Source organism: Pseudomonas sp. MDV22-iso1 (assembly GCF_058145095.1).
In genome coordinates this window covers 56,040-171,382 of record NZ_JBYVMF010000013.1, presented here as the reverse complement: position 1 = coordinate 171,382, position 115,343 = coordinate 56,040, and the positions used below count along the sequence as shown (strand labels likewise).

Below are 115,343 nucleotides of genomic sequence, written 5' to 3'. Positions count from 1 at the left end.
AGACGCCCGGCGTTTGGGGGAGACCGATCGCCGGCTGTATTCAGTCGTGGTCTGGCGCGACAGCGGTTTCTTCAATCCCCGCGAGCGCGCCGCACTGGCCTGGACCGAAGCGGTGACCTTACTCTCGCAAAGCCACGTGCCGGACGATGTCTACGCTCAGGCCCGTGAGCAGTTCAATGAAAGTGAAATGGTCGACCTGACCGTTGCCGTCACCGCGATCAACAGCTGGAATCGCCTGGCCGTGAGCTTCAGACAAACCCCCAGCGCCTGATGCGTTGATGCCCCCACCTGTCACAGTGAATTCATCAATAGTGCGCAAGATGAAGCTTTCACCGACAGATCGACAGGGAGTCAGCGATGCCAACGATCGAAACCACCCGCACCCGCTACATTGATCCCGTGCTGGCGCGGTCTTTCCGGGTCAGCGCCCGTTGTGGCTGCTTCACACAAGCGGCTCGCAGCCTGAACATCAAGGCGACCCAATTGCGCAAGCAACTGGCGCAGCTGGAAACGCAGCTGCAGTGTTCGCTGTTCAATCCCTCGGACAATGGCGTGTCGTTGAGTCGCGATGGTTTGGAGTTTCAGGCGCACTTGATCGCCTTGGCCCATGAGCGCGACTTACCGGTGATCGAGCAGCCCCTGATACGTCTGGCCGTGGCCGAACCGATCCTGCATGACATCCTCGGCCGTGACCTGATCTCGCTGGTAAGACGTAACGCCAGCGTTCGACTGGATATCGTCACTCTGGATAGCGAGCTGTCACTGCAAGCGATCAGTGCCGATGTGGTGGTGTGGCTGGCGGGCACCGACTCGCCGCTACCCGGGCCCAGTTTTAACGTCGGTGAGCCGCAGCGTCTGGCGCGGCTGGGCTACGTGCCGCACATCTCCAAGCGCTATTCGCGGGTTGCGGCGAGGCCGGAAAGTCATGATGACCTGGCCGATTTTTTATTGGTGCAATGGCAGCATGACCGCCAGCTCGATGCGTTCAATCCCTGGAACAGCCTGGTGGATCAACGCCTGGCTGCAGTGGTGCGCGTGCACGCCTACGAGCTGATGCTGGAGATGATCCGCTCCAGCGCCTGCATCGGGCTTGTGCCGCACTACATGAGTCAGCTTGACCGAGGGCTGGTCGCATTGCCCGGGTTGTTCGAACAACCGATGGAGCGCCAGGTGTGGATGGCGGTCAATACCGAGTCGCAAGGACAGCCTGATGTGCAGATGCTCGTCGAGCTGATCGAGAACACCTTCAACGAACGACGTGAATGGTTCCAAGCCTGAACACAACACCCCTGTGGGAGCTCGCCTGCTAGCGATTACGGTCTGCCAGTCGATATCCATGTTGCCTGCACACCGCTAATCGCCAGCAGGCTAGCTCCTACATTGGATCTCGCCACAGTCGACGATGGCGTTATAGAGTAAGCAGCCATGTCTGCATCAAGGATGAATCACCCATGTCGCTTTCCGACTCCGTCATCACCCTCGAACGCTTTAACGAAACGCACCTCGACGGCATTACCGCCCTCTACAACGACCCGGTGGTCACGCGCCAGGTGCTGCAGATGCCGTTTCAGACCGTCGACGTCTGGCGCAAGCGCCTGGCGTCGGACAATGAGCGCGTGGTGCAGCTGGTTGCGCTGCATCAGGGCACGGTCATCGGCAATCTCGGCCTTGAACAGTACTCGCGGATTCGGCGCAGCCATGCGGGCAGCCTCGGCATGGGTGTCGCGTCGGCGTGGCAAGGCAAAGGCATCGGCACAAAACTGCTGACTGCCGCGCTGGATATCGCCGACAACTGGATGAACCTGCGACGAGTCGAGCTTTCGGTCTACAGCGATAACGAAGCGGCCATCGGCTTGTATCGCAAGTTCGGCTTCGAGACCGAAGGCTTGTTGCGCGACTACGCCGTGCGTGACGGCGTCTATGTGGATGCCTTGAGCATGGCGCGCCTGCGTCACATGCCTGGCACCCGTTGATTCAGTCGCCCAATGCAAACGCCACCGCCGCCTGTGCATGCAGTTCGGTGGTGTCGAGCAAGGGCAGGGTGCTGTGTTCGGGTTTGATCAGCAGGCCGATTTCGGTGCAGCCAAGGATGATGGCCTGCGCCCCACGTCGGGTGAGGGATTCAATGACTTGTTGATAGACCTTGCGTGAGGCCTCGCTGATCACGCCGACGCACAACTCGTCATAGATGATCCGGTGCACGGCCTGGCGCTCACCCGTCTCGGGCACCAGCACACTCAGCCCTTGAGCGATCAGGCGATCCTTGAGGAAGTCCTGTTCCATGGTGAACGCCGTGCCCAGCAAACCAACCTTCAGTGCGCCCATGTTGACGGCAGCCTGGCCAACCGGGTCGGCAATGTGCAGGAACGGAATACGGATAGCGTCCTGAATCTGCCCTGCGACTTTGTGCATGGTGTTGGTACACAGCACCACGCACTCAGCGCCACCCGCTTGCAGCCGTTGCGCCGCGTCCACCAGAATCGCCGCCGCATCGTCCCAGCGCCCCGCATGCTGGGCCTGCTCGACCGGGCCGAAATCGACGCTGTGCATGAGCAGTTTTGCCGAACGCAACGGCCCCAGCCGGTCGCGAACCTCTTGGTTGATCAGACGGTAATACTCGGCGCTGGATTCCCAGCTCATGCCGCCGATAAGGCCGATTGTGTGCATGGTGTATTCCTGTGGGTTTGAAGAAAACCAGAGTGCCGTGGATCGGCATTCAGATCCACCGCAAAATGCCGTTCAGGCTTTTAGTCAAACATCGCTAGCGCGCATCTGCCATGCTCAAAGTCCGCAGCACTGCTTCAACCAAAGGAACACCGCAATGGACGACGTAAAGCAACTGGGTGAGATGCTTCGCCAATACGCAGAAAGCGAAGCGCACAAGAAACAACTGTTTGAGTCGCAATCGGCTGTGTGGGCAACGCGCATTGGTGAAGTGTTCGATCAGATCCAGCAATGGCTGGAACCGGTTCAGACGCCGAACTTGCTGGAAGTCAAACGCGAGGCATATGTCGCCTTCGGGCCGAGCGTTCCGGTCGAAACGTCGATTTTCAAGACTGAAAAACTCAGCATTGTCATCGCCGGCAAGCCTGTGGAATTCGTCCCGGATGTCATGGGCACGGGCGGTCAGATTTCTTTGGCGGTCATGGGCCTGACGGCCGCGCGCTACGGCAGCATTTCGCTGGTCTGCCTGCCACCGTCCGCTAGCTGGCAATGGCGCAAGACCAATGGCTTGAAAGACCCGGATACGTTCGCTTTCGATGCTGACTTTTTGGCGCAGCAGCTGCAGAGCCTGATTCCTCGCGAACGTGGCTGATAACCGGAAACATGGCACCTCCCTCTGTAGGAGTGAGCCTGCTCGCGATGGCGTTGTGTCAGTTACCAAATTGATTGATTGATACACCGCTATCGCGAGCAGGCTCACTCCTACAGGGGTTGTGGGTGGATTAGATATCGAGGTTGATCCAGCCTGGTTTCGCCTCTTCCGGCGCGACCGCTTTCACTTTCAACCCGGTCGCCATTTCCACCCGCCGCGCCACCTCCGGGTCATCGGCAAACGGAATCAGGCTCGCATCCTGCAGGCTTTGCGCGGTCTGGCGCTTGAAGCAATACTCGACCGCCAGCCAGAGCGCGATCACCGCTACGCCATTCATCATTAGCTCGAACATTGCGGTTGCTCCCTTCAGGCAATCTGCGCTTCGCGTTCAGCCATCGCCACATCGGCGACCCGCACCGTGCGCCACACGTTGTAAGCCATCAGCAGCATGCCGCTCAGGAAAAACACGCCACCGACAAACCGCACGACGAACCCCGGATGACTGGCCTGCAGCGCTTCGACGAACGAGTAGGTCAATGTGCCGTCGTCATTGATCGCGCGCCACATCAACCCTTGGGTGATGCCGTTGACCCACATCGAGGCGATGTACAACACCGTGCCGATGGTCGCGAGCCAGAAGTGCGTGTTGATCAGCGGCGTGCTGTGCATCTGCTCGCGCCCGAAGACCTTCGGGACCATGTGATAAACCGCGCCAAAGGTGATCATTGCGACCCAGCCCAGCGCGCCGGCGTGCACGTGGCCGATGGTCCAGTCGGTGTAGTGGGAGAGGGCGTTGACGGTCTTGATCGCCATCATCGGACCTTCAAAGGTCGACATGCCGTAGAAGGCCAGGGACAGCACCAGAAAACGCAGGATCGGGTCGGTGCGCAACTTATGCCAGGCGCCTGACAGCGTCATCATTCCGTTGATCATCCCGCCCCAGCTTGGTGCCAGCAGGATCAGCGACATCGCCATGCCCAGCGACTGCGCCCAGTCCGGCAGTGCGGTGTAATGCAGGTGGTGCGGACCGGCCCAGATGTACAGGGTGATCAGCGCCCAGAAGTGCACGATCGATAACCGATAGGAGTACACCGGACGATTCACTTGCTTGGGTACGAAGTAATACATCATCCCGAGGAATCCAGTGGTCAGGAAAAAGCCCACCGCGTTATGCCCGTACCACCACTGGACCATAGCGTCGGTGGCCCCGGCATACACCGGGTAGGACTTGAACCAGTCCACTGGAATCGACAGGTGATTGACCACGTGCAACATGGCAATGACCACGATGAAGGCGCCGAAGAACCAGTTGCCTACGTAGATGTGTTTGGTCTTGCGCTGGACCACAGTGGTGAAGAACACAATGGCGTACGCGACCCAGACTACGGTCATCCATACCGCGCCGGTGAATTCGATTTCGGCGTATTCCTTGGTGGTGGTGTAGCCCAGGGGCAGGCTGACCAGCATGACCACGATCACCGATTGCCAGCCCCAGAATGTGAACGCTGCCAGCTTGTCTGAAAACAGGCGTACCTGGCAGGTGCGCTGCACGGCGTAATAACTGGCGGCGAATTGTGCGCTGCCGGCGAAACCGAAAATCACCAGGCTGGTGTGCAGCGGTCGCAGGCGGCCGAAGGTGGTCCATGGCAGGTCGAGGTTCATCTCGGGCCACACCAGTTGCGAGGCGATCCACACCCCCATCGCCATCCCCACGACACCCCAGACGATGGTTGCCACGATGAATTGGCGCACGACCTTGTAGTTATAGGCCTGGCCGGTTGTTGCTGTGCTCATGGTCATTGCTTCCACGGTTGCAAAGTAGTGCCAGGCCACCCGGCCTGACAGGTCCTGCACTGTAGAAACCCTGCCCGAAACAAAACAGACTCAGAAAAACGTCATTTATACGGATCAGATTAAAAGGCACATCTGCGGCGTTTTGCCGCTCGCTGATATGGTTTTTCAGTCTTGAGACGAAGGTGCCCCCAACTGACCTGCGCGCTGCCCAATCCATCGCGAGAAGCACTGAGCAGATCCCGTGCGGTGGCGATGCGTACCGCTTTCACCGGATCACTCAACCACGGCGTCAACAACGGCGTTCGTTCCTGGCCAATCCTTGACCTGCTCGCTGTGACAGCCCTGACACTGCTGCTTATCGACCGTCTTCGCTGGCGCCAGTGCGACCGGTTGCGGCTGGGCCCGACTTCTGCAGCCCATGCGCGTTTGCCTTCAGACGCGCGTTCAAGCTCAGTGCAGCTTTGCCGGATGACCGGCGACCGTCAAATAACGGTTGTAGGCGTACGTACGCCGTTAAACAGCCAGGGTGATTTTTCGTACAACATCTGTTGCTGTGTCTATACCTGTAACACTCTTACCCGTAATGTTGTGCGCTTACTTACAGGAGTTACCGCATGAAGCTAGCGTTAATGATGAGCACGCTGTGCATTGCCTCGATCGGAGTTGTAGGCTGTGCCAGCAAAGTTGTTGAACCCGACCAGTACTCGGGCTTTCTCAAAGATTACAGCCAACTCAAGGAAACCGAGTCACCGTCAGGTGCCACGGTGATGCGCTGGATAGATCCCAAGCTGGACGTCAACAAGTTCAACAGCGTTTACATCGAGCCGACCCAGCTTTATCCAAAGCCTCAGCCAACCGTGAAAATCCCTCAGGCAACCCTCAACGGTATTACCAGCTACTACGATCAAGCCCTCAAGCGTGAAATCGGCAAATCCTTGCCATTGGCCGCAGGCCCAGGTCCTGGTGTGATCGTGGTGCGTGCCGCCATCACTGCCGTCAGCAGCTCGACCGAAGGCCTCAAGCCGTATGAAGTGATCCCGATCGCACTGGTCGCCGCAGCGGTCAGCACGGCCAGCGGTATTCGTGATCAGGAAACCGACCTGGCCACTGAAGCGGTGTTTCTTGATGGCAGCGACAACCACGTAATCGCCCAGGTGGTGCGCAAAGGCACCGGTAAACCGCTGGAAAACGATTCCCAGGTCATGAAAGCCGATGACGTCAAAGGCGTTCTCGATGGTTGGGCTGCGGATCTGCATCAGTCTTACCTGAAGCTCAAGTCCAAGTAATGTATCGGGGCTGATGGCCTCATCGCGAGCAGGCTCGTTCCCACAGGTTAGGAGCAAAGCCTGCTCGCGATGGCGGTATCGCCCGCGCTGCATCACTCCCCCATGAACCACCGGAAATCCGGATTCCCCCATCCCCGCGCATCACTTCCCGGGCGTCCCTGGCCCAGGCATCACGATCACCCTCATAAGCATGCAAACTCCCCCGATAGAATTTCATCAGGCGTTGCTGATGGGTGTTCATGCGCTCTATAAAACGGGCATCAACATTCACCAGCGGCGGCGCGATGCACAAGTCCAGCAACGCTGGCAGAACACGGGTGATTTCCTTGGCGCGTACCCACGGCGCATATTCGATTCGTGGCCAGGTTTGTGGCACCGACACCGCAACTGACAAACATCGTCAACAGGCTGAAACCTGGTGCGCGAATTGCACCTTGCGTATGAAAGCGCTTATTTGCCGAAGATGACGTTGATGCCCGCGAACAATATGAATGGCGGGAGGCCACAGCCTTTGCGTTCCACGGCAGTTAATCAGTGATTATCCAGTCGAAGGAATTAGTTCTTTCGGATTGTGGCCGATTTCGCGTTTATCTTTTCTGTACTGAAAAGTTAATGCGGATCAGTGGGTTGGGAGTGATGAGGGAAGTAGTTAAAAGCCCAGACATTTCTTCATGCGACTGTGCTGACTCAGGTTCCAAAGGAACCTCTCACAGGGGAAGCCCCTCTTGGGGCTCGCACAGGGGCATCTATCAATGCTTCTGTTGAATGCCTGACGATATAGGCGGCGCGATTGATCACTGAACTTCGCAGCTTGGTGGCCGCTGCTAGCTTCTGCGCCCCCGATGAGACCCGCAATTGGTAGGTGTAATGACTGATCGAAGCATCGAAATGGAGTGTGTGCAGGTAAGTTTCTGCACCGTTTGGCAGGAGTTGAATCTCACCGACCTGGGGCACGCCGTCGCTGAAGCTGAACTCGGGGCGATTGTAAAAATCGAATTTTCTGGCGGCGGTTTCCGCGGTTTCCATACGGCCTGGGATGATCCGGTTCGAAAGTTTTTTACTTCGTGACAGCTCTTTCGATCTTCTTAGCACTGCGCTTTGCTCGGTACTAAGCGGAAATTTGCCAACGCCGTCAATGATTCCATTAAACATGTCGTAAGCAGTTGCTGGCCTCGATGCTGGTAACGGTAGAGGCTGCGTGATTGCCGAAGGCTGTGGTACGAGCGCACCAACCTGGGTTGAGCGCAAGTTATCTACGTATTTCGCATATAAAGCCAATAGAGATGCATGACCAGTTGGATCTATTCGATTCACCGGATCCCCTGAACAGTATGCATATGGATTCAAGCTGCCATCACCAAAGGGGCTCCAGTTGTCCGGGCTGTGGAATCGCATCAACACCGGATTGAAAGCCCGGTAACCGTTGCCTGGTAAATAGCACCCGGTAATGGGATCCCGCAGTTCACCGTTAAACGCGAGCACGTTCAGTAAACCGCTGTTGGAGCGGTGATGGCCGTAAGGCGAATAAGCAATCGGTTCGGGCAGCTTGGCGTCAACGGCACTCAGTACCGACCGTTGCTGATCAGTGGCAAGTAAAGTGGTTTTTACTGTTAGGCCGTGGCTATGCTGTTGAGCTAGAAGTTGGTCATGGTGTTGAAAAACCGACCGCTTTGACAAACCCTCGATTTCTGTTGTGATCCGGGTTTTGCAGTAAAAGCGATGAGTGTAGGTATCTGTTTCAGATGAAGTGCTAGCGACTCGGTCCAGCGGATCATAGTGATAACGACAGAGTACGGCTTCGTGGCGCAAAGACATGGGTTGAGTTCCTATGTTTGATCGCAAGGCGAAAGGTTCGTCTTCTGTGCAAGCGGTGTCTACTATCAGAACTGTTAGTTACTCATGTCATCTGGATTCTGAAACAGTGACGCTGCCCTCCTGGGCGCAATATTTATGGCGAGGGAGCTCGCTACGGCTAGGCTGTGCAGCAGTCGCGAAGCCTTTAGCTACCCGGATTTCTCTGTTGCATTACATGCGTACTTATTCAGGACGCTTCGCGACCTCGCGGGAGCAAGCTCCCTCGCCACAGGGGGCAATGTCGGCGGGGGAGGTTGTTCTGAGCTCTTGCTCCGGGCGTCAGGACTTCTTGACCTGAGCCCGCACTCTTTCTTCCTGCTCGCGCAGTTTCGGAGTGAACTCCTCACCGAAATCTTCCGCCGAGTACACCGGACGAATCTCGATCTCGGCGTCGGTGCCCGGCATCGGGTTAGGGCAGCGCTTGACCCAGTCGATGGCTTCCTGCTTCGACTTGACCTCCCATATCCAGTAACCGGCAATCAATTCCTTGGTTTCCGCAAACGGCCCGTCGATCACCGTGCGCTGCTCACCCGAGAAACGCACGCGGGCACCTTTGCTGCTGGGCTGCAGGCCGTCGCAATCGATGAGGATGCCGGCCTTGGCCAGTTCCTCGTTGTAGTTGCCCATGGCGGTCATCAGTTCTTCGCTGGGGATTATTCCCGCCTCTGAGTCGACGCTGGCTTTTACAATGATCATGAATCGCATGGCTTTTCTCCGCAGGGTTGGCTGGATTCACGAGTAGTCGAATGGCGGCCTTCCAAATCGACAGGGTGAGCCACGAAAATGTCCGGCGGCAGAAGTTGTATCCAATTCATACGACAGAACCTCACAATTTGTATCTGGGCATAGGTCGCCGGCCCATTTCATGGTTAACTTCTGCCTCTTCGAATTCTCTCTATCAACGTTCAGAAGGACTCAGTTCATGGCTCAAGTCACCCTCAAAGGCTCCCCGGTTCAAGTCAACGGTCAACTGCCACAAGCCGGTTCCAAGGCGCCAGCCTTCTCCCTGGTGGCCGGTAATCTGTCCGACGTGACCCTGGCCAGCCTGGCCGGCAAGCGCAAAGTGCTGAACATTTTCCCAAGCGTAGACACTCCGACCTGCGCGACCTCGGTGCGCAAGTTCAACGCCCAGGCCAATGATGTCGCCAACACTGTCGTGCTGTGCATCTCCGCTGACCTGCCGTTCGCCCAGGCGCGTTTCTGCGGCGCCGAAGGTCTGGAAAACGTCCAGAACCTGTCGACCCTGCGCGGTGCTGAATTCATCGAGAACTACGGTGTGGCAATCGCTGATGGCCCACTCAAAGGCCTGACCGCACGTGCCGTGGTTGTACTGGATGAAAACGACAACGTTCTGTACAGCGAACTGGTCAAGGAAATTGCTGACGAACCGAACTACGAAGCTGCACTTGCTGTTCTGAAATAAGTTCGCGCTTACAATTGTTAACGGCCTGAGGGGGCGTTCTCACTGAATTTCCCCGCCGCGTTGTCGCCTTAAAGCGGGCCAGGCAAGGCGCAGGCCGCTGGTAATGGTTGTTCCCTTTCCAAGGCCTGCAACGCAGGCTGGCCCGCTTTAAGGCACAACCCGAAGGGCCGGGGCTGCTGTTGTGCAGGGCTGCGTTGCTCGAAGCTTATTTGGAATGACCAAACTACGCTTCTCGCGCCTTGCCCTGCACAACAGCAGACCCGGCGCGGTGGGGAAATTCAGTGAGAACGCCCCCTGTGCCCAGGCCGTTTTCATTTGTGATTCAGTGTCTTGTCCAAACATCCTGTTACGTAAGCCGAAGGTAAATTGCCGGTAAAGCCGCTTTGCTTAATACCCGCCAGTGCTTATCGTTCAGCCTCCCGTAAAAGAAGCCCACGCGCCCAATGGTTGATCATTCAATGCAATCCTCTTCCCGTAGTCCCCGTCGCTGGCTGTTCGGCCTGCTTGTCCTGTTGATTGTCGCAGGCGTGTGCTGGAAATTCTGGCCGGCAGGCAGTGACCAAAAGGTGGCCGCAGAGCAGAAGGTCGCCGCCGGGAAAACGGGCAAGTCAGGCGGAATGCGTCCCGGTTTCGGCGGGGCGACCGGACCGATTCCTGTGCGCGTGGCGCCTGCGGTCAAGGGCGATTTCCCGCTGTACTACAAGGCATTGGGCACGGTCACCGCGCTCAACACGATCAATGTGCGCAGTCGTGTCGGCGGCGAACTGATCAAGATTTCCTTTGAGGAAGGGCAGATGGTCAAGGCCGGCGATCTGCTGGCCGAGATTGATCCACGGCCGTACCAGAATGCCTTGTTGCAGGCTGAAGGCACCTTGCTGCAAAACCAGGCGCAGTTGAAAAACGCCCAGGTCGACGTTGAACGCTACCGTGGCCTGTTCCGCGAAGACAGTATCGCCAAGCAGACTCTGGACACCGCCGAAGCACTGGTCGGCCAGTATCAGGGTACGGTCAAGACCAATCAGGCGGCGGTCAACGACGCCAAGCTCAATCTCGAATTCACCAGGATTCGTGCGCCAATCGCCGGTCGTGTCGGCCTGCGTCAACTGGACGTGGGTAATCTGGTGGCGGCCAATGACACCACCGCCTTGGCGATCATCACGCAAACTCAACCCATCAGCGTTGCCTTCACCTTGCCCGAAAACAATTTGAGCGTGGTGCTGGAGCGTTATCGCTCGGGCGCCAAATTGCCTGCCGAAGCCTGGGACCGTGGCGACACCAAGTTGCAGGCCACCGGCGTGCTGCAGAGTCTCGATAACCAGATCGACGTCACCACCGGCACCCTGAAATTCAAGGCCCGCTACGATAATCGCGATCAAGCGTTGTTCCCCAACCAGTTCGTCAACGTCCACTTGCTGGCCGACACCCTCAAGGGCGTCGTGCTTGCACCGTCGGCAGCGATTCAGTTCGGCACCAACGGCACCTTTGTCTACGCACTGGATGGCGAGAAGAAAGTCACGATCCGCCAGTTGAAAGTGGGTGTCAGCGACGGTGACAACACGGTGATCACCGAAGGCCTTGCCGCCGGGGATCGCGTGGTCCTGGAAGGCACCGACCGCTTGAAGGAAGGCAGCGAAGTGGAAGTGGTCAACGACAGCAAGGACGTACCGGCTACGCCGACCGAACACCTGCAAGGCAAGTCCGCGGCCAGTGCGCCTGACGCGACAGTCGACAAGGCGAAAAAGGGCGGCGCATGAACATCTCGCGGCTGTTTATCCTCCGCCCGGTAGCCACTACGCTGAGCATGCTGGCCATTATCCTGGCCGGCATCATTGCTTACCGGTTGTTGCCCGTGTCGGCATTGCCCCAGGTCGACTACCCGACCATCCGGGTGATGACGCTCTATCCCGGCGCGAGCCCCGATGTGATGACCAGTGCCGTGACGGCACCGCTGGAACGTCAGTTCGGCCAGATGCCCGGCCTGACACAAATGGCGTCGACCAGTTCCGGCGGCGCTTCGGTGCTGACCCTGCGTTTCAGCCTCGACATCAACATGGATGTCGCCGAGCAACAGGTACAAGCCGCGATCAACGCCGCCACCAACCTGCTGCCCAAGGACTTGCCAGCACCGCCGGTCTACAACAAGGTCAACCCGGCGGATACACCGATACTGACCCTGGCCATCACCTCGAAGACCATGCTGTTGCCCAAGCTCAATGACCTGGTCGACACGCGCATGGCGCAGAAAATTGCCCAGATCAGCGGTGTCGGCATGGTCAGCATTGCCGGTGGCCAGCGCCAGGCGGTGCGGATCAAGGTCAACCCGGAGGCGCTCGCGGCCAATGGCTTGAACCTCTCCGATGTGCGCACCCTGATCGGCGCCTCCAACGTCAACCAGCCCAAGGGCAACTTCGACGGCCCGACCCGGGTCTCGATGCTCGATGCCAACGACCAGCTGACATCGCCAAAGGACTACGCCAACCTGATCCTCGCGTACGCCAACGGCGCACCGTTGCGGCTCAAGGATGTGGCGGAAATCGTCGACGGCGCCGAGAACGAACGGCTGGCCGCGTGGGCCAACGAAAACCAGGCGGTATTGCTGAACATCCAGCGCCAACCCGGCGCCAATGTCATCGAAGTGGTCGACCGGATCAAGGCGCTACTGCCGAGCATCACCGATAACCTGCCAGCGGGCCTCGAGGTCACGGTCCTGACCGACCGCACGCAAACCATCCGCGCCTCGGTAACAGACGTACAGCATGAGTTGCTGATCGCCATCGCGCTGGTGGTGATGGTGACGTTCCTGTTTCTGCGCCGAGCCAGTGCCACGATCATTCCGTCGGTCGCCGTGCCGCTGTCGCTGATCGGTACGTTCGGCGTGATGTACCTCGCAGGGTTCTCGGTCAATAACCTGACCTTGATGGCCCTGACCATCGCCACCGGTTTCGTGGTGGACGATGCGATCGTCATGCTGGAGAACATTTCCCGTTACATCGAAGAGGGTGAAACACCGCTGAATGCGGCGCTCAAGGGCGCCAAACAGATCGGTTTCACCCTGATTTCCCTGACGCTCTCGTTGATCGCCGTACTGATTCCGCTGCTGTTCATGGCGGACGTAGTAGGGCGCCTGTTCCGCGAATTCGCCATCACCCTGGCGGTAGCGATCCTGATTTCCCTGGTCGTGTCCCTGACCCTCACGCCGATGATGTGCGCGCGGTTGCTCAAGCGTGAACCCAAGGAAGAAGAACAGGGCCGTTTCTATCGGGCCAGTGGTGCGGTCATCGACTGGATGATCGCGGCATACGGGCGCAAATTGCAGTGGGTGCTCAAGCATCAACCGCTGACGTTGCTGGTGGCTATCGGCACGCTGGCGTTGACCGTGTTCCTCTACCTGATCGTGCCGAAAGGCTTCTTTCCTGTGCAGGACACCGGGGTGATCCAGGGGATTTCCGAGGCGCCGCAGTCGATCTCCTTTGCGGCCATGAGCGAGCGTCAGCAGGACCTCGCCAAAATCATTCTCGCGGACCCTGCGGTGCAAAGCCTGTCGTCCTACATCGGCGTCGACGGTGACAACGCCACGCTCAACAGCGGCCGCTTGCTGATCAACCTCAAGCCGCACAGCGCGCGGGACCTGAGCGCGACCGAAATCATCGCTCGCCTGCAGCCGGAAGTAGACAAGCTGATCGGCATCAGGCTGTTCATGCAGCCGGTACAGGACCTGACCATCGAAGACCGGGTCAGCCGCACCCAGTATCAGTTCAGCATGTCGTCACCGGATTCGGAGTTGCTGAGCCTGTGGAGCAACCGTCTGGTCGAAGCCCTGGCGCAACAACCAGAACTGACCGACGTTGCCAGCGATTTGCAGGACAAGGGGTTGCAGGTTTACCTGGTGATCGACCGCGATGCCGCGTCGCGCGTCGGTGTTTCGGTTGCCAACATTACCGATGCCTTGTACGACGCGTTTGGACAGCGGCAGATTTCCACCATCTACACCCAGGCCAGCCAGTACCGCGTAGTCCTGCAATCGCAGTCGGGTGAGAAAATCGGCCCGGACGCGCTGAACCAGATACACGTCAAGACCACCGATGGCGGCCAGGTGCGCCTGTCGAGCCTGGCGCATATCGAAGAGCGTCAAGCGCAGTTGGCCATCACGCACATCGGTCAGTTCCCGGCGGTGATGATGTCTTTCAACCTGGCCCCTGGCGTGGCGCTGGGTCATGCGGTGGAGATCATCGAGCAGGTGCAGAAGGACATCGGCATGCCACTGGGCGTGCAGACGCAGTTCCAGGGGGCTGCCGAGGCCTTCCAGGCGTCGCTGTCGAGCACCTTGCTGCTGATCCTGGCGGCGGTAGTGACGATGTACATCGTGCTGGGCGTGCTTTACGAGAGCTACATTCACCCGATCACCATTCTCTCGACCTTGCCATCGGCCGCTGTCGGCGCCTTGCTGGCGTTGCTTTTGAGTGGCAATGACCTGGGAATGATCGCGATCATCGGCATCATTTTGCTCATCGGTATTGTGAAGAAGAACGCGATCATGATGATCGACTTCGCGCTCGACGCTGAACGCAATCAGGGCCTGGACCCTGAGACCGCGATCTATCAAGCCGCGCTATTGCGTTTCCGGCCGATCCTGATGACCACACTGGCGGCGTTGTTCGGCGCCGTACCCTTGATGCTGGCCACCGGTTCCGGCGCAGAACTGCGTCAGCCACTGGGTCTTGTGATGGTGGGTGGTCTGCTGGTGAGTCAGGTGCTGACCCTGTTCACCACCCCGGTTATCTACCTGTATTTCGATCGCCTCGGGCGTCGCTGGGGCCACAAGTCCGAGCCTGTGGAAGCGGTAGAGCAGCCATGAACCTGTCCGGACCTTTCATCAAGCGGCCGGTCGCGACCATGCTCCTGAGCCTGGCGATCATGCTGCTGGGGGGCGTTAGCTTCGGCCTGTTGCCGGTCTCACCGCTTCCGCAAATGGACTTCCCGGTGATCGTGGTCCAGGCCAGCCTGCCCGGGGCGAGTCCGGAGGTGATGGCGTCGACCGTGGCCACACCGCTCGAACGTTCCTTTGGTGCGATTGCCGGTGTGAACACCATGAGCAGTCGCTCCAGCCAGGGTTCGACCCGGGTGATCCTGCAATTTGACCTTGATCGCGATATCAACGGCGCGGCCCGTGAAGTGCAGGCGGCGATCAACGCCTCGCGCAACTTGCTGCCTAGCGGTATGCGCAGCATGCCGACCTACAAAAAGGTCAACCCGTCCCAGGCACCGATCATGGTGCTGTCGCTGACCTCCGATGTTCTGGAAAAGGGCCAGCTCTACGACCTGGCCTCGACCATTCTTTCCCAAAGCCTGTCCCAGGTGCAGGGCGTCGGTGAAGTGCAGATTGGCGGCAGCTCACTGCCTGCGGTGCGTATAGAACTCGAACCCCAGGCGCTCAACCAATACGGCGTGGCGCTGGATGACGTGCGCAACACCATCGCCAATGCCAACGTCCGTCGCCCCAAGGGTTCGGTCGAGGACGGCCAGCGGTTGTGGCAGGTCCAGGCCAACGACCAGCTGGAAAAAGCCAAGGATTACGAGTCGCTGATCATTCACTACGCGGACGGTGCAGCCTTGCGCCTGAAGGACGTGGCCAAGGTCAGCGACGGCGTCGAAGACCGTTACAACAGCGGTTTCTTCAACAATGACGCCGCTGTATTGCTGGTGATCAACCGTCAGGCCGGCGCCAACATCATTGAGACGGTCAACGAGATCAAGGCGCAGTTGCCGGCGCTGCAGGCCGTATTGCCGGCCAGCGTCAAACTGAACCTGGCGATGGATCGCTCGCCCGTCATCAAGGCCACGCTGCACGAGGCGGAAATGACCCTGCTGATCGCCGTGGCGCTGGTGATTCTGGTGGTGTTCCTGTTTCTGGGTAATTTCCGCGCCTCGCTGATTCCGACGCTGGCGGTACCGGTGTCGCTGGTGGGCACGTTCGCGGTGATGTACCTCTACGGATTCTCGTTGAATAACCTGTCGCTGATGGCGTTGATTCTTGCCACCGGCCTGGTGGTGGACGATGCGATCGTGGTGCTTGAGAACATTTCCCGCCACATCGACGACGGCGTCCCGCCGATGAAAGCGGCGTACCTCGGGGCGCAGGAAGTCGGTTTTACCTTGCTGTCGATGAACGTCTCGCTGGTGGCGGTCTTCCTGTCGATCCTGTTCATGGGCGGGATCATCGAAAGTCTGTTCCGCGAGTTTTCCATCACCCTGGCTGCGTCCATCGTGGTGTCGCTGGTGGTTTCGCTGACGTTGACACCGATGCTCTGCGCCCGCTGGCTCAAGCCGCACACGCCGGGTCAGGAAAACCGGCTGCAACGCTGGAGTCGGCGTACCAACGAATGGATGGTTGGCAAATACGCGACCAGCCTCGACTGGGTACTGCGTCATCGACGCCTGACACTGCTCAGTTTATTCGTGACAGTCGGCGTTAACATTGCGCTGTATATCGTTGTTCCTAAAACATTTATGCCGCAGCAGGATACCGGGCAGCTGATTGGTTTCGTTCGGGGCGACGACGGTTTGTCCTTCAGCGTAATGCAGCCGAAGATGGAAACATTCCGGCGCGCCGTGTTGAAAGATGAGGCGGTGGAAAGCGTGGCGGGCTTCATCGGGGGCAGTAACGGAACCAACAACGCGTTCATGCTGGTGCGATTGAAGCCAATCAAGGAACGCAACCTCTCCGCGCAGAAAGTCATCGAACGGCTGCGCAAGGAGATGCCCAAAGTCGCAGGTGCGCAGCTGATGCTCATGGCCGATCAGGACCTGCAGTTCGGCGGTGGCCGTGAACAGACCACGTCGCAGTATTCGTACATCCTGCAAAGTGCCGACCTGGGCGAGTTGCGCGAGTGGTACCCGAAAGTCGTCACAGCGCTCAAGGCCCTGCCGGAACTGACGGCCATCGACGCACGCGAAGGCCGTGGCGCCCAGCAAGTGACGCTGATCGTTGATCGCGACCAGGCCAAGCGCCTGGGTGTCGACATGGACATGGTCACCTCGGTGCTCAATAACGCGTATAGCCAGCGGCAGATCTCGACGATTTACGACAGCCTCAACCAGTATCAGGTGGTGATGGAGGTCAATCCGAAATACGCCCAGGACCCGATTACCCTCAAGCAGGTGCAGGTGATCACCGCCGACGGTGCGCGGATTCCGCTGTCGACCATTGCCCATTATGAAGCCAGCCTGGAAGACGATCGTGTCAGCCACGAAGGTCAGTTCGCCTCCGAGAGCATTTCTTTTGACATGGCTGAAGGGACCACGGTTGAGCAGGGCACGGCCGCCATTGAGCGCGCAATCGCCCGACTGGGTATGCCGGAAGACGTGATCGTCAAAATGGCCGGTACTGCCGATGCCTTTGCCGCCACCCAGAAAAGTCAGCCCTGGATGATTCTCGGCGCGTTGGTCGCCGTGTACCTGGTGCTTGGCGTGCTCTATGAAAGCTACATTCATCCGCTGACCATTCTGTCGACCTTGCCGTCCGCCGGGGTGGGGGCGCTGCTGTCAATCTACGCGCTCGGGGGGGAATTCAGCCTGATCTCGTTGCTGGGGCTGTTCCTGCTGATCGGCGTGGTGAAGAAAAACGCCATTTTGATGATCGACCTCGCGTTGCAGCTTGAGCGACATCAAGGCATGACGCCTCTGGAATCCATTCGCAGCGCTTGTCTGCAGCGTCTGCGGCCGATCCTGATGACCACGCTGGCGGCGATCCTTGGCGCCTTGCCCTTGCTGCTCGGCCGCGCCGAAGGGGCGGAAATGCGTCAGCCATTGGGCCTGACGATTATCGGCGGGCTGATCTTCAGCCAGGTGCTGACCCTTTACACCACCCCGGTGGTTTACCTCTATCTCGACAAACTGCGCCATCGCTTCAACCACTGGCGTGGGGTGCGTACCGATGCTGCTCTGGAAACTCCGCTATGACTGACCGTTCGCTTTTCTCCCTGGCTGCACCCGTGATCACGGCCCGAGGCTCGCGATTGTTGAGCCTGGCGCTGTGCGTGGGCATGCTCAGTGCCTGCGCCATCGGCCCGGATTATCAGCGCCCGCCAGCAGCGGCACCGGTGCAATACAAGGAAGCCGCCGGATGGCGGCAAGCCAATCCCAGTGATTCCCTGGCGCGGGGTGCCTGGTGGGAGTTGTACGGCGACCAGCAGCTCAACGCACTGATCGAGAAACTCAACAGCGCCAACCAGACCGTGGCTCAATCCGAAGCCCAGTACCGTCAGGCCCAGGCCTTGGTGCGCAGCGCGCGCGGTGCGTTTTTTCCGACCGTGGACTTGACCGTTGGCAAGAACCGCTCCAGCCAGGGCACGGGGAGCAGCAGTTCGAGCCTGAGCAGTTCTTCCAGCGGTATTCGCGACACCTACACGGCGCAGGCCGGTGTGAGTTGGGAGGCGGATGTCTGGGGCAAGCTGCGTCGCGGGCTCGAAGCTGACACAGCCAACGCCCAGGCGAGTTTTGCCGATCTGGCGGCAATGCGTTTGAGCCAACAGTCGGAGCTGGTGCAGAACTACCTGCAACTGCGAGTCATCGATGAGCAAAAACGCCTGCTGGAAGCCACGGTCGAGGCCTATGAGCGCTCGCTGAAAATGACTCAGAACCAGTACCGTGCAGGCGTCTCTGGCAAGGATGCGGTGGCGCAGGCCCAGACTCAGCTCAAGAGCACCCAGGCTGACATGATCGACCTGATCTGGCAGCGGGCACAGTTCGAAAACGCCATTGCCGTACTGATCGGGCTGCCTCCGGCTGACTTCAGCCTGGCAGAATCCCGGAACATTCCTGTGTTGCCAGAAGTGCCTCTGACCTTGCCATCGCAATTGCTGGAACGGCGACCGGACATTGCTTCCGCCGAACGTTCAGTGATGGCGGCCAACGCCAACATCGGCGTGGCCAAGGCGGCCTATTACCCGGACCTGACGCTGAGCCTCAATGGCGGTTACAGCAGCAGCACTTCCTCCAACTGGATCAGCGTACCGAACCGCTTCTGGTCGGTCGGCCCGCAACTGGCCATGACCCTGTTCGACGGCGGCCAGCGCTCGGCGGAAGTCGATCGCAGCGAAGCCGCCTACGACGAGACCGTGGCCAAGTACCGCCAGACCGTGCTCGATGGCTTTCGTGAAGTGGAAAATTACCTGGTCCAGCTCAAGGTGCTGGAAAACGAATCCGCAGTGCGCCAGCAAGCGCTGGACGCAGCCCGCGAGTCCCTGCGCCTGACCCAGAACCAGTACAAGGCCGGTTTGATTGCCTACCTCGACGTGGTGGTGATTCAAGCCACGGCCCTGAACAACGAACGCAGCATGCTCGATCTGCTGCAGAGTCGTCTGATCGCCAGTGTGCAACTGATCGCAGCGCTGGGCGGCGGGTGGGACGGGCACACCGAACCAATGTAGAAGCGGAGCAGGATCCTGTAGAAACCTGTAGGAGCTGTCGAGTGAAACGAGGCTGCGATCTTTTGATCTTGTCTGTAAAAAACAAAATCAAAAGATCGCAGCCTAGTTTCACTCGACAGCTCCTACGGTGAATTTGGGTGCGGTTTAGAGCCTTCTCTGGAAATCAAACAAGCGTTTCATCGGACTGCTGGCATTTTGCTCATTTTGTGAGTGCGTTCTCATTTGGAATCCGTACAATCGCCACTTTTCAGCCTCCGAGAAGGGAAGCGGTACGGAGGGGATTCAGAGAAGCCACATGCTCATCGGAAGCTATTCGCCCACGCTGGTCGTCATTTCGCTTTTTGTAGCGATTCTCGCCTCTTACACTGCGCTCGACCTCACCGAACGTATTGCCACGGCCAAGGGCCGGGCCGTGCATTTATGGACGGCGGGCGGTGCGCTGGCGATGGGCGTCGGGGTGTGGTCGATGCATTTCATCGGCATGCTCGCGTTCAAGCTGCCCATTGACCTGGGTTACGACGTCACCCTCACGTCGCTGTCGTTGCTCATTGCAATCCTCTCCTGCGGCTTTGCCCTGTGGCTGGTCAGTCAACCCCGACTGCCCGCGTGGCAACTGCTGTTCGGCGCGTTGATCATGGGGGGCGGGATCAGCGCCATGCATTACACCGGCATGGCGGCGATGCACATGCAGCCGGGTATCGATTACGACCCCACACTCTTCACGGCCTCGCTGCTGATCGCCGTCGGCGCATCGGGAGCGGCGTTGTGGATCGCCTTCCGACTGCGCCAGCACACCCCTTACGTCGCTCTGATCCGCTGTGGCGCGGCCATCATCATGGGCATCGCCATCGTCGGCATGCACTACACCGGCATGGCTGCGGCGCGTTTTCCGGACGGCAGTTTCTGCGGTGCGGCGGTCAACGGCCTGAACAGCAAGGGCCTCGACAACCTGGTGCTGATCACCACGCTGGCAGTGTTGAGCATTGCCTTGCTGACCTCGATTCTGGATGCGCGGATGGAAGCACGCACCGCGAGTCTTGCCCACTCGCTGACCGAAGCCAACCGCGAACTGACTCAATTGGCCCTGCATGATCCCCTGACCGGCCTGCCGAATCGGGTCTTGCTCGCCGACCGGATCGACCAGGCGATGCTGATGGTCCGCGAACAGGGCGGTTGTTTTGCGCTGATGTTTATCGATCTGGACGGTTTCAAACCGGTCAACGATGCGTTCGGCCACCATATGGGCGACCAGTTGTTGCGCGAAGTCGCGGCTCGCCTGCGCGAGGACCTGCGTAGCCACGACACCCTGGCACGGATTGGTGGCGACGAATTTCTCCTGCTGGTGCAACTGGCCGAACAGAATGACGCGTTGAATCTGGCAGCACGGCAGGTCGGGTTGATCGGGCGTTCGTTCCATGTCGCCGAACACGATTTACAGATTTCCGCCAGCGTCGGCATTGCGATCTATCCGGGTAACGGTGAAACGGCTCAGGAGTTGCTGATGAACGCCGATGCCGCGATGTATCACGCCAAAGGCGCTGGAAAAAACGGCTACAGCTTCTTCGACGCGTCCATGAACAGTAACGCCCGCAAACAGCTGCAATTGCTGCAAGACCTGCGTGCTGCCGTGGAACAGCAGCAGTTCAGCCTGTATTACCAACCCAAGTTCGACGCCGCCAATGGCCGGCCGGTTGGCGCCGAGGCGCTCTTGCGCTGGGTACACCCGACTCAGGGCATGCTGTTGCCGGACAAGTTCATTGAGCTCGCGGAACGGACCGGCCTGATCATTCCGATTGGCGAGTGGGTATTGAACGAAGCCTGTCGGCAAATGCGCGAATGGTACGTGCTCGGTTACACCGACTGGCGCATTGCGGTGAACCTTTCTGCGCTGCAGTTCTGCCACGTCGGTCTGGTCCAGAGCGTTGCCAAGGCCCTGGCCACCCACCACTTGCCGGCCAACAGCCTGACCCTGGAAATCACCGAGACCACGGCGATGAGCGACGCCGACGCGAGCATGACCGTGCTGCAGGCGTTGTCGGAAATGGGGGTCGACCTTTCCATCGATGACTTTGGTACTGGCTATTCAAGCCTGATGTACCTCAAACGCCTGCCGGCCAATGAGCTGAAGATCGACCGTGGGTTTGTCCGCGATCTGGAACGCGACAGCGATGATGCGGCGATCGTGTCGGCCATCGTCGCCTTGGGCCAGGCGTTGGGTTTGCGCATCGTTGCCGAAGGGGTGGAAACCGACATGCAGCAGGATTTCCTGACGCAATTGGGGTGTGATTCGTTGCAGGGCTACCTGCTCGGACATCCGCTGCCGGCTGAGCGGTTCATGATGGACATTGTGCGTGGCGAACAGCTGGCAGCGGTTAACACTTAATCCTGTAGCAGCTGTCGAGCCTGCGACGCTGTCGTCGTGAGATCAGGCTACGCGATGGTTCAGGAGCATGAGCTTGATTGACGACGACTGCGTCGCCGAACGCAGCCTCGCAGGCTCGACAGCTGCTACAAGGTTTATGCAAATCCTGCGAATGCCGGTTATTCTTGGCCCCGACTGCTTAAGCTTGCAAATGGGGAAAGACAGCATGGACAAAGTCATCGTCATCACCGGTGGGAGCCGAGGCATCGGCGCCGCGACAGCGCTTCTGGCCGCCGAACAGGGCTTCCGGATCTGCATCAACTATCAGGCTGACGAAGAAGCCGCGCATAACGTGCTCGAACAGGTGCGCGCCCTCGGCGCTCAAGCCATCGCAGTACGTGCCGACGTCAGCAACGAAGATGAAGTGATCGGCCTGTTTCAGCGGGTGGACAACGAGCTGGGCCGGGTCACCGCGCTGGTGAACAACGCCGGTACTGTCGGGCACAAATCCCGGGTCGACGAAATGTCCGAATTTCGCATTCTCAAAATTCTCAAGACGAACGTGCTGGCGCCGATCCTCTGCGCCAAGCACGCGATCCTGCGCATGTCGCCCAAGCATGGCGGGCAGGGCGGCAGTATCGTTAACGTCTCGTCGGTGGCCTCGCGCCTGGGCTCGCCTAACGAATACGTTGATTACGCCGCCTCCAAAGGCGCGCTGGACAGTTTTACCATCGGCCTGTCCAAGGAAGTCGCGGGTGAGGGCATTCGAGTAAATGCCGTACGGCCGGGGTATATCTATACCGACTTCCATGCGTTGAGTGGCGATCCGGATCGGGTCAGCAAGCTGGAGTCAGGCATTCCGATGGCCCGGGGCGGGCGCCCGGATGAGGTTGCGGAGGCGATTGTGTGGCTGCTGTCGGACAAGGCTTCGTATGCGACGGGGACCTTTGTCGATCTGGGCGGTGGGCGTTAGGTCCTGAAGATCAAAAGATCGCAGCCTGCGGCAGCTCCTACAGGGTATTGAGTACATGTAGGAGCTGCCGAAGGCTGCGATCTTTTGCCGTTAAAAGGACCGCACGATCCGTCCCAACGTCTCCATCGCCTTCTCGGCCGCTTCATCCCAAGGGCTGCCATAGTTCAGCCTGATGCAATTCCTGAAGCGCTGGGTCGGCGAAAATATCGGCCCTGGCGCAATGCTGATGCCTTGCGCCAGCGCCATCTGAAACAACTTCAAAGAATCCATTTGTGCCGGTAATTCCAGCCAGAGAAAGTACCCGCCTGCAGGCTGGCTGACCCGTGTCTGCGCCGGGAAATAACGGGCAATGGCGGCGAGCATCGCGCTTTGTTGCTCCTCCAGCGCATAGCGCAGTTTGCGCAGATGCCGGTCGTAACCACCGTGTTGCAGGTAATCGGCAATCGCCGCCTGGGCCGGCATCGACGCACACAGCGATGTCATGAGTTTCAGCCGTTCGATTTTCTGCGCGTAACGCCCGGCCGCGACCCAGCCGATGCGGTAACCAGGCGCGAGGCTTTTGGCAAAGGAGCCGCAGTGCATCACCAGGCCCTCGGTATCAAACGCCTTGGCCGGCTTCGGCGCGTGTTGGCCGTAATACAGTTCGGCGTAGACATCGTCCTCGATCAACGGCACCTGATGACGACGCAGCAACTCCACCAGTTCCTGTTTCTTCGCCTCGGGCATGGTCGCGCCCATGGGGTTCTGGAAACTGGTCATGCACCAGCACACCTTGATCGGATGCCGTTCCAGGGTCTGCGCAAGGACGCCGAGGTCGATGCCGTCGCGCGGGTGCACGGGGATTTCCACCGCTTTGAGTTTCAGGCGTTCAAGGATCTGCAGGCACGCGTAGAACGCCGGCGCCTCGATGGCCACCAGGTCGCCGGGCTCGGTGACGGCTTGCAGGCACAGGTTCAACGCTTCCAGGGCGCCATTGGTGATCAAAAGTTCTTCCATGGGCAGCATCAGGCCGCCGACCATGTAGCGCAGCGCGATCTGCCGGCGCAGGTGCGGATTGCCTGGCGACATGTCGGTGACCACCATGCGCGGGTCCATTTCCCGCGCCGCACTGGACAGGGAGCGTGATAACCGTTGCAGCGGAAACAGCGCCGGGCTGGGGAATGCCGAGCCAAAGGGCACGGTGTTCGGGTCTTTGATCGAGTCGAGCACCGAGAACACCAGTTCGCTGACGTCGACTTCGGTGGATTCGTTGACCTGACTGCTGATCACCGGCTCGGAAAACGGGCTGGGTGCATGGGCGTTGACGAAGTAGCCAGAGCGCGGCCGGGCGCGGATCAGGCCGCGGCGCTCCAGCAGGTAGTACGCCTGGAACACCGTCGAAGGGCTGACACCATGGGTCTGGCTGGCGTAGCGCACTGAAGGCACCCGTTGGCCGGGGCCGAGAACGCCGGAGCGGATCAGTTCAGCGATGTCGTCGGCGAATTTTTCGTAGCGTTTCATCGAATGCCCGAATTGAAATTGTTCATATGACGCGGTCCTCTGTGGCGAGGGAGCTTGTCGAGTCGTCGCCACAGGGGATCGTGCGTCTGCATGTTAAGGGATCACCGATTCATCGGCGCTACAAACCGGCTTTTGGCCACGCTATAAATCTGCGGTTCATCGCTGTCGACAATCTTGAAGCTGATGCTCTGCGAACTGCTGCTGGGGCGTTCTGTCGTCATCGCCACCGACACCGGCACATCAACGATCTCGCCGGGCGCCAGGCTCAGTTCGGTCTTGCCCTGGAGCTGGAAGCCATCGCCATCGACCAGGGTCAGCCGGTAATCCTGACGCTGCTGGGTCTTGTTGATCACCTTCAGGCTGTAGATGTTTTCGATCTGGCCCTGGCTGTTTTCACGGAACAGGCCCCGGTCTTTGCTCACATCCAGCGATACCATGGGCCGCTCGACCAGCGCGAGGGCGAGGGCGCCGATCATCACCAGCAGCACCGCCGTGTAACCGATCAATCTGGGGCGCAACAAGTGCGTCTTGCCGCCTTGCAACTCGTGCTCGGAGGTATAGCTGATCAGTCCACGGGCATAACCCATTTTGTCCATGATCGAATCACAGGCGTCGATGCACGCCGCGCAGCCGATGCACTCCATCTGCAAGCCATCGCGGATGTCGATGCCGGTCGGGCAGACCTGCACGCACACCTGGCAGTCGATGCAATCGCCCAGGCCGACGTCGGCAGGCTTGACCTCGCGTTTGCGCGGTCCACGGTTTTCACCGCGAGCGACGTCGTAGGAAATGGTCAGGGTGTCCTTGTCGAACATCACGCTCTGGAACCGCGCATACGGGCACATGTGCATGCACACGGCTTCACGCAACCAGCCGGCGTTGATGTAGGTGGCACCGGTGAAGAACAGCACCCAGAACAGGCTGACACCGGCCATTTGCAGCGTCAGGAGCTCTTCGGCCAGTGGCCGGATCGGGGTGAAGTAGCCGACAAATGTCAGGCCCGTGAGCAGGCTGATCGCCAGCCACAGCGTGTGCTTGGCCGAGCGGCGCATGAGTTTGTTCAGCGTCCAGGGCGCGGCCTGCAGTTTAATCCGCTGGTTGCGTTCGCCTTCGGTGATCTTCTCGCACCACATGAAGATCCAGGTCCAGGAGCTCTGCGGGCAGGTGTAGCCGCACCACACCCGGCCAGCAAATACCGTAATTGCGAATAGACCGAACGCCGCAATGATCAGCAGCGCCGACAGCAGGATGAAATCCTGCGGCCAGAACGTCGCGCCAAAGATGTGGAATTTGCTTTCGGACAGGTCCCACAGCACCGCCTGGCGGCCACCCCAGTTCAACCACACCGTGCCGAAGAACAGCAAGAACAGGAAGCCAGCACCGGTCAATCGCAGGTTGCGAAACAGTCCGGTGAAGCTGCGGGTGTGGATCAGGTTGTCGCTGGACCTGGCCTTCATCTTTGGACGCGAGGGCTCATAGGTCTGTACAGGCGCGATACTTTCTACGGTTCGGACGGGAATTCTTTCGCTCATGGTCTTTCGCTCATCAGCCTCCATCAGGCCGGAGCACTATGAGCGTCGATCTGTTTGCATAACAGACTCAGGTATCGCAATAAAAAGCGGATCAGATGAGCCCTGATCCGCTCCCTGCGACAAGTTGAAGCATCCGCCACAGCGGGACATCGACGCCTATATCAGCCGTCTGCGGGCGTTGTTGATCAGCGTCAGCTAAATCACCGAATCACTGTCGGTCGCCTTCAAATGCTTACGACCATCCACTGCGCCTGCTACGGTCAATGCGTCGGCTTCTGCTTCGGTGATGTAAACGCGCTGGCCATTGAGCTCCACCGCCGACATGGCTTTTTCGGAATCGGTGATCACGGTGACGTCGGGGCACAGGCGAATTTCCTCGCCGTTCTCGAGGGTGAAGAAGCAAGTCTGGTTTTCGATGCGCACGGTCATGGTGATGTCCTTTTTTCTGCGGGGGTTCTCTAGCATTAGGGCGTCAGTCGTCGGCATCGTTCGGTGCAACCGATTAATGGTCGGCGCGGTCCATCGTCTAGACCAATTCACAAGGACAGCCGCATGAACGCGTGGTGGCATGAAGTATGGGTGACCCTGCAAGCGGAATTCGCCGACATCGGCGACGCCGCACAATTGACACGAATTACCGTGAGACTGGTGATTGCTGCGCTGTTGGGCGGCATTCTCGGGTTTGAACGCGAGCACAAGGGCAAGGCCGCCGGGGTTCGCACCCACATGCTGGTGGCCTTGGGCGCGGCACTGTTTGTGTTGGTGCCGCAAATGTCCGGGTCTCAGGCCGACGCGATGAGCCGGGTGGTGCAGGGGGTGATTGCCGGGATCGGTTTTCTGGGCGCCGGCACCATCCTGAAAAACACCGAAGGCGATGAAGGCCACGTCAAGGGCCTGACCACCGCCGCCGGGTTGTGGATGACCGCTGCGATTGGAGTAGCCGCGGGGCTGGGGCGTGAATCGACAGCGGTGCTCAGTACGTTATTGGCGTTGGCGATCTTCAGCGTGATGCCGCGGATCGTGAAGCTGCTGGATAAGGATGAGGATAAGGAACGTGATGAACCGTAGGACTCAGCGAATGCGTGAATCTCTGTAGGAACTGGTAGGAACTGGTTGGAGCAGGGAGGAACTGGTGGGAGCTGTCGAGTGAAACGAGGCTGCGATCTTTTGACTTTGTTTTTTAAAAGCAAGATCAAAAGATCGCAGCCTCGTTTCACTCGACAGCTCCTACATGCTCCAACCAGCTCCTACCTGCTCCTACCAGCGCCTATACGTCAGGACCGACAATCACAGGCGGCATAGTCTCTGGCGGATCTTCCCGTGGTGGCGGGATGGTTCCAGGCGGTTCCTGTTCGGGAACCGGCTCAGGCTCGGTCGGGGGGATCGTCGGATTGTCGATATTCGGATCGGGCGTTTCAGCAGGGATTGGAATATTCATCGTTCAAGCTCCAGTGGCACATGGCGTGAGTCGTGCTTAAGTCTGTTGACCACCGGACAAATGAATTGATTCCCGTAATCAGCCAAGCGAATCAGCGTGAACTTTAGCGGCGCAGGTCGCTCGGAACCTTAGTGAGTTCATTCCAGGGCTGAGCGCTTTGCGCGAACGTCGACCCAGCACAAGAGCGTCCATGGGGCGTAAAGGAGAGATGCTCGATGACGATCGAAAAACCTAATGAGTTGAGCTACAACCCGCACATTCCGCTGTCGCAGGCTTTATTGCTGCCGCGTATTGCCATTGAAGACACCATGCCGATCCTTGATGGCGGCCAGTTCGCGGTCAAGGCCGTGGTCGGGCAGGACGTGGTGGTGACCAGCAAGGTATTTGCCGACGGTCACGACAAGATGGCTGTACGGGTGCGTTGGCGCGCCGAAGGCGACGAGCAGTGGCAGTCCGCAGTCATGGGCGAGCTCGGCAATAACGGTTGGCAGGGCCAGTTTCGCGTGGAACGCCAGGGCCGTTATGTCTATTGCATCGAAGCCTGGATCGACCAGTTCGCCAGCTTCTGTTACGAGCTGGAAAAAAAGCACACCGCACGGGTGCCGGTCAGCCTTGAGCTGCAGGAAGGTCGCACGCACGTTCAACAGGCGGCCGAACGTTCGGAAGGACAACTGAGCGAAGCGCTGGCGGCCCTGCATCATGAACTGTCCGGTCTGCTCGAAACCGAGCAGGTCGCGCTGTTTCTGCACCAGCGTAGCGCTGACTTGATGGCCCAGGCCGATCACCGTGCCTTCGTCAGCCTCAGCCCGGAATACCCGCTGGACGTTGAACGCGAGTTGGCACAATTCGCCAGTTGGTATGAATTGTTCCCCCGTTCGATCACCGACGATCCGGCACGCCACGGCACCTTTAATGACGTGCATTCGCGGCTGCCGATGATCCAGGACATGGGGTTCGACGTGCTGTACTTCCCGCCGATCCACCCCATCGGTCGCAGCCACCGCAAAGGTCCGAACAACTCCCTGACCGCCGGTCCCAACGATCCGGGCAGCCCTTACGCCATCGGCAGTGCTGAAGGGGGTCATGAGGCCATTCATTCGGAGCTGGGCACCCGCGAGGACTTCCGTCGGCTGGTTGCAGCGGCGGCGGATCACGGGCTGGAAATCGCCCTCGATTTCGCGATCCAGTGTTCCCAGGATCACCCGTGGCTCCAGCAGCATCCGGGCTGGTTCAACTGGCGTCCGGACGGCACGATCAAATACGCCGAGAACCCGCCGAAAAAATACCAGGACATCGTCAACGTCGATTTCTACGCCGCTGACGCGATCCCGAGCCTGTGGGTCGAACTGCGAGACATCGTGGTGGGTTGGGTCGAGGAGGGTGTGAAGATCTTCCGTGTCGATAACCCGCACACCAAACCGCTGCCGTTCTGGCAATGGTTGATTGCAGACGTGAGAGCGCTGTACCCGGAAGTGATTTTCCTCGCAGAAGCCTTCACCACCCCGGCGATGATGGCGCGGTTGGGCAAGGTCGGTTACTCACAGAGCTACACCTATTTCACCTGGCGCAACACCAAGTACGAGCTGTCGACTTATCTGACCGAACTCAACGAATCGCCGTGGCGCGAGTGCTACCGGCCGAACTTCTTCGTCAATACGCCAGACATCAATCCGGCGTTCCTGCACGAATCCGGTCGCGCCGGTTTCCTCATCCGCGCAGCGCTGGCGACCATGGGCTCCGGTCTATGGGGCATGTATTCGGGCTTTGAGCTGTGTGAATCGGCGCCGGTGCCGGGCAAAGAGGAATACCTCAACTCCGAGAAGTATGAAATCCGTCCGAGGGACTTCAATGCCCCGGGCAACATCATTGCCGAAATTGCCCAGCTGAACCGGATTCGCCGGCAGAACCCGGCGCTGCAGACGCACCTGGGCTTGAAGATCTACAACGCCTGGAACGACAACATTCTGTATTTCGGCAAACGCAGCGCTGACGGCAGCAACTTCATTCTGGTAGCGGTAAACCTTGATCCGCATAACGTGCAGGAAGCGAACTTCGAGTTGCCACTGTGGGAGATGGGCCTGCCTGACGACGCCCATACCCAGGGCGAGGACTTGATGAGTGGCCATCGCTGGACCTGGTACGGCAAGTATCAGTTCATGCGCATCGACCCGGCGCACCAGCCGTTCGGGATTTGGCGGATTTCGACGTCGTAACTACACCGCCGCACCTCCTGTAGGAGCTGTCGAGTGCAACGAGGCTGCGATCTTTGATCTTTAAAGTCAAAGTCAAAAGATCGCAGCCTTCGGCAGCTCCTACAGAGTACGCCGGTGTATTGCGAGCGCTGCGCTGCAGTGGCTTTATTGAATTCAACAGGAGTTTCAAATGGCGAAGAAACCCAAGGCAGCCACTTTTATCAAGGACCCGCTCTGGTACAAGGATGCGGTGATCTACCAGGTACACGTTAAGTCTTTTTTCGACTCCAACAATGACGGGATCGGCGACTTTCCCGGCCTCATCGCCAAACTCGATTACATAGCCGACCTCGGCGTCAACACCATCTGGCTCCTGCCGTTCTACCCGTCCCCTCGGCGCGACGATGGCTATGACATCGCCGAGTACCGGGGCGTACACCCAGACTACGGAACGATGGCCGATGCCAGGCGGTTCATTTCCGAGGCCCATGAACGCGGCCTGCGGGTGATCACCGAATTGGTCATCAACCACACCTCGGACCAGCACGCCTGGTTCCAGCGCGCTCGCAAAGCCAAGAAAGGCTCGGCAGCCCGGGACTTCTATGTGTGGTCGGATGACGATCAGAAGTACGACGAAACCCGCATCATCTTTCTCGACACCGAGAAGTCCAACTGGACCTGGGACCCCGTGGCTGGCCAGTACTTCTGGCACCGGTTCTACTCCCACCAGCCAGACCTGAATTTCGACAATCCGCAAGTCATGAAAGCCGTGCTGTCGGTGATGCGTTACTGGCTGGACATGGGCATCGATGGCCTGCGCCTGGACGCCATTCCTTACCTGATCGAGCGCGACGGCACCAACAACGAGAACCTGCCCGAGACCCACGACGTCCTCAAGCAGATCCGCGCTGAGATCGACGCCAACTACCCGGACCGCATGTTGCTGGCCGAGGCCAATCAATGGCCGGAAGACACGCAGTTGTACTTCGGTGACACCGACGCTGAAGGCCAGAATGGCGATGAATGCCATATGGCGTTCCATTTCCCGTTGATGCCGCGCATGTACATGGCGCTGGCCCAGGAAGACCGTTTCCCGATCACCGACATCCTGCGCCAGACCCCGGAAATTCCGGCCAACTGTCAGTGGGCGATTTTCCTGCGTAACCACGATGAACTGACGCTGGAGATGGTCACCGACAAAGAGCGTGACTACCTGTGGAATTACTACGCCGCCGACCGTCGGGCGCGGATCAACCTGGGTATCCGCCGACGTCTGGCGCCGCTGATGGAACGCGACCGTCGTCGTGTTGAGCTGCTGAACAGTCTGCTGTTGTCGATGCCCGGCACGCCGACCTTGTACTACGGCGATGAAATCGGCATGGGCGATAACATCTACCTTGGCGACCGCGACGGCGTGCGCACGCCCATGCAATGGTCGATTGACCGCAACGGCGGCTTCTCCCGCGCCGATCCGGCGAGCCTGGTGCTGCCGCCGATCATGGACCCGCAATACGGGTATCTGTCGGTCAACGTCGAAACCCAGGCCGGCGACCCGCATTCGCTGCTGAACTGGACCCGCCGCATGCTCGCTGTGCGCAAGCAGTCCAAGGCATTTGGTCGCGGCACGTTGAAAATGCTCTCGCCGAGCAACCGGCGGATCCTGGCTTACACCCGTGAATTCACCGGGGAGGATGGCAAGCACGAAATCATCCTCTGCGTGGCCAACGTTTCGCGCAGTGCACAAGCGGCGGAGCTGGACCTGTCGGCCTACGTCGGCATGGTGCCGGTGGAAATGCTTGGCGGTAATGCCTTCCCGCCGATTGGCCAGTTGAATTTCCTGCTGACCCTGGCCCCGTACGGTTTCTATTGGTTCGGCCTGGCCGCGGAGAATCAGATGCCCAGCTGGCACGTCGAACCGGCGCAAAGCCTGCCGGACTTCACTACGCTGGTGCTCAAACACCGCATGGAAGAGCTGCTCGACGCGCCGGCCCGGGACACCCTGGAACAAGGCATTCTGCCTAGCTGGCTGCAGAACCGTCGCTGGTTTGCCGGCAAAGATGCCGCCATCGAACAGGTGAAGCTGGCCTACGGCGTGCGCTTTGGCGATGCGCAGCACCCGGTGTTGCTCAGCGAAATCGATGTCACCAGCAATGGCCAGACCAGCCGCTACCAACTGCCGTTCGGCTTCATCGCCGAAGATCAGGTCGGGCCGGCATTGCCGCAACAGTTGGCGCTGTCTCGAGTACGGCGTGGCCGTCAGGTCGGCGTCATCACGGATGCGTTCGCCCTGGAAAACTTCATTCGTGCGGTCCTGCAAGGCATGCAGAGCAATTCGGTTTTGCCCTCGGAAGCCGGGGAGATCCGTTTCGAACCGACTGCCGAACTGGCCAAACTGGGGCTCAATGCAGAGTCCGAGGTGCGTTACCTGTCTGCCGAGCAATCCAACAGTTCGGTCGTGGTCGGCAAGAGCCTGGTGCTCAAGCTGATTCGTAAAATCGCCTCCGGCGTGCACCCGGAACTGGAGATGAGCGCTTACCTGACCAATGCCGGCTTCAGCAATATTTCGCCGCTGCTGGGCTCGGTGATTCGCCGCGATGCTCAGGGTGAAGACACGCTGCTGATGATCGCCCAGGGTTTTCTTAGCAATCAGGGCGACGCCTGGGAATGGACCCAGAACAACCTGGAACGGGCGTTGCGCGACGAACTGGCGCAAGCCATCTCCGAGCAGGAACAACATTACAACGCGCTTGGGGAGCTGGAAGATTTCGCCGGCATGCTGGGTCAGCGATTGGGCGAAATGCACCAGGTGCTGGCCGCGCCCACCGACGACCCGGACTTCGCGCCGCACATCACCACGCAGAAAGAGGCCCTCGCATCGGCCAAGGATGTCGCGGCTCAAGTTGAGCACTCGTTGAAGTTGCTCAAGGAGCATCAAAACGAACTGAACCCCGAAGACCAAGCGTTGGTCAGTCGTTTACTGGACAACAAAAAGGCGATCCTTAGCCATGTCCAGGACCTGGGTAAAAAGTCGGCCGGTGGTTTGCGCATCCGCGTCCACGGCGATTTGCATTTGGGTCAGGTGTTGGTGATCAAGGGCGATGCGTACCTGATCGACTTTGAAGGCGAACCGGCGCGGCCATTGCATGAACGACGGGGCAAGCACAGTCCGTATAAAGACGTCAGCGGCGTGTTGCGTTCCTTCGATTACGCAGCGGCGATGACGATCAATGTGCATAACGTCGACAACACCGAAACTGCGCAAGCTGCGCGCACGCGGGTTGCCGAGCGTTATTTGAGTGAGGCAAAAATCGCATTTATCGACGCCTATCGGCGAGCGGCAGCTAGTCTTGCTCATGCGTGGCAAGATCCTGAAGGCGAGGATGCTGCGCTGGCGTTGTTCGGTCTGGAAAAGGCCGCGTACGAGGTGGCCTATGAGGCGGAGAATCGCCCGACCTGGCTGCCCGTGCCGTTGCATGGTTTATATGGATTATTGAGTGGGCTTAAACCCTTTTCCGATCTTGGTGGAGAGTAGTCATGAGTTTCTCGAACAAGGAACAGGGTCACGCTAAAGAAGCGCTGCTGCCCGGGACGCGGGACATCGACGCGCTGGTACGCGCCGAGCATCACGACCCTTTTGCAATTCTGGGCCCCCACGGCGATGGCGCCGGCGGGCAATACATTCGGGCTTATCTGCCGGACGCCTTGAGCGTGCAGGTCATCGCCAAGGACTCCGGGGAAGAACTCGGCAACCTTGAAGCGACCCAGACCCCTGGATTGTTTGTTGGCCATTTCGACCGCGCTCAGCCCTATGTGCTGCGCACCCGTTGGGCTGGAGGCGAGCAGCTGTCGGAAGACCCTTACAGCTTCGGCCCGTTGCTGGGCGAGATGGATTTGTACCTGTTTGCCGAGGGCAATCACCGCGACCTGAGCAGTTGCCTCGGTGCGCAGCTGAAGACAGTTGATGGCATCGATGGCGTGCGCTTTGCCGTCTGGGCACCGAATGCCAAGCGGGTGTCGGTGGTCGGCGATTTCAACAATTGGGACGGCCGTCGTCATCCGATGCGCCTGCGTCATCCTACCGGTGTCTGGGAGTTGTTCATCCCGCGCATGCAGGCTGGTGAAGCCTACAAATACGAGATCCTCGGTGCCCAAGGCATTCTGCCGCTCAAGGCCGATCCGATGGCGCTGGCAACCTCGCTGCCACCGGACACCGCGTCGAAAGTCGCCTCACCGCTGAACATTGACTGGCAGGACCACGAGTGGATGCAGGCGCGGGGCGAGCGTCAAAAGCCGAGCGCGCCATTGTCGATCTACGAATTGCACGCCGGTTCCTGGCAGTGCGAGCTGGACGATCTGGGTGAAGTGGCCCGTCAGTACACCTGGCATGAATTGGGTGAACGGCTGATTCCTTACGTCAAGGAACTGGGCTTCACCCACATCGAACTGATGCCGATCATGGAACACCCGTTCGGTGGTTCGTGGGGCTATCAACTGCTCTCGCAGTTCGCCCCGAGTGCCCGCTACGGTTCGCCGGATGATTTCGCCGCCTTCGTCAATGCCTGCCACCTGGCGGATATCGGCGTGATCCTTGACTGGGTTCCGGCGCATTTTCCGACCGATACCCACGGCCTGGCCCAGTTCGACGGCACTGCGCTGTATGAGTACGGCAACCCACAGGAAGGCTTCCATCAGGATTGGGACACGCTGATCTACAACCTCGGCCGTACCGAAGTGCACGGTTATATGCTGGCGTCGGGGTTGCACTGGCTCAAGCATTTCCACGTCGATGGCCTGCGTGTCGATGCAGTGGCGTCGATGCTGTATCGCGATTACTCGCGCAAGGCTGGCGAGTGGGTACCGAACCGGCATGGCGGTCGCGAAAACCTCGAAGCCATCGACTTCCTGCGCCACCTTAATGACGTGGTCAACCTCGAAGCGCCGGGTGCGCTGGTGATCGCCGAAGAATCCACTGCTTGGCCGGGTGTGAGCCAGAGCACGCAACAGGGCGGTCTGGGTTTCGATTACAAATGGAACATGGGCTGGATGCACGACTCACTGCATTACATCCAGCAGGACCCGGTGTACCGCGGGCATCACCACAACGAGCTGAGTTTCGGCCTGGTGTATGCGTGGTCCGAGCGTTTCATCCTCCCGATCTCCCACGATGAAGTGGTGCACGGCAAGCATTCGCTGATTGACAAGATGCCGGGTGATCGCTGGCAGAAATTCGCCAACCTGCGCGCGTACCTGAGTTTCATGTGGTCGCATCCGGGCAAGAAATTGTTGTTCATGGGTTGCGAATTCGGCCAGTGGCGCGAGTGGAATCACGATCAGCAACTGGACTGGTACCTGCTGCAGTACTCCGAGCACAAAGGGGTGCAGAAGCTGGTGGGAGACCTGAACCGGTTGTATCGCGAAGAACCGGCGATGCACGATCAGGACGACGCGCCGCAAGGGTTCCAGTGGTTGATCGGCGACGATGCGATCAACAGCGTCTATGCGTTCCTGCGCTGGAGCAAGGACGGGCGTCCGGTATTGGTGGTGGCCAACTTCACCCCGGTGCCGCGTCAGGGTTATCGCGTGGGCGTACCGTTTGCCGGTCGCTGGACCGAGGTCATCAACAGTGATGCGGCGATGTACGCCGGTTCCAACTACGGCAACGGTGGCGGGGCGTTTACAGAAGAAGAACCGAGCCATGGGCAGCCGCTGTCGCTGGGCTTGAATTTGCCGCCGTTGGCGGTGTTGATTCTGCGGCCGGAACTGTAAATCAAAAGATCGCAGCCTTCCGCAGCTCCTACAGTATCGGGTTAACACACGGTCAATGTAGGAGCTGCCGCAGGCTGCGATCTTTCTTTAATGTCAACCGCTCACCAGCGCATCCGCACGCCCAGGCTGCCGATCAACCCGTTCAAATCGTTCTCATCCACATCACTGCTGTAATCGGCGCTGACGTACAGGCTCACCACCGGTGTCACCTTCGCCACCAGACCCAACCCCAACTCCACCGTCGATGATTTACGGCTGCTGCTGATCTTGTCGACCTGATCGAGGGTCACCGTGTTGCCGGTATACACCGTGTGCCACAGGTTGGTCCGAACATAAGGTTCCACGCCCAGGCCATTGATGTCGTAGCTCCCTTTCAATCGCGCACCGACCCGGCCGCTCCACGACGTCAGGTCGCTGGATGACGCGTTGCCCGATCCGCCATAGGGCGTATCCAGGGTAATGCGCTGGTTGATCAACTGGGCCTGGGGTTCGACCACCCAGTTCTCACTCACGCCGATCGGAAAGCCGCCCTCAACCGAAAACGTCACTGCACTGCCTTCGGTCATCTGCCGGGCGCCCTGTTCATTGCGGCTGAAACCGTTGACCCGGCCACCACTGGCAGATAAATCCACGTGCCAGCCTTGTGGGCCGGTCAGGCTCCAGTACGCGCCAAGGCTCTGGCCTTGCAGGTTGAGGGTGTCGGTAGCGGGATCCGCCAGGGCGCGACTGGTCAACAACCCGTTGCTGTTGCCCTGGAACTGGGTGGTGCCGCCGATCAGCCCGACTCGCTGGGTATGTCCGCTGCTACTTTGCAGCGTCAGGATCGCCGGGCCTTTGAATTCGGTACCGCCAGAGAGGGACGAGCCTTGGGCCATATAGTCGGTTTGCGCCTGGCGCGAAGGTTGGCCGTAGAGTTGATCCCAGGCGGAGGGTGCTGCGTCTTCAATCGTCAGGCGTGAACTTCGCACATCGTCAGCGGGGCTGAAGTGGCCTGGGTAGGGGGCGGTGATGGAAATAGCGGGTAGTGACAGCACCGGTACGTCCTGGCGATACCAGGGCAGCGTTTCATCTTCGGCAGAGCCTGCCTTCACCTCCATGGATGAACACAGCAGGATTGAGCTTGAAACGGTGCAAAACGTGACTTTGATCTCTTGAGGGGTGAGTGAAGTTCTCATGGTGGTCTACCTTGCAATCGCATGCGCTATCTCGCTTTGGCGTCTCTCCTACCCCGAATGAGGGGCGACCGAATGGAGTAGGGCAAGCCTCTGACCTCCCGTGTATGCGGGTGTCTGGAGGCTTGAACCTGGTGGTATTTCCGGGGGTAGTACCGTGTAGCTAAGAAGACCCCTGACGTTGCGTCAAGAAAATGGCCGATAAATGGTAGGGTTAATTTAACGCTGTCAAGTGACTGATTTACGGCACTGATCTAAGTACTTGTTTGTACATGACATCGTCAAAAAAACCCGCGCCAGAGCGTTTAAATGATGGTTACCAGCTAACCCTGAGCCCCACGTTTCCCGACAAACCACGCAGGTCCTGGCTGTCAATATTGCTGCTGTAGTCTGCGCCGGCGTAAACACTCACGGTCGAAGCCAGGCTCAGGATGACGCCCAGGCCGACATCGGCGGAGGAGGACTTCTGTTCGGTAGTGACCTGATCGACGTCGTCGAAGGTCACGGTGTCGCTGCCTGAAAAGGTGTGCCACAGGTTAGCGCGCAGATAGGGTTCCATCGGACGTCCCCCGACGTCGTAACGGCCCTTGAGCCGAGCGCCCAAGCGACCGGTCCAGGCACCATCGGAATCGAACGAAACGCGAGATACGCCGTCATCCTGGCTGTCGAGGGAGATTTTCTGGTGGATGACTTGCGCTTGGGGTTCCACCACCCAGTTGCCAGCCACGGCGATGGGGTAGCCCGCTTCGGCGGAAACTGTGAGCGCATGGCCACGATTGTCGATTTTCAGGCCGCGTTCGGAATGATTGTCGCCATCCAGTCGAGTGCCCATCAACACTGTGTCGATGTACCAGCCTTTGGGGTCGGTCAGCGTCCAGTACAGGCCATAGCTGTCGCCCTCAAGGTCGATCTTGCCGGCGCGCTTGCCTTCGAAGCCTTCGTTGAATCCATCGACATTGCCCTTCATCTGGGTATGCCCGACAAAGAACCCGGTGCGTTGCGTCTGCCCGCCGGACCACTGTGAGCTGTACAGGTCATTGCCGACCTGGAAGCCGCTGATCGAACCGTCGAAGCGAGGCGACACGGTGCCCGCCCAGGTCTGGTCGAGATTCTTGCCATACACCCGACCCCAGCCAGCGCCAAACGCACCGGTTTCGGTAAGCAGTCGCTGATCGCCCTGGCGATCATGGAAAGTGCCCAGCGCCATCAGGGTCAGTTGCGCAGCCGCCGGCGGCAACACTGACCAGTTGGGGACTTCAGGACGATACAAAGCGATGGGTTCGGCGCCCGGCACGGCGGCAGGCAAGGGTGGAAGTTCGGGATTGCCTTCAGGCGCCAGCGCCGCGACCGGCACCGCGACCACGGGAACAACAATGGGCGGTAATTCCGGGTCGGGATTTGGAACAGTCGTGACTTGTGGCGCAACGACGGCCGAACGCAGGTACCAACTGTTTTCCGTGCCTGCCGTGACACCACCCTTGAACAGGCGGTAATCGAACGCACCGGCGGAGATCAGGCCGCCGTTCAGTGCGAAAGCGCCGTTGCTGCTGACCGCCGTGCCTTGGGCTTCCACAAGCTGAATACCGTTTTGCTGCGTCAATCCGCCCGCGCCGCCCAGGTTAGTAACGGTGATCAAGGTATTGCCGGTCAAAGTCCCGTTATTCACCACCAGTTTGTCGCTGGCCGAGCTGTCATCGCCAAGCACGCTTTGCAGCAACAGTTTGCCGCCGTTGCCAGCGTAATTGCCTTGCACGGTCAGTGTGTCGTTGGTGCGGGTGTTGGCACGGGTGAGGTCGAGGGTGCCGGCGTTGTTCAACGTGGCGAGCTGGCCTGCCGTTAAGGCTGTGATGCTGCCTTGGGTCGACGTCAGCGTGCTGCTGCCGTCAATGTTGAACACTCCGGTACCGCTGGTGCTGTCGCCCAGCGCAAAGCTGCTGCTATCGAGGTCCAGTCGTGAGTTGTTGTTCAGGTTGACCGTTTCCCAATTGATGTACCGGGCGGCGCCGGCCGTCGTGGTCTGGTCGAAGGTCAGCAGATCGTTGCCCGGACCGCCATCCATGCTCGGGGTCAGGGCGAGGGTGCTTTCGGTTAGATTGCCCAAGGTCGCACGATCATTGCCTTCGCCCATCAGGATCGCCGAACGGATAATCCCGCCACCGTTCCAGTTCAGCACGTCATCGCCGACACTGGCGCGGATCTCGCCGGCAATTTCGCCACCGGTCACAGTGATGCTGTCGTTGCCGCCACTGACACTGACGTTGCCACCGATTCTGCCACCGGACACGATGATGGTATCGGTGCCGAAGGCCGTCACCAGGTTGCCGAGAATCTGCCCGCCCGACAGGTCAAAAATATTGTTGTCGAGCTTCATGTCGACGCGACCGATGCTGCCCGCGGTCATTTTCGCCACGTCGCCGTCCTCGAACGCGCCGACGATGGCGCCGCCGGTCATCAGGAAGGTGTCACGGCCATCGCCTTGTGCCAGGGACTGAATGCTCCCGCCACTCATGACGAAGTCATCAATGCCATTGCCCTGGCTGACGGCGCCGGTGATTTGCCCGGCGGTGATCAGCAGCCGATCAACGCCATCGCCCAGGTCGAGCGTGCCGGCGAGGGTGCCGGAGTTCATTTCCACGGTGTCGCTGCCGGCACCGAAGGCGACATTGCCATTGATGCGGCCGGTGCCGTTGGCAAGAAAGGTCAGGGTGTTGTTGCCGAGCAGGTCGGTCAGCGGTCCGCTGGTGGCGCTGTCACAGACGTAATTGTCATTGCCGGCGGAGGGAGTGAGTGTGCAAGCGGCCTGGGCATTCACCGACCAGCCGATGCAAAAACAGAGGGGAACAGCACAAACGCTAAAGCGGTACTTGGGCCGTGCTGTCGAAAAATCCATTCTCGTCTCCCGCGTGGTCATCAGCATTTACAACAACCTATCAAGAGTTTCAACAGGAAACTACTGACACAATTGACAGGTCGTGCTGATTAATTTCCGCGTATCAGAGATGTACTTCTACTGCCAACGGCAGGTGATCCGACAAGTGCGTCCAGGGTTTGTGCCCCAGTATTCGCGGCTCATGACTGCTGGCATTACGCAGGTAAATCCGATCCAGGCGTAGGAGAGGAAACCGTGCCGGGTAAGTTTTTGCCGGACGACCGTGATGGCGTTCGAAGGCTTCATGCAAGTAATCACGACGGGCGAGGGCGGCATTGCCTTGCAATTGCCAGTCGTTGAAGTCGCCTGCGATGATCACCGGCGCGTCGTCAGGCAGTGATTCGAGCAACTGGCAGAGGAGTTGCAGTTGCAGCTGGCGATGGCTTTCCAACAGGCTCAGGTGCACGCAGATGGCGTGGACTTCGGCGTGTCCCGGTACGTCCAGCACACAATGCAGCAAGCCGCGACGCTCGGGGCCGGTGATCGAGACGTCGAGGTTGCGGTACTCGCGAATGGGGTATTTGGAGAGTAATGCGTTGCCGTGGTGACCATCGGGATAAACAGCGTTGCGACCGTAGGCAAAATCGCTCCACATGCTGTCGGCGAGGAATTCGTATTGCGACGTTTGTGGCCAGTTATTGAACCGGGAGGAATGGCGCTCGTGTTCGCCGACCACTTCCTGCAAAAACACCAGATCCGCCGAGGTGCTGCGCACGGCTTCACGGAGCTCGGGAAGAATGAAACGTCGATTGAGTGCGGTGAATCCTTTGTGGGTATTGACCGTCAATACGCGTAGCCGATGAACGGCCTGCGGGGTGTTCAACGGCACCGAATCGATCGCCTGCCGCGTTGGATCACTGGTCACGTTCATACCTCTGAGTCGGGCTTCATATGTATGCGACTGATGCAGGGCCGAGCAGTTCAGCGCATGTCATGAATTTCAAATTAACACGGAGCCCACGTACACCCCGCGCCCTGTAGCAGCTGGCGAAGCCTGCGTTGGGGCGCGAAGCGGCCCCCGATTTTCAAGTGGACACCTCGTCGCCCGGAAAGCGACCGCTTCGCAGTCGGACGCAGCCTTCGGCAGCTGCTACAGAGGATTTGCGTGAACCTGATGAGTTGCTAGAGGATTTGTACGAAATTGGCCGTTAGCGATACGTTCAGACAAACACAATCTCGTACGGCAATCGCATGCGTTGCAGCAGCACCCTGGGCAACAGGGGGGCGAGGCCGATGGCGGGTTCACCGTTGAGTTGGCTCGCATAGGCGTGAGTGGCGTGGCTTTTGCGCGCGACGGTCCAGCTGTCGAGGCGGACTTTGCGCGCACGGTGCCAGGGGATTTGTTCGCGATCCCGCAGGGGCCGATGCCACGCCTGAATCGGTACTTCATTGAACGTCGCACCCACCATTTTTGCCGCCTTGGCACTGGCACGGCTGACCGTGTCGTGGTCGCGGTTACTGTCCTCGCTCCAGGTGCTGAACACCACGTCGCCGGGCCGCAGGTAACGCGCAATAAATTCGGTCAATTGAGCTTCCTGCTCGGCCAGGGCGTTGTCGGTGAACCCGCCGCGCACCCATTTCAGGCTGTGCATGGGCAAACCGAGCCGGCGCAGCGCCTCGACGCTTTCCTGGGAGCGAAACACACTCAGGCGCTTCTCCGACCACTGTTGCGACCCCGGCTGGCTGCTGCTGCCGTCGGAAATCGAGATCAATTGCAAGGGATGACTCAAGGCACTGAGCAGTTGCAACAGGCCACCGCACATCATCACTTCATCGCCGGGGTGGGTCGAGATGACCACTGCTCGCGCGCCCGGTGGGACGAGGGTTTCGGTATTGATGACGGGAATGTTGTCCAGTTGCGGGGCGCTGTTCCAGATCTGTGCAGGCGGGCTGTTTTCGCTGGTGGAGGCAGATTTCATCGCAATGACATCCTTGTTGTAGGTGTATGAACAATGTCGGCGCTCCGTACCCTGGATTGCCGCGGGAAGAGTATTGCTCATGTCTGGCGATTCGTCGCCCCGATGTTCTATCCGGTACGTTTTATTTCGCGCTGTCCATCCGATCGATCAACGCAGGCCCTCCAGCGCCGCCACGGAACGGGGTTCGCGGCTCCAGACTTCCAGCAGAAAATCCGCCTCCTGATGCAGCACCAGGCGCGGCAAATGCAACTGTTCGTGCAGCAAGTCATGCACCTGCCGCGCGTTCAACGGGCAGCCATCGATGGGCGGACGCCAATGGCAGGCGAGGAGCTGGCCATCGGCAGCCAGGGACCGCCCGGCCTTTTCGATCAGCTGCTTGAGGTCTTCGGCGTCGAGGTAATAGCCCACCTCGCTCAGCACGATCAGGTCGAACTGTTCTTCCGGCCAGTCATTGGGCAAGCGGCCCTGACGCACTTCGGCATGGTCAAACAAACTCAGACGTGTACGCGCCAGCGTGACCGCCGCGCTGGCCGTGTCGCAACACAACAGGCGGTCGCAGCGCGTCGCAAGATCGGCGCTCAATTCACCGTTGGCACAGCCAGGCTCGAAAATGGCGCGGTACCGGGGGCGGGGTAATGCCGCCAGGGTGATTGCGCGTTTGCGTTGTTCATACCAGCGGTCGCGGAACGCCCAGGGGTCATCGTTGCCGGCAAACAGCCCGTCGAAATAGCGATCCTCTACGCTCATAAAAACACCACCTCAAAAGGTTGCAGCAACCGGTCCAGTACAAACGGCGCCAGCACCGGCGGCAAGCCGACCTGGGGATCACCTTCCAGCTGGCTGGCGAATGCATGGATGGCGTGACGTTTGCGCGCTACCAGCGGCGGGTCCAGCAGGATTTTTCGCGCCCGATGCCACGGCACGCCGCTGTCTTCGGGCGTCGCCCAATGCCAGGTCCACACCGGCAGTTCGTGCAGCGTAGCCCCGACCCGTTGCGCTGCTTCGGCACTGGCGCGGCCTACGGCTTCGTGGTCGCAATGGCCATCCTCGCGCCATGTGGTAAACACCACATCGTTGGCGCGCAGATGGCGTTGGATGAACTCGACCAGTTCCGTCTCCCGAGCCGCCACCTGGCTGTCGGCAAACCCGCCGCGCAGCCATCTCAAACTGTGCAATGGCAGACCCAGCCGGCGCAGAGCCTCGACGGATTCCTGTGGGCGCACCGTGCTGAGTCGTTCCACCGACCAACGCTCGGAACCTGGATGGCTGGCGCTGCCGTCGGTGACCGAGATCAGCTGCAACGCCCGACCCGCCTGCGCCAGCAGTTGCAGAAAGCCGCCGCAGCCGAGTATTTCGTCGTCCGGGTGCGGCGCAATGATGACCGCCCGAGCGCCTTCAGGGACGAGTTCCAGAATATCGACGGTGGCCAGCTGTGCCAGGTGGCGAGAGGTCTGCCACAGGTGCAGCGGCGTGCCCTGACCGACGATTGGATTGGTCTTCATAACGTCCAGGTCCCTTGGATGATTGTTTGCCCTAGCGCCGCCAGATCGCGTTCGGCATGGCTTTGCCGCAGGAATACCGGCAGATCGGCGCTTAGGCGGGCAAATTGAGGGTCCTTGCAATACGGGGCAGCACCCAACGCGCGGCCCACGTGATGGATGACCTGCTCGGCGGCGTTTTCCACGACGGCGCGAGCGCGCCGGGCCAACAGTTCGGCATTGTCGTGGGGGGCGGCGTCGATGGTCGATGCGCTGAGCCGCAGTACTGAAGCCGCGCTGTACAACGCGCTGTCGACGGCACCCAGGTGGGCGAGGGCATGGGGTTCTTCGCGGTGAGCGCAATGGGTGCGCAAGCGTTCGGCGAGGCTGCAAGCGGCGCCATACCAGCACGCCGCGATACCAACGCCGCCTTGCCAGAAACCGGGGCGTTGCAGGTAGTCCCCGGGGTTGCCGATGGCTTGCGCCTGCGCGCCATCGAACAGCACTTCGACACTCCCGGTCGCCGCCATACCCACCGCCTGCCAGCCTTGATCCGTGACCGTCACGCCGGGTTGATCCAGTGCGACCGCGACCAATTGCTGGCGATCCTGCTCGTCCCAAGCGGTCAGCAACGCGTGGCTCAACACCCCCGCACCCGAACACCAGGCCTTGCGACCGCTGAGCACTGCCGATGCACCTTGCACCGCCACACTTACCCGCGCGTTGGGCGGTTCGGCCGCCCACATGCCCCAGGTGCTGGAAGGCGGGGCAAATGCACCGAGTTGCGCAAGGATCGCCAGTGCGTCGGTGTGCCCCTCGAACAACTTGCACAGTCCCAAATCATGCCCGCCAACTTCGGCCAGACGCTGAAAACGCTCCAGCGTCTGGCCGCTACCGGGTAATGGAAGCTGATCAAGCCCGGCTTCGACCAGCTCGCGCAGGCACTGTCCTAGTGCCTGCGCGTTGGCATGATCCGTTGCCTGCCGATCAAGAAACGTCTTGAGGTCCATTTCACTCTTCTTCCTCACGCTGCAGTTCGAACAGCAACAACGAGCGGCCGGTGACTGAATACTCATGGCCGAACTCGAAGCGCTCCTGACCTCGGATCGAGGGCTGGTTGGTGTCGATCATGCAGGTCCAGAAACCGCCATCCGGCACTTCCGGCAAGGTGAAATTGACCACGTCGTGGTGAGCATTGACCACCAGCAACAGCGTGGCGTCCGCACCCTTGCGGCGAATCCCGGTTTCCTGGGCGCGGCCGTCGAGCAGCATGCCGAGGCAGCGACCGTGGGCTTCTTCCCACTGCTCGATGGTCATTTCATTGCCATCGGGCGCGAGCCAGGTCACGTCCTTGACGCCAATGTCCTCGTTGTAATTGCCCACCAGGAAACGTCCGCGACGCAGAATCGGGTAAGCCAGGCGCAGCTTGATCAGGCGTTTGACGAATTTGAGCAACGCTTTGCCGTCTTCGCTGAGATCCCAGTTGACCCAACCGATTTCGCTGTCCTGGCAGTAGGCGTTGTTATTACCGTCCTGGGTGCGGGCGAATTCATCACCGGCGACCAGCATCGGCGTGCCCTGGGACAGCAGCAGCGTGGCGAAGAAATTGCGCATCTGCCGCTGACGCAGCTCGTTGATTTCCGGATCGTCGGTCGGGCCTTCGACGCCGTGGTTCCAGGACAGGTTATTGTTGCTGCCGTCCTGATTGTTCTCGTCGTTGGCTTCGTTGTGCTTGTCGTTGTACGACACCAGGTCATTGAGCGTGAAGCCGTCGTGGGCGGTGATGAAGTTCACCGACGCATACGGGCGTCGACCCCGCTGGTTGAACATTTCGCCGGAGGCCGTCATGCGGCTGGCGAAATCGGCTAACTGACCGTCGTCGCCTTTCCAGAAGGCACGCACGGTGTCGCGGAATTTGTCGTTCCATTCGACCCAGCCCGGTGGAAAGCCACCGACCTGATACCCACCGGGACCACAATCCCAAGGCTCGGCGATCATTTTCACCTGGCGCAGCACCGGGTCCTGGCGGCAGGCCACCAGGAAGCTGTGACGCTCGTCGAAACCGTCGTGATAGCGCCCCAGAATCGTCGCGAGGTCAAAGCGGAAACCGTCCACGTGCATTTCCGTGGCCCAGTAACGCAGGGAGTCGGTGACCATTTGCAGGACGCAGGGGTGGCTCAGATCGAGGGTGTTGCCGGTGCCCGAATCGTTGATGTAGTAGCGTTTGTCGTCTGGCATCAAGCGGTAGTACGAGGCGTTGTCGATGCCGCGCATGGACAGGGTCGGGCCCTGTTCATTGCCCTCGGCGGTGTGGTTGTAAACCACGTCCAGGATCACTTCCAGGTTGGCTTCGTGCAGGTGCGCAACCATCTCCTTGAATTCCGCGATCTTGCCACTGGCCAGGTAACGCGGGTCCGGGGCGAAAAACGCGATGCTGTTGTAGCCCCAGTAGTTGGTCATGCCTTTGTGCAGCAAATGCTGGTCGTTGACGAACGCATGGATTGGCAGCAACTCGACGGACGACACGCCCAGTTTGCGGATGTGTTCAAGGACGTCATCAACCATCAACCCGGCAAACGTACCGCGTACGTTTTCGGGGACGGAGGGGTGACGCATGCTGATGCCGCGTACGTGGGTCTCATAAATGATGGTCTTGTCCCACGGCACGCTGACGCGGTGGTCGTGGCCCCAGGTGTGAGCCGGGTCGATGACTTTGCACTTGGGCACAAACGGCGCGCTGTCGCGCTCGTCGAAGCTGAGGTCGGCGTCGGGGTGGCCGATGGTGTAGCCGAACAAGGCTTCGGACCATTTCAACTGGCCGACCAGTTGCTTGGCATACGGGTCGATCAGCAGTTTGTTGTGGTTGAAACGATGACCGTTGGCCGGGTCGTACGGACCGTACACGCGGTAGCCGTAAATCAACCCTGGGTGGGCGTCGGGCAGGTAGCCGTGGTAGATCTCGTCGGTGTACTCGGGCAACTCGATACGCTCGAGTTCGACTTCACCTGAGTCATCGAAAATGCACAGTTCGACTTTGGTGGCATTCGCTGAAAACAAGGCAAAGTTGACCCCCAGGCCATCCCAGGTCGCACCGAGCGGGAAGGGCAGGCCTTCACGGATTCGCGAGGCCTCGGCATGAGGTTCTGTCGCGGGTTTTTTCGGACTGGTCATATTTGCTCCTGCAAAATGGGGATGGATCGTGGACCTTGTGGGGATGGGCCTTGTGGCGAGGGGATTTATCGAAACGTCGCACCGCCCCGTTGGGTGGCGAAGCCGCCCCAAAAAACTCAATCCTGCTCAAAAAATTCAGGCCTGCTGCGCAGTCCAACGGGGCGGTGCGACGTTTCGATAAATCCCCTCGCCACGGGGCTTGCTCGCACAGAGGAATGCGGTGTTAGTGATGTTTTTCTCAGGGAAAACGAACCCTGTGTGGCGAGCGAACTCGCCACAGGTTCATTCAGGTCAGAGATGTCGGGCGTCAGACCGCTGGCTTTTTCGTGGTTTTCGGCTTTTTCTCGACGGCTTTTTCGCCTGGCGGAATCACCGAAGACGCCGCAGCTGGCTTTGCCTTCGCTGCTGCCTTGGGCTTCGCCGCCGGCTTGATGTCGAGCTTTTGGTCTAGCTTGCCATTGGGCTTCGCTGTCTTGCTGGCGGCACCCTTGCTACCGGCGGCTTTGGGCGACTTGCTCGGGGCCAGGGCTTCCGCCTCGGCGAGCTTGCGAGCCATCTCCCAGTGACGGGCTTCCTGGCCCTCGGGTTTCCCTTCCGACTCCCAGATCTGATAGGCAAATTCTCGAACGCGTTTATCGTCGGTACTCATCGCTATGCTCCTGAACTGAACTCAAGCTTGGGTAGAAAAATGGATAAAGAGATTGACCGGGAAATCCCCCAGCGCGGCGCTGATGTTCAGCTCCCTGTTTTTTGTGACTGCGGTGCTGGAAAAAAGTCCCTTCAGATGTTCGTCGGATGACTCGAACGGTAACTTGACCCGCGTGTCGCCCCACTGCTGCGCATCAATGCGCGGTTCGGCACCGTTTTTCAGCAATGGCGCGCAGCGAATCGGCACGATCACGATGGCTCGTTTACCTGCCAGTTCGCGAGCGAATGCGAGTACCCGGTGGGCCTCGCTCCCGACCACTTCGAGCGCCTGATAGGTACCCCGGGCAAACAGTTCGGCGTGCTCGGCCCGCAGGTTCAGCGTGTTCGTGATCAGCGCCTGCTTGACCCGCCCGTCCCGCCAGTTCGCCAGCAGGTCAGTCAGGTCCAGCGGCTGTTCCAGCGACTGTTGCCGGCTGAGGTAATCCACGGGCCGGCGGTTGTCGGGGTCCACCAGGGTGAAGTCCCAATAGTCGTTGCCCTGGTACAGGTCCGGCACGCCCGGCACGGTCATGCGCAGCAAGGTTTGCGCCAAACTGTTGAGTGCACCGGGCGTAGCAATGGTCTGAACCGCTTTACCCAGGGCAGAACGCAGCAGCTCACCGTCAGGACTTAACAGCAGGCGTTCGATAAATGCCTGGGTCGCGCTTTCATACGCGTCGTTGGGCGCGCTCCAGCTGCTTTGCAACTTGGCTTCACGCAACGCCTTCTTTTGCCACTGCCACAGGCGTTTGGCGTATTCCTCGAGGGCCGGGCCATCATCGCTGCGCAAGTCCAGCGGCCAGCTGCCGAGGATGGCTTGATAGAGGATCAGTTCGTCACCGGTGGAAGGCATCTGATCGTCGTTGCGCAGCGGGCGAGCGAGGGCTTGCCAGAGTGGTACCTGTTCGGCGTACCAGGCGCTGCGTTCACTGAGCACGGCCAGGCGCGCGCGGGTGTCTTCACCGCGTTTGTGGTCGTGGGTGGCGGTGGCCAGCAAGTTATCCGGGAAGGCTTCGAGGCGATCGACGCAGACTTGGTGGAAGTCAGCGATCGGCGCGCTGAACTGTTCGGTGCTGAACCCCACATCGTTACGCGACAGCAACACGGCCGAGCGGTAGAACGCGGTGTCTTCCACAGCCTTGGCGGCGGCGGGCGAGGTCAGTTGCTGGAAACGCACACAGGCATGCTTGAGGATCTTGCGCGAGCGACCGATCGGACGTTCACGCCACGGCTTGCCACCCAGCCATCCCGCCAGGCAGTCGAGCACTGGCCAATCGGCTTCGCCCAGGGTTTGTCGAGCACCGTCCATGGCCTGCTGGAAAAACACATCGTCTTCGCTGGAGCGTCCACGGGGGCTGATGTAGGTGCGGTACACCGGGAAATGCACGATCAATTCCTGCAACGCTCGACGAATTGCGCCCAGGGTCAAGTCGCGGGTCATCAGGTCGTCCCGGGCGACTTGCAGCAAGGCCTGAGCGACGCTTTCGAAGTCGCCGGCCAACGAGCCGTTGAGAATCTGCGCCCGTGCAAGCTTTGCTTCCTGACCGAAGTCGGCAGGGCGTTCGCTGTAACGGTTCCACAGATCACCCAAGGTCTGAGCGCCAGCGGGATCGTGTTGCAGCAGCGACAACTGATTCATGAATTCATAGCCGGTGGTGCCATCCACCGACCAGTCGCGGTGCAGGGTTTCCCCTTCGCCCAGGATTTTCTCAACGTAGATCGGCAGGTGCCGGTCTGGCGACAGGCTGTCGACACGGCGACGCAATTTGCGGCAATAGCCCCGAGGGTCGGCGAGTCCGTCGATGTGATCGATGCGCAGTCCGTCGATCAAGCCCTCGGCCACCAGCTCGAATATTTTCGCGTGGGTTTCCTCGAACACCGCTGGACGCTCGACACGCAAGCCACCCAGTTCGTTGACATCGAAAAACCGCCGCCAGTTGATGTCGTCCCCGGCGGTGCGCCAGCTGGCGAGGCGATAACTCTGGCGCTCCAGCAGTTGGTGCAAGCGCTGGAAACCTTCCGGTGTGAGCGAGTCGTAGGCGTTGAGGTTCTGTTCAATGCGCTGGAGGACAGCCGGATCGCTCGCCAACTCGCTCAGCTCAGCCTTCAATGGAATCGCCAGGCTGTGGGCGTCCGTCTGATAGCTCAGCGTGGTGAAACGGTCGGCCAGTGTTTTGAGCGAGTCATCATCGGTCTTGAGCAATTCGCCGTAACTGGACGGGCAGATCGGGAAGTGGTGGTCGTAATGCTCGACATGGAACGAACCGCGCTGCGCATTGAAGCGCAAGGGCAGGGTGCCGTCCTGCAACGCGACGCCGTAGTCGCTGCCGAGGAAAGGCAGCAGCAACTGGCCTTCCATCAACGGGTCGGGGGAATGCCACTGGATGTCGAAAAATTCGCCATAAGGGCTGAGTCGTCCCCATTCCAGCAAGTCCAGCCACCAGGGGTTATCGCTCCCGCCGACGGCCATGTGGTTGGAGACGATGTCGAGGATCAGCCCCATGTTCTGTTCACGCAAGGCCGCTACCAGCCGACGTAATGCGGGTTCGCCGCCCAGTTCCGGATTGACCGCCGTCGGATCGACCACGTCATATCCGTGCATGGAGCCGGCACGGGCCGCGAGCAATGGCGAGGCGTAGACGTGGCTGATGCCCAGTCGAGCGAAGTACGGCACCAGGGGCACCGCTTGATCCAGGGTGAAGCCTTTATGAAATTGCAGTCGCAGCGTCGCGCGCAGCGGTTGGATAGTTAGTTGAGTCATTGGTCACGCTCACCAGCCTGAAGTCGCGCGCAGGCGAGCAATTCCAGACGCCGCGCGGCGTCCGGGTCATCCAATAGCGCTTCGCTGTCGCCGGGAAAACGCCGGCACCAGTTGGGGTGTGTGTTGGTGGTGCCGGGCAGGTTGGCCTGCTGTTCGACGCCCAGGGCATCTTCCAGCGGCAGCAACACCAGCGGCGCACGGGTATGGCCGAGGAAACGCACGCTGGCGTCGAGCACCTGATCGGTTTCATGGGACTCTTCACGGAAGTTCTGCGGGTCCTCCTGGAACACACGACGCAAGCCTTCGCGCTCGCGTTCACGGTGCTGGCGCCATTCGATTTCACCGGTGGCGTCAGTCAGGCCGAGTCGGGCGTTCCAGTCGATGTCCCGTCCGTGCCACCAGCCATTGAGCGTCGGCAGATCATGGGTGCTGGTGGTCGCCAGGGCGTTGTCCGGCCAGTCCAGGATCGATTTGAAGTGTGCGTTGTCCTGCTCGAACAACAGCACTCGCATGCCGAGGATCGAGCGCGCGATGAGTTTTTCCTGAAGCCCGTCCGGCACCGTGCCGAGGTCCTCGCCGAGAACGATGGCCTGGTGACGGTGGGATTCGAGTGTCAGCAACCGTAGCAGGTCGTCCACCGGGTAATAAAGGTACGCGCCATCGGCAGGCGATGCACCGTTAGGGATCACCCACAGCCGCTGCAGGCCCATGACGTGATCGATGCGCAAACCGCCCGCGTGGGCGAAATTGGCGCGGAGCATTTCGATGAATGCGCGGAAGCCGTTGCGCACCAGTCCCTCAGGCGAGAAAGCGGAAATCCCCCAGCCCTGGCCACTGCGATTAAGAATGTCCGGCGGCGCACCCACGGTCAGGGACGCGAGCAGTTCATCCTGGCGACTCCAGGCCTGACTGCCACCCCCGTCAGCACCGACTGCCAGATCGGCGATCAGGCCAATGCTCATGCCGCTGCTGCGGGCGGCGGTTTGCGCACGCTCCAGGCATCGGCTGATCAGCCACTGGCAGAACGCGAAGAAACCGATGCGTCCCGCGTTTTCTTCGGCGAAATCGGCAAGTGCGGCGCTGCGCGGATCGCGCCATTGCTCGGGCCACTCGCGCCAGTCGAGCTGTTCGCCCTTGGCGGCACGAGCCTCTTGAATGGCTTCGAAGCGGCAATGGTTTTCCAGCGCCTCACCGCCGGCATGCCGGAAGCTGCTGAAGTCGGCATGCAGCGGGTGTTCGCCCTGGATGAAGCCTTCATACAACGCCTGCAGCAGGCGGTGTTTGACCTCGGCGGCTACCGGCCAGTCGATCAGCGGCAGTTCTTCCAGGTGCTTCAGTTCAGCTGCGAGGCCGGTGGAGTCAATGGCAGTACGCATCGCACGTTCGCCGAGAATAGCGCCGGGCGCCGCATACAGACTGTTGAGAAACAAACGGCTGGACGGCGAATACGGGCTGTAGCGCTGGGTGTCGCTACTGAACATCGCATGCAGCGGGCTGATTGCCAGCGCCTCTGCGCCTCGTTCACCGGCGACACGGGCCAGATCTTCCAGCGCCTGTGTATCGCCGAAACCACCATCGCCCGGACGGCGCAAGGAATAGAGCTGCACGCTCAGCCCCCAGGCTCGCGGAATCGGGCTGTCCACGGCATCGCCGACGCTGTAGCAACGAGCGGGCGCCACGGCCAGGGTGAATTGTTGTCCGTCGATGCTGACGTGCTGGTAACCCACGGGCACCAGGCCGGGCAACATCGCTTTTGAGTCGAGTTTCAGATGAAGCCGCGATCCGTCTTCGAGGTGGATTTCACAAGGAGTCTGCGGCTCGAAGTAATGCGCCAGGTCGAGCGCGGCACCGAAATCCACGGTGAGCATCGGTGGCAGGTGGCGGGTCAGTTGCACTGCCTGCAACTGATGCAGGCTTTCATCGATTTCCTGTGCGCTGCCCGCCGGGTGGCCGAGGCCGGTCAGGACATTGCGTAATACCGAGGGGGCGACTTTCTGCGGGCGGCCGTTAGCATCGATCCAGTCGACCGCCAGGCCGGCGCGGCTGGCCAGTATTTCAAGTTGCGCATCACTCATTGGCGCTCTCCATCCGGGGGTAGCAAAGGGGCTGCGGCCTTGAGATTGACTAGCGCGCAATACGGGGCGAGTTGCCCCTTGTCCAACAGGCTGGCGGATTGCGCAGGGTGTTCGAACAACAGCCTGCCACCGACCTGTTGAGTGTGGACCACCGGCTTGTCGCTGAGGTTCAGGTCAATGCGCAGCTCACTGCCGTCGCCCAGTTGCCAGCGCGCCGACACCGCGCCTTTCGCCAGCACATCGGCACCCAGCGGATGGGTCCCCGCCAGGTGGGCCATGATGTGCTGATGGCGAATCTTCAACAGTTGTCGATACAGCTCGTAGATGGCGGATTGCCGGTTTGCCGTCAGGTTCGGACGGGAGGCTTCGAAGGTCTGCTGTGCGTTCGGGTCGGGAATCCGTTCCCGTTTTTCCAGGTCGGCGAAGGCGTCGAACGCGGAAAACTCGTTGCGGCGGCCTTCGCGAACCAGCGCTGCCAGTTCACCGTGGTGGCTGGTGAAGAACAGGAATGGCTCCTCGGCGGCCACCTCGTCGCCCATGAACATCAACGGGATCATCGGCGACAACAGCAACAACACAGTCGCCGCTTTCAACGCCTCGGGATGGGTCAGTTGGTGCAGCCGCTCGCCAAAGGCGCGATTGCCGATCTGGTCATGGTTTTGCAAAAACAACACGAACGCACTGGTCGGCAAATGCCCGCTGGGCTCGCCGCGCGCTTCACCGTCGCGATTGGTGTGGCCCTGGAACACGAAACCCTGGCTCAGACAACGCGCCAGTTGTTCCGTGGGGTTGTCGGCGAACTCGGCGTAATAGGCGTCGGTCTCACCGGTCAGCAGCACGTGCAAGGCGTTATGGCCGTCGTCGTTCCACTGCGCATCGAAGCCTTCCTGCAGCAGGCTGGCCTGGTTGTGCTCGTTCTCGACCGTCAGCCACACATGCCGCGCCGGATCTGTCTGCTGGCGGATGCGCTCCGCCATTTCCTGCAGGAAATCCGGGCTTTCGATGGCGTGTACCGCGTCGAAGCGCAACCCGTCGAAGCGGTACTCCATCAGCCACATCAACGCATTGTCGATGAAGAAGTCGCGTACTTCGCGTCGCTGGAAGTCGATGGCCGCGCCCCAAGGGGTGTGCTTGTCTTCGTTGAAGAAACCCTTGGCGTAGCGATGCAGGTAGTTGCCGTCCGGGCCGAAGTGGTTGTAGACGACGTCGAGAATCACCGCCAGGCCGTGACCGTGGGCGGTGTCGATCAGGTGTTTGAGTTGTTCCGGCGTGCCATAGGAGGACTGGGGCGCATAGGGCAGGACCCCGTCGTAACCCCAATTGCGGTCGCCGGGGAATTGCGCCAAGGGCATCAGTTCGATGGCGGTGATGCCCAAATCGACGAGACGCGCCAGGTGCTGTTCGACGCCACTGAAGCCGCCAAGCGCACCAACGTGCAATTCGTATATGACCGCCTCGTTCCAGGGGCGCCCTTGCCAGGCGGAGTATTGCCATGGGTAGGCGAGGGGGTCGACCACCACGCTGTGCTCGTGGAGGTCGCCAGCCTGTGCCCGGGAAGCCGGGTCAGGCACTTGCAGTTCACCATCAATGTTGTAGCGGTAACGCGTGCCAGCGGGGCAACGCGTTTCGATCACGAACCAGCCATTGGCCTGAGGCAGTAGCGGCAAGGATTGTCCATCTTCCAGTTCGACACTGACTTCACGTGCGTCTGGCGCCCACAAGGCAAAGCGCGTGTGCTCTGCGTCCAGCATCATTGCGCCGTGGGGCCAGGTTTCAAGGGTCCGTAACGGCATCTATGAAAACCTCTTACTGTTTGTGCGACTTTCCTAGCGCCTTGGCGACTAGCTGTTCGTAAAGTTCGGCGTAGGGTTCGACCGCCTTGCACCAGTTGAACGGTGCGGCCATGGCACGGCAACGCATGGCGTTGAGCAGATCGGGGTAGGCAAAGACCTTGAATGCGCGGCTCAGGGCTTCCTGATAACTCTCGGCCGTGGATTCGTCGAAGAGGAAACCGGTTACGCCGTTTTCAATGGTGTCGGCCAGGCCGCCGGTATTGCGTGCCACCGGCAACGAACCGAAGCGCTGGGCATACATCTGACTCAAGCCGCAAGGCTCGTAACGTGAAGGCATCAACAGGAAGTCGCTGCCGGCGAACATGCGTCGGGCGTCGGTCTCGTTGAAACCGATACGTACGCCAATCTGGCCCGGGAAGCGCAGCGCGAGTTCACGCATGGCTTGCTCTTCTTCGGGCTCGCCACGACCGATAATGGCAATTTGACCGCCGGATTTGACGATGTATTCGGACACCGCCTCCGTCAGGTCCAGGCCTTTCTGGTAGACCAGACGCGAGACCACGGCAAACAGCGGGCCCTGCGAATCGGCAAGGCCGAACAGTTCACGGACATGGGCCGCGTTGACCGCCTTGCCTTCCCAATCGCCAATGCTGAAAGGGCAGAACAGGTGCGGGTCGGTGGCGGCATCCCAGCTTTCGTCGATGCCGTTGGGAATACCACTGAGCAGGCCTTGCTGGGTCTTGGCGGCGAGAAAACCGTCGAGGCCACAGCCGAAGTCCGGCGTGGTGATTTCCTGGGCGTAGGTCGCGCTGACCGTAGTGATGTGGCTGGAGTAAGCCATGCCGGCCTTGAGGAACGACATCTTGCCGTAGAACTCCATGCCTTCCTGCTGCAAGGCGTGGTTGGGAATGCCCAGCTCAGGGCAGGAGCCCAGACTGGTCACGCCCTGATAGGCGAGGTTGTGAATGGTGAACAGCGTCGGGGTCCGCTGTCCGCGCCAGTGCATATAGGCAGGCGCCAGGCCGGCAGGCCAGTCATGGGCGTGGACCAGGTCCGGGCACCAGTGGATTTGCGCGAGGTTGGCGGCGATATCGGCAGCGGCCAGGCCCAGGCGGGCGAAACGAATGTGGTTGTCCGGCCAGTCGCGACCGTTGTTGGCGCCGTAAGGCGAACCCTCGCGCTCGTAGAGCTCGGGGCAAATCAAGACGTAGATGACCAGACCGTCGGGCATGTCCATGCGCCCGATCTTGCAGGGCGGCAGGGCAGCGTGGCCGCCCAGTTCGCCAATGATGTGAATCGGGTTTTCACTGTTCAGCACCTGCGGATAGCCAGGGATCAACACTCGCACATCATGCAAATGCGCCATGGCGCGGGGCAGGGCGGCAGACACGTCACCCAAACCGCCGGTCTTCACCAGGTCGGCGATTTCCGAAGTGACGAACAGCACGCGTTTCTTGTTCGGATTCTGACTGGTGACCGGTGTCAGCGGTCGGGCGCTGGGCACAATGACCGATTGCGCAGCGGGTGCACTCACGGCGCTCGTATCGCCGACCTGCTGATGAGCACGTTCTCCCTGAATATCTAAAGCCGCACTGATCATATGAATCTCCCGTGTTGTTGATCTAATTCTAGGTCTGGCACCAACGGTGTTCGGTGGCCTGTCCCTGTGGCCGGGCGCAAACGCGCTACGCATCGGTGAGCAAACGCTGCCAATGCGTTAAAGCAGAATGGCTGGAGGAGGTAGTGCAAGGATCGAACCAGTCGCAACGCCCCCGTCTTTAAGCTGACCTGCCGCGTGTCACAAAAGTTTCTTCTATTTTCCCCTACTGTGACCGACCGGTTTCGACCGGCGAAACTGAGTCTAGGCCAGAACCTAGAGCGGGCCAGCCCAGCTGGGTAAATTGTTCGACAATCGTATTTAGAGGGTAACGAACGTAGCCCTTCGCAGGGAGATTGCACCGACGAAGGGCAGTTTTATTTTTCGTATCGCCTCATAAAGTGACTGGCGAGTCACAATAATGGGCGATGTGTGACAGTTTGTTTGCACTGTTGTGGTGCGATCACCCAAGTCCCGCATTTGGCCGAACCACTGCCTTACTGCCCGGCAGGCGGCCTTGGTATAGTTCCGGCCTCAATTTTTTACCCGGTAAAGGATCACTGCCATGTCTCAGTACACTGCGTTCACCGTCGAGCTGGTTGATAAAGTCGCCCATGTGCAGATCAATCGGCCAGAAAAGATCAACTCGATGAATGCGGCGTTCTGGACCGAGATCATCGAGATCTTTCACTGGATCGATGACACCGATGAAGTGCGCGCGGTGGTGATCAGCGGCAACGGCAAACATTTCTCCTCCGGTATCGACCTGATGATGCTGGCCGGCGTGGCTAATGAACTGGGCAAGGACGTTGGGCGCAATGCGCGCCTGTTACGGCGCAAGATCCTCGCCCTGCAAGCGTCCTTCAATGCGGTCGACAATTGCCGCAAACCGGTGCTCGCGGCGATTCAGGGCTATTGCCTGGGCGGTGCCATCGACCTGATTTCAGCGTGCGACATGCGTTACGCCGCCGAAGATGCACAGTTTTCGATCAAGGAAATCGACATCGGCATGGCCGCCGACGTCGGCACCCTGCAACGCTTGCCGCGCATCATCGGTGACGGCATGCTGCGTGAACTGGCTTACACTGGTCGCTCGTTTGGTGCCGAGGAAGCACGCGGCATGGGCCTGGTCAACCGCGTCTACAGCGACAAGGACAGCCTGCTGGACGGCGTGATGGGCATTGCTCGCGAGATCGCCAGCAAGTCGCCGATCGCCATCACCGGCACCAAGGAGATGATCAGTTACATGCGCGATCATCGCATCGACGACGGCCTCGAATACGTCGCCACCTGGAACGCCGCCATGCTGCAATCCACTGACTTGCGCGTGGCCATGGCCGCCCATATGAGCAAACAGAAACCCGAATTTCTGGATTGATAAAACATGACTTCACGCTGGACCACTGCAGTACTGGATACCGATCAACCCGGCGGCTGGTGCGTTGCGCGCAGCCCTGAGGGCTTTCTGTTCGATGACAACGGCGCGCTGTTTCCACGGGAGTGGCTCAAGCGCCAGGACCTGTCGATTCTGGCCGAGCATGGCATCGGTCATCTGGATGGCGAGCCGGTTTACCTGCTGGAGCTGCATAGCCACAGCGAAGTGCCGGGCTGCAACTGGAAAGGCTTGCGGGCGTTCATGCTTGAGGGCGATCACACGTTGTACAAGGTGCTGGGGTATGCCGCGCAAATTGGCACCTGGGCGCGTGAGCATCGCTTCTGCGGGAACTGCGGTCAGGCGATGGTGCAAGTTCCCCGTGAGCGAGCGATGTTTTGCGCGCCCTGCAATCTGCGCAGCTACCCGCGGATTTCGCCGAGCATGATCGTGCTGATCACCCGAGGCGATGAAGTCCTCCTGGCGCGCTCCCCGCGTTTCGTCACCGGGGTGTACAGCACGCTGGCGGGGTTTGCCGAGCCGGGCGAATCAGCCGAGGAGTGCCTGATTCGCGAGGTGCGCGAAGAGGTGCAGATCGAGGTCAGGAACATCCAGTACCTGGGCAGCCAGTGCTGGCCGTTTCCCCATTCGATGATGCTGGGGTTTCACGCCGAGTACGCCGGTGGCGAAATCGTGTGTCAGGAAGACGAGATCGAAGACGCCCAGTGGTTCAACGTTCACGACTTGCCGCCGTTGCCGGCGTCACGCTCGATTGCCCGTTACCTGATCGACGTCTACGTGGCGCGGCGCTTAGGCCACGCTGAACCAGTGTTGCCAGGCTAACCGCACGGTCAAGCCCAGCACCACAGTGATGAACACCGGGCGAATGAACTTCGCGCCGCCGCTGATGGCGGTGCGAGCCCCGAAGAACGCGCCAACCATCACTGACAGGCCCATGCTCAGGCCGATGATCCAGTCCACCTGCCCGGAAAACACGAACACCGACAGCGCCGCAATGTTGCTGACGAAGTTCATGCTGCGCGCCACGCCGCTGGCCTTCACCAGGTCGATGGGGTACATGAGCATACTGCTGACAGTCCAGAACGCGCCCGTGCCAGGGCCGGCAATGCCGTCGTAGAAACCGAGGGTGAAGCCCTGGGTCGACTGCCATTTCTTCTTGATCGGTGCGTCGCTGTCCTGGGGAGCCTTCGGCGTGCCGCCGAACAACAGGTACAGGCCGCAGGCGAAAACGATCACCGGGAGCATTTTGTTCAGCCAATCTGCCGGGAGGTAGTGCGCCACCACCGCGCCCGCCAGCCCGCCGATCAGGGTGCCGACAATGGCGTGCACCCACTGCCTCGGATGAAACAGCTTGCGCCGGTAGAAAGTGAAACTGGCGGTGGCTGAACCGAAGGTCGAACTGAGTTTGTTGGTGCCTAACACCAGATGCGGGGGCAGGCCGGCGGTCAGCAACGCGGGCGTCGTCAACAGACCACCGCCACCGGCAATGGCGTCGATGAATCCGGCTATAAAGGCAACGAAGGCCAGAATGGCCAAAGTAGTGAGGTCAACGCTGAGTTCAAAGGGCATGGAATCGGCTTATTCGGCAGGGCGCAGAACGGGGCTGCAAAAGAGGGGCGACATAGTACCCAATAACCCTGTGGTTTGCTTACCGACTACTCCGCCCCCTGTAGCAGCTGGCGGCCTGTGGCGAGGGGATTTATCCCCGTCCGGCTGCGCAGCAGTCGTAAAGATTTTGGGGCCGCTGCGCGACCCGACGGGGATAAATCCCCTCGCCACAGGATTTCCCCGCCGCTACAGGGGATTGTATTGGCGCTGTCAGGCCTTCAGGTGGCGCAGACTGCGCTCCATCCGCGCAATTCCTTCTTCAAGCAATGAACGCGGGCAGCCGAAGTTGATGCGTACGAACTGTTGGTGTTGATCACCGAAGTCCAGGCCCGCGCTCAAACCGACTTTTGCCTGCTCCAGGAAAAACTGCTGCGGATTGTCCAGGCCCAGGGCCGAACAGTCGAGCCACGCCAGATACGTGCTTTGCGGCACATTCATGGTAATGCCGGGCAACCGGGTGCGAACGGCGTCGACCAGGTAATCGCGGTTGGCTTGCAGGTACGTCTTGAGCTCCGCCAGCCACGGCGCGGCTTCGCTGTAGGCCACACGTGTCGCTTCCATGCCCAGCGGGTTGACGCTGTCGACCATGCCGCAACGGGCATGGTTGACCCGCGCGCGCAATGCCGGGTCTTCAATGATCATGAACGAGGTCTTCAGCCCGGCAATGTTGTAGGCCTTGCTGGCGGACATCAGCGTGATGGTGCGGCGGGCGATTTCCGGGCTCAGGGAGGCCGTCGGAATGTGCACACGTCCGTCGAAGCACAGCTCGGCATGGATCTCGTCGGAGATGATCCACGCGTCCTGCGCCAGGCAGACTTGCGCCACCGCTAGCAGCTCTTCGCGAGGGAATGCCTTGCCCAGTGGATTGTGCGGATTGCTCAAGAGCAGGGCGCCGCCACCTTGCAGCGACTGGCGCAACGTTTCGAGGGGAGTGGAATACGTGCCGTCTGCCTGGGCGACGAACTCCAGCTCAACCTTGTTCAGCCCCCAATGACCAGGTGCGTGGCGCAACGGTGGGTAGTTCGGCACCTGAACCACGACATTCTGCTGCGGCTCGATCAGCGCATTCAGCGCCATGTTGAACCCCGACTCGACCCCCGGCAGAAAGATCAGCGCCTGCGGATCAACACGCCAGGCATATTTGTTCCATAAGTCGGCAACGATGGCCTCGCGCAGATCATCCTGGGACACGCTATAACCGAGCAGTGGGTGCTCAAGACGTTTTTGCAGCGCCTGAACGATGACCGGTGGCGCAGCAAAATCCATGTCCGCCACCCACATCGGCAGCACGTCTGCCGGGTAGCGGCTCCATTTGGTACTGCCAGTGTTGTGGCGATCGAACACCTGATCAAAATCGAAGGTCATGCACAGTCTCATCGAAGGCTGGATTGAGGATGATGGCCATGATAATCGCCTGAGCCATTGGGAGCGAGCGGCTTGGGACAGGGGGGATAGCCGATCCAGTTTTGAAGTGCGGTGTTCACCCAAGTACTTGCTTAACCTGTGGGAGCCGAGCTTGGTCCGGGCGGCGTTCCGACGATGGCGGCCTGGCAGGCAACCCATATCTCCTGATGTCCCCGGATCAAACTGTAGGAGTGAGCCTGCTCGCGATAGCGGTCTGATTGGCGGCGAGGCTCTTGCTGGTGTACATATCCATTTCTTTTGTCATGGCTTCTATTGGTTTCGCTTTTACAGCGAGTCACTTGGAAAAGCCCCAAGTAACCAAGGGCTCTTGCCCCTTTCGTGCGGTGCCTCGCCTGGGCTCGGCATACCCTCGCTCCGGTCCTGCTCCGTGGGGCAAGAAGATCAAAAACAGATCAAAAGCAGATCAAACGCCAGTGCAAGGCGGCTACGAAAAAGCGTGTCGCCTGAAAGACCGCCATCGCCGGCAGGCCAGCTCCCACATTTAATCCGGGTACATCAGGGGAAACCCGTCGGCTATGAGGCCGTCATCGCGAGCAGGCTCGCTCCTACAGGGGATCTGTGTTCGACGCGGATTGTGTGTTCGCCGCCGTTCCCTTGGGAAGGGAAGTTATTGCTTCACATAACGCCCCGGTGCCGGCTCCAGTGGTGGGTAGTGTGCACTTCCGATTGGCGTGGTTGATGGCTGGCGTTCGCCGGCGTGTTCAGCCAGCCAGACAAACCAGTCATTCCACCAGCTGCCGCTCAGTTGCCGGGCATCCTTGAACCAAAGCTCCGGATCCTCGGTGACCCGGTCATTGGTCCAGTAATGGCGTTTTTCGCGGGCCGGTGGGTTGATGACTCCGGCGATGTGCCCCGACGCGCCCAGCACGAAACGCGTGGTGCCGCCCAGCAACGCGGTGCTGGCGTATGCACTGCGCCACGGGACGATGTGGTCGTCGTGGGTGGCGAGTATGTAGGCGGGCGCTTCAATGGCGTGCAGGTCCAGTTTGACCCCGCAGCAATCCAGCTCGCCGGATTTCAGGTCGTTTTGCAGGTACGTATGGCGCAGGTACCAGCAGTACATCGGGCCGGGCAGATTGGTGCTGTCGTTGTTCCAGAACAGCAGGTCGAGGGCGTTGGGTTTCTGGCCCTTGAGGTACTTGTCGACGTTGTAGTTCCACCACAAATCATTAGGGCGCAGCAGCGAGAAGGTGTTGCCCATGTCCTCGCCCTTGAACAGACCGATGGGGCCGTCGATGCCACCGATGGTCCGCTCGCGGTACGCCACCAGTTGCTCGTCGACGAAGATGTCGATCGGACCGGTGTCGAGGTAATCGAGGAAGGTGGTCAGCAGGCTGACGCTGGCAATTTCCCGGTCGCCGCGCGCCGCCATGACAGCCAGTGCCGAACTCAACAGGGTTCCGCCGATACAAAAACCAACGCAGTTCGGGCGACCCTCGCCACTGATCTCGCGGGTGACGTTCAGCCCGGTAATGATGCCGGTTTCGATCAGGTCATCCCAGGTAGTAGCGGCGTGTGCCTGATCGAAGTTGCGCCACGACATCAGGAACACCGGATGGCCCTGTTGCAACAGATGGCGAACCATCGAGTTGTCCGGGCGCAGGTCAAGAATGTAGTACTTGTTGATCGACGGCGGGACGATGAATACCGGTCGCTGGTACTGGGTGTCGCTCTGCGGGTAGTACTGGATCAGCTGGAACAGCGCGTTCTCGAACACCACTTCTCCGGGGGTGTTCGCCAGGTCGACGCCCACTTCAAAAGCGTCGCTGTCGCACTGGCGCATCTTGCCTTCCTGCAGGTCACTGGCCAGGTGCAACAAGCCCGTCAGCAGGCTGCTGCCTTGGGTATCGACGACACGTTGCAGCGCATCGGGATTACTCGCCAGGAAGTTGCTCGGGGCGCCAGCGGCGATGGCTTGCTCCACCAGATAGAGCAGGCGTTTGCGTGGCTTCTTTTCTTCAATCGGCAACCTGTCGAGCAGTTTCAGGAGAAAGCCGGCGTTCAGCAGGTAGAAGGCTGCCAGTGAGCCAAACAGCGGCTGGCTCCAGTTTCCGCTGGCGAAACGTCGATCTTCAAAACTGAACGGCTGACCGCTCAGCAACTGCTGGCCGAGTACGCCCCATTGCTGCTGGTACTCGGATTGAAGGGCGTCCAGGGTGCCGCGTGGCAGTTCGAACCAGGCGTTGTAGTCCTGGCCGGTAAACCACGGATTGGTGCTGACCCATAGGCGCAATTGTTGCACTGCAAAGGAGGCAATGAACGGCACCTGGCCCGACCAGTAGCTATTAAACGTATGCGTGTTGTTGTCCATGTCACTCCTTGCCCTGAGGTGTAATCCGGGCAGAAAAAACCGCAACGCCGGGCTTCGGCGCCGTATAGGTTGTGAAAACAAACGCGGTTCTTTGACTGCTTATCAACGCCGTCCTGGCCGGAAAGTCGGCCCGGGCGCTGCTCAAATCCCACCCATACAGGCGGTGATCTGCGCAATACGACCAAGCGACTTCATACACTCCGTTCTTTTTTTTGTTTTGCGCTGCAAGATGAGGGAGTGTTCGTGATTGCCAGGCGGTGCGGAAGTGTTGGGAGGTGACTGTCTGGTGTCCAACGGTGCCAAGTCCGCCTGAAAGCTCCGAAATCACCGCGATCACCTGTAGCCGCTGCCGAGCCTGCGAGGCTGCGTTCGAGGACGAAGTCCTCGCAGGACCCAACGCAGCCTCGCGGGCTCGGCAGCTGCTACAGGTTTTGTGGTGCATGGGGGATGGAAGGTACGGCCAACCGGTGAGTACCTATACTCAGATCAACGCCCCGGATCAGGTACGCACTTACTATTCAATTCACCCAAATCAGTCATGGCTCCGGACAGGGTGTCCGGGTCCCAGGTCAACGAGGACGCCATGTACAGAATGAGCTCAGGCTATGCCAATGTGCTGGTCACTACGCTCTCGGCGCAGGGGCTGGATGCTGCCAGCCTGTGCCAGGAAGCCGGACTGGACATGGCGATCGCGAATACCCCGGGAGCGTGGTGCGAGCGCAGGGTGATATATCGGTTGTGGCAACTGGGTGCCCAAGCCAGCGCTGATCCGGACATCGGCTTGAAAGCCTACGGGCATTTCCATCCGGGGAGTTTTCAGATCGTCGGCTACACCATGATGTCCAGCCTCAATCTCAAGCGCGCACTGGAACGACTGGTGCGATTCAGCCCGTTGATCGGTACCGGATTCAGCCTTTTTTTTGTGCCCGAGCAAGGCCACTTCCGATTGGCCTCCCTTGACCATCAACAGTCCGGCTCGATCAAGCCTCGCCAATACGCCGACGCGGGCCTGGCGTCCTTGCTGGGCTTCTGCCGCTGGCTGGGGGACGGCAAGTTACCGCAACCCCTGAGTGTGGAATTCAGTTATCCGCAACCGCCAGACACCTCTGAACATCGGCGCCTGTTTGGCTGTGATCTGCATTTTGGTTCGGCCTACGACAGCATCCTGTTTGATGGCCAGGAGCTGTTGCGTCCCTTGAGCATGGCGAACGAAGCGCTGGCGGTATTGCATGACAGCTTTGCCGAGGCGCAACTGGATCTGCTGTTTGGCTTCTCCATCGTTGGCAGGATTCGTGCGCTGATCACCGAGCGTTTGAGTCAGGGCCGGGGGCTTTGCGACATGGAGTCCATCGCTGCGGCGCTGAGCATCAGTAAGCGGACGCTGCAACGTGCCCTGGAAAAGGACGGCACCCAATTCAAGGATGTCCAGAATGCGGTGCGTCGTGAACTGGCCGATTTCTACCTGCGCCACTCTCGTTTCAACATGAAGCATGTGGCGTATCTCTTGGGATTTCACGACCACAGCAGCTTCAATAAAGCCTGCAGCCGCTGGTTTGGCATGACGCCTGGCCAGTACCGCTCCGATGAATCGTTTGAAATCGAAGAGACCGCGCCGGTCTGACGCGGTCCTCGTTGCCGGGTTATTTCGTGTGCGGTTTTTTCGGTCCTTTTCCACCCCTGTTCGGTTTGCGTGGCGGGCTGACTACTGCGACGACAGCGGCCTGGCTTGAAACGGGGAGTTCTGGTTGGATCGGCTCCGGCACTACCGGGGCGATGTCCGGCACAGGGACATCAGGCTCGACTATGGGTTGAATCGGGCTTTCCTCCGGCAATACCACCGGGACCAACGCATCTAACGGGCCACACGGCGGCAGCACATTTTGCAGGCGTTCAATCACAAGCGCGTCGTGCTGCTCGGCAGGCGCTTGCAGGTTTTGCTTGGGCGCAGGGCCGCTGAAGCTATTCAACACGCCATACACTCCGTAGAAACACAGCTCCTGGGTGGCGTCGCGCAGGTCTCGATAACCGTTCAAGGCATCCTGGACCTGGCTGGAGAACAATCCTTGCCACGCCAGCAACGGGTTGTCCTGGCTGACGGGGTGGCGATCATGGCTGACCCGGGCGGCGCCTGCGTTCAGCCACCACTGCGCCGGGTTCAAACTGCTCCACAGCAGTTGTTGCTGATGGAAAGGGTGCGATCTGCGGATGATTTCGGCAGTCGGTTCGTTGATCCACTGGCGTAACCATGGACGGACAAAACCGTCGTAAAGACTGTTATTGACGGCCGATGCACGTTCGACCAGCGCGAACTCGCCATCGTCATCACGAGCGGGTTGCTCTTCGCCATGAATATCGGCGATTCGGCGAGGCTCGAAACGCACGGCATAGGGCGTTTCCGGGTCTTCCGGTTGGTCCTCGATGAGCATTTCATACAGCCCGGCCGGCAACGCATTGATCGTGTCGACCGCGCCCAGCAGTTCACGGTGTTCGCGGCGAGCGACTTCGCCGGACACAAAGATGCCCAGATGCCCGATGCTCGCGTGGCGCAGGTAAACGATGGTGCGTCCGCTGGTTTGCAGCGCCAGGTCGCTGGGGTAAACGTCGCTGATCCAGTCCAGTGCCTGTTGCGGCGGGGTGATGTTGTCGCCGTAGGAGCAAAACACCACCACCGGTACTTCGATACGTTTGAGGTCCAGGCCATTGCTCTTGCGTCCGAGGCCGCCGGACAACTGATTGCCGATGAACAGGTCGTCGACGATCATTTCGATTTCTTCGCCATTGAGCAGCGTCGGGCTGCCCCACCAGCGTTCAAAATCCAGAAACCGCGGGGCCTCGCTGTCGACTTCGCTGAACAAGTGGTAGTACTTGCCCCACCAGCTATTGGCCGGGTCCAGGCTTTCGAAATTGCTCACCAGCCAGGTGCCGTCAAAGCGGTCATTGCCCAGATCGCTGCCCAACCGCGCCATCCAGCCGCCACCCAGCAAACCGCCGGTGTAACGCATGGGGTTGCGGCCGTTGGTTCCGGCCCAGTAGGACAGGGGGGCGCCATTGACGATGATCAGCCCGGGCAACTCCGGCCTGGACGCGGCCAGCCCCATCAACGCCCAGCCTGCCTGGCAGTTGCCGATCACAACCGGTTTCGCGCTGTCGGGATGCCGGGCGCTGACGACTTCGATGAAATGCGCCTGCGCCTGGACAATGTCGGCGAGGGTTTGCCCTGGACTTGGCGCGTGACTGAACGAGATGAAGTAGGTGGGGTGCCCGGCCCGCAGACTTTCACCAATAACCGAATCCTGTTTGAACCCGCCGATGCCCGAGCCATGGCCGCCCCGTGGATCGATGATGATGACTGGCTGTTTTTTACTGTCGATCACTTGCCCGGATCCCTCAAGAATCCTTAACAGCGAGTAATTGACCGGGCGTGGCAAGTCTTCGCCGTTGACCAGGGTTTCATGATCGAATTTAAGCAGCAGGGGATACCCGGCGCGCTCGTGAGCGAGTGTGTTGTCACCCCGTTGGCGCAAGGTGTCCATGAACAACACGCTGCGCTCGCCGAGGTCGGTCAGGTATTCCTGCCAGTCGGCCGCCGTGGGTTGCCTGAGTTGTTGCAGGCGCGAGGGCGCGAAGGTTTCGCCCTGGCGCTTGTGCGCGGCGTCAAGGACGTTGCGGGTGTTGAGACGTTGCAGATGGTTGAGGTGTTCGAACACACCGGACGCTGTGCGATGCGCATCATCGTGCACCGCAATATTTTCTTCCTGACCCATCGTGATCTCCTGACGACCTGCATGGAAAGCATTCCGCCCTGACGCTGTAGATAAGCCGGTAGGGGCGAAACGCTCGATTTTCAGGAGTCTAGCGCTAATACCTGTCCAGCGGACACGTTTTATTGTGCGCTGCACAAAATACTCATTGCCAAATTCTTTTGTGCGCTGCAATATCAAATCCAGCGCGATGACTGGCCGGATCGCTATCGCGTCCTCAGGCCCCTTCAGGCCTTCCAGTACCAGGAGATTCAAGCATGTCTTTTTTCAATTCGGAAAAACTGCAAACCGCTCAGAAAGCCAACCTCGATCTTTTGCAGCAAATCAGCGGCAAAGTCTTCGCCAGCGTCGAACAGCTCAGCCAGTTGCAGTTCAAGGCACTGCGCGATTCCACCGAGGAGCACTTTGAGGGTGTTCGCAAGTTACTGGCCGTGCGTGACCCACAAGGTTTCGCCGAGCTTCAGGCTTCTTTCACCCAGCCGAGCAAGCAGACCGAACGTCTGGCCGAGTTCAATCGTCAGGTTCAAGCGCTGATCGTGGGCACGCAGTCGGACATCGCGACACTGGCGTCAAGTCAGGTCGAAGCCGGTACCCAGCAGGTTCACGAGTTTGTTGAAACGATCAGCAAGAATGCACCGGCCGGCTCCGAGCCCGTCGTGGCCGCATTCAAATCGGGCCTGGCCAATGCCGGTACCGTCTTTGAAAGCGCACAAAAAGCCGTGAAACAGGCGTCCGATGTGGCTCAGAGCGGTTTCGACGCAGCGACTGGCGCGGCCGAAAAAGCGGCGCCGGAGCCAAGCGCCAAGGCCTCCAGCGGTAACAAGTAAGTCAAATCAGGCCAGCGGCACCGATGGCGACGGGTTATTCCCCGTCGCCATTTTTTTTCGTCCCGTTATCGGCGCCTGGCTTGCCGCCAAACATGCCAAACATGTTCTGGGTATTGAGGTACAACGCCTTGGATTGGTCGACATACTGGCGCATCAAGTCCTGCATCACAGGCGCTTGCTGGTGCATGAACGTGCTCCAGGCCTCGGACGATTGCGCGCCGGTCTGGGACTGAATGTCGATGACGGTCTGGATGCTCTTGTCCAGGTAGCTGCCGAGAACGCCCTGATAAGGACCGTAGAACTGGATGATCCCCATCAGCATTTCGCTGGTGAAGATCGGCTCTCCGCCACTTTCAGCTTCCAGAATTACCTGCAGCAAGATGCTGCGCGTCAGGTCCTCGCCGCTCTTGGCATCGACCACCTGAAACGCAACTTTATCGACGACCAATTGACGTATGTCCGCCAGCGTCAGGTGACTGCTGGTGTGGGTGTCGTACAGCCGGCGATTGGGGTATTTCTTGATCAGGCGGGGGGTGTTCCGACTGTTATCTGTCATGCGGGGCGTCCCGTGGCGAGCCTGGTTTGCAGGGCATCTTATCCTACTATCGCCATTGCCGCGGGATGGAGTCGGGAGGTGTGTTGCCGGTTGGGGACGGCATCCGGCTCTGTAGGAGCAAAGCTTGGTCTGGGCGGCATTCCGACGAAAGCGGTGGGTCATTCAAGATTGATGTCGACAGGTATGACGCCATCGCGAGCAGGCTCACTCCTACAGGGGATCTGTGTTGGATGCTGATGCCGTGTTCACCGCTGAACAAAGGTGGGAGTGAGCCTGCTCGCGATGACGGTGTGTCAGGCAACGATGATCTATCGCGAGCAAGCTTTGCTCCTACAGCGTCAGATGCAACCGGGGTGCTTACCAGATCGGCAAGGTATAGCTGACGATGAACCGGTTCTCATCCAGATCACTGCCAAAGTGGGTCGAACGCACTGTCGCGTTACGCCATTTCACCCCGACATTTTTCAACGGTCCGCTCTGCACAACATAACCAATGTCCGTATCACGTTCCCATTCCTTGCCTTCAGGACGGTTGTTGCCCAGGTCGATGTTCGAGCCGCTGAGGTAGCGGGTCATGAACGTCAGGCCCGGTACGCCCATGGCCGCGAAGTTGTAGTCGTAGCGAGCCTGCCACGATTGTTCGTCCTTGCTGGCGAAGTCGCCGATCTGCACGAAGTTCACCAAAAACGCGTCGGTGCCATTGATGTAAGCAAAACCGGTGTCGCCGCTCATGCCCTGATAACCCAGGCCGAAGGCATTGCCGCCGAGGCTGTAGGTGAACATGGCGCCCAGGGCCTTGTTGTCGACGTTGCTGCCGCCCTCATCCGTGGAGCGGGCGAAGCGCAGATCGCTCTTGAACGATTGCCCGGTGGTGATCGGCAAAACGTGAGTCAGGTTGACCATGTGCTGGCTGTAGAAATTATCCAGATGACCGTAGGCGTAGCCAGTGGCGAGGTTGGGTGTCCATTTGTAGTTGAGGCTGGCGAAATCGAAGCTGTCGCTGGCCAGGTGACGGCTGATGATGCCCTTGGCACCGGTTCGGGTGATGCCCATGTCCTCATAGTTCGAGGAGTCGCGCTGATTGACCTGGGTCAGGCGACCGGCGTCCGCGGTGAGGCCTTCGATGTCCAGCGACGTCAACTGACCGCCCTCGAAGGTTTGTGGCAACAACCGTGAATCGTTGGCCAGGACCGTCGGTAACTTGGGCAACAGGGTGCCGAGTTTCAGCACGCTTTTCGCCGCTCTAGCTTTCGCGGTCAGGCCCACTTCGCCGTATTCATCCTGAGCCCCTTTGCGGGTGTCGCTGTGGCGCTTGAGCAAGCCGGAACCGGCACGATCAGGGCTGGAATCGAGCTTGACCCCCAGCAGGCCGATGGCATCGAAGCCGACGCCAATGGTGCCTTCGGTAAAGCCCGATTCGAAGCGCATCAGAAAGCCCTGAGCCCATTCCTCTTGTTTGGATTGCGCAGCGTTGTCCTGGCGAAAATCACGATTGAAGTAGAAGTTGCGCAGTTCAACGCTGGCTTTGCTGTCTTTGATGAATTCAGCAGAGGCGGTCGCCGAGAGGCTGATGACGCCGCCGGCCAGAAGCAGTCGGCTGGCGATCTTGCGGGTGTGACGGTCCATGGTGAAGCCCCTTTGTTTTTATTATGAAATAACGGGTACTGCAGCCCTCGCCGGACGGGCGAGGGCTTCTCGATAAAAAACGCGAACGCCCAAAATGAGAGGAGCAAGGCGCCGCGTGCGGTTCAATCGTTAGAACTGTTCAGCGCTCAGGCCGTACAGGGGGGCGCTGCCGGCGCGAATGGATTGCTCCAGGCTCAAGATGCGTGGCAGCAGGCGATGGATGTAGAAGTCGGCGGTGGCGATCTTCGCACCGTAAAAAACTTCGTCGGTGCTGCGGTTTTCCCCCGCGACATGCGCCATGCGCGCCCATAGCCAGGCGTAGGCGACGTAGCCGAACAGGTGCAGGTACTCAACCGATGCGGCGCCGATTTCGTTGCGGTTGGTTGCGGATCGGTCTTGCACCCAGTCACTGAGGTTTTCCAGGCGTTGCACTGCGTCGAGCAATTGCGACGCATAAGGGGCGTCCGGCAAGTCGGCGAAACGGCGGATCTCGGCAGTGAACTGGCGCAGCGCGACGCCCTGGTTGCCCACCACTTTGCGCCCCAGCAGGTCCAGGGCCTGAATTCCGTTGGTGCCTTCGTAAATTTGCGCAATGCGCACGTCACGCACCAGTTGCTCCTGACCCCATTCACGGATATAGCCATGGCCGCCGAAGACTTGCTGGCCGTTGATGCAGCTTTCCAGCCCGGTGTCGGTGAAAAAGGCCTTGGCCACAGGCGTCAGCAGCGCGACCAGGTTCTGCGCGTTGTCGCGCTCGAGGGCGTCATCGGAAAATTTTGCCAGGTCCAGTTGTTGCCCGACATAACTGGCAAAGGCGCGGCCACCTTCGGTCATCGCTTTCATACCGAGCAGCATGCGTCGCACATCGGGGTGGACGATGATCGGGTCGGCCAGTTTTTCCGGAGCCATGGCACCGGTCGGTGCGCGGCTCTGCACCCGTTCACGGGCATACGCCACGGCGCTCTGGTAAGACGCTTGCGCGCAACCGATGCCTTGAATGCCGATGGACAGGCGTTCGTAGTTCATCATCGTGAACATCGCCGCCAGGCCCTTGTTGGCTTCCCCGACCAGCCAGCCGCTGGCACCGTCGAAATTGATCACGCAGGTGGCCGAGGCCTTGATGCCCATCTTGTGTTCGATCGAGCCGCAGCTGACAGCGTTGGCTTCACCCAGGGAGCCGTCTGCATTGACCCGCACTTTGGGCACCACAAACAGCGAGATGCCTTTCGGTCCCGCTGGCGCATCCGGCAGTTTGGCCAGTACCAGATGAACAATGTTTTCAGTCAGGTCCTGATCGCCGCCGGTGATGAAAATCTTGCTGCCGGTGATGAGGAAGCTGCCGTCGGCCTGGGGCTCGGCGCGGGTGCGGATGAGCCCCAGGTCGGTGCCGGCGTGGGCTTCGGTCAAACACATGGAACCGGCCCAGCGGCCTTCATACATGGGTGGCAGGTAAAGTTTTTTCAGGGTGTCGCTGGCGTGTGCGTCCAGCGCCAGGCAGGCGCCGGAGCTGAGGGCCGAATACAGCGCGAAACTGGAGTTGGCGCCGTAGAGCATTTCTTCAAACTGCACGGCAAGCATCTTCGGCATGCCCATGCCGCCGAAATCGGTGTTGCCCGACAGGCCCACCCAGCCGCCTTCGATGTAGGTGGCGTAAGCCTGTTTGAAGCCAATCGGCGTGCTGACGTTGCCGTCGAGCCACTGGGCGCCTTCTTCGTCGCCGCTGCGATTCAACGGCGCGATGAGGTGTGAGGTGACCTTGGCGGCCTCTTCGAGTATCGCGTCAGCCGTGGCAGCATCGACCGTGTCGGCCAGGGCTGGCAGGCGCGCCCACAGGGCCGGGGCGTCAAACACTTCATGCAGCACAAAGCGCATGTCGCGCAGCGGGGCGTTGAATTCGGGCATAGCGTGAACCTCGTCAGGACGGTTTGTGCGAAGGGCACGACGCCGCGAGCGCGGGTCGTGCCGGATCGATTAATGGCTGGAAGCGCTGGCGGCACCGAGGCCGGTCTGGGCGCGAACGAACTGATCGGCGTAGGCACCACGTTCCTTGTCGGCGCGAACACTGCTGTCGAGGCGCGAAACCACCACGATCACCAGGAACGCCAAGGGCATGGAGAACAGGGCTGGGTGGTCGTAAGGGAAGATCGCGTGGGCATGACCGAGCACGGTGACCCAAACGGCCGGCGACAGGATCACCAGCACCAGCGCGCAGATCAGTCCGGCAAAACCGCCGATGATTGCGCCTTTGGTGGTCAGGCCTTTCCAGTACATGGCCATGATCAACACCGGGAAGTTGGTCGACGCCGCGATGCCGAAGGTCAGGCCCACGAGGAACGCGACGTTCATCTTCTCGAACAGAATGCCCAGCAGGATTGCGATGATGCCCAGGCCTACGGTGGCCATGCGGGTCACGCGCATTTCCTGTTTCTCGGTGGCTTTGCCTTTCTTGAACACGGTGGCGTAGAGGTCGTGGGAAATCGCCGAGGCGCCGGCCAGGGCCAGCCCGGAGACCACCGCGAGGATGGTGGCGAACGCGACTGCCGAGAGGAAACCGAAGAACAGGTTGCCGCCGACCGCTTTGGCCAGGTGCATGGCAACCATGTTGCCGCCACCCAGCAGCGTACCGCCCACTTCGCCATTGACGTAGTACTGCGGATCGGTGCCGATGATCACCATCGCGGCAAAGCCCAGGGTGCAGACCACGAGGAAAAAGAAGCCGATGAAACCGGTGGCGTAGAACACCGATTTACGCGCTTCCTTGGCGTTAGGCACGGTGAAGAAGCGCATCAGGATGTGCGGCAGGCCGGCGATCCCGAAAACCAGGCCCAGCGACATCGATGCGGTGTTGATCGGGTCGGCGAGCATGGAGCCCGGCCCCATGATGTTCCAGCCACTGGCATGGGCCTGTACGGCTTTGTCAGCCAGGGTTTCATAGCTGAAACCGAACTGCGACATGGCCATGACCGCCAGGGTGGTGCCACCGGCCAGCAGCAACACGGCCTTGATGATCTGCACCCAGGTGGTGGCAATCATGCCGCCGAAGATCACGTAAACAAGCATCAAGGCGCCGACGATCACCACGGCCACCGGGTAATCGAGACCGAACAACAGCTTGATCAATTGACCCGCGCCGACCATCTGCACGATCAGGTAGCAGCACACCACGGTCAGCGAACCGAAGGCGGCGAAGATCCGCACTTTGTTCTGATCGAGACGGTAAGACACGATGTCGGCGAAGGTGTAGCGCCCCAGGTTGCGCAGCCGCTCAGCCATGAGGAAGGTAATGATCGGCCAGCCGACAAAAAAGCCGATGGTGTAGATGAAGCCGTCATATCCCTTGGCGAATACCAGGCTGGACAGCCCCAGCAGCGTAGCGGCAGACATATAGTCGCCGGCAATCGCCAGCCCGTTCTGAAAACCGGTGATGCCACCGCCAGCGGTATAGAAGTCGGACGTGGATTTGGTTTGGCGGGCGGCCCACCAGGTAATCGCCAGTGTGCCGAGGACGAACACAAAGAACATGCCGATCGCATGCAGGTTAAGCGGTTGTTTTTCCGCTGCACCGGTCAACGGAGCGGCCATCACCAGGGTCGCCGGCAACAGGCCGCTGAGGGTGAGCAGGAGTTTACGGAGCAGGTTCATTATTTGCTCTCCTCAAGAATGGCGGCGCCCAAGGCATCGAAGCGGGTGTTGGCGCGGTACACGTACCAGCCCGTCAGCAACCAGGAAAACACGATGATCGCGGCGCCGACCGGCATGCCCAGGGTCAACATCCGATGCTCGCCGAGCGGTGCGTGCAGCCATTGCGGGGCGAACGCCACCACCAGCATGAAGGCGTAATAGGTGCCCAGGACCGCAGCACTCAGCGACCAGGCCAGGCGCGAGCGACTGCTGACCAGTTGAAGGAATTTCGGGTTGGACCGAATACGTTCGCAGCGTTGGGTATCGGTTGAATGGATGTCGATCATGGGTAGCTCCACCTTGTTGTTGTTATCGGTGCGAGGCGCAGGGCCGAATTCGGCCCGCACGAACCCGAAGCGGCAGGAAAACAGCCTGCCGCCTGGCGGGTTTTGCTTCGTTCGGGTTAGAGCGCTTTAGCTCTGTCGCGCAGTACGTACTTCTGGACTTTGCCGGTCGACGTCTTCGGCAGCAGGGTGAAAACCACCGTGCGCGGGACCTTGAATCCGGCCAGGTGTTCGCGACAGAAACTGATGATGTCGGCCTCGCGAACGTTCTGGTGATCGGCCTTCAGCGTGATGAACGCGCAAGGCGTTTCGCCCCATTTTTCGTCCGGTCGCGCCACGACGGCCGCTTCCATGACACCCGGATGGCGATACAGCACGCCTTCGAGTTCGATGGTGGAAATGTTTTCGCCACCGGAAATGATGATGTCCTTGAGCCGGTCCTTGATCTCGACATAACCATCGGGATGACAGACCGCCAGGTCGCCAGTGTGAAACCAGCCACCTTCGAACGCCTCGGCCGTGGCGGTCGGGTTTTTCAGGTAGCCCTTCATCACGGTATTGCCGCGCATGAAGACCTCGCCGATGGTCTGGCCATCCCGCGGTGTCGGTTCAAGCGTTTTCGAATCGCCGACCATCACCCCTTCAAGCGTCGGGTAGCGCACGCCCTGGCGGGATTTGATCTGCGCCCGTTCTTCCAGCGGCAGCTCGTCCCATTCTTCGTGCCAGGCGCACAACGTCACCGGGCCGTAGGTTTCGGTCAGGCCATAGACGTGGGTGACCTTGATGCCCATTTCTTCCACGGCACCGATCACTTTGGCTGGCGGCGCAGCGCCCGCGACCATGGCGTTGACCGGGTGGTCGATGGCCGCCTTGGCCGATTCCGGCATGTTCACCAGTGCGTTGAGCACGATAGGCGCGCCACACAGGTGAGTGACCTGATGTTCGCGAATCAGCGTGAGGATTTTTTGTGGATCGACCCGGCGCAGGAACACATGAACGCCGGCCAGCGCGGTGATGGTCCATGGGTAGCACCAGCCGTTGCAATGGAACATCGGCAGGGTCCAGAGGTACACCGGGTGATTGCCCATGGCCCAGGTCATCTGATTGCCCAGGGCATTCAGGTAGGCGCCGCGATGGTGGTAAACCACGCCTTTTGGATTGCCGGTGGTGCCCGAGGTGTAATTCAGGGAGATGGCTTGCCATTCGTTCGCCGGCCATTTCCAGTCAAACGCCGGGTCGCCTTCGGCCAGCAACGCCTCATAATCCAGTTCGCTGACCGCTTCGCCTTCACCGTACTCGGGGTCGTTGACGTCGATCACCAGTGGCGGGTGGTCGAGCATGCCGATCGCGGCGTGAATCACGCTGTGAAACTCGCGGTCGGTGATCAGCACCTTGGCCTCGCCATGCTGCAGCATGAACGCAATGGCTTCGGCATCCAGGCGGACGTTGAGCGGGTTGAGCACGGCCCCGATCATGGGCACGCCGAAATGCACTTCGAGCATCTCTGGAATGTTCGGCAGCATCACCGCGACCGTGTCGTCTTTACCGATGCCGCGACCGGCCAGCGCCGAGGCGAGGCGTCGGCAACGGGTGTAGGTCTGCGCCCAGGTCCGGCGAATTGAACCGTGGATCACGGCAGGGTAGTGCGGGTAAACGCTGGCGGTACGCTCGATGAAGCTGAGCGGAGACAAGGCAATGTGATTAACAGCCGCAGGGCTGAGCCCTTGTTCATAGATCGACATGTGCGGGTACTCGGTGGCTGATTGTTAGCTCTATAGATGGCTTGGCAGCGTCGCCGCCGACAGCCTCTTTTATGTCCGGTGTGCTTTATATAACATTCAGCCATGGATATGGAAGTACAACCTATAGCGTATAGTATATCTACTATATAGCTCTAAATGAGTGCCATCGTGCCTCCGAGGCCGGTATATCCTTGCACTCCCTGATGAAGCGGACCCGTGATGAGCCTGACTCCCGTTCGATTGCACAGCTGGCTGCGACTGCAGCGCGAGGGCGTGCCCATGGCCGCCCGCGCCGACGCCCTGTGCCGGGCATTGCAGGATTGTCCCGAAGTCCGGCGGGCGGTCTACCTCAGCTGGCAACCCCAGGCGGGTATCTACAGCCACGAAGGTGCCGCCCAGCATTTTCCTCCGGGGCAGGGTGATCCGGCGCTGGCCAGCGACCAACTGTTGTTTGAAGCGTTGGTAGACGCGGGGCGCCTGGACCTGGCGCAGGTGCGTCAACTCGACTGCTGGCTGGCCGGGCGTTTGCGTCGAGCCGCGATCAGCCATGGCCAGGTATTCGACCTGGCGTTGCAGCCGGGGCACGCGGGTCTGTTGCTGGTAGAGGTGTGTGAAGGGGTGAGTTTTGACTGGCTCGGCTGGGTCCGCGATTTGTTGACGACCCTGCTCAGCAGCGTCAACGGCATGCTGCGTGGTTCGCCGCTGTTGGGGCACGATCCGCAACCGGGGTTGCTCCTCGATGCACAGGGCCGTCCGTTGGAATTCAATGCCGCGCTGATGGCGTTGCTGGCTGAAAAACCGTTGACCGATGTGCTGGGTTTTTTACCGGTCAATCACCGGGTACTGGTCCGCGCGTGCCTGGACCAGCAGCGCGCCATTGAAGGTGTCGAAGCCCAATTCGAGGCGCAGATTCTGATCTGGACTTTTATCCCCGATCCCCAGGACAACCGGGTGCTTGCCCGCTGTCGCGACGCCACGACCCAAGTGCTGGCCGAACGTGAAGCGGCTACTGCGCGGCGGCTTTACCGGCTGATTATCGAAAACACCACCGACCTGATTTCCCGGCACACGCCGGACGGCTGCTTTCTGGATGCCTCGCCTGCTTCCTGGACGTTGCTTGGCTATTGGCCCGAAGAACTGCGGGGGAAAATGGCCCAGGGCCTGTTCCATGGTCAGGACCTGGCCAGCCTCATGCAGCGCGCGCGGGATGCACTGGAGCAGGACGGTTACCACACGATGACGTACCGCATTCGTCATCGTGACGGGCATTACCTGTGGTTTGAAACCGCGAGCCGGGCCATTCGCGAAACCTACACCGGCGCCGTGGTGGAGGTGGTCAGCGTCTCGCGGGACATCACGGGCCGGGTCCAGGCCGAAGAGAACAAACGTCGGCTGGCCGAAGTGGTTGAGGCCAATACCGACCCGGTACTGTTCATCGACCCTGAAGGGCACATCACCTACCTCAATCCGGCGGCGCGGCGCATCCTCGGGATCGACGAGCAACAACCGATGCCGACAGTGGCCGAGGTGTTTGCCAGCGCAGACCTGATACGCCTGCAACGCGATGGCTGGAGCGGTGCCGAGCGTCATGGCGTGTGGAGCACGGATGCGCGTTTGCAACCGCGGGGTGGCGGTAGCTCGGTGCCGGTGTCGCTGGTGTTGCTGGCCCATCGATCCGCCGGTGGTGAGCGCTACTATTCCCTGGTAGCGCGGGACATGACCGAACGCGAGTTGCGAGAAACCCAGCAGCGTCGCCACCAGGACGAACTGGCGCATACCGCGCGGCTGGTCACGCTGGGTGAACTGGCCTCGGGCATTGCCCACGAGATCAACCAGCCGCTGGCCGCCGTGGTGAACTATGCCAATGCCAGCCAGCGGTATTTGCAATCCCTGGACTCCAATCCCCAGGCGGGCGAACGCGTGGCCCAGGGCCTTGAGCGCATCACCCATCACGCCACCCATGCGTCCGAAGTCATCCGGCGATTGCGCGGGTTTCTGCGTAAGGGACAGCGGCGCATGCAGGCGCTGGACATTGCCGACGTCGCCCGTGAAGCCGTGCGTTTGTGTGCCTGGGAGGCGAGCAATTGCCAAGTGACAATCGAGGATCGACTGCCGGATAATCTGCCGCCGATTTATGCCGACCGGGTGTTGCTGGAACAGGTCCTGCTCAACGTCGTGCGCAACGCCATTGATGCCAATCGCGAGCAGCATCCCGGCCAGCCGTCATTGATCGTGCTGGCTGCGGGGCAGGGCAGCAGCGCCACCGTGGAAATCAGTGTGCAAGACCAGGGGCCGGGTGTCAGCGAGTCCGAACTGGAGCAGATTTTTACCCCGTTCTATACCAGCAAGCCTGATGGCCTCGGTCTGGGACTGTCCATGAGCCGCAGCATCATCGAAGGCTTCGGGGGCGCGCTGCAGGCGCAGCGCCAACCTGGTGGTTTGCTGATGATGTGCCGTTTGCCGCTTGCCGGCCCAACAAAACAACAACAGGAATAATGCAATGGCAGGTGCGACGGAGCACGTGGTGTATGTGGTCGACGATGACCAGGGCATGCTCGATTCAACGGTCTGGCTCCTGGAGTCCGTCGGTCTCAAGGCACTGGCGTTTACCAGTGGCGTCGAGTTTCTCGATGCCTGCGATGCCAGTCTTGATGCCTGCGTATTGCTCGATGTGCGCATGCCCGGCATGGGCGGCCTGAACGTGCAGGAAGAAATGCGCCTGCGCGCGCTGGACCTGCCGATCATCTTTGTCAGCGGGCATGCCGACGTGCCGATCGTGGTCCGCGCTTTCAAGGCCGGCGCCCATGACTTCATCGAAAAACCCTACAACGAACAGTTGCTGCTGGACAGTGTGCAACAGGCGCTCAGCAACTGCGCAGCCAAGCGCTCGGGCAGTCCCGGTCATGACGCCCTGCAAGCCCGCTTGTTGACGTTGACCCCCCGGGAGCGCGATGTGCTGTTGCCGCTGGTGCAGGGTTACACCACTCGTGAAATTGCCGAGCAACTGGGCGTGAGCGCCAAAACCGTCGATCTCTATCGCTCACGGGTGATGAAACGCATGCAGGCCACGACCTTGCCGGACCTGGTGGGCATGGCCATCGCCGCCGAGCTGATTGATCCGCTGAAATTGCGCTGACACCTCGCTTTTTCAAACCAACGTCTATGCTGGGCTAACCGCTTCACAGAGCGTCGTCCTGACCAGCATGGAGGTTTCTATGGTGCCCTCACCGATAAATGAAAAGGCGTTCTCCCGTACCCTGCTTGATGTGCTGATTCGTGCAGGGCTGATCACGGTTCTGGTGCTGTTCTGCTTCGAGATCTTCAGCCCGTTCCGCGACCTGATGCTGTGGTCGCTGATCCTGGCGATCACGCTTTATCCGCTGCAAACCTGGCTGATGGGACGACGAGGGAAAAAGCCCGGATTTGTGGCGACGCTGATCGTTCTGATCGCCATTCTGATTTTGTTGGTGCCGATTTACCTGATGGGGACTTCGATTGCCGACTCGGTCGAGCACGCTATGGTGATCGTCAAGGAGGGCGGTTTCCATGTGCCGCCACCCGCGCCATCAGTGGCCGACTGGCCGTTAGTCGGCAAGCCGCTCTCTGACCTGTGGTTGCAGGCGTCGACCAATCTGCCCGACCTGACCGCCAAATACATTCCGCAAATCAAGCACGTCTCCCTGGGCCTGCTGAGCAAGCTTGCGGGTGTCGGCATGGGTTTTCTGATGTTCATCGTTGCGTTGATCATCGCGGGCATCTTCATGGCCTACGGTGAAAGCGGCAGCCGCAGTGCGGTGCAGATCGCTTCGCGCCTGAGCGGTCCGGTCAAGGGCCCGAAAATCGCCGAACTGTGCACCGCAACCATTCGCGCGGTCGCACTCGGGGTGGTCGGCATCGCCTTTATCCAGATGCTGCTGGTCGGCCTCGGCTTCGTGTTCAAAGGTGTCCCCGGTGCTGGCCTGCTCGCATTGGCCGTGTTGCTGCTCGGCATCATGCAATTACCGGTGAGCTTGATCACGATCCCTGTGATTGCTTTCGTCATTGCCACTGAAGGCGCCACCACCGGGACTATTACCTTCTCCATTTACGTGTTCGTTGCAGGCCTCGTCGATAACGTGCTCAAACCCTTGCTGTTGGGGCGCGGTGTTGATGTACCGATGCCGGTGATACTGATTGGCGCGTTGGGCGGCATGGTCACCAGCGGGATTATCGGGCTGTTCATCGGGCCGGTGGTGTTGGCGGTGGGGTACCAGCTGTTCTGGCAGTGGGTGCAGGATCGTCCGGAGGACGCAGGCACGATTTAACCGTAGCCAGGCGCGTCTGCCAGGAATGGCAGCGCGCCTCACATTCTTTAAACCTTCTGATAAAGCACAGTGTCGATTACTGGAGACCACACACTTTGCCGGAAAGAGGGACCGTCAATGATCGGCGTTGTGATACCAGCCCATAATGAAGAAAAACACATCACCGCCTGCCTCTCGTCCATCCTGACTGCCGCCAGGCATCCGGGACTTTTGGGGCGGGAGGTCAGGGTGGTGGTCGTTCTGGACGACTGCTCGGACGACACGGCCAGCCTGATCTGTGGAATGGACGTCAGCACGGTCAACGTCTCTTTTCAGAACGTCGGCAAAGCCCGGGCGACCGGGGCCGAAGAGCTGCTCCGCGCTGGCGCGCAATGGCTGGCGTTTACCGATGCCGACACCGTGGTGCCACCCGACTGGATCGCCCGGCAACTCGACTTCATGGCTGACGCCGTGTGCGGCACGGTGGAAGTGGACAGTTGGGCCGAGCATGGGGAGACCGTTCGCTCGCATTACATGGAGTGCTATCAGTTCGTCGACAACCACCGGCACATCCACGGTGCCAATCTGGGCCTGAGCGCCACCGCGTATCGCGAGGCCGGAGGTTTCCAGCATCTGGCGGCCCATGAAGACGTTCATCTGGTGGCGGATCTTGAAAAAATCAGCGCGAGTATTGTGTGGACAGCGACCAACCCGGTGGTGACCAGTGCACGCAAGGATTTCAAATGTCGCGGGGGATTTGGCGAGTACCTGGCTTCGCTGAGTGTTCAGATGGGGTCGGCTAATGTACTGTCCCCGCCACTTTGAAACTTTGCTCAAGCGCAGTGCAGCGGAAAATAGCGCTCTCCGTTGGGCTTCGGTTTTCTCCGTACACCTAAGTTAGTTGATGTCGTTAAGGAAGCAAGATGCAATCGCACGATTCAAACGTTGGAAAAACCCTCCTTCAACCGTTATTTGACGCATGAATCGTTCGCTGTTTGTTTCCCTCGATGGGCCCAAGGGCACCGGCAAAACCACACTGCTGGAAGCCGTGACGAAAGCGCTGAGGGCAGACAACAAAAAGGTGATTCGGCTGTGCGAGAAAAAGAGCGATCCCTACCGGGGTGAAACCATGGGCCTCGTTAACAGGCTCGTCAGACATCCCGGTCGGGATCTGGAGTGGGCGGTTTGTGAGCGCTTCGCTGAAAGCCGTGCCTGGATTTCCCACCACGTGCTGCCTGAACAGCCAGCTGACAGCATCATCCTGATCGATCGCTGGTACCCGTCTGACGCCGCGTTTCGCCGGCTCGTCCCATTTGCAGACATTCTGCAGTTGAACCTTGATCGACACGTGCAAGTGCCCGACCTGCATGTCGGCGTGGTCACTGACCCCGAAATTTCATGGGCGAGGGCCGCGGCACGAACCCGTGGATTGGGCAGTACGGTGATCCATAACCTGCAAGAGCAGGTCGCTTGTACCCAGGCGTTCGAGCGAGCGGTTGCGGATCAGGGTTGGGTGTTATGTCGCAATGAAGGAACGATCGAAGAGGCAACGGCGCAGGTGGTTTCCGAGATTCATGACGTACTTCGGGCTTTGCAGCCCATGTAGCCGCTGGCGCCTGTGGCGCCTGTGGCGAGGGGATTTATCCCCGTTCGGCTGCGTAGCAGTCGTAAAGATTTTGGGGCCGCTGCGCGACCCAACGGGGATAAATCCCCTCGCCACAAGGTTGCCAACGGCTATAGGGGATAGTCCCCTTGCCACAAGGTAGCCAGCTTCTATAGGGGATAATCCCCTTACGTCCCGTTTGCAGACATTCTGCAGTTGAACCTTGATCGACACGTGCAAGTGCCTGACCTGCATGTCGGCGTTGTCACTGACCCTGAAATTTCATGGGCGAGGGCCTCGGCACGAACCCGTGGATTGGGCAGTACGGTGATCCATAACATGCAAGAGCAGGTCGCTTGTACCCAGGCGTTCGAGCGAGCGGTTGCGGATCAGGGTTGGGTGTTATGTCGCAATGAAGGAACGATCGAAGAGGCAACGGCGCAGGTGGTTTCCGAGATTCATGACGTACTTCGGGCTTTGCAGCCCATGTAGCCGCTGGCGCCTGTGGCGCCTGTGGCGAGGGGATTTATCCCCGTTCGGCTGCGTAGCAGTCGTAAAGACCTTGGGGCCGCTGCGCGACCCAACGGGGATAAATCCCCTCGCCACAAGGTTGCCAGCGGCTATAGGGGATCGTCCCCTTACCACAAGGTTGCCAGCGGCTACAGAGGATTCATCCCCTCACCGCAGGTCCCAGCGGCTACAGGGGATTGTGTCGTTAACCGAGTGCCTACTTCCTTCTTTTCGTCGCCGGTTTTTTCAGTTCGAACATCAGCACTGAACGCCCGGTCACCTGATACTCATCGCCGAAAGAAAACAATTCGCCCGGGTCGAGATCTGCCTGGTTGGTATCAAGCTCAAGCACCCATTGTTTGCCTTGGGGGACTTCCGGGAGCTTGAAACTCACCACATCGTGGTGCGCGTTTACGATGATCAGCAGCGAATGGTCGACGCCCTCACGGCGAATGCCGCTGGTTTGAGTGCGACCGTCCAGCAGGATGCCCATGCAGCGGTTGTTGCCGTCCTGCCACTGCTCCATGCCCATTTCTTCACCGTTCGGCTGGATCCAGCTCACGTCTTTCACACCCAGGCCTTCGTCATACTCTCCGGTGAAAAAGCGATTGCGACGCAGCAGGGGATAGCGATTGCGCAGATCGATCAGGTACCTGACAAACTCCTGGAGCTCGCTGCTTTTCTCGCTCACGTTCCAATCGACCCAACCGATCTCACTGTCCTGGCAATAGGCGTTGTTGCTGCCACCTTGGGTGCGGGCAAATTCGTCGCCGGCCAGGAGCATAGGGGTGCCTTGGGAAAGGAACAGCGTGGCCAGGAGATTGCGCATCTGCCGATAACGCAGCTCGATGATCGCAGGGTCTTCAGTCGGGCCCTCGACACCACAGTTCCACGACCTGTTATCGGAGTGCCCGTCACGGTTGTCTTCGCCATTGGCCTCGTTGTGTTTCTCGTTGTACGAGACCAGGTCATTCAGGGTGAAGCCATCGTGGGCCGTAATGAAATTTACGGAGGAGGCGGGCTTGCGGCCGCGTCGATTGAACTGGTCACCCGAGCCCAAAAATATCTTGGCAAAGTCACCGAGCATTTCGTCGTCGCCTTTCCAGAACGCACGAGAGATGTCCCTGAACTTGTCGTTCCACTCCATCCAGCCGGGCGGGAAATTGCCGACCTGGTAGCCCCCAGGGCCACAGTCCCATGGTTCGGCAATCAGCTTCACCTTGGCGAGCACCGGGTCCTGGCGACAGGCATCAAGGAACCCGCCACCTTCGCTGAACCCGTCTGGTTCCCGAGCCAGGATAGTGGCCAGGTCGAATCGAAACCCGTCCACGCCCATCTCCGAGCTCCAATACCGCAAGGAGTCGGTGACCATCTGCAAGACGCAAGGATGGCTCATGTTGAGCGTGTTGCCGGTACCGGTGTCATTGATGTAATAGCGGGCGTCGTCGGGCATCAATCGGTAGTAGCTGGCATTGTCGATGCCCTTGAGTGACAGGGTCGGGCCCATCTCGTTGCCCTCGGCGGTGTGGTTGTAGACCACATCCAGAATCACCTCTAACCCGGCCTTGTGGAAACGCGACACCATGACTTTGAATTCGCCGATGGACTGGCCTGCCATGTAGCGAGCATGGGGAGCAAAGAAGCCCAGGGTGTTATAGCCCCAGAAGTTGCGCAGGCCTTTTTCCAGCAGATGATTGTCATCGAGGAAATAGTGCACGGGCATCAATTCCACTGATGTCACACCCAATGAACGGATGTATTCAACGACATCATTTTGATGGAAGGCCGCAAAGGTGCCGCGTTCAGACTCCGGCACCGAGGGATGGCGCATGGTGAAGCCGCGGACATGGGTTTCATAAAAAACCGTGTTTTCCCATGGCACGTTCGGCTTTGCCGTATTGCCCCAGGTGAATGCAGGGTCGATGACTCTGCAGCGGGGCATGAACGGTGCGCTGTCACGTTCATCAAATGACAAATCGCCGTCCTCATGGCCGACGGTATAGCCGAACAAGGCATCGTCCCATTTCAGCTCACCGGAGATCTGCTTGGCGTACGGGTCGATCAACAGTTTGTTGTGGTTGAAACGATGCCCATTGGCCGGCTCGTAAGGGCCATGCACTCTGTAGCCATACAGCGTCCCTGGGCGGGCGTCAGGCAGGTACCCATGCCAGATTTCGTTGGTGAATTCCGGCAGCACGATGCGCTCGATTTCTTCCTGGCCGTCCGCGTCGAACAGGCACAGTTCGACCTTCGTGGCATTGGCGGAAAAAATGGCAAAGTTGACACCTGACCCGTCCCACGTCGCGCCGAGCGGATAGGGCAGGCCCTCACTGACGCGGCTGGCGGGACGTTCCTGGCTTGATGCACTGTCGCTCGCTGTTTGATCAGACATGATCAAGCACTCCGAAGAAGAATTAGGTTGGATGAATGACCTACGCGGTCTATCCATAGAAGCTCGGGGCGAGCAACAGTTCAGGATATTTGCAGGGCTTTTGCTGTGGTCCTCAAAGCGTCCTCATCCTCAGGCTGGCTATCGGAGCACTGTCATAGTTATGCGCCTGAGCACCAACACTGTGGTGAGGGGATTTATCGGAATGCCGCACCACCCCGTTCGGCTGCGCAGCAGTCGTTGAACCATCACACGCGGTGTACTTGATACACCTGAGTTGCAGGTTTTTACGACTGCTGCGCAGCCGAACGGGGTGGTGCGGCATTCCGATGAATCCCCTCGCCACGAGTCACTTAAATCGAATGGCTGTAAAACAACGAGTAGGATTCAATACCATCGTTTGGTTGTTTAATGCCGGCATTGGAATAGTGAATGGCTCTAACACCGACGCGCTGTGTATCGCCAATCTTCAAACCTGCGCCGAGCCGATCTTCAAAGTTGAAGGAAGACCCAAACTGCTGATCACCCGCACTCGTTCCGGAGAACAGGGCGACACCTATACCGGCTTCAATAAACGGCTTGATAGTGCCCTGGCCGAACTCGTATACAAACACCGGCGCGAAAGACAAGGAATGACGGCCGCCAGCTTCCTCTCCCGCTTCCCAGTAGGTGTAACCCAAGTCCCAATAACCGGTTAACTTGCCAGTAGAACTTTGCATCCAGGATTTATCCCAATCGAAACCCAGGCCCGCTCTGGCCGTCATGCCGCCTTGACTGGTAGCGCCAATGGCACCTGACAATTCAGCGGCCTGTACGCCCAATGTCACACAGGAAAGTAGCAGTGCAGCAGTCACTAATTTTTTCATGTTGTCTGTTCGTATTGGTTTAAGTTCTGGATTAAAAAGGTGCTGTTGCCCCTTGTGCACGATCAGGCAAAACGCTGTTTAAAAGGTTCAAAAAAACTTCGGAAAATAATTGTTCTACAATGCAAGTAGTTCTTAACTAGCGCTCTGCATAGTTTGCAAATTAAAAATGTACTAAATAGATAGCGATACGACGTTCAATCATCATTCGCGACTTCTTAGTTTGAGTTCGGCGGTTTATTGCCTGAGTGTTTATCGTCTGAATTGGCGAATTGAAGGGTGTGTAAATAGCCAGATTGTCGTCCAGCGATGCCGCAAGGGGCAGGTAGGGCTTCTCGATGATTGTGCTGCCAACGGACGATTTCCACGCAGCGCGAAAGCGTCTGCCTATCGAAAAAAATGCCGATCAACTGGCCGGTTTCCCGTAAGGATTTTGGCGAGACAGCGGTTGAGATGAACAAGCCTGTAAAAGTTTTAAGTCAGGGGCCCAATAGCCGACGACTGGGGGTCAATCAGCCCGAACGGCAATAGCAAATGCCGTCTGTCGCGAGTTACCGATCTTTATAAAATTTTCGAAAGGGCAGCACCTTCAGATGACTGTGGGCGCCGCATTCGGTCAATCACCGAGTGAGTATCGACGCCTTTCAGGCCTGAGGAGATTCGTCATGTTCCTACATAACAAGCGACTTCAATACACCGTGCGCGTGGCCCAACCTAACCCGGGGTTGGCCAATCTTTTACTCGAGCAGTTTGGCGGGGCCCAGGGTGAACTGGCGGCTGCGTCGAGGTACTTCACCCAAGCGTTGGCCGAGGATGATCCGGGCAGAAAGGATCTGCTGATGGACATCGCGACCGAAGAGCTCAGTCATCTTGAGATCGTCGGGTCGATCATCGTGATGCTCAACAAGGGGGCCAAAGGTCAATTGGCCGAAGGCGTTGAAGAGGAAGGCGAGCTGTACCGCGCAATCAATGGTGCGGGTAACGACTCGCACATCACCAGCCTGTTGTACGGCGCCGGCGCGCCGCTCACCAACTCCGCCGGGGTGCCGTGGTCTGCCGCTTACGTCGACACCATTGGTGAGCCTACCGCTGACATGCGCTCCAATATTGCCGCCGATGCACGGGCCAAGATTGTTTACGAGCGGCTGATGAACGTCACCGATGATCCAGGCGTAAAAGAGGCGCTCGGGTTTCTGATGACCAGAGAAATCGCGCACCAACTGTCCTTCGAAAAAGCCCTGCACTCCATTCAGCCCAACTTCCCCCAAGGCAAGCTGCCAGGTATGCCTGAATTCACCAACGTGTACTTCAACATGTCCCAAGGCGCAGAAAGCATGCGCGGGCCATGGAACGAAGGTGATGACTGGGATTATGTGGAAGAGCCGGCCCCTGCAGTCGACGGTGGGGATGGCACCGCCAGTGTCGAGTTGAGCGCAGAAGATGAAGAACTGCTGATGGCGATGAAAGCTCGAACGATGTCTGATCCTGAAAGTAATCCCATCACAGGTGCCGATCTGGGCGCAGGTGCCCAAGGGCGTGAAGACGCGTGATGAAGTGCACCGCACGCCACGAAGGCGTGCGGTGTTTGCGTTTTTCAATCAACGAGGTGAATGAAAATGAATGGGCATTCCAAGGGCGTTTCTTCGGATTCGGAAGAGGGTTTTGCCATGCTGTTCAGCAGCACGGCAATGTCCTTTGAGCGAGAAGCCAAACGCCTGTCGAAGCAAATCCTGACGGCGACGTCGAGCAGTTCTCGCAAGCGTTTCAATGGCAAGTAGGAGGCCACATGTCTGAACCATCAACGCCTGACAAAGCATCGTGGAACTCCGGGTTTGACCTGGAAAAAAGTGGCGGGTGGATGGGTATCGTTTTCTGGTCAACGCTGGTCGGCGTCAGCGTGCTATTGCTGATCAGCGGATACAGCGCCTTTACCGGGGCAAATCGGGTCAACCTGCACTACGCCGTTCTGGGGGGCTTGTCCGGTTTTGGCGCAACGGCACTCGGTGCCGTGGTAGCGGTGGTCCTGCGTGATATCACCGCACGGACTCAAGACACCATGCTGGGCTTTGCGGCCGGCATGATGCTGGCTGCGAGCTCCTTCTCACTCATCCTTCCAGGTATCGAAGCGGCCCGGGCTATTTGCGATAACAAGCTGTTAGCCGCGTGTGTCGTAGTGGCCGGATTGGGGTTGGGTGTCGCACTGATGATTGGACTGGAGCGGTTTGTCCCCCACGAGCATCTGGAGAGCGGACGCAAAGGCCCGGACGCTCAGCGCTTCAATCGCGTATGGCTTTTCGTCCTGGCCATCACGCTGCATAACCTGCCCGAGGGCATGGCGATCGGGGTCAGTTTCGCCAATGGGGATATGAAGGTGGGCTTGCCGTTGACCACGGCGATTGCCATTCAGGACATTCCGGAAGGCCTTGCTGTTGCGTTGGCGTTGCGAGTGACCGGCATCTCCGCACTGCGCGCCGCGTTAATCGCTATCGGGTCAGGATTGATGGAGCCGCTTGGCGCAGTCGTCGGCCTTGGCATTTCTTCAGGTTTTGCGCTGGGTTATCCCGTTGCGTTAGGGCTCGCCGCGGGGGCAATGATCTTTGTGGTCTCCCATGAGGTGATTCCCGAGACGCACCGTAACGGGCACGAAACCTATGCGACGCTGGGACTGATGTTGGGGTTCGGGGTCATGATGTTTCTGGACACGGCATTGGGTTGAGGCGAACGCATCCCGTCGATTCGCCTCAACGTAACGCGCAGTCTAATGAACTGCCCCAGTGCTGCCGTCCAGGCCACCAATGTCGTTTGCTATGTACGCACTCATGACGTTGAAACCTCCGTCCAGTCCAGCGTCGCGGATGCGCGCCACCTGACGTCAGTCACCCCATATTTTTCAGCCATGGGTTTAGACACGACCTTCAGCGGCGGTCGTCCCGGTTTGGGTATGGGCGCTAACCCTGCATCACAACTCGCCCAATGCCAGGCGTCCACATTGCGCATCGTCTTCGTCCGGATGATGAAGGACTTCGGTTCGCCGTGGAGCTTGTATTCAATGACGAAAAGATCAGTGTTCATGAGGTCCTCCTTATGCTCATGGACAAAAGAGTGAGTGCGTCAAAAAAAATTCAAAACGTTTTCGGGGTAATCGCAGGCGCCTGAGTTTTTTGGCCTTTCCTATTTTTTTGTCATCAGCAAACGTCTTCTTTGTGCAGGATTTGCACCTCTGGTCATTCCCTGTGAACCTAATCCGGGGTCCTGGTCTCCATCTAGAAATATCCGCGGAATCCCGACGCCATGAACTCATTTAAAAACATGCTCACACCGCATCAGGAGCAAAAATTTCGCACCCTGGGTTCGTGGCATCGCGCGCTGGAAAACTGCGCCCTTCGCATGGAATGTCCTGACGCCTACCATGAAGAATTACTTCGTTTGGCGGACGAAATGGATAGGCAACGCATGATTAGCTGGCAGGAGTGGCGGGACTTGCGACGGGAGGCCGATCAAGCTTATTTGCGAGCGGTGGCGGGGGAGGACTATCACCCTGGGACGTAGGCATCGAGTTCACCGCACAATCATGCCCATGCCGCATGGATACGACCTGTTTGTACTGAAAGCGTCAGCGCAACGAACTTCATCCGTTGTTTTTAGTCGATCAAACACGAGCTTCATCAGAGCAACCGACAGGTGTCCGTTCGTGGGCTATTGCAAGCGACACACGAAGTGTCGGATACCCTAATAAAAAAGGTGATGAAGATGAATTGTCTTATCTGTGTAGGTGTTGCGCAGCGCATTCAATGCGCAGGCCCATGGGAAGAAAGAGACTGTCCCGACTGCGGGCGCTACCGGGTTTCGGATGAGCTCATCTTGACGCTGATGGAGCAGGGACAGATTTTCGACGTGAGTAAAACCAGAAGCTGGCTGGCTAGCCAGCGTATTGACGGGTTCATTCCTTCAATCGAGGTCCATGAAGCGTTGCTCGTGCCTTGATTGTGCGGGTCGCTGTCTCCTGCTTGAAGAGCGTGCCTAATGTCGAAAGTCATCAGTGCGACAGATCTGCACATCAGACTCGATGACGCGAACGAGGAGGGTTTGTTCAAATGGCTGATCGCCAGTTTTCTGATGGGCAAACGCATTCAGGGACCGATTGCCGCCAAGGCTTATCAGGTTGTCGTCGATAAACATCAGCGCGATACGCCTCGAAAACTCGCCAACTGCACGCACCGCCAATTGGTTGCGATGCTCGGTGAAGCGCATTACGTGCGATACGACGAAACCACGGCGTCGCGCTTACTGGCATTGGCTCATAAACTCAACGATGAGTACGCTGGGAAAGTCGGCAATATCGTATCGGTGAGCACTGATCGTGATGAGTTCGAAAAGCGTCTTGGTGCCTTCGAAGGGATTGGTCCCAAGACCGTCGAAATTTTCATGCGGGAGGCGGGGAAGGTTGTTTTTTGCGAATGAGGCAAGTGGGGAGAGGCGCCCAACCAAGGCTGGGCGCCATTGGGCTCAGCCCTTGTGGTGACTCTCCGCCAGCCCGTAGACAGAAGTGTCGATGCCTTCGAAGCGCGCTTTCAGCTGCAGCGCCAGGTACAGCGAGTAATGCCGTGACTGATGCAGGTTGCCACCGTGGAACCAGAGGTTTGCCTGCTGTGTCGGCTTCCACATGTTGCGCAATTCGCCCTCGTACGGACCAGGATCATTCGTGGTACCAGAGCCCAGGCCCCAGCAGCGCCCCACCTTGTCAGCGACTTCCTGGGAAATCAGCTTCGCCGCCCAACCATTCATGGAACCATAGCCCGTTGCGTAAACGATCAGATCAGCCGGCAGTCGGCTGCCATCGTTGAGCAAGACGGCGTCTTTTTCGATGCGTTCGACACCCAGGCCTCGCGCGCTCTTGAGCTTGATTGTGCCGTTAGCGATCAGTTCTGAAGCGCCGACGTCGATGTAATAACCCGATCCGCGGCGTACGTACTTCATGAAAAGCCCCGAATCGTCGTCACCGAAGTCGAGCATGAACCCGGCCTTGGCCAGACGCTCGTAGAACACCTTGTCGCGCTCCTTGATGGCGTCAAAGACCGGTTGATGAAAGCTCGGCATGACCTTGTACGGGATCGATGCGAACAGCATATCGGCCTTGTCCGTGGTCAACCCCGTCTCCAAGGCATCTTCTGAGTAGAGCCCGCCGAAGACGAGGTCCATCAAACTGTCGGAGCGCACGATGTGGGTGCTCGAACGTTGCACCATGGTCACCTCGGCGCCGTTTTCCACCAGGTCGGCACAGATGTCGTGAGCCGAATTGTTCGCACCGATGACCACCGCGCGCTTGCCACGCCAGGCGTCTCCACCAGGATGGCGGCTGGAGTGATGTTGCTGACCCTCGAAAACCTCGGCACCCGGATACGCAGGGATGTTGGCCACGCCGGACATGCCGGTGGCGAGGATCAACTGGGTCGGCTGCAAGGTGACGGGCTCGCCATCGCGCAGCACTTCTACTTTCCAGGTGCCGCTGTGGTTATCAAAGCTGGCGCTTACGCACTCCGTACGCGGCCAAAAATTGAGCTCCATGACTTTGGTGTACATCTCCAGCCAGTCGCCGATCTGGTCTTTTGGTGTGAAGACGGGCCAGTGATCGGGGAAGGGCAGGTAAGGCATGTGGTCATACCAGACCGGGTCGTGCAGGCACAGCGACTTGTAGCGACCGCGCCACTGATCGCCGGGACGCTCAGCCTTATCGACGATCAGGGTGGGTACGCCCATTCGCTTGAGTCGCGCAGCGAGGCCCAGCCCGCCCTGGCCACCGCCGACGATCAGGCAATAGGGTTGAGTGGTGATGCCCAGCGCCGCTTCTTCATCGCGTCGGCGTTCCTGCCAGTTGCGTTTGTCGGCGTGGGCGTGACCGTGGTTGGCCCCCATCGGACGACGGCGGCCACTGGGTTCTTCGAAGCCTTTGAGCTCGCGCATGGTGGTCAGTAGCGTCCAGCACAGGCCTTCTTTCAGACGCACGTAACCTTTGCCTCGCGCCGCGTCGGTCTCCAGGCTGATCCAGCCTTCGAGCACGCCGTCTTTCAGCGTCGCCTCACCTTCCACTTTCCACCCTTGAGGGCGAGTCTGGTCGAGGCGTGTTTCAAGCATGTCGCGCAGCGCAGGCTTGCCTTCCAGGGTCACCAGGTTCCAACTGAAAAGCAGCAGGTCGCGCCAGTAACACTCGTCGGCAAACAGTTCGAGTGCGCCGTCCACATCACGTTGGGCGAGGCGCTGGCCGAGCTTTTCGACCCACGCCGCGAGCTGTTCAGTTGGCGTTTGCACAGGTGATTCGATAGCAATGTTCATGAGCTCTCCCGTTCTTGTTGTTTTTGTAACGACTGACACCATGGCAAGTCCCGGGCCATCTTCGCGAAAGCCCCATTGCAGAGCGGCTGCCGACGTTTGATCGAGGGATTGGCTCGAAACACTGTCACGAATTCGGGAACGGGGGATGACAGAGTGTCACTCGGCGCAATGAGCACTCGTGGCGGGCTTTTCATATAAGCTTCGATCAGCCCCCGTGTCCTCACCGTAGCGGAGAACAAGAACAATGAAGCCGGCCTTGATCAACGCCCATGCACAACAAGTGCTCCAAGCCGTGCAGGGCAGTATTGCCAGCCACAGCGCTGCTGCTGACCTGGCGATCACGCGATCCTGGCGCCGTTGCCTGGATCAGTACCAGCTCGATCCCGCCAGCCGCCGCGCGCCTAACGTGGTCGAACAACCCCGTTTGCAGGATCACCGTGCGCCGCTGGAACACATCATTGCCGAGGCGCATTGGCAGATGAGCAGTTTGCACCAGCAGCTCGGGCGTGACGGCCATGTGGTGCTGCTCACCGATGCTCGCGGCGTGGCGATCGACAGTGTGTTCAACGAGTCCGAGCGCACCGAGGTGCAGCGTTCCGGATTGTGGCTGGGCTCCGTCTGGAGCGAGGATTACGAAGGTACCAATGGTGTTGGCACCTGCCTGGTCGAGAGGCAGCACGTCACCATCCGGCGTGACGAACATTTTCGTGGCAAGCACGTCGGCTTGACCTGTTCAGCCAGCCCGATATTCGATGCGAGCGGCGAGTTGCTCGCGGTGCTGAACCTCTCTTCGGTGCGAGAGGAGCACAGTCTTCAGAAACACTTCCAGGCCATGGCGCTGACCAACCTGTCCGCCAAGTTGATCGAGAGTTGTTTTTTCCTGGGGCATGATCCTCAGCGCTACTTGCTGCGTTTCCACCCTGAGGCCGGCTTCGTTGGGCTGTTGGGTGAAGGCTTGCTCAGTTTCGATGAGAGTGCTCGCATCTGCTCAGTCAATCAGGCGGCGCTGGACCTGTTGGGCCTCAGCCGCGATCACTTGGTCGGGCAATCGCTGACAACGCTTCTGGAAACGCCTATCGAACAGGTGCTGAGTCAGGCCAGCGCACAGCCGAGTGTCTGCTGGCCTGTGCGCCTGGTGGACGGGCGCTTATTTTATGGACAGTTGCGTGAACCCTTGCGCCAAGCGCCTTCAGTCATTCCTGCTATCCCCAAAATCGACGACGTGCGCGTCTGCCTGGAAGACCCGCGCTTGCAACGCGGTTTTGCGCGTGCGCTCAGGGTTCTGGAGCGTGACGTTCCGGTGTTCCTGAAAGGGGAGACAGGAACCGGCAAAGAAGCCTTTGCAGCGGCACTGCATCGCGCCAGCACTCGCGCGAACCAGCCTTTTGTGGCGATCAATTGCGCAGCCATTCCCGAATCGCTGATCGAAAGCGAGCTGTTCGGTTATCGCGGCGGGAGCTTCACTGGCGCCCGCAAGGACGGGATGATCGGGAAGCTGGAGCAGGCCCATGGCGGCATTCTGTTCCTGGATGAGATCGCCGATATGCCGCTGGCATTACAGACCCGCTTGCTGCGCGTGCTGGAGGAACGCCAGGTCGTGCCGCTGGGAGGTGCGACGGCAAAACCCCTCGACGTACGCCTCATCAGTGCCAGCCACCAGAATCTGCAGGCGTGTGTCGCGGATAAGCGTTTTCGCGAGGATCTGTTCTATCGGGTTGCCGGATTCGCCGTGGAGCTTCCAGCGCTGCGGGATCGTTCGGACAAAGGCAGTTTGCTCGACCTGCTGCTGCGCGAAGAGGCGGCCGGCACCAGGATTCGGCTGGACGCGGGCGTTAGAGAACGCTTGCTGACGCAGCCTTGGCCGGGAAACGTCCGGCAGCTGCGTACGTGTCTGCGCACCCTGGTCGCGTTAGCAGTGGAGGGGCGTATCACGCTGGACGATGTGGCGGAGTTGTTGCCAACAGAGGCAGTTGCGGCGGCCGAAAATCCACTGGGCGTTTCCGAGCGTCAGACCCTGCTGACCCTGATTGAGGCGGAACACTGGCATATCGCCCGTGTTGCCGCGCGCCTGGGGATCAGCCGAAATACGCTCTATCGCAAACTGCGCCACCACGGTATTTCACGACCTGGATGAAGCTGGGTGTCGCAATGGGACGGCTTTGTGAAGGATTGCCCAAGGAGGCGGTGCGCAGATTGCCGCCCGTTGAGCGAGTTTCACATGCTTGACGCTCAGCCTACTAGAAGGTAGCGTCCGGGCCATGACTAATCACTCAAACACCTATTACGAAATTCTCAACTGTGCCCGCACGCTCATTATCGCGGGCGGGTACAACGGTTTCAGCTATGCGGATATCGCCGAGTTCGTGGGTATTCGCAAAGCCAGTATTCACCACCACTTTCCGACCAAAGTCGACCTTGTCCGCACGCTTGTCCTGCAGTACCGAGAGGAAGCAGAAGCAGGCATGGGCGAAATAGAACGCCACTGTCCAGCCCCCGAAGATCAACTTCGCGCCTATATGGGTTATTGGCAATCCTGTATAGGCAACGCAACAAAGGCCTACTGCGTGTGCGCATTACTGGCGACCCAGATTCCGGTCTTACCGCAAGAGGTCGTGATTGAAGTGCGGACTCACTTTCAAGCGCTCTCCGCCTGGCTGACTTCCGTCCTTGAGCGAGGATCACAGCAAGGCTGTTTCATCCTGTCCGGCGATGCTCGCTCCGAAGCTGAGGCGTTTATGGCGACTGTTCATGGGGCGATGCTCTCGGCTCGTGCATATGGCGATCCCGAGATGTTTGGCGTGATTACGCTCCCGCTCATTGATAGGTTGTTGATCAAGCAATAGCTTTCAACTTAATCATTGCGCAGCACGCAAAGAAGCCACGTCGAGATGGACGCGGGTGGCGGTGCACCACAGACATTCTTTCCGGACCTGTTCAAAGGTCCGTTGGCAAATCGTCACCCTCGGGTAAATGGCTTTCTGAAAATCTGCGCGCCGCAATAAGAACAGGAAGTAGCTGGCGCCCCATTTCTGCCAATTGATACTCGACTCGCAGTGGCTTTTCCCCGAAGTCCACTCGTTCAATCAAGCCATCTCGTGCCAGTTCGCGCAAATGAGCCGTCAGCATCTTCTGCGAGACGCCTGGCAGATCTCGCTTCAGTTGCAGTGTGCGAATCGATGGGTCGGCGTAGAGCCTGAACAGAATCGGCAGTTTCCATCGACTCTGGATCATTTTGATCACCCGGGCCACGTGCCAGGCCGAACCCTCGGGCCCCAGGCACACCTCGCGTTGTTCCTGACTGATAGGCACATAAAAGTGCGTACTGGTTACATCCATCATCTCTATTTACCTTGCGACGTCGACACTACGTGAATAGGGGTTGTGTGCATGGATTTGCAATTAAGCGGTAAGAAGGCACTGATCACCGGCAGTAGCAAGGGCATTGGCGAAGCGATCGCCAGAAAACTGGCCCTTGAGGATGCAGTGGTCATTGTTCACGGGCGCGATAGAGCTCAGGCAGAACGGGTCGCCAAAGACATTATCAGGCTGGGCGGCAGTGCCTTTGCGGTGGTGGGTGATCTGACCGACGATGACCAGGTCCGGCAACTTGTCGACACCGCTGAAGAGCTTGCGGGGCCTATCGATATTCTGGTCAATAATGCCGGCGGCTCAGGGGGGACGAAAGACAGTTGGCGTCTTACACAGCCTGAGACCTGGGCGGCTGCCTTCGATCGAAATGTGCTCGCAGCCTTGCGGGTTACCACGCGCCTCCTGCCCAGGATGCAGGAAGCGCGATGGGGGCGAGTCATCAACATTTCCAGTCTGGCTGCAACGATGCCGCCACCCACGGCGCCTGACTATTCAGCGGCCAAAGCCGCTATGAACGCAATGACCGCTTCCATGGTAAAAGCGGTGGCCGCCGAGGGCATAACGGTCAACGCCGTCTCGCCCGGCACGATACACAGTGCCACCCTAGAAGCCCGGTTTCGTGAGGTCGCCGAGGAGCGTGGTCTGGCGAGTGAAGACGCGCCGTGGGCAGAAATCGAGCGCGCGGTCCTGCCGATGTTTGCACAGGTCCCGCTCGGCAGAGTCGGTCGTCTCGACGAGATCGCGGCGGCGGTCGCGTTTCTGGCAAGTCCGGTGGCCGGGTACATCACCGGCGTCAATTTACGCGTTGACGGGGGGCTTTCTCCGGTTATCTGACGCCTGCCACGACACTGCTTTGTCTATTGAGGGAGCTTGGCGATCACCTTGATTTCGAAGTCGAAGCCGGACAACCAGGTCACACCGATAGCAGTCACAGTGGGGTAGGGCGCTTCGCCCCAGTAATCGGCCGCTACTTCCCAGATGGTTTCGAATGTTGAGCCGGGGTCGACCATGAAGATGGTCGTGTCGACCACATCCTCAAAACTCCCGCCGGCTTCAGTCAGGATCGCGTTGAGGTTGGCGAAGGCCAGGCGAACCTGTGCTGCGAGGTCCGGTTCGGCCGAGCCGTCCTTGCGGCTGCCGACCTGACCGGATACGAACAGAAAACCATTGGAGCGAATGGCCGGCGAGTAGCGGTGGAGCTCGTACAGTGCATGCCGGTCAGGCGGGAAAACGACGTCACGTTTGCTGGTCATTGCAGACTTCCTTCGGGGCCATCGCGGCCCGCTGTTTATGATGGAGCCAATGTAGAAAGATGGCCCTCCGGAATAAACAGGCAACGCTGGTCATGACTGTTTGTAGAATCCAAACTATCCAGACCCGAATGAGGCGCTAAATGGACCGGTTCGATGCAATGCAGGCTTTCGCCCGAGTGGTGGAAACCGGCAGCTTCACCAAGGCGGCGGCGACCCTGCACATGAGCAAGACCACCGTGACGCAGCTTGTTCAGCAACTGGAAGCGCGGCTGCGGGTGCGCCTGCTCAACCGCACCACACGCAAGGTCAACGTCACTGCCGATGGTGCGGTTTACTACGAGCGCGTCATCCGGCTGCTGGTCGATATGGACGACGCCGAGACCAGCTTGTCCAGCGCGTCGATGACCCCGCGTGGGCGGCTGCGGGTGGATGTTCCCAGTCCGCTGGCGCGAATGCTGCTGATACCCGCCTTGCCGGGGTTCTTTGCACGCTACCCGGAAATCCAGCTGACCTTGGGCGTGAGCGATCGCATGGTCGACATCATTGGTGAAAACGTCGACTGCGTGGTGCGCGGCGGCGAGATCACCGATCAGTCGCTTATGGCAAGGCATGTGGGCGATCTGAAGCTCGGCATCTATGCCGCACCGGGCTATCTGCAGCGTTTCGGTACGCCGGAGCATCCCCGTGAGCTGGAGGAAGGCAGGCACAGTACTGTTGGCTTTCGCTGGTTTCGTACCGGCAAATCCTTGCCCTACGCGATGCAGCGGGGTGAGGAACGCGTCGAGGCCCAGGGCCGCCCGCAACTGACGGTCGACGACGGCAACGCATACCTCGCCGCCGGCCTGGCAGGTCTGGGCATGCTGTGGCTACCGGAATACATGGCCAAACCGCACCTGACCAGCGGCGAGCTGCTGCCGATGTTCGAGGACTGGCACATGGCGCCCATGCCGATGTACCTGGCATTCCCGCCGAACCGCCACGTCAGCGCGAAGGTGCGGGTGTTTATTGACTGGGCGATGGAATTGATGGCCGAGCATGCGCCTGTGGTGAGATAACTCAGATGCGAACGCTCAGGACCGGGCGAGCTTGACAGTCTAGCCTACCTACTAGTAGATTCGGATTTGTTCGGCCCCGGCAACAAAACCAAATCGGCGCTTGCGCGGGCCATGCTTGCAACCCTCTCTACACATCGAGTTGTCGGTATCGATCAGTTCAGCACGGCATCGACACTCATCGGTGCCTGACCCGTCATCGCCGCACCTGTGGCGCCGATCTTATTTTCCTGAGAGGTATTCATGACGCATCCCATGTCGTTTGTAGGCATCATCCACACGGTGATCAGCCTGGTTCCCGTCATCGCGGGGATCCACAGCTTTGCTCGCTACAGCAGGATCGATAAAACGACACGTTCCGGGAAAATTTATCTGGCGGGACTCGTGTTAGCGGTGATCACGTCTTTTGGCATATCCAGCACCGGGGGGTTAAACGCAGGACATGCGTTTGGCATCGTGGTTCTGCTTGCCGCTTTCGGGGGTGTGCTGGTGCAGCAATTCACCTTGTTCGGGAGGCTACGTCCGTATCTGTCTGACTTTGGCCTGTCGTTCAGTTTCTTCCTGTCGCTGGTGCCCGCGGTCAACGAGACGCTCACTCGGCTGCCAGTTTCCCAGCCTCTGGCCGCAGGTCCTGCCGCAAGCGTGGTGAAGATCACCTTGCTGGTCCTTTTCTGCCTGTTCGTCGTGGGATTTACTGCGCAGTGCCGGCGTGTGTATGTGCAGAATCGGGTACTGGTTCGGACTTAAATTCGCCGAGCATTTCGGTCTTGATAGGAACAGGCAAGACTCACGGATTTTCCGGCATAGGTCTGTCGCAGTAGCGTCACTACCATGAGCCTCATTGAACCGAGAGGAATGTCTGATGAGTGCTCACAAAACCTTGTTTATCACCGGGATCAGCAGTGGCTTCGGCAAGGCCCTGGCCAGCGCGGCGCTCGCTGTCGGGCACCGGGTAATCGGTACGGTCCGCAATCAGGGTGCGGTGGAGGCCTTCGAGGCTTTATCGCCCGAGGCCCATGCAGTGATTCTCGACGTCACCGACTTTGCGCGAATCGACAGCGTCGTTGCTGAAATCCACACGCGCTACGGCCCCGTGGATGTTGTGGTGAATAACGCGGGCTACGGTCACGAAGGGATTTTCGAAGAGTCGCCACTGGAAGACATGCGCCGGCAGTTCGACGTCAACGTATTCGGTGCTGTCGCGATCACAAAGGCCTTCGTACCGTACTTGCGCGAGCGTCGCCGCGGCCACATCATCAACATCACGTCCATGGGCGGCACCATTACGTTGCCGGGCATTTCCTACTATTGCGCCAGCAAGTTCGCGCTGGAAGGACTCTCCGACACCCTGAGCAAGGAACTCAGCCCGTTCAATATCTCCGTTACGGCAGTGGCGCCAGGCTCCTTTCGCACCGATTGGGCGGGCCGCTCGATGCAGCGCACGCCTCGCAGCATTGGTGACTACGATGCCAGCTTCGACCCGATTCGCCAGGCGCGTGAAGAGAAGAGCGGCAAGCAGCTCGGCGATCCGCAAAAGGCTGCGCAGGCCCTGTTGCAGTTGATCCAGAGCGACAAACCGCCGGCTCATCTACTGCTCGGTAGCGATGCGCTCGCGCTCGTGCGCGAAAAGCTCACACAGTCTTTAAAAGAGATCGATCAATGGGAATCACTGACCCGATCAACAGACAGTTGAACGTCGAAAAAAGGGCTGCCTATGGACCACAGTACCGCGCGTGCTCGGCGCATGATCGAGCTGATGAAACAGCTGGCACCGCTGGAGGGCTATAACCTGAGCCCGCTGGATGACATCCGTTTTTTGCGTTCCAACCGTCCATTGACCCGAACGCCGGTGCTGTATGAGCCGGGTATCGTCATCCTCTGCCAGGGGCGCAAGCGCGGTTACCTGGGAGAAGAAGTCTATGTTTACGACGCCCGGCATTATCTGGTGGTTTCAGTGCCGGTGCCGTTCACGATGGAGACTGACGCCAGCGAGGAAGAGCCGATGCTGGCTGTCTACATTCGACTGGATTTCAAGCTCGCCGGCGAACTGATCCTGGAGATCGACGAAACGATCGGTCCGAGTTATGCCGAGCCCAGAGGCATGTATGCCTCGCCAATGGACGAAAGGCTCAGCGAGTCGACACTGCGCTTCATCGAAGCCATGAGCCATCCGGTCGACGCGCGGATTCTCGGTCCGTCGCTGGTGCGAGAAATCTATTACCGCATCATCGCCGGCGAGCAGGGCGGATCAATGCGTGCAGCGCTCGGCGCACAGGGACACTTCGCAAAGGTGACGCGCGCCATTCGCAAGATCCACAGCTGCTACGAGGAGCGGCTGGACGTGGAAACCCTGGCGCAGGAGGCGGGGATGAGTGTGCCTAACTTCCATCTGCATTTTCGGACAGTCACCGACTCATCACCGATGCAATACCTGAAATCCACCCGCCTGCATCAAGCCCGCCTGTTGATGTTGCGCAACAACGTCTCAGCCTCATCGGCGGCCTTCAGCGTCGGCTATGAAAGCCCCTCGCAGTTCAGCCGCGAGTTCAAACGGTTCTTTGGCCGCACGCCCCATGCGGAAATCGCCTGGATGAAGGCGACCTACGCGCTGCCTGCGCCTGCGCCTGCGACGGCGTCCCTCTACGTTTCCTCGCACTGAGCGCCGTGGCCATTAGGTCCCGATCATTTCGCCTGCGAGATTTGCGAGGGCACGGAGCCTGTCCATCTGCCGCATGTCGTGGTGATACCCCATCCAGATATCGCGCCCTGGTGGCTCACTGCCGACGTCTATCAATGTGAGGGCGGTCAATTGATCGCCTAATACACGGGGCAAAACCGCCACGCCCAATCCGCGACCGCACATCTGTGCTTGCACGGTACGGCTGCTGCTGGTGAACACGGTTTTCGCGCGGGGAAACATCTGCTGTAGCCACAGCACGTCAGGGTAGTGAGCTTGTGCTGTGTTCATAAGGATCAACCCGAGGCCTCCTCCATCTTGCGCGGGTGAGAAAGGCAAGTGCGCAGCAACGTAGAGTCCGTAGTTGAGTGTCGTGAGTCGACGTTGAACGATGTCCGGTTCGGTGAACGGCACAATGCGAAAGGCGATATCCGCATCACGACGCGTCAGGTCGAACAGGCGATGCCCGGCGATGACTTCCGGAACAATCAATGGGTATCGTCGAGACAGTTCGCTGAGTACGGGTGCCAGCACATAACAGGCGAACCAGTCAGCCGATGAAATCCGCAACAGCCCCTCAGGTTGACCGCTGTCGCCGGCGAGGTGCCGCTCAATTGAAAGCGCGCTTCGCTCCATTTCCTCGGCCAGCCCCAGAATTTTTTCACCGCTATCCGTCAGTACCAGGCCTTGCCCGGTGCGGCGGAAAAAAACCTGCCCGCTGTGCTGCTCAAGAACGTGCAGTCGCCGCCCCACGGTGGGGTGACTCACGCCAAGTTGCTTCGCGGCGGCGCCCAGCGAGCCGGTGCGGACTATCGCCAGGAAGACGCGCAAGTCGTTCCAGTCCATCGTCCACCTCTAACGAAAATGTACGGCGAAGATGCAGCAATGGCAGTCCCGTGGCAACCCCGGCCCACCGCACAATTGATCCATCCACGTCATGCGGCAAGCGAGAGGGGTTTCACATGAATATCGGTGGCAGCCTTACAAAAATGCACGAGGAATGTGCATCTCTGGCAGTGCCGCTGACGCTCGTCGACTCGGACAATAGACCCTCAACTACGGCAACAACCCCTGGGGCTTGCCGTTTTATCTGCCAGGCAGCGGACATGAATGAATATGAAGTCTGCCTGCGCCAGCTAGCTGTGTCTCTCTGGAGTTGCCCAATGACATCCAAACTGGATTGCGCCCCGGCAGCCGACTCGCGCCGATGGTTTGCGTTCGCTGTTCTTCTGATCGGTGCGTTTCTTCCGCCGCTGGACTTTTTCATCGTCAATGTTGCGTTGCCCTCAATCCGCAGTGGCCTGGCTATTACCCCCGCACAAGTTCAATGGGTGATCTCGGGCTATGCCGCCAGCTATGCCGTTTTTCTGATCACGGGAGGTCGCCTGGGTGATCTGCTGGGCCGCCGCCGAGTGTTCGTTGCGGGTATGGCCGGCTTCGGCGTTGCCTCCTTGATCTGTGGCCTTGCCAACTCGCCGACGATATTGATCTGCGGACGTGTGTTGCAAGGTTTGAGCGCGGCGGCAATGGCACCTCAGGGCCTGGCGTCCATTCATGCTCTGTTTCCGGAGCATGAACGTTCGCGTGCGTTGGCGGTGTATGGCGCGACGATTGGCTTCGCGGCGGTTGTCGCTCAGGCACTTGGAGGCCTGCTGATATCGATGAATGTTTGGGGCCTGCAATGGCGTGCAGTTTTCTTGATAAACCTGCCCATCGTCATCGCTGTTTTCATTGGCGGAATACGGCTGCTTCCCGATACCCGGAGCCAGACTCCGGCGCCACTGGATCGCATTGGAGTACTGCTATGTGCGCTGACCGTTGGGCTGCTGGTTGTACCGTTGGTTGAAGGCCGGGAAGCAGGGTGGCCATGGTGGCTTTGTCTGTTGCTGCTTGGATCACCGGCAGTCGCTGCGGCCTTTTGGCGCCACGAGATCGCGCTGGAGCGTCGAGGCGGCACACCACTGGTCAGTCCGCAACTCAGTCGAGCACCCGGCCTGATCGCCGGGCTGACGGGCGTACTGTTTTTCTACGTGATATCGGCATTCTTTCTAACGTTTTCGATTTACCTACAGGACGCGCTGGGGGCAACGCCATTGACCTCGGGGATGATGTTCGTCCCGTTTGGCGTGGGCTTTCTGATTGGCCCTTTGACAACTCCCTTTGCTATCCGCTTGTTCGGCCGTTTTGTTCCCGCCATTGGAATGATGCTTGAGGTACTGGGATGTCTGATCCTGAGCGTAGCGGTCGCTATCGCGCCGGCAGGGGAGAGCCCTCAATTGGCGCTCGTGATCCTCGCAGTGGGGTTACTCGGGTTTGGCCAGGGTTGGGCGCTGCCAACACTTATTCGAACCGTGATAGATCGTGCACCACCCGGCGGATCAGGAATGATCTCCGGCGTAGTCAATTCGGCCTTGCAGATCAGCGCCGCGCTGGGGGTGGCAGTACTCGGTGGAGTGTTTTACGCACTGGCGACTCCTGCGCAAACCCCTTCCTCGCTAGCCACCGGATTCATTGCAAGTCTGCTGGGCATCGCTGCCTGCCTGGTCGTTTCAGCGCTGCTGTCTGTGTATGCCTCGATGCCTCGTTTACCAAAAGCAACTGCTCCTTTCGGCGTTTCGGTCAGCCCGAACCTTGACTGACTCCAGCGCCGAGCAGTAGCCAAATTTTCAACTCACCCTATCTGCGTTACTCAGGAGTCAAAACATGTCTGGCAAATTTATCAATCAAGTGGCGGTCGTCACTGGCGGCTCGACGGGCATCGGCTTTGCGATTGCCCAAGCACTGTTAGCCGAGGGCGCTAAACGCGTTTATATCACCGGACGCTCGGCGGCAACGCTGGACGCTGCGGTTACCGTGTTGGGCGATAAGGCCGTGGCGGTGGTGTCTGACGTCGCTCGGCAGGCCGATCTCGATACGCTCAAATCCCTGGTCGAAGAACAGGACGGTCAACTCGACGCGGTGTTCGCCAATGCCGGTATATGCGAAAAAAACCCGGTGGGTGAAACGACAGAAGCCGCTTACTACAACCTGTTTGATATCAACGTTAAGGGCGTATTTTTCACCGTTCAGACGCTGTTGCCGTTGATGAAGGATGGCTCGTCAATCGTACTGACTGCCTCCATTTGTTCCAGCAACGGGATGGAAGGTTTGAGTCTGTACAACGCGTCCAAAGCTGCAGTGCGTTCATTTGCGCGCACGTGGGCCAATGAACTCAAAGGCCGAAAAATTCGCGCGAACGTGCTCAGCCCCGGCTTTACCAGAACACCGTTGATGGACAACGGACTAAAGATGGATGAGAGCCAGATCGAAGCACTTAAAAACCACGTAGAGCAAATCGTGCCGCTGGGCTACATGGCCCAACCGGAACACATAGCGTCGTGCGCACTGTTCCTTGCATCGGCTGACGCCTGTTACGTCAACGGCGTGGAACTGATGGTCGACGGTGGCCTTTCGCAAATCTAATGAAACGCCTGTCTGTGCAAAAGGCTTATTGACTGGGCAATTCCGTAGAGGAGAGCGGACGTCCAGCCGGGAGACCTTCGGCTGCAACAGCCTTGCGCCGGCGCAAAACACGAAAGTGCGGCGATTGCAGTGGCGCTCGAATGGGCTCGAACGGTACCCAGATGAGGGTGCTTCCAGACAGCGCCACGGCAATTGCTGCAGCATTGAGACCGCCCCAGCAAGGAACGTCCGCGATGAGAGCATTCCCACAGGAGGCACTCCTGGCGTTCTTGCGCCATGCCAGTGATTGAAGCATCACTTCCACGTCCGGGCGGCGTGAGAGATTGGCGATCGATTCTGATAGTGCCTGCGTGCTTACCGGATCGGGCGGCAAGAGATGGGGTCTGGATTGACTGCTTAATCGGGACTGAAAGTCTGGCCCCGCAGGCTTTGCTCGCGGATTGTTGGGGGTGCCTGAAGCGTTCGGTAAGACAGAAGGAACTGGCGGCAGGGAAGTGGATAGTTTGCGCAGGTCCATGGGTTTCTCTCTCGGGGGTGGTGGCAGGTCTGCAGGGTACTAATCTAATAGTCTACCAACTAGTAGGTTTAATCAATGAAGAGCCAACCTCACCACCGGATTGGGCCTCATGCCGCCCAGTCGGTCCGATACTGCAACAGAAAGTCGACGAATGCTCTTACCCGCTGAGGAACGTAGCGGCCATGGGGGTAGAGAAGGGTGTAGGGCCTGGAGCGGCCATTGTAGGGTTGGAGCACCTCGACGAGGGTCCCATCGGCCAGTTCTCGCTCGACAATGAATTGGTAAGTCTGGAAGAGACCGGCACTGTGTTTGGCCAGGGTTACGCCGCCCAGCACATCATCCGAACAGCAATATCCGCCCTCAGCGAAGACCTCACGTTGTTTGCCCTCGACGTTGAACAGCCATGAGATGCGTCGACCGCTGCTGGGCAGTTCAAATTGAATGCACTCGTGAGCGACAAGGTCATCCAGCGTCGTTGGCGTGCCTGCCTTGGCCAGGTATTCAGGTGTCGCGACCACTACCAGTTTTGCGTCTTCGAGCAAGCGGGCAATCAGGTTAGAGTCCGGTTGAGCCCGGACCCGAATCGCCAGATCATAGCCCTCCGCCACAAAGTCGATATTTCGGTTACCCAAGTGGATATCAACGGTGACGTCTGGATAAAGCGCTCGAAATTTCGGCAGAAGCGGCAAGATCCGGTGGTGCCCGTACGTGGTAGGAAGACTGATGCGCAGCTGTCCTGACGGCTTCGATTGAGCGCCCATGACTTCTTGTTGCGCTTCCACCAGTTGAGTCAGGGCTTGTCGGCACTGTTCGTAGAACACCCGTCCCGGTTCAGTCATCCGGATGCTGCGCGTGGTTCTCACGAACAGGCGTGATCCCAAGCGCTCTTCAAGACGTAAAATCGAGCGGCTTACTGCCGCAGGCGTAACACCGGCTACCTGCGCTGCTGCCGTAAAACTGCCCGTTTCCGAGGCGAGGCAAAACAGCTCGATGCTTCCAAGCTGCAGGTCATCAAAATGGCGCTTCATATTAATCACACTGAGTAATCGGCGAGGTGCGCGAAAGCATAACGTTGAGCCATGGCCCTGCAAAGGTTGGCTACGCTCGATTCATTACATCGCGTCACAAATGATGTACCCAGCCTCGCATTTATCCATTCCAGGCAACCTTCTACAGTTCATTCCACTTGCCGCCTCATCATGCCGATGGGGAGCGAACTGGAGACACTCCCATGCCTTTCATCAGTGTTCGTATTACCCGCGACGGCGTTACCAAAGAACAGAAAGCTCAGGTCATCGCCGAGATCACCAAAACCATGGAGACCGTGCTCAACAAGGATCCGCACCTGACGCATATCGTGATCGAGGAAGTGGATACCGATAACTGGGGCTACGCTGGAATAACCACCACCGAGTACCGCAAGTCGCTGGCGGAACCCACGTCATGAAGCCCGTCAGAGTTGATTTTGTGTCGGATGTCGTGTGCCCCTGGTGTGCGCTTGGCGCCACGGCCTTGCAACAGGCCATCGCCAATCTTGCCGGCGAAGTTGTCGTCGAGCTGACGTTTAAACCCTTCGAACTCAATCCGGATATGCCGGCCGAGGGTGAACACGCAGTCAGTCACATGATGCGCAAATATGGTCGCAGCGCCGGGGAAGTTGCCTCGCGTAATGACAGCGTGATCGCCCGCGGCAAGGCCATCGGCTTTGAGTTTGACCTGGCAAAACGCAGCCATTTCTACAACACCTTCGATGCTCACAGGCTGTTGTTCTGGGCGGCGCAAGACGGTCGACAGATCGCGCTGAAGAACATCCTGCTAAAGGCGTATTTCACCGACGGCCAGAACCCCAGCGACCCTGAAACCCTGGTGCGCCTGGCCGGTGAAGCGGGACTTTGCGCCGCTCGCGCCCGGCAGATACTGGACACCGGCGAGTTCGCCACGGAAATCAGAGAGCTGGAAGGTTTTTACCTTCAACGCGGCATCAACTCGGTCCCGGCCATGGTGATGAACGGTGGTCATCTAGTGTCCGGATCGCAGTCAGTCGCGGAATACGAACAGGTCCTCAGGCAAATGGCGCGCGAGTCCGCGGCAGCCTGATGGCCCGACTGTTCCATTGAAACTACTTTCATAATCTATCGAGGAATTATCATGAGCCATTCAAAAAAAGTCGTCGTGGTTACTGGCGCATCCCAGGGTCTTGGCGCAGGGATCGTCGAAGGTTTTCGTAAACTCGGCTATCAAGTAGTTGCGACTTCGCGCTCTATCAAACCGTCATCCGATCCGGACATCCTGACCGTCGCAGGTGACATTGCCGATCCGGCGACTGCCGAGAAAATCATCCGCGAAGGCGTAGCGCGTTTCGGGCGTATTGACACTCTGGTGAACAACGCCGGGATCTTCCTGGCCAAGCCGTTCACGGCCTATACCCGCGAAGATTACGTAAACACCGTGGCCACCAACATGGGCAGCTTCTTCCACATGTCGCAGCAGGCGATTGCCCAGATGGAGAAACAAGGTGAGGGTGGACATGTGGTCAGCATCACCACAACGCTGGTCGATCACGCCATCGATGGCGTGCCATCGGTGCTGGCGTCGCTGACCAAAGGCGGCATGAACGCCGCGACCAAATCCCTGGCGATCGAGTACGCCAAGCGCGGCATCCGCGTTAACGCTGTATCGCCGGGCATCATCAAGACCCCGATGCATGGTGAGGAAAGCCACGCCGCTCTGGGCAGCCTGCATCCGGTCGGCCACATGGGCGAGGTGCAAGACATTGTCGGGGCGGTGCTGTACCTGGACAGCGCCAACTTCGTCACTGGGGAAATCCTGCACGTCGATGGAGGTCAAAGCGCCGGTCACTGATGGAAACCACCAGTACCGGTGTAGCGATCAGGTGATCCTGTTGATGCCGCCACCCAATCCCACTGCTCGCAAGCATTGGGTTGGCGGCATTGTTCAGCGGTGCGCTGACACCCCATTCTCCCTCTCTCTGATTCGTGGGCGTCTTTCAGTCAGCCAGTTCTTCTGGAGAAACCACCCACACGCTGCAGGGCATTTTGTACAGCAGATGTTCCACCGTATTGCCGACCAATCGACCTATGCCCCGATGGCCGATCCGGCCCATGACGATGACGTCGATGCCATAGGCGTCCGCGTAACTGGAGAGAACCTTGGTCGGGTTGCCCATGATCATGTGCTGGCGCTCCGGCGGAATCCCGTTGCGCTCCGCCAGCTCGCGGAAGGCATCGCCCTGTGCATCGAACAGCGTCTTGGCAGTACCCGAGGAAAAGAATGCAGAAGCGTTTTCGAAGCCGAATTCGTCGGTGCTGATGGATGACAGGTCATGGGCATAGATCACATCGAGCGTCGCATTACAGGTGCTCGCCAGTTTTGAGGCCTCGCGCAAAATCCTGTCGTTGAAACCTTCGTATTGGCTATCGCGATGGAAAGGATCAACTGCGGCGACAATCTTGCGTGGCAGGGCGTGCTGCACGTGACTGACAAAATGCAAAGGCACGGGGCATTCGCGCAGTAGATGGATATCGAGCGGTGTGAACATCAGGCGCGACAGCAGTGACTCGTATTCGAGTGCCTTGATCAGTGCGGTCATCGGCTGTTCTTTAAGGTGAATGAGGATTTCCTGCAAGGGTCTTTCCACCCAGACCACTTCGGTGGTGACGTGCACGCCGATTTTGCGTAAGGGACGGGCCTGCTCTTCGAGCCATTGGCGATGGCGCTCGACATACCCGAGTCGCATCTGCTCCAGCGCTTGTTCGTTGACCATCCCGGCTGTCGCCAGCCCTTCCAGGTAATCGAACGCCACAATATGCAATGCCGCACCCGAAGCCTTGGCCAACGCCGCGGCCCGGTCGAACGCGGGGCTGTTTTCCATCAGGGGCGAGACGACCAGCATCAAACGTGAGTGCTCAGACATGACAAATCTCCCGTGGGTAATCCAGCGACGCCTGTGCGCAATCGCAACGGTGCTTCTGGGTAGTGAAGCCTCAGGCTCATCTTGCCGCTGGCCGGGGAGGCGATCGGTTGATCAAGATCAACTTTATCTGTCTTCAGTAACGTTAAACCGAGCGTCGTTGCTGATAAAGATCAAGTCGCCTCTGGCGGTAACGCTCAATCTGGAGTTCTACTCACTCCATCCAGATGGCCGCGTGCCGAGGTGTCCCATGTCGCAGACTCCGCGTTTACTGTTAATAGCCCCCTCAGCCATGACCCGCACGCCGGCGTTCGACCGTGCCGCCGCGTTGGCACTCGTTATGCAATTACCGTTGCACATCGTGGCGTTCGACTATTTGCAGGCTCTCGCGGTGGCTGGCCTGTTCGCCCATGAGCAGATGAGCCTGGCACGGGACGGTTATTTACAAACCCATCGACAATGGCTCGCGGAGCAAGCCGCGTTGTTGAGTCAACACGGTGTCGAGGTCACCAGTGAGGTGGTGTGGGTACAGCATCCTTACGAGGAGATTCTGCACTTGGTCAACGAAATGCCACTGGTGCTGATCATCAAGGATGCCCAGGAAGAGTCGGCGTTGAGACGGGTGTTTTTCACGCCGCTGGACTGGCAGTTGCTGCGCGATTGTCCGGTACCGGTGCATCTGGTGACCAATGCCCTCAATCCACGACCCCGCAACGTGCTGGCCATCGTCGATGTGCTGCGCAGCGAAGAGCAGGACCACGTGTTCAACGACCAGATTATCGACGCTGCGACCAAGCTGGCTGAACAATGTGACGCCCGGCTTGAGCTGCTGTATGTCTTTGACTGGACGACCGTGTATGCGCAGGACATGGGATTTGGTGCGCTGCCGCTGGCCGTCGGAATTTATGAAGCGTTGGGCGTGGCTCAGCACGGGGCGTTTGCGGCCCTGGCAGAGCGTCACGGCGTGCCATCGGAATGTCGGCACTTTATCGAGGGCGCACCGGTGTCCAGTATTTGTGAATTTGCCGCTGACCACCGCACCGATGTCATCGTAATGGGAACGGTGCAGCACAAGGGGTTGAACAAGCTGCTGGGGACCACGGCCGAACAACTCTTGCACCGGGCGCCTTGCAGTGTACTGGCGATCAAACCAAGCGAGATGTTGCAATCCTGAGACGTGGACAGCCCCGCAATGCACCGTTGGCCGGCACATCGCGGGGCGATTGTTTACAGGTAAAGGCGATGGATGACCTGACGGCTGTCATCGGGATCATTGTGCGTCTCGAAACCCAGTGCCTTGGCCAGGTCGCGCATCGGCGCATTGCTGGAGGCATCCACCGAATACATCTGCCGAAAACCGTTTCTGCGGGCGGCCTTGATCAGATGCTCCATCAGTAACGTACCCAGCCCCAGGTGTTTCCATTCATCGGCGACTGTCACGGCGCATTCACATTCATGCTCGCCCGTGGCGGCGTAGCGGCTGACGCCGATCTCAATCTATTGGCCGTTTTCGTGGACCAGCGCGATGTAGGCTGTGCGCTGTTTGTTATCGGTGTCCATCAACTGGTTAAGCATGGCGGCGCCAGGTTCGTTGATCTGCGCAAGAAAACGCATGTGCCGGGACTCGGGAGACAGCCGTTTGATAAAGGCGTATTCACGCTCGCGGTCTTTTTCCGCCAGCGGCCGTATCAGCACGTGACGACCATCCTTGAGCGCTTCGATCCAGTGTTGTCCGGTGACCGCGGCGTAGGCGGCAGCGGCACGATCATTGTGGTCTTTGACGGTGAGCATGGGGTGATCCTCCATGGGTTTGAAAAGTTGGCGCGTGGTGATGGGCCCCGCGGTTCATTCCTTTCTACGCCGCCGGCACCGCCAGAATCTGATCTGGATCAGAGAGACGTAACGTGAGAATTCATTTACGCGTGTTTGATGTAAATCAACCTGGGGGAGGGGGCAACTAGCGCATGGTGAAACCTCCGGCGTTTAACGACCGGTGTCGAGTCGAGGTGTGTGATGGGTCTATATCAACGTTTGTTGCTGATCGCCGACCAAACCCTGCATCAGTCTCCCGCCCTGCTGCGTGCCGTCGCGTTGGCCAAGGCGAGTGGGGCTGTGCTGGATGTGCGGGCCTTTGTCGAGCCCGCACCGATCGTGCATGTGTGGGAAGAGAAAATCGACGACGCAGGGTATCAGCGCTATCTGCGCCGCTATCGCCGCTGGGAGGTCGAAGAGTTCGAGCGGCTCAGCGGCCTGGGACTGGAGGTGACCGTCAAAGTTGTGTTCACGACCCATCCGCTACTGGATATATTGAACGCGGTCGAAGATCTCAAGCCGGACTTGCTGATCAAGGATGTCACCTTGGAGCCTGTGCTCAAGCGGGTGTTCATCACGCCGCTTGATTGTCACTTGCTGCGCGAATGCCCGATCCCCGTGCACTTGGTCAATCACGCCCGTTACGGTTTGCCGCATCGGGTCGTCGCCGCGGTGGACCCGTTTGATCCGTCGACACAAATCGGCGGCCTGAACGACACCATCATTCAGAACGCCAACGCACTGGCCTTGCAATGCGACGCGCCGCTGCACCTGCTTTACGCCTATGACTTGTCGCCGGCCTTCAATAGCGATGCGCCGCTGGTCGGCGGTGGCTGGAGCGTGGACTACGTTGAGGAACTGCGTGAATCCCTGCACCTGGCGTTTGTCACCCTGGCCGATCGTTACGGCGTACCGCCGGAGCGGCGGCATTTCGTCATGGGTCTGCCAGTGCCGGTGATTAGCGAGTTTGTCGAGCAATACCTGGCCGATGTGGTGGTGATGGGCACGGTGCACCGAGTGGGGATTGACCGGTTGATCGGCAGTAATACCGAGCGAGCGTTGTACTCGGTGCCGGGCAGCATTCTGGCCGTCAAGTCGAACATCAGGGGGTGAGCACGATCGCTCCCTTGAACTGCCCGGCCCTGAGCACGCCAAGGCCTGATTAGCATCGTTCAGTGCAACATGGCACGCATGACAATCCTCCAGACGTGCGGATGTCAGCGTGGGGAGCGATGACAGCCCGCGACCAGCTGCTTGAGCCCTTCCATGTTCTGGATTTTGACGTCTCGGCCCGATATTTCTACCAGTCCCTGATCCCGCAGGTGCGCAATGCCCCGGCAGATGGTTTCCAGTCGCAGCCCCAGGTAGGAGCCGATTTCTTCGCGACGCATTTTCAGCACGAAGTCTCTGGATGAATAGCCGCGGATACTGAAACGTTGCGACAGGTTCAGCAGAAAAGCCGCCAGTCGCTCATCCGAGTTCATATTGCCCATGAGCATCAACATGCTGTGATCACGCACGATTTCACGGCTCAGGAGCCTGTTAAGGTTGTGCTGCAGCGACGGCAGGTTTTGGGCGAGTTTCTCCAGTTGCGCGAAGTGGATGGGGCAGACTTCGCTGTCTTCGAGGGCAAACGCGTTGCAGGCGTGCTCATCGGCGCTGATGGCGTCCAGACCGAGCATCTCGCCGGGTATGTGAAAACCCGTGACCTGTTCACGACCATCGACTGACAACATGCTGGTCTTGAATGAGCCGATACGGACTGCGTAAAGCGAACGCAACGGGTCGCCCGTGCGGTACAACGCGGCACCCTTTTTGACCTTGAAGCGTTGCACGATCAGCGTATCCAGTCGTTCGACTTCCGCGCCGCTCAAGCCAATCGGCAGGCACAACTCCAACACACTGCAATTGGAACAGGCGGCCTTGAGGTAATGAACTTGAAGGGGACGTGTTTCAGGCATGGGAGGGACGCCATCCGGGGGTGTGCTAAGCATAGATGGTGAGTCTTTGGGCGCGCAGCTCATTCGGGCGTTAGCCGGGGTAATCGACGAACGGGGAAAACTCGCGTCTTACGGGCCGATGTTCAGAGCAGTCCCACGCCATTCAACGTGATCACCGACGGCGAGACTTGATGTAAATCAAGTCCTGGACGTTTCAGACTCCCAGAATCCACCAATGACTATCGGTAGGTCGAGCCGTTGGCGGAGAAGTACATGAACGATTTTCTGAGTGACAAGCAACTGGAGGGACTGGATGCCTATTGGCGGGCCTCCAATTATCTGGCCGTCGGGCAGATCTACCTCAAGGACAACCCGCTGCTGGCGCAACCGCTGACCCTGGCGCACATCAAGCCGCGCTTGTTGGGGCACTGGGGCACGACACCGGGGCTGAACCTGATCTACACCCACCTCAATCGGTTGATCAATCAGTACGACCTGAACATGCTCTTCGTTGCCGGCCCCGGTCATGGTGGGCCAGCGGTTGTCGCGCAGACTTATCTGGAAGGGACGTATACCGAGTTTTATCCCTCGGTGGAACGCAACACTAACGGTCTGGTTCGCCTGTTTCGGCAGTTTTCATGGCCTTACGGAATCTCCAGCCATGTCTCGGCGCAGATTCCGGGGTCGATCCATGAAGGCGGCGAACTGGGCTATAGCCTGGCCCATGCCTATGGCGCCGCGTTTGACAATCCTGACCTGATCGTCGCCTGCGTGATCGGTGACGGTGAGGCCGAAACGGGGACGCTGGCCGCCAGTTGGCACTCCAACAAGTTCCTCAACCCGGCACGTGACGGGGCTGTGTTGCCGATCCTGCACCTCAACGGCTACAAAATTGCCAACCCCACGGTGCTGTCCAGAATCAGTGAGGAGGAACTGTCAGCCCTGATGTATGGCTATGGTTACGACCCGTATTTCGTCGAAGGTGATGACCCTGTGCAGGTGCACCAGGCGATGGCTCAAACGCTGGACACGATGGTGCTGAAAATTCGTGAAATCCAGCTTGCGGCGCGTCGGCCTGGGCCATCCGGACCACCAGAGCGACCGCTTTGGCCAATGCTGATATTGCGCACGCCCAAAGGCTGGACCGGGCCGAAGTTCGTCGATGGCCATCGTGTTGAAGGCACCTGGCGCGCGCATCAAGTGCCGCTGGCCGACTTCCAGCAGCCGATTCACCTGCGGCAACTGGAGGAATGGCTCGAAAGTTATCGTCCCGGTGAACTGTTTGATGCCAATGGCACCTTGCTGCCGGAGATCGCTGCACTGGCACCCACCGGGCACCGGCGCATGAGCGCCAATCCCCATGCCAACGGTGGACTGCAGTTGCGACCTCTGGATTTGCCGCGTTTTAGCGACTATGCCGTGAAGTTCGAAGTGCCTGGCAGCTTGCGCGCGGAGGCCACACGAGTCATGGGCTCGTTTCTGCGCGACGTGATGAAAAACAGTCTGGGCGCGAGCAACTTTCGTCTGTTCGGCCCGGATGAAACCGCTTCGAACCGACTGGATGCGGTCTACGAGGTCAGTGCCAAGGCATGGATGGAACCGCTGGAGCCCGATGATCTCAACCTAGCCGCCGACGGCCGGGTGATGGAAATCCTCAGCGAACAGGTATGCGAGGGTTGGCTCGAAGGCTATCTGCTGACGGGCCGCCATGGTTTGTTGTCCTGTTACGAGGCGTTCATCCATATCGTCGATTCGATGGTCAATCAGCATGCGAAATGGCTGAAAACCGCCGCCGAGGTGCCGTGGCGCAAACCCGTTGCTTCGCTCAATTTTTTGCTGACGTCCCACGTCTGGCGTCAGGACCATAACGGTTTCTCTCACCAGGACCCGGGGTTCATCGATCTGGTGGCGAATAAAAAGTCGGACGTGGCGCGAATTTACCTGCCGCCCGATGCCAATTGCCTGTTGTCGGTGGCTGACCACTGCCTGAGAAGCCGCAACTACATCAATGTCATCGTCGCCGGCAAGCAACCGGAATGGCAGTGGCTGGATATCGATGCCGCCATCAGTCATTGCCAGACCGGCATTGGCCGATGGGACTGGGCGTGCCGGGATGATCAAGACCCGGACGTGGTCATGGCCTGCGCCGGTGACGTCCCGACCCTGGAGACCCTGGCTGCCGTGACCCTGTTGCGCGAGTACGTGCCGGATCTGCGGGTGAGGGTGGTCAATGTCGTGGACTTGATGGTGCTGCAGCCGTCGTTCCAGCATCCCCACGGCTTGTCGGACAGTGCGTTCGATGAATTGTTTACTGTCGACAAGCCAGTGATCTTCGCCTTCCATGGCTACCCTGCGCTGATCCACCGACTGTTGTACAAACGCAACAATCACGAGAATTTCCACGTTCGTGGCTTCAAGGAGGAGGGCGCGACCACCACACCGTTCGACATGGCGGTGATCAACAACCTGGATCGCTATCAATTGGCGCTGGATGTCATCGAGCGCGTGCCCCGGCTGCACGATCAGTTACAAACCGCGCGGTCGCGCTATTGGTCGATCATGGAGAAACACAAGCTTTACCTCATTGAACACGGGCAAGACATGCCCGAGGTACTGAACTGGCAATGGACGCCAGTGGCGGGTCGCTGAGGTCCGACAGAGCCGCGCGACATCGAATACCCACCTGACTGGAGGCAGATCATGAGCCAGTATCAACGGTTGTTAGTGATCATCAACCCGGCCGCGCGCCATTCTCAGGCAATCAATCATGCTGCAGCGCTGGCCAAGGCGAGCAGCGCGAGTTTGCATATTGTCGCCTTGATTCCTTCGTTGAAAATGTTGTCGCTGCTCGAAGAAGGCGACCGGGAAAAGGCTCGGGAGCTTTACCTGCAAGACCATCACGACTGGCTAAAGGACCAGGCAAAAAATCTGCGGGGCAGGGGGATCGATGTGACCACCGAGGTGGCCTGGGCCGATGACATGAAGCAAGACATCCTGGATCACGTCTCGGAAATGCAGCCCGACCTGTTGATCAAGGAAGTTCAGCATGAATCAGCGCTCAAGCGTGCCTTTTTCACGCCTCTGGATTGGCATTTGCTGCGTCACTGTTCGATACCGGTTTACCTGGTGGGCGGGAGCGGCTTCGTGCCGCCGCGCAAGGTTGTGGCGGCGGTCGAAGTGTCGGACGTCGAGTCTCCCGACGACGAACTCAATGACCGGATCATCCAGCAAGCCAGCGGCCTCGCCATGCAGTGTGATGCCGAGTTGCATTTGCTGTACGCCTGCAATATTTCCGCCGCCTTTCTGGCGGACATGGGCGGTCTGACGCTGGCTGACCTCACCAAAGCGCTGCGCAGAGACCTGGAAAAATCTTTCCTCACGTTGGCCGGTCGGTATGGGGTGCCCTCCGATCGTCGACACTTCATTCCAGGACACCCCGTCACGGCGCTGAGCGAGTTCGCTAACGAGCATCAAGTGGATGTGATCGTGATGGGTAGAGTCCAATCCCATGGGCTGGACAAGCTGTTGGGCAGTACGACCGAGCATATTTTGTATCAAGTGCCTTGCAGCGTCCTGGCGGTCTGAGCCTGAAGAGACACAGGCCGTTTATGCCAGACCGACAGAAGGGTCTGGCAAAGCGTATACCTGCGCTTGTTATTTGCTCTTCCAGTATTTCTGCATTTCGAGAAATAGAAACGAGGCCGTCCAGGAAATGAGTACCAGACCGGTCAACGCCTGCAGGCCGGTCAGGTACTTGAGTTTACCGACGGGTGAAATATCGCCGAAACCGATCGTCGTGTAGGTAGTGAAGGAAAAATAGACACAGTCCAGCATTGAACCATCGAAGTTGCCCGTCAGGCCGCCCCATTCGCCGGAACGCACCATTAGGTAATAGACCAGCGCGAAGCACCAGACTTCGAGCGCATGAGCTACCAGCGCGCCGAATACCCCGACGACAATCCTGAAACGACTCCAAAGCTTGAGCCGCGGAAGCCAATCGTTCAGGCGCAACAGGCATTCGTAGTGGATCACCACGACGAGGATGACCACCAGCGTATTGATCAACGTGACTGCCAGCATGGCGAACCTCCGGCGGTGCAGGAGCGTAGCGCCAGTAATCCGCCATTGACGGGACACAGCGCCCGGTTCTTTTTTTTACGCCTGAGTGGCGCCAAGACATTGAGCTAAATCAACAAGGCTTCAGTGAGTTCCTCACTTATCGCCAGCGGGCCATTAGTTGACAAAAATCAGAGTGTGCAGGCGATGAGGTCAGATACTTGGGTCAACGATCTGTAGCTTTTCCGGTTGAGATAAACCGAAGGGAAAAGTCATGAATAAGCCGACATGAAGGCGGAACAGGCGCAGGCAACGGCCAGGAGTCCCGGACAGGAAGCCGGTTTGCAGTCAGGCAGGTAACGCGTTCCAGGGACGAGGTCTATGATGCTGAAACTTAAACGTATTCTATTGATTGCCCCCAGCGAAATGATCCGCACGCCAGCGTTTGACCGGGCGCACACACTGGCCTGTTCCACCGGAGCCTTGTTGCACATCGTCGCGTTCGACTATGTGCAAGCGCTGGCGGTGGCCGGGCTGTTTGATCACGATGCGATGGCGCAGGCACGGGAGGGCTACTTGCAGGTGCATCGACACTGGCTGGAGCAGCAAGCCCGGTTTCAGCGATGCATCGGGTTGCAGGTAACCACCGAGGTGGTCTGGGCCAAATCCACCGCGGTGCATATGCTTGAGTACGTCAATGACTTCCATGCGGATCTGGTGATCAAGGACACCCAGCATGTACCGGCACTCGATCGCGCGTTCCATCGGCCCCTGGACTGGCTGTTGCTGCGCAACTGTCCGGCCCCCTTGCATCTGGTTACTGAAGCTAAAAATCCCAAACCGGTGAAAATCCTAGCGACCATCGATCTGTCCCATCTGGAGGAGCTGACCCAAGGGCTCAATGACCGGATTCTCGACCTGGCCTCAACGTTGGCGGCCTCCTGTGGCGCCGCCTTGCACGTGTTGAATGTCAATAACTGGTCGGTGATGGGCGACGCTACGAGGAGTGTGCCAACACTGAGTCTGGATGACAGTTTGAGAGACGCCGTCAACGATGCCCAGAAGGAGGCCTTTGAGGTACTTGTCGAACGTTATGGCATCGACAAAAAATGCCAACATCTACGGACCGGCATTCCCCACAAGGTGATCGGACTTTTCGCCCAACAGAATGCATTCGACATGGTGGTGCTGGGCACGGTCTATCACCACGGGATCGACAGGTTAATCGGCAGTACTGCCGAGAGCGTACTGAACAGGGCCCCGTGCAGCTTGACGATCGTCAATTCATTGCCTTGGTTTGACTGAAACGATGACCCGGTCGCGCCCGCTGTTGATAAAAATCAACTGCTCTTGCGCCAAAAGGAGCGATCAATAGCGCTCCCATGAATGTTCAAGGAGACGGTCATGCGTATGACATTTCTCGGTGCAGCAGGCACGGTCACCGGCAGCAAATACCTGCTGGAACATCGCGACAGCGTCGAACTAATCCAAATTGATCAGCCTTGAAGGTCATTACGCTGACGAGAGTAGCCTCATCAGCGGGTGCCCTTCAGTACCCCAAAGCAATGTCAACGGAAGCGGATACCTTCCTCGGTTGTACTGATTTGAGTGCCTGCTGCGCCGTTGACGATATCTT

Annotated in this window: 91 protein-coding genes and 3 pseudogenes (2 of these 94 cut by a window edge); 49 read left to right on the top strand and 45 right to left on the bottom strand. The window is 59.2% G+C overall.

What is annotated here, in order from left to right; genetic code table 11:
- The 3 genes from AC3ZVB_RS16615 to AC3ZVB_RS16605 form a co-directional block, all read left to right on the top strand.
- On the top strand, positions 1-271 hold the 3' portion of the coding sequence (locus tag AC3ZVB_RS16615) for a carboxymuconolactone decarboxylase family protein (protein WP_490147166.1). The gene continues 170 nt to the left of window position 1, outside the view; the window shows 271 of its 441 coding nt (coding positions 171-441); the start codon falls outside the window, past its left edge; its stop codon occupies positions 269-271.
- Positions 272-357: 86 nt separating this feature from the next.
- Positions 358-1,278, top strand: coding sequence for a LysR family transcriptional regulator (locus tag AC3ZVB_RS16610; protein ID WP_194693224.1), 921 nt, complete (start codon positions 358-360; stop codon positions 1,276-1,278).
- A gap of 173 nt (positions 1,279-1,451) precedes the next feature.
- Positions 1,452-1,973 carry a GNAT family N-acetyltransferase gene (locus tag AC3ZVB_RS16605; RefSeq protein ID WP_490147165.1) on the top strand — a complete coding sequence of 174 codons (522 nt, stop codon included), beginning with the start codon at positions 1,452-1,454 and terminating at the stop codon, positions 1,971-1,973.
- Position 1,974: 1 nt separating this feature from the next.
- Here AC3ZVB_RS16605 and AC3ZVB_RS16600 read toward each other — a convergent pair whose 3' ends face one another.
- Positions 1,975-2,667 carry an aspartate/glutamate racemase family protein gene (locus AC3ZVB_RS16600; protein WP_490147164.1) on the bottom strand — a complete coding sequence of 231 codons (693 nt, stop codon included), beginning with the start codon at positions 2,665-2,667 and terminating at the stop codon, positions 1,975-1,977.
- Positions 2,668-2,821: 154 nt separating this feature from the next.
- On the opposite strand from AC3ZVB_RS16600, the gene AC3ZVB_RS16595 reads away from it, so the two are divergent.
- Positions 2,822-3,316, top strand: coding sequence for a hypothetical protein (locus AC3ZVB_RS16595; protein WP_194693221.1), 495 nt, complete (start codon positions 2,822-2,824; stop codon positions 3,314-3,316).
- Between the two features lie 130 nt (positions 3,317-3,446).
- Here the strand turns inward: AC3ZVB_RS16595 and AC3ZVB_RS16590 are convergent, their stop codons facing one another.
- Complete coding sequence (locus tag AC3ZVB_RS16590; protein WP_490147163.1) at positions 3,447-3,668, bottom strand: cbb3-type cytochrome c oxidase subunit 3; 222 nt, start codon at positions 3,666-3,668, stop codon at positions 3,447-3,449.
- Positions 3,669-3,682: 14 nt separating this feature from the next.
- A complete protein-coding gene (ccoN, locus tag AC3ZVB_RS16585) occupies positions 3,683-5,110 on the bottom strand; it encodes a cytochrome-c oxidase, cbb3-type subunit I (protein ID WP_162436728.1) in 1,428 nt (475 codons plus the stop codon).
- Positions 5,111-5,724: 614 nt separating this feature from the next.
- Here ccoN and AC3ZVB_RS16580 point away from each other — a divergent pair.
- The gene (locus AC3ZVB_RS16580; protein WP_490147162.1) at positions 5,725-6,396 is read left to right on the top strand and encodes a DUF3313 domain-containing protein; all 672 of its coding nucleotides are present in this window, start codon (positions 5,725-5,727) and stop codon (positions 6,394-6,396) included.
- A gap of 92 nt (positions 6,397-6,488) precedes the next feature.
- On the opposite strand, the pseudogene AC3ZVB_RS16575 reads toward AC3ZVB_RS16580, so the two are convergent.
- The 3 genes and pseudogenes from AC3ZVB_RS16575 to AC3ZVB_RS16565 form a co-directional block, all read right to left on the bottom strand.
- Positions 6,489-6,763, bottom strand: a pseudogene (locus AC3ZVB_RS16575) (spermidine synthase); the annotation flags it as partial.
- A 320-nt stretch (positions 6,764-7,083) separates the two neighbouring features.
- A complete protein-coding gene (locus tag AC3ZVB_RS16570) occupies positions 7,084-8,211 on the bottom strand; it encodes an RHS repeat-associated core domain-containing protein (protein WP_490147161.1) in 1,128 nt (375 codons plus the stop codon).
- A gap of 318 nt (positions 8,212-8,529) precedes the next feature.
- Entirely contained in the window at positions 8,530-8,955 is a 426-nt protein-coding gene (locus AC3ZVB_RS16565; protein WP_490147160.1) for a YciI family protein, read from the bottom strand.
- Between the two features lie 217 nt (positions 8,956-9,172).
- On the opposite strand from AC3ZVB_RS16565, the gene tpx reads away from it, so the two are divergent.
- The 7 genes from tpx (at position 9,173) to AC3ZVB_RS16530 (ending at position 22,436) form a co-directional block, all read left to right on the top strand.
- Positions 9,173-9,673, top strand: a complete 501-nt coding sequence (gene tpx, locus AC3ZVB_RS16560; protein WP_162436725.1) for a thiol peroxidase — start codon at positions 9,173-9,175, stop codon at positions 9,671-9,673.
- 443 nt (positions 9,674-10,116) lie between these two features.
- Positions 10,117-11,427 carry an MdtA/MuxA family multidrug efflux RND transporter periplasmic adaptor subunit gene (locus tag AC3ZVB_RS16555; RefSeq protein WP_490147159.1) on the top strand — a complete coding sequence of 437 codons (1,311 nt, stop codon included), beginning with the start codon at positions 10,117-10,119 and terminating at the stop codon, positions 11,425-11,427.
- Positions 11,424-14,528 carry an MdtB/MuxB family multidrug efflux RND transporter permease subunit gene (locus tag AC3ZVB_RS16550; protein WP_490147158.1) on the top strand — a complete coding sequence of 1,035 codons (3,105 nt, stop codon included), beginning with the start codon at positions 11,424-11,426 and terminating at the stop codon, positions 14,526-14,528. The genes AC3ZVB_RS16555 and AC3ZVB_RS16550 overlap by 4 nt, the downstream gene beginning before the upstream one ends.
- On the top strand, positions 14,525-17,632 hold the full coding sequence (locus AC3ZVB_RS16545) for an efflux RND transporter permease subunit (RefSeq protein WP_194693214.1): 3,108 nt from the start codon (positions 14,525-14,527) through the stop codon (positions 17,630-17,632). The genes AC3ZVB_RS16550 and AC3ZVB_RS16545 overlap by 4 nt, the downstream gene beginning before the upstream one ends.
- Entirely contained in the window at positions 17,629-19,101 is a 1,473-nt protein-coding gene (locus AC3ZVB_RS16540; RefSeq protein WP_490147157.1) for an efflux transporter outer membrane subunit, read from the top strand. Before AC3ZVB_RS16545 ends, AC3ZVB_RS16540 begins: the two co-directional genes overlap by 4 nt.
- A gap of 295 nt (positions 19,102-19,396) precedes the next feature.
- Complete coding sequence (locus tag AC3ZVB_RS16535; RefSeq protein WP_490147156.1) at positions 19,397-21,484, top strand: putative bifunctional diguanylate cyclase/phosphodiesterase; 2,088 nt, start codon at positions 19,397-19,399, stop codon at positions 21,482-21,484.
- Between the two features lie 205 nt (positions 21,485-21,689).
- The gene (locus AC3ZVB_RS16530) at positions 21,690-22,436 is read left to right on the top strand and encodes an SDR family oxidoreductase (protein ID WP_490147155.1); all 747 of its coding nucleotides are present in this window, start codon (positions 21,690-21,692) and stop codon (positions 22,434-22,436) included.
- A gap of 90 nt (positions 22,437-22,526) precedes the next feature.
- Here AC3ZVB_RS16530 and mapR read toward each other — a convergent pair whose 3' ends face one another.
- The 3 genes from mapR to AC3ZVB_RS16515 all read right to left on the bottom strand — a co-directional run bounded on the left by mapR (position 22,527) and on the right by AC3ZVB_RS16515 (position 25,897).
- Positions 22,527-23,936 carry a GntR family transcriptional regulator MpaR gene (gene mapR, locus AC3ZVB_RS16525; RefSeq protein ID WP_194693211.1) on the bottom strand — a complete coding sequence of 470 codons (1,410 nt, stop codon included), beginning with the start codon at positions 23,934-23,936 and terminating at the stop codon, positions 22,527-22,529.
- A gap of 101 nt (positions 23,937-24,037) precedes the next feature.
- The gene (gene ccoG, locus AC3ZVB_RS16520) at positions 24,038-25,468 is read right to left on the bottom strand and encodes a cytochrome c oxidase accessory protein CcoG (RefSeq protein WP_162436717.1); all 1,431 of its coding nucleotides are present in this window, start codon (positions 25,466-25,468) and stop codon (positions 24,038-24,040) included.
- Positions 25,469-25,663: 195 nt separating this feature from the next.
- Complete coding sequence (locus AC3ZVB_RS16515) at positions 25,664-25,897, bottom strand: DUF3203 family protein (RefSeq protein ID WP_162436716.1); 234 nt, start codon at positions 25,895-25,897, stop codon at positions 25,664-25,666.
- A 123-nt stretch (positions 25,898-26,020) separates the two neighbouring features.
- Between AC3ZVB_RS16515 and AC3ZVB_RS16510 the strand changes: the two genes are divergently transcribed.
- From AC3ZVB_RS16510 to glgB, 4 genes are all read left to right on the top strand, one after another.
- A complete protein-coding gene (locus tag AC3ZVB_RS16510; RefSeq protein WP_194693209.1) occupies positions 26,021-26,536 on the top strand; it encodes an MgtC/SapB family protein in 516 nt (171 codons plus the stop codon).
- Positions 26,537-27,121: 585 nt separating this feature from the next.
- Complete coding sequence (locus tag AC3ZVB_RS16505; RefSeq protein WP_490147154.1) at positions 27,122-29,119, top strand: alpha-1,4-glucan--maltose-1-phosphate maltosyltransferase; 1,998 nt, start codon at positions 27,122-27,124, stop codon at positions 29,117-29,119.
- 169 nt (positions 29,120-29,288) lie between these two features.
- Positions 29,289-32,630, top strand: coding sequence for a maltose alpha-D-glucosyltransferase (treS, locus tag AC3ZVB_RS16500; RefSeq protein WP_490147153.1), 3,342 nt, complete (start codon positions 29,289-29,291; stop codon positions 32,628-32,630).
- Between the two features lie 2 nt (positions 32,631-32,632).
- Positions 32,633-34,864: a 1,4-alpha-glucan branching protein GlgB gene (gene glgB / locus AC3ZVB_RS16495; RefSeq protein ID WP_490147152.1), complete on the top strand. Its 2,232-nt coding sequence runs from the start codon at positions 32,633-32,635 to the stop codon at positions 34,862-34,864.
- Between the two features lie 101 nt (positions 34,865-34,965).
- On the opposite strand, the gene AC3ZVB_RS16490 is transcribed toward glgB, so the two are convergent.
- From AC3ZVB_RS16490 to glgA, 13 genes are all read right to left on the bottom strand, one after another.
- Positions 34,966-36,039 carry an autotransporter domain-containing protein gene (locus AC3ZVB_RS16490; protein WP_490147151.1) on the bottom strand — a complete coding sequence of 358 codons (1,074 nt, stop codon included), beginning with the start codon at positions 36,037-36,039 and terminating at the stop codon, positions 34,966-34,968.
- A gap of 313 nt (positions 36,040-36,352) precedes the next feature.
- Complete coding sequence (locus AC3ZVB_RS16485; RefSeq protein ID WP_490147150.1) at positions 36,353-38,926, bottom strand: autotransporter family protein; 2,574 nt, start codon at positions 38,924-38,926, stop codon at positions 36,353-36,355.
- Positions 38,927-39,029: 103 nt separating this feature from the next.
- A complete protein-coding gene (locus AC3ZVB_RS16480) occupies positions 39,030-39,830 on the bottom strand; it encodes an endonuclease/exonuclease/phosphatase family protein (protein ID WP_162436827.1) in 801 nt (266 codons plus the stop codon).
- Positions 39,831-40,125: 295 nt separating this feature from the next.
- Positions 40,126-40,884 (bottom strand): PIG-L deacetylase family protein, encoded by a 759-nt coding sequence (locus tag AC3ZVB_RS16475; RefSeq protein ID WP_162436709.1) that lies wholly within the window; start codon positions 40,882-40,884, stop codon positions 40,126-40,128.
- 147 nt (positions 40,885-41,031) lie between these two features.
- Positions 41,032-41,631, bottom strand: coding sequence for an SAM-dependent methyltransferase (locus AC3ZVB_RS16470; RefSeq protein WP_490147149.1), 600 nt, complete (start codon positions 41,629-41,631; stop codon positions 41,032-41,034).
- Positions 41,628-42,386 (bottom strand): PIG-L deacetylase family protein, encoded by a 759-nt coding sequence (locus AC3ZVB_RS16465; protein ID WP_162436707.1) that lies wholly within the window; start codon positions 42,384-42,386, stop codon positions 41,628-41,630. The genes AC3ZVB_RS16470 and AC3ZVB_RS16465 overlap by 4 nt, the downstream gene beginning before the upstream one ends.
- Positions 42,383-43,372, bottom strand: a complete 990-nt coding sequence (locus tag AC3ZVB_RS16460) for an acyl-CoA dehydrogenase (RefSeq protein WP_490147148.1) — start codon at positions 43,370-43,372, stop codon at positions 42,383-42,385. The genes AC3ZVB_RS16465 and AC3ZVB_RS16460 overlap by 4 nt, the downstream gene beginning before the upstream one ends.
- 1 nt (position 43,373) lies before the next feature.
- The gene (glgX, locus tag AC3ZVB_RS16455; RefSeq protein ID WP_162438079.1) at positions 43,374-45,533 is read right to left on the bottom strand and encodes a glycogen debranching protein GlgX; all 2,160 of its coding nucleotides are present in this window, start codon (positions 45,531-45,533) and stop codon (positions 43,374-43,376) included.
- A 307-nt stretch (positions 45,534-45,840) separates the two neighbouring features.
- A complete protein-coding gene (locus AC3ZVB_RS16450) occupies positions 45,841-46,182 on the bottom strand; it encodes a DUF2934 domain-containing protein (RefSeq protein WP_490147147.1) in 342 nt (113 codons plus the stop codon).
- A 21-nt stretch (positions 46,183-46,203) separates the two neighbouring features.
- Positions 46,204-48,981: a malto-oligosyltrehalose synthase gene (locus AC3ZVB_RS16445; protein ID WP_490147146.1), complete on the bottom strand. Its 2,778-nt coding sequence runs from the start codon at positions 48,979-48,981 to the stop codon at positions 46,204-46,206.
- Complete coding sequence (gene malQ / locus AC3ZVB_RS16440; protein ID WP_490147145.1) at positions 48,978-51,056, bottom strand: 4-alpha-glucanotransferase; 2,079 nt, start codon at positions 51,054-51,056, stop codon at positions 48,978-48,980. The genes AC3ZVB_RS16445 and malQ overlap by 4 nt, the downstream gene beginning before the upstream one ends.
- The gene (gene treZ, locus AC3ZVB_RS16435; RefSeq protein WP_490147144.1) at positions 51,053-52,849 is read right to left on the bottom strand and encodes a malto-oligosyltrehalose trehalohydrolase; all 1,797 of its coding nucleotides are present in this window, start codon (positions 52,847-52,849) and stop codon (positions 51,053-51,055) included. Before treZ ends, malQ begins: the two co-directional genes overlap by 4 nt.
- Before the next feature lie 13 nt (positions 52,850-52,862).
- Positions 52,863-54,449: a glycogen synthase GlgA gene (glgA, locus tag AC3ZVB_RS16430; protein WP_194693195.1), complete on the bottom strand. Its 1,587-nt coding sequence runs from the start codon at positions 54,447-54,449 to the stop codon at positions 52,863-52,865.
- Positions 54,450-55,011: 562 nt separating this feature from the next.
- On the opposite strand from glgA, the gene AC3ZVB_RS16425 reads away from it, so the two are divergent.
- Complete coding sequence (locus AC3ZVB_RS16425; protein WP_162438073.1) at positions 55,012-55,824, top strand: crotonase/enoyl-CoA hydratase family protein; 813 nt, start codon at positions 55,012-55,014, stop codon at positions 55,822-55,824.
- A 6-nt stretch (positions 55,825-55,830) separates the two neighbouring features.
- Entirely contained in the window at positions 55,831-56,661 is an 831-nt protein-coding gene (nudC, locus tag AC3ZVB_RS16420) for an NAD(+) diphosphatase (protein WP_162438072.1), read from the top strand.
- Here the strand turns inward: nudC and AC3ZVB_RS16415 are convergent.
- The 3 genes from AC3ZVB_RS16415 to phaC all read right to left on the bottom strand — a co-directional run bounded on the left by AC3ZVB_RS16415 (position 56,629) and on the right by phaC (position 61,183).
- Entirely contained in the window at positions 56,629-57,408 is a 780-nt protein-coding gene (locus tag AC3ZVB_RS16415; RefSeq protein ID WP_490147143.1) for a TSUP family transporter, read from the bottom strand. The genes nudC and AC3ZVB_RS16415 overlap by 33 nt on opposite strands.
- Positions 57,409-57,657: 249 nt before the next feature.
- Positions 57,658-58,812: a MalY/PatB family protein gene (locus AC3ZVB_RS16410; protein ID WP_490147142.1), complete on the bottom strand. Its 1,155-nt coding sequence runs from the start codon at positions 58,810-58,812 to the stop codon at positions 57,658-57,660.
- A 667-nt stretch (positions 58,813-59,479) separates the two neighbouring features.
- Positions 59,480-61,183 (bottom strand): class I poly(R)-hydroxyalkanoic acid synthase, encoded by a 1,704-nt coding sequence (gene phaC / locus AC3ZVB_RS16405; RefSeq protein WP_490147141.1) that lies wholly within the window; start codon positions 61,181-61,183, stop codon positions 59,480-59,482.
- Positions 61,184-61,766: 583 nt separating this feature from the next.
- On the opposite strand from phaC, the gene AC3ZVB_RS16400 reads away from it, so the two are divergent.
- The gene (locus AC3ZVB_RS16400; RefSeq protein ID WP_162438068.1) at positions 61,767-62,804 is read left to right on the top strand and encodes an AraC family transcriptional regulator; all 1,038 of its coding nucleotides are present in this window, start codon (positions 61,767-61,769) and stop codon (positions 62,802-62,804) included.
- A gap of 19 nt (positions 62,805-62,823) precedes the next feature.
- Here the strand turns inward: AC3ZVB_RS16400 and AC3ZVB_RS16395 are convergent, their stop codons facing one another.
- Positions 62,824-64,947, bottom strand: a complete 2,124-nt coding sequence (locus AC3ZVB_RS16395) for a DUF3141 domain-containing protein (RefSeq protein ID WP_490147140.1) — start codon at positions 64,945-64,947, stop codon at positions 62,824-62,826.
- Between the two features lie 254 nt (positions 64,948-65,201).
- On the opposite strand from AC3ZVB_RS16395, the gene phaP reads away from it, so the two are divergent.
- Positions 65,202-65,771, top strand: coding sequence for a TIGR01841 family phasin (gene phaP / locus AC3ZVB_RS16390; protein ID WP_162438066.1), 570 nt, complete (start codon positions 65,202-65,204; stop codon positions 65,769-65,771).
- A 34-nt stretch (positions 65,772-65,805) separates the two neighbouring features.
- On the opposite strand, the gene phaR is transcribed toward phaP, so the two are convergent.
- The 6 genes from phaR to AC3ZVB_RS16360 form a co-directional block, all read right to left on the bottom strand.
- Positions 65,806-66,327: a polyhydroxyalkanoate synthesis repressor PhaR gene (gene phaR / locus AC3ZVB_RS16385; protein ID WP_162438065.1), complete on the bottom strand. Its 522-nt coding sequence runs from the start codon at positions 66,325-66,327 to the stop codon at positions 65,806-65,808.
- Between the two features lie 357 nt (positions 66,328-66,684).
- Positions 66,685-67,953: an OprD family porin gene (locus tag AC3ZVB_RS16380; RefSeq protein ID WP_194693190.1), complete on the bottom strand. Its 1,269-nt coding sequence runs from the start codon at positions 67,951-67,953 to the stop codon at positions 66,685-66,687.
- Positions 67,954-68,082: 129 nt separating this feature from the next.
- On the bottom strand, positions 68,083-69,855 hold the full coding sequence (locus AC3ZVB_RS16375; protein WP_490147139.1) for an acyl-CoA dehydrogenase C-terminal domain-containing protein: 1,773 nt from the start codon (positions 69,853-69,855) through the stop codon (positions 68,083-68,085).
- 69 nt (positions 69,856-69,924) lie between these two features.
- The gene (locus AC3ZVB_RS16370; protein WP_490147138.1) at positions 69,925-71,595 is read right to left on the bottom strand and encodes a cation acetate symporter; all 1,671 of its coding nucleotides are present in this window, start codon (positions 71,593-71,595) and stop codon (positions 69,925-69,927) included.
- Positions 71,595-71,921: a DUF485 domain-containing protein gene (locus AC3ZVB_RS16365; RefSeq protein ID WP_194693187.1), complete on the bottom strand. Its 327-nt coding sequence runs from the start codon at positions 71,919-71,921 to the stop codon at positions 71,595-71,597. The genes AC3ZVB_RS16370 and AC3ZVB_RS16365 overlap by 1 nt, the downstream gene beginning before the upstream one ends.
- Positions 71,922-72,037: 116 nt before the next feature.
- On the bottom strand, positions 72,038-73,660 hold the full coding sequence (locus tag AC3ZVB_RS16360) for an acyl-CoA synthetase (RefSeq protein WP_162438060.1): 1,623 nt from the start codon (positions 73,658-73,660) through the stop codon (positions 72,038-72,040).
- Positions 73,661-73,879: 219 nt separating this feature from the next.
- Between AC3ZVB_RS16360 and AC3ZVB_RS16355 the strand changes: the two genes are divergently transcribed.
- The 6 genes and pseudogenes from AC3ZVB_RS16355 to AC3ZVB_RS16330 all read left to right on the top strand — a co-directional run.
- Positions 73,880-76,156, top strand: a complete 2,277-nt coding sequence (locus AC3ZVB_RS16355) for a PAS domain-containing sensor histidine kinase (RefSeq protein WP_162438059.1) — start codon at positions 73,880-73,882, stop codon at positions 76,154-76,156.
- Positions 76,157-76,160: 4 nt separating this feature from the next.
- A complete protein-coding gene (locus AC3ZVB_RS16350; protein ID WP_162438058.1) occupies positions 76,161-76,796 on the top strand; it encodes a response regulator transcription factor in 636 nt (211 codons plus the stop codon).
- Positions 76,797-76,875: 79 nt separating this feature from the next.
- The gene (locus AC3ZVB_RS16345; protein ID WP_490147137.1) at positions 76,876-77,964 is read left to right on the top strand and encodes an AI-2E family transporter; all 1,089 of its coding nucleotides are present in this window, start codon (positions 76,876-76,878) and stop codon (positions 77,962-77,964) included.
- Between the two features lie 117 nt (positions 77,965-78,081).
- Positions 78,082-78,768, top strand: a complete 687-nt coding sequence (locus tag AC3ZVB_RS16340; RefSeq protein ID WP_490147136.1) for a glycosyltransferase family 2 protein — start codon at positions 78,082-78,084, stop codon at positions 78,766-78,768.
- Positions 78,769-78,922: 154 nt separating this feature from the next.
- Positions 78,923-79,549: a dTMP kinase gene (locus AC3ZVB_RS16335; protein ID WP_490147135.1), complete on the top strand. Its 627-nt coding sequence runs from the start codon at positions 78,923-78,925 to the stop codon at positions 79,547-79,549.
- Positions 79,550-79,738: 189 nt separating this feature from the next.
- Positions 79,739-80,038: pseudogene (locus tag AC3ZVB_RS16330) on the top strand (nucleoside/nucleotide kinase family protein); the annotation flags it as partial.
- 235 nt (positions 80,039-80,273) lie between these two features.
- On the opposite strand, the gene glgX (AC3ZVB_RS16325) reads toward AC3ZVB_RS16330, so the two are convergent.
- A complete protein-coding gene (gene glgX / locus AC3ZVB_RS16325) occupies positions 80,274-82,448 on the bottom strand; it encodes a glycogen debranching protein GlgX (protein WP_162438054.1) in 2,175 nt (724 codons plus the stop codon).
- 350 nt (positions 82,449-82,798) lie between these two features.
- Positions 82,799-83,311, bottom strand: a complete 513-nt coding sequence (locus AC3ZVB_RS16320) for an acyloxyacyl hydrolase (RefSeq protein WP_490147134.1) — start codon at positions 83,309-83,311, stop codon at positions 82,799-82,801.
- 662 nt (positions 83,312-83,973) lie between these two features.
- On the opposite strand from AC3ZVB_RS16320, the gene AC3ZVB_RS16315 reads away from it, so the two are divergent.
- The 3 genes from AC3ZVB_RS16315 to AC3ZVB_RS16305 all read left to right on the top strand — a co-directional run bounded on the left by AC3ZVB_RS16315 (position 83,974) and on the right by AC3ZVB_RS16305 (position 86,024).
- A complete protein-coding gene (locus tag AC3ZVB_RS16315; RefSeq protein WP_490147133.1) occupies positions 83,974-84,858 on the top strand; it encodes a manganese catalase family protein in 885 nt (294 codons plus the stop codon).
- Positions 84,859-84,924: 66 nt separating this feature from the next.
- A complete protein-coding gene (locus AC3ZVB_RS16310; RefSeq protein ID WP_490147132.1) occupies positions 84,925-85,086 on the top strand; it encodes a hypothetical protein in 162 nt (53 codons plus the stop codon).
- 80 nt (positions 85,087-85,166) lie between these two features.
- On the top strand, positions 85,167-86,024 hold the full coding sequence (locus AC3ZVB_RS16305) for a ZIP family metal transporter (protein ID WP_328803774.1): 858 nt from the start codon (positions 85,167-85,169) through the stop codon (positions 86,022-86,024).
- A 101-nt stretch (positions 86,025-86,125) separates the two neighbouring features.
- Here AC3ZVB_RS16305 and AC3ZVB_RS16300 read toward each other — a convergent pair whose 3' ends face one another.
- On the bottom strand, positions 86,126-86,380 hold the full coding sequence (locus AC3ZVB_RS16300; RefSeq protein WP_162438049.1) for a DUF6555 family protein: 255 nt from the start codon (positions 86,378-86,380) through the stop codon (positions 86,126-86,128).
- Between the two features lie 219 nt (positions 86,381-86,599).
- Between AC3ZVB_RS16300 and AC3ZVB_RS16295 the strand changes: the two genes are divergently transcribed.
- The 3 genes from AC3ZVB_RS16295 (at position 86,600) to AC3ZVB_RS16285 (ending at position 87,769) form a co-directional block, all read left to right on the top strand.
- Entirely contained in the window at positions 86,600-86,857 is a 258-nt protein-coding gene (locus AC3ZVB_RS16295; protein WP_194693179.1) for a hypothetical protein, read from the top strand.
- A gap of 201 nt (positions 86,858-87,058) precedes the next feature.
- On the top strand, positions 87,059-87,292 hold the full coding sequence (locus AC3ZVB_RS16290; protein WP_247266910.1) for a hypothetical protein: 234 nt from the start codon (positions 87,059-87,061) through the stop codon (positions 87,290-87,292).
- Positions 87,293-87,331: 39 nt separating this feature from the next.
- The gene (locus AC3ZVB_RS16285; RefSeq protein ID WP_490147131.1) at positions 87,332-87,769 is read left to right on the top strand and encodes a DNA methylase; all 438 of its coding nucleotides are present in this window, start codon (positions 87,332-87,334) and stop codon (positions 87,767-87,769) included.
- Between the two features lie 45 nt (positions 87,770-87,814).
- Here AC3ZVB_RS16285 and AC3ZVB_RS16280 read toward each other — a convergent pair whose 3' ends face one another.
- Positions 87,815-89,638 (bottom strand): NAD(P)-binding domain-containing protein, encoded by a 1,824-nt coding sequence (locus AC3ZVB_RS16280; RefSeq protein WP_490147130.1) that lies wholly within the window; start codon positions 89,636-89,638, stop codon positions 87,815-87,817.
- Positions 89,639-89,882: 244 nt separating this feature from the next.
- Between AC3ZVB_RS16280 and AC3ZVB_RS16275 the strand changes: the two genes are divergently transcribed.
- A complete protein-coding gene (locus AC3ZVB_RS16275) occupies positions 89,883-91,772 on the top strand; it encodes a sigma-54-dependent Fis family transcriptional regulator (protein WP_490147129.1) in 1,890 nt (629 codons plus the stop codon).
- 124 nt (positions 91,773-91,896) lie between these two features.
- On the top strand, positions 91,897-92,481 hold the full coding sequence (locus tag AC3ZVB_RS16270) for a TetR/AcrR family transcriptional regulator (RefSeq protein ID WP_490147128.1): 585 nt from the start codon (positions 91,897-91,899) through the stop codon (positions 92,479-92,481).
- Positions 92,482-92,572: 91 nt separating this feature from the next.
- Here the strand turns inward: AC3ZVB_RS16270 and AC3ZVB_RS16265 are convergent, their stop codons facing one another.
- Positions 92,573-92,977 (bottom strand): winged helix-turn-helix transcriptional regulator, encoded by a 405-nt coding sequence (locus AC3ZVB_RS16265; RefSeq protein WP_490147127.1) that lies wholly within the window; start codon positions 92,975-92,977, stop codon positions 92,573-92,575.
- Positions 92,978-93,025: 48 nt separating this feature from the next.
- Here AC3ZVB_RS16265 and AC3ZVB_RS16260 point away from each other — a divergent pair, with 48 nt between their 5' ends.
- Positions 93,026-93,841 carry an SDR family NAD(P)-dependent oxidoreductase gene (locus tag AC3ZVB_RS16260; protein ID WP_490147126.1) on the top strand — a complete coding sequence of 272 codons (816 nt, stop codon included), beginning with the start codon at positions 93,026-93,028 and terminating at the stop codon, positions 93,839-93,841.
- Between the two features lie 23 nt (positions 93,842-93,864).
- Here the strand turns inward: AC3ZVB_RS16260 and AC3ZVB_RS16255 are convergent, their stop codons facing one another.
- Positions 93,865-94,260 (bottom strand): RidA family protein, encoded by a 396-nt coding sequence (locus AC3ZVB_RS16255; RefSeq protein WP_490147125.1) that lies wholly within the window; start codon positions 94,258-94,260, stop codon positions 93,865-93,867.
- Positions 94,261-94,400: 140 nt separating this feature from the next.
- Between AC3ZVB_RS16255 and AC3ZVB_RS16250 the strand changes: the two genes are divergently transcribed.
- From AC3ZVB_RS16250 to AC3ZVB_RS16235, 4 genes are all read left to right on the top strand, one after another.
- Positions 94,401-95,315 carry a LysR family transcriptional regulator gene (locus tag AC3ZVB_RS16250; protein WP_490147124.1) on the top strand — a complete coding sequence of 305 codons (915 nt, stop codon included), beginning with the start codon at positions 94,401-94,403 and terminating at the stop codon, positions 95,313-95,315.
- 240 nt (positions 95,316-95,555) lie between these two features.
- The gene (locus tag AC3ZVB_RS16245) at positions 95,556-96,059 is read left to right on the top strand and encodes a hypothetical protein (RefSeq protein WP_490147123.1); all 504 of its coding nucleotides are present in this window, start codon (positions 95,556-95,558) and stop codon (positions 96,057-96,059) included.
- 115 nt (positions 96,060-96,174) lie between these two features.
- The gene (locus tag AC3ZVB_RS16240; RefSeq protein WP_490147122.1) at positions 96,175-97,005 is read left to right on the top strand and encodes an oxidoreductase; all 831 of its coding nucleotides are present in this window, start codon (positions 96,175-96,177) and stop codon (positions 97,003-97,005) included.
- Positions 97,006-97,026: 21 nt separating this feature from the next.
- A complete protein-coding gene (locus AC3ZVB_RS16235) occupies positions 97,027-97,971 on the top strand; it encodes an AraC family transcriptional regulator (protein WP_490147121.1) in 945 nt (314 codons plus the stop codon).
- Between the two features lie 12 nt (positions 97,972-97,983).
- Here AC3ZVB_RS16235 and AC3ZVB_RS16230 read toward each other — a convergent pair whose 3' ends face one another.
- A complete protein-coding gene (locus tag AC3ZVB_RS16230) occupies positions 97,984-98,835 on the bottom strand; it encodes a LysR family transcriptional regulator (RefSeq protein ID WP_490147120.1) in 852 nt (283 codons plus the stop codon).
- Between the two features lie 116 nt (positions 98,836-98,951).
- Here AC3ZVB_RS16230 and AC3ZVB_RS16225 point away from each other — a divergent pair, with 116 nt between their 5' ends.
- A complete protein-coding gene (locus AC3ZVB_RS16225) occupies positions 98,952-100,628 on the top strand; it encodes an MFS transporter (RefSeq protein WP_490147119.1) in 1,677 nt (558 codons plus the stop codon).
- A gap of 64 nt (positions 100,629-100,692) precedes the next feature.
- The gene (locus tag AC3ZVB_RS16220) at positions 100,693-101,451 is read left to right on the top strand and encodes an SDR family oxidoreductase (RefSeq protein WP_490147118.1); all 759 of its coding nucleotides are present in this window, start codon (positions 100,693-100,695) and stop codon (positions 101,449-101,451) included.
- Between the two features lie 624 nt (positions 101,452-102,075).
- On the opposite strand, the gene AC3ZVB_RS16215 is transcribed toward AC3ZVB_RS16220, so the two are convergent.
- Positions 102,076-102,996: a LysR family transcriptional regulator gene (locus tag AC3ZVB_RS16215; RefSeq protein WP_194693166.1), complete on the bottom strand. Its 921-nt coding sequence runs from the start codon at positions 102,994-102,996 to the stop codon at positions 102,076-102,078.
- A gap of 203 nt (positions 102,997-103,199) precedes the next feature.
- Here AC3ZVB_RS16215 and AC3ZVB_RS16210 point away from each other — a divergent pair, with 203 nt between their 5' ends.
- The 3 genes from AC3ZVB_RS16210 to AC3ZVB_RS16200 are packed head-to-tail and all read left to right on the top strand — an operon-like array spanning position 103,200 to position 104,830.
- On the top strand, positions 103,200-103,415 hold the full coding sequence (locus AC3ZVB_RS16210; protein ID WP_162438041.1) for a tautomerase family protein: 216 nt from the start codon (positions 103,200-103,202) through the stop codon (positions 103,413-103,415).
- The gene (locus AC3ZVB_RS16205) at positions 103,412-104,065 is read left to right on the top strand and encodes a DsbA family oxidoreductase (RefSeq protein WP_490147117.1); all 654 of its coding nucleotides are present in this window, start codon (positions 103,412-103,414) and stop codon (positions 104,063-104,065) included. The genes AC3ZVB_RS16210 and AC3ZVB_RS16205 overlap by 4 nt, the downstream gene beginning before the upstream one ends.
- 51 nt (positions 104,066-104,116) lie before the next feature.
- Positions 104,117-104,830, top strand: coding sequence for an SDR family NAD(P)-dependent oxidoreductase (locus tag AC3ZVB_RS16200; protein WP_162438039.1), 714 nt, complete (start codon positions 104,117-104,119; stop codon positions 104,828-104,830).
- Positions 104,831-104,975: 145 nt separating this feature from the next.
- Here the strand turns inward: AC3ZVB_RS16200 and AC3ZVB_RS16195 are convergent, their stop codons facing one another.
- Entirely contained in the window at positions 104,976-105,902 is a 927-nt protein-coding gene (locus AC3ZVB_RS16195; RefSeq protein ID WP_490147116.1) for a universal stress protein, read from the bottom strand.
- A 247-nt stretch (positions 105,903-106,149) separates the two neighbouring features.
- Between AC3ZVB_RS16195 and AC3ZVB_RS16190 the strand changes: the two genes are divergently transcribed.
- Positions 106,150-107,073 (top strand): universal stress protein, encoded by a 924-nt coding sequence (locus tag AC3ZVB_RS16190; RefSeq protein WP_490147115.1) that lies wholly within the window; start codon positions 106,150-106,152, stop codon positions 107,071-107,073.
- Positions 107,074-107,126: 53 nt separating this feature from the next.
- Here AC3ZVB_RS16190 and AC3ZVB_RS16185 read toward each other — a convergent pair.
- Positions 107,127-107,690 (bottom strand): annotated as a pseudogene (locus AC3ZVB_RS16185) (GNAT family N-acetyltransferase).
- A gap of 222 nt (positions 107,691-107,912) precedes the next feature.
- On the opposite strand from AC3ZVB_RS16185, the gene AC3ZVB_RS16180 reads away from it, so the two are divergent.
- Positions 107,913-108,824 (top strand): universal stress protein, encoded by a 912-nt coding sequence (locus AC3ZVB_RS16180; RefSeq protein WP_490147114.1) that lies wholly within the window; start codon positions 107,913-107,915, stop codon positions 108,822-108,824.
- 104 nt (positions 108,825-108,928) lie between these two features.
- On the opposite strand, the gene fnr is transcribed toward AC3ZVB_RS16180, so the two are convergent.
- Positions 108,929-109,672 carry a fumarate/nitrate reduction transcriptional regulator Fnr gene (gene fnr, locus AC3ZVB_RS16175; protein WP_490147113.1) on the bottom strand — a complete coding sequence of 248 codons (744 nt, stop codon included), beginning with the start codon at positions 109,670-109,672 and terminating at the stop codon, positions 108,929-108,931.
- Between the two features lie 252 nt (positions 109,673-109,924).
- Here fnr and AC3ZVB_RS16170 point away from each other — a divergent pair, with 252 nt between their 5' ends.
- Positions 109,925-112,300 carry a phosphoketolase family protein gene (locus tag AC3ZVB_RS16170; protein ID WP_490147112.1) on the top strand — a complete coding sequence of 792 codons (2,376 nt, stop codon included), beginning with the start codon at positions 109,925-109,927 and terminating at the stop codon, positions 112,298-112,300.
- A 51-nt stretch (positions 112,301-112,351) separates the two neighbouring features.
- Entirely contained in the window at positions 112,352-113,236 is an 885-nt protein-coding gene (locus AC3ZVB_RS16165) for a universal stress protein (protein WP_194693157.1), read from the top strand.
- Between the two features lie 69 nt (positions 113,237-113,305).
- Here AC3ZVB_RS16165 and AC3ZVB_RS16160 read toward each other — a convergent pair whose 3' ends face one another.
- Positions 113,306-113,731 (bottom strand): potassium channel family protein, encoded by a 426-nt coding sequence (locus tag AC3ZVB_RS16160; protein ID WP_162438032.1) that lies wholly within the window; start codon positions 113,729-113,731, stop codon positions 113,306-113,308.
- A 360-nt stretch (positions 113,732-114,091) separates the two neighbouring features.
- Here AC3ZVB_RS16160 and AC3ZVB_RS16155 point away from each other — a divergent pair, with 360 nt between their 5' ends.
- Complete coding sequence (locus tag AC3ZVB_RS16155) at positions 114,092-115,012, top strand: universal stress protein (protein WP_490147168.1); 921 nt, start codon at positions 114,092-114,094, stop codon at positions 115,010-115,012.
- Positions 115,013-115,275: 263 nt separating this feature from the next.
- Here the strand turns inward: AC3ZVB_RS16155 and arcC are convergent, their stop codons facing one another.
- Positions 115,276-115,343: the 3' portion of a carbamate kinase gene (gene arcC, locus AC3ZVB_RS16150; protein ID WP_490147111.1), read on the bottom strand. Its footprint extends 862 nt past the window's final position; only the last 68 of its 930 coding nucleotides appear in the window; its start codon lies beyond the right edge, outside the window — the gene reads right to left on this strand; its stop codon occupies positions 115,276-115,278.

Bases quoted from the DNA above. Each gene is read 5' to 3' on its own strand.
- AC3ZVB_RS16610 (WP_194693224.1), top strand. From the start codon at position 358: ATGCCAACGATCGAAACCACCCGCACCCGCTACATTGATCCCGTGCTG.
- AC3ZVB_RS16605 (WP_490147165.1), top strand. From the start codon at position 1,452: ATGTCGCTTTCCGACTCCGTCATCACCCTCGAACGCTTTAACGAAACG.
- AC3ZVB_RS16600 (WP_490147164.1), bottom strand. From the start codon at position 2,667: ATGCACACAATCGGCCTTATCGGCGGCATGAGCTGGGAATCCAGCGCC.
- AC3ZVB_RS16595 (WP_194693221.1), top strand. From the start codon at position 2,822: ATGGACGACGTAAAGCAACTGGGTGAGATGCTTCGCCAATACGCAGAA.
- AC3ZVB_RS16590 (WP_490147163.1), bottom strand. From the start codon at position 3,668: ATGTTCGAGCTAATGATGAATGGCGTAGCGGTGATCGCGCTCTGGCTG.
- ccoN (WP_162436728.1), bottom strand. From the start codon at position 5,110: ATGAGCACAGCAACAACCGGCCAGGCCTATAACTACAAGGTCGTGCGC.
- AC3ZVB_RS16580 (WP_490147162.1), top strand. From the start codon at position 5,725: ATGAAGCTAGCGTTAATGATGAGCACGCTGTGCATTGCCTCGATCGGA.
- AC3ZVB_RS16570 (WP_490147161.1), bottom strand. From the start codon at position 8,211: ATGTCTTTGCGCCACGAAGCCGTACTCTGTCGTTATCACTATGATCCG.
- AC3ZVB_RS16565 (WP_490147160.1), bottom strand. From the start codon at position 8,955: ATGCGATTCATGATCATTGTAAAAGCCAGCGTCGACTCAGAGGCGGGA.
- tpx (WP_162436725.1), top strand. From the start codon at position 9,173: ATGGCTCAAGTCACCCTCAAAGGCTCCCCGGTTCAAGTCAACGGTCAA.
- AC3ZVB_RS16555 (WP_490147159.1), top strand. From the start codon at position 10,117: ATGGTTGATCATTCAATGCAATCCTCTTCCCGTAGTCCCCGTCGCTGG.
- AC3ZVB_RS16550 (WP_490147158.1), top strand. From the start codon at position 11,424: ATGAACATCTCGCGGCTGTTTATCCTCCGCCCGGTAGCCACTACGCTG.
- AC3ZVB_RS16545 (WP_194693214.1), top strand. From the start codon at position 14,525: ATGAACCTGTCCGGACCTTTCATCAAGCGGCCGGTCGCGACCATGCTC.
- AC3ZVB_RS16540 (WP_490147157.1), top strand. From the start codon at position 17,629: ATGACTGACCGTTCGCTTTTCTCCCTGGCTGCACCCGTGATCACGGCC.
- AC3ZVB_RS16535 (WP_490147156.1), top strand. From the start codon at position 19,397: ATGCTCATCGGAAGCTATTCGCCCACGCTGGTCGTCATTTCGCTTTTT.
- AC3ZVB_RS16530 (WP_490147155.1), top strand. From the start codon at position 21,690: ATGGACAAAGTCATCGTCATCACCGGTGGGAGCCGAGGCATCGGCGCC.
- mapR (WP_194693211.1), bottom strand. From the start codon at position 23,936: ATGAAACGCTACGAAAAATTCGCCGACGACATCGCTGAACTGATCCGC.
- ccoG (WP_162436717.1), bottom strand. From the start codon at position 25,468: ATGAGCGAAAGAATTCCCGTCCGAACCGTAGAAAGTATCGCGCCTGTA.
- AC3ZVB_RS16515 (WP_162436716.1), bottom strand. From the start codon at position 25,897: ATGACCGTGCGCATCGAAAACCAGACTTGCTTCTTCACCCTCGAGAAC.
- AC3ZVB_RS16510 (WP_194693209.1), top strand. From the start codon at position 26,021: ATGAACGCGTGGTGGCATGAAGTATGGGTGACCCTGCAAGCGGAATTC.
- AC3ZVB_RS16505 (WP_490147154.1), top strand. From the start codon at position 27,122: ATGACGATCGAAAAACCTAATGAGTTGAGCTACAACCCGCACATTCCG.
- treS (WP_490147153.1), top strand. From the start codon at position 29,289: ATGGCGAAGAAACCCAAGGCAGCCACTTTTATCAAGGACCCGCTCTGG.
- glgB (WP_490147152.1), top strand. From the start codon at position 32,633: ATGAGTTTCTCGAACAAGGAACAGGGTCACGCTAAAGAAGCGCTGCTG.
- AC3ZVB_RS16490 (WP_490147151.1), bottom strand. From the start codon at position 36,039: ATGAGAACTTCACTCACCCCTCAAGAGATCAAAGTCACGTTTTGCACC.
- AC3ZVB_RS16485 (WP_490147150.1), bottom strand. From the start codon at position 38,926: ATGGATTTTTCGACAGCACGGCCCAAGTACCGCTTTAGCGTTTGTGCT.
- AC3ZVB_RS16475 (WP_162436709.1), bottom strand. From the start codon at position 40,884: ATGAAATCTGCCTCCACCAGCGAAAACAGCCCGCCTGCACAGATCTGG.
- AC3ZVB_RS16470 (WP_490147149.1), bottom strand. From the start codon at position 41,631: ATGAGCGTAGAGGATCGCTATTTCGACGGGCTGTTTGCCGGCAACGAT.
- AC3ZVB_RS16465 (WP_162436707.1), bottom strand. From the start codon at position 42,386: ATGAAGACCAATCCAATCGTCGGTCAGGGCACGCCGCTGCACCTGTGG.
- AC3ZVB_RS16460 (WP_490147148.1), bottom strand. From the start codon at position 43,372: ATGGACCTCAAGACGTTTCTTGATCGGCAGGCAACGGATCATGCCAAC.
- glgX (WP_162438079.1), bottom strand. From the start codon at position 45,533: ATGACCAGTCCGAAAAAACCCGCGACAGAACCTCATGCCGAGGCCTCG.
- AC3ZVB_RS16450 (WP_490147147.1), bottom strand. From the start codon at position 46,182: ATGAGTACCGACGATAAACGCGTTCGAGAATTTGCCTATCAGATCTGG.
- AC3ZVB_RS16445 (WP_490147146.1), bottom strand. From the start codon at position 48,981: ATGACTCAACTAACTATCCAACCGCTGCGCGCGACGCTGCGACTGCAA.
- malQ (WP_490147145.1), bottom strand. From the start codon at position 51,056: ATGAGTGATGCGCAACTTGAAATACTGGCCAGCCGCGCCGGCCTGGCG.
- treZ (WP_490147144.1), bottom strand. From the start codon at position 52,849: ATGCCGTTACGGACCCTTGAAACCTGGCCCCACGGCGCAATGATGCTG.
- glgA (WP_194693195.1), bottom strand. From the start codon at position 54,449: ATGATCAGTGCGGCTTTAGATATTCAGGGAGAACGTGCTCATCAGCAG.
- AC3ZVB_RS16425 (WP_162438073.1), top strand. From the start codon at position 55,012: ATGTCTCAGTACACTGCGTTCACCGTCGAGCTGGTTGATAAAGTCGCC.
- nudC (WP_162438072.1), top strand. From the start codon at position 55,831: ATGACTTCACGCTGGACCACTGCAGTACTGGATACCGATCAACCCGGC.
- AC3ZVB_RS16415 (WP_490147143.1), bottom strand. From the start codon at position 57,408: ATGCCCTTTGAACTCAGCGTTGACCTCACTACTTTGGCCATTCTGGCC.
- AC3ZVB_RS16410 (WP_490147142.1), bottom strand. From the start codon at position 58,812: ATGACCTTCGATTTTGATCAGGTGTTCGATCGCCACAACACTGGCAGT.
- phaC (WP_490147141.1), bottom strand. From the start codon at position 61,183: ATGGACAACAACACGCATACGTTTAATAGCTACTGGTCGGGCCAGGTG.
- AC3ZVB_RS16400 (WP_162438068.1), top strand. From the start codon at position 61,767: ATGTACAGAATGAGCTCAGGCTATGCCAATGTGCTGGTCACTACGCTC.
- AC3ZVB_RS16395 (WP_490147140.1), bottom strand. From the start codon at position 64,947: ATGGGTCAGGAAGAAAATATTGCGGTGCACGATGATGCGCATCGCACA.
- phaP (WP_162438066.1), top strand. From the start codon at position 65,202: ATGTCTTTTTTCAATTCGGAAAAACTGCAAACCGCTCAGAAAGCCAAC.
- phaR (WP_162438065.1), bottom strand. From the start codon at position 66,327: ATGACAGATAACAGTCGGAACACCCCCCGCCTGATCAAGAAATACCCC.
- AC3ZVB_RS16380 (WP_194693190.1), bottom strand. From the start codon at position 67,953: ATGGACCGTCACACCCGCAAGATCGCCAGCCGACTGCTTCTGGCCGGC.
- AC3ZVB_RS16375 (WP_490147139.1), bottom strand. From the start codon at position 69,855: ATGCCCGAATTCAACGCCCCGCTGCGCGACATGCGCTTTGTGCTGCAT.
- AC3ZVB_RS16370 (WP_490147138.1), bottom strand. From the start codon at position 71,595: ATGAACCTGCTCCGTAAACTCCTGCTCACCCTCAGCGGCCTGTTGCCG.
- AC3ZVB_RS16365 (WP_194693187.1), bottom strand. From the start codon at position 71,921: ATGATCGACATCCATTCAACCGATACCCAACGCTGCGAACGTATTCGG.
- AC3ZVB_RS16360 (WP_162438060.1), bottom strand. From the start codon at position 73,660: ATGTCGATCTATGAACAAGGGCTCAGCCCTGCGGCTGTTAATCACATT.
- AC3ZVB_RS16355 (WP_162438059.1), top strand. From the start codon at position 73,880: ATGAGCCTGACTCCCGTTCGATTGCACAGCTGGCTGCGACTGCAGCGC.
- AC3ZVB_RS16350 (WP_162438058.1), top strand. From the start codon at position 76,161: ATGGCAGGTGCGACGGAGCACGTGGTGTATGTGGTCGACGATGACCAG.
- AC3ZVB_RS16345 (WP_490147137.1), top strand. From the start codon at position 76,876: ATGGTGCCCTCACCGATAAATGAAAAGGCGTTCTCCCGTACCCTGCTT.
- AC3ZVB_RS16340 (WP_490147136.1), top strand. From the start codon at position 78,082: ATGATCGGCGTTGTGATACCAGCCCATAATGAAGAAAAACACATCACC.
- AC3ZVB_RS16335 (WP_490147135.1), top strand. From the start codon at position 78,923: ATGAATCGTTCGCTGTTTGTTTCCCTCGATGGGCCCAAGGGCACCGGC.
- glgX (WP_162438054.1), bottom strand. From the start codon at position 82,448: ATGTCTGATCAAACAGCGAGCGACAGTGCATCAAGCCAGGAACGTCCC.
- AC3ZVB_RS16320 (WP_490147134.1), bottom strand. From the start codon at position 83,311: ATGAAAAAATTAGTGACTGCTGCACTGCTACTTTCCTGTGTGACATTG.
- AC3ZVB_RS16315 (WP_490147133.1), top strand. From the start codon at position 83,974: ATGTTCCTACATAACAAGCGACTTCAATACACCGTGCGCGTGGCCCAA.
- AC3ZVB_RS16310 (WP_490147132.1), top strand. From the start codon at position 84,925: ATGAATGGGCATTCCAAGGGCGTTTCTTCGGATTCGGAAGAGGGTTTT.
- AC3ZVB_RS16305 (WP_328803774.1), top strand. From the start codon at position 85,167: ATGGGTATCGTTTTCTGGTCAACGCTGGTCGGCGTCAGCGTGCTATTG.
- AC3ZVB_RS16300 (WP_162438049.1), bottom strand. From the start codon at position 86,380: ATGAACACTGATCTTTTCGTCATTGAATACAAGCTCCACGGCGAACCG.
- AC3ZVB_RS16295 (WP_194693179.1), top strand. From the start codon at position 86,600: ATGAACTCATTTAAAAACATGCTCACACCGCATCAGGAGCAAAAATTT.
- AC3ZVB_RS16290 (WP_247266910.1), top strand. From the start codon at position 87,059: ATGAATTGTCTTATCTGTGTAGGTGTTGCGCAGCGCATTCAATGCGCA.
- AC3ZVB_RS16285 (WP_490147131.1), top strand. From the start codon at position 87,332: ATGTCGAAAGTCATCAGTGCGACAGATCTGCACATCAGACTCGATGAC.
- AC3ZVB_RS16280 (WP_490147130.1), bottom strand. From the start codon at position 89,638: ATGAACATTGCTATCGAATCACCTGTGCAAACGCCAACTGAACAGCTC.
- AC3ZVB_RS16275 (WP_490147129.1), top strand. From the start codon at position 89,883: ATGAAGCCGGCCTTGATCAACGCCCATGCACAACAAGTGCTCCAAGCC.
- AC3ZVB_RS16270 (WP_490147128.1), top strand. From the start codon at position 91,897: ATGACTAATCACTCAAACACCTATTACGAAATTCTCAACTGTGCCCGC.
- AC3ZVB_RS16265 (WP_490147127.1), bottom strand. From the start codon at position 92,977: ATGATGGATGTAACCAGTACGCACTTTTATGTGCCTATCAGTCAGGAA.
- AC3ZVB_RS16260 (WP_490147126.1), top strand. From the start codon at position 93,026: ATGGATTTGCAATTAAGCGGTAAGAAGGCACTGATCACCGGCAGTAGC.
- AC3ZVB_RS16255 (WP_490147125.1), bottom strand. From the start codon at position 94,260: ATGACCAGCAAACGTGACGTCGTTTTCCCGCCTGACCGGCATGCACTG.
- AC3ZVB_RS16250 (WP_490147124.1), top strand. From the start codon at position 94,401: ATGGACCGGTTCGATGCAATGCAGGCTTTCGCCCGAGTGGTGGAAACC.
- AC3ZVB_RS16245 (WP_490147123.1), top strand. From the start codon at position 95,556: ATGACGCATCCCATGTCGTTTGTAGGCATCATCCACACGGTGATCAGC.
- AC3ZVB_RS16240 (WP_490147122.1), top strand. From the start codon at position 96,175: ATGAGTGCTCACAAAACCTTGTTTATCACCGGGATCAGCAGTGGCTTC.
- AC3ZVB_RS16235 (WP_490147121.1), top strand. From the start codon at position 97,027: ATGGACCACAGTACCGCGCGTGCTCGGCGCATGATCGAGCTGATGAAA.
- AC3ZVB_RS16230 (WP_490147120.1), bottom strand. From the start codon at position 98,835: ATGGACTGGAACGACTTGCGCGTCTTCCTGGCGATAGTCCGCACCGGC.
- AC3ZVB_RS16225 (WP_490147119.1), top strand. From the start codon at position 98,952: ATGAATATCGGTGGCAGCCTTACAAAAATGCACGAGGAATGTGCATCT.
- AC3ZVB_RS16220 (WP_490147118.1), top strand. From the start codon at position 100,693: ATGTCTGGCAAATTTATCAATCAAGTGGCGGTCGTCACTGGCGGCTCG.
- AC3ZVB_RS16215 (WP_194693166.1), bottom strand. From the start codon at position 102,996: ATGAAGCGCCATTTTGATGACCTGCAGCTTGGAAGCATCGAGCTGTTT.
- AC3ZVB_RS16210 (WP_162438041.1), top strand. From the start codon at position 103,200: ATGCCTTTCATCAGTGTTCGTATTACCCGCGACGGCGTTACCAAAGAA.
- AC3ZVB_RS16205 (WP_490147117.1), top strand. From the start codon at position 103,412: ATGAAGCCCGTCAGAGTTGATTTTGTGTCGGATGTCGTGTGCCCCTGG.
- AC3ZVB_RS16200 (WP_162438039.1), top strand. From the start codon at position 104,117: ATGAGCCATTCAAAAAAAGTCGTCGTGGTTACTGGCGCATCCCAGGGT.
- AC3ZVB_RS16195 (WP_490147116.1), bottom strand. From the start codon at position 105,902: ATGTCTGAGCACTCACGTTTGATGCTGGTCGTCTCGCCCCTGATGGAA.
- AC3ZVB_RS16190 (WP_490147115.1), top strand. From the start codon at position 106,150: ATGTCGCAGACTCCGCGTTTACTGTTAATAGCCCCCTCAGCCATGACC.
- AC3ZVB_RS16180 (WP_490147114.1), top strand. From the start codon at position 107,913: ATGGGTCTATATCAACGTTTGTTGCTGATCGCCGACCAAACCCTGCAT.
- fnr (WP_490147113.1), bottom strand. From the start codon at position 109,672: ATGCCTGAAACACGTCCCCTTCAAGTTCATTACCTCAAGGCCGCCTGT.
- AC3ZVB_RS16170 (WP_490147112.1), top strand. From the start codon at position 109,925: ATGAACGATTTTCTGAGTGACAAGCAACTGGAGGGACTGGATGCCTAT.
- AC3ZVB_RS16165 (WP_194693157.1), top strand. From the start codon at position 112,352: ATGAGCCAGTATCAACGGTTGTTAGTGATCATCAACCCGGCCGCGCGC.
- AC3ZVB_RS16160 (WP_162438032.1), bottom strand. From the start codon at position 113,731: ATGCTGGCAGTCACGTTGATCAATACGCTGGTGGTCATCCTCGTCGTG.
- AC3ZVB_RS16155 (WP_490147168.1), top strand. From the start codon at position 114,092: ATGCTGAAACTTAAACGTATTCTATTGATTGCCCCCAGCGAAATGATC.